The organism is Sphingomonas sp. IBVSS2, from assembly GCF_002127225.1.
In the GTDB taxonomy this organism is placed as follows: domain Bacteria; phylum Pseudomonadota; class Alphaproteobacteria; order Sphingomonadales; family Sphingomonadaceae; genus Sphingomonas.
This window is the reverse complement of sequence record NZ_NFUR01000006.1, coordinates 1-114532: the sequence shown is the minus strand read 5'-3', so window position 1 is coordinate 114532 and position 114532 is coordinate 1. Positions and strand designations below refer to the sequence as shown.

The following is a 114532-nucleotide window of genomic DNA, read 5'->3' as shown; positions in this document are numbered from 1 at the left end:
CCCTGGCGAAGATCTCCGGACAGGCTCGACATCCCGCCGGCGGTGGGGGCCTTCGCGTCGAACTGGCCGTCCCGGCTGTTGAAGCGTCGTTGCAGCACGATGTTGAGCACGCGCCGCGACGAATCGCCGCCATATTGCGCACCGGCGCCGCGCGGCAGCACTTCGACCCGCACCAGCGCATCCGACGGAAACCGGGAGAAGACACCGGGATTGGCGACGCGCTGGCCGTTGACGATGACGACGGGATCGTCTCCCAGGGCATTGCTCCGGATAGTGCGCTGGATCACTTCGCCGATATCATAGGCGCCCAGCGCGTCGATCTCGTCCGCGTTCAGTTCGATCTCGGGTGCGATGTCCGCGGCCCCGCGGCGCCCCGTCACCACGATCTGGTCGGGCCGGGGCAGGGGGGCAGGCACCTCCTGTCCCGTCGGGACTCCGCGGTCCGGCACGGGGGCGGAGCCGGCGGATTGCCCGCCGTTCGCGAGGACCGCAAGCGCGCAGACTAGCAACTGCATTGCAAGCGCCATCCTCCTCGTGCCCGGCAGGCCGCCGAACTGCCATCCCGGTCCATGCCCGTTTCACGGCTTTCCGAAGCCGTTCTAGGTTCGCGATGCGACGCGCGCCGGCGCCCAGAGCGGCGGGCGCCGCTTGGCCCAGGGGGCGGCCTGTTCCAGCTCGAAGGCGAGTTCCAGCAGCGTCCGTTCGTCGCCCAGCCGGCCGGCGAACTGCACGCCGATCGGCAGGCCTTCGGCGGTCCAATGGGCCGGCAGGCTGATCGCCGGTCCGCCGAACGCATTCTGCACCATCGTATAGTCGGCATAGGCGTTCAGCCGCGAGGCCAGCATGTCGAGCGGCAGCGAGCCGTTGATCTCGCCGATCTTCACCGGCGGCTTGAGCAGGACCGGGGACATGAGGACATCGACCTTGTCGAACACGCCGTAATATCCCTTGGCATAGCCGCTCACGCGCCCCAGCGCCTGGTCCGCACTGGCGGGTGGGATGAGATCCCCCATGGCGCCGATCGCCGCGGATGCGGGTTCGATCAGCTCCGCGAGATGCTGTGCGTCGAGCTTGGTGGCGGAGAGCAGATAGCGTTTGAGCTGGGCGCCCTCGAGCAGGTAGATTTGCGTGAAATCGGCCAGGAACGCCTTGGTGTCGAATGGCCATTTCACTTCCTTGACCTGATGGCCAAGGCCGCTCAGCACCTTGTAGGTGGCATCGAGCGCCATGAGCGCTTCCTTGTCCGGCAATGCCCCGCCGAGACCGCTGATCAGCAACCCCACGCGCAGCCGCCGGGTCGACGGCCCTTCGACGCGCCCCACCGGCGGATAGACGCCACCCCGGCCGATTTCGACCGCGGCGAGGAAATTGGCAGTGTCGCGCACCGTCCGCGAGACGCATAGCGGCTCGGTCAGGTCGAGCTGGGCGAGATGGCCCGGCGCATCGGGCACGCGCCCGCGCGACGGCTTGAGGCCGACCAGGCCGCAATTGCTCGCCGGAATGCGGATCGAGCCCGCGCCGTCCGCAGCATGGGCCATCGGCACGATGCCGGCGGCGACGGCGGCCGCCGATCCGCCCGACGAGCCGCCCGGCGTATGGTCGAGCGCCCAGGGGTTGCGCGTGATCCCATAGGCCAGCGTCTCGACGGTGGGCAGTGCCCCGAACTCGCTCATCGTCGTTCGTGCAAAGGCGTTGAAGCCCGCCTGGCCGATCGCCGCAGCCATCGGGCCGTCATGCTTGGCGATCGGCGTGACCTTGTCGAGCCGCGAACCGAAATGCACGTGCGTCTTGGCGAGGTCCTCCTCGTCCTTCACCAGGAAAGGCACCCCCGCAAAGGGCGCGGAGAAGCGCTTCGTGGCGAGCGCCTGCTTGCGCGCGCGATCATAGAGCTTCTCGCTGAAGCAGTTGATGTCGGGCAATACCGCTTCCGCGCGGGCGATGGCGGCGTCCAGCGCTTCCACCGGATGGATCCGGCGCGTGCGGATCGCCTCGGCAAGCGCCGTCGCGTCCATCTCGGCGAGCTCGTCCGCCGCAGCCGGCGCCGCGAAGGCAGCGCCGGGGAGCAACGCGCCGACGCCCATGGCGCCGGCCCGTTGCAGGAAGTCGCGGCGCGTGCCGGCGGACGAGAGATCGTTGCAATCCACCATGATCGGCTTCCTTCGGGTTTGCTGGAGGTCAGGCGCTGAAGGTCCGGCGGCCCCGTTCCACCGTCATCGTCTTGCCGGGGCGAACGGCGAGCGAGCGGGCCCTGACCGTGTCCATGAACACCCATTCGCCCGTCACCTTCTCGGGCGTGAGCTGGACGGTCATGTAGCCGCGATTGCTGGTATCGGCCCATTTCAGCTCGGGGCTGGCGCGCATGATGAACTGGGCGGTCAATTGGGGCGGCAGCGCCAGATAGGCTTCGATCCCCGGCGACGAGACGCTGTGCCCGCCGAACTCGACGCCCGCCGGCTTGCCTTGCGAAGCGAGATCGAACGCCCAGCCATTGTGGCTGTCGCCCGACAGTACGACCAGGTCGGCATCGGCAGCCTGGGCGGCACCCAGCAGGCGCGCGCGCGCCGCGGGGAACCCGTCCCAGGAATCGAAGTCGGGTGCCGTGCCGGCCTTGCCGGCGGCCGAGAGCACGTTGAGGAACGCGGCCTGCTCGGCCGGCAATTTGAGGCTGGCGACGAATGCGGCCGGCAGCTCGGGCAGGCGCATCTGCCCCATGACCACCTGCTGCGCGAGGACCTGCCATTTCGCGCCGCGCCGCTTCGAGCGCGCGATCCCGTCGTGGAGCCATTGCTCCTGCTCGGGCCCCATCAGCGTCCGCTTCGGATCGGCCAATGGCCCGTCGCGCAGCGCCTTGAGCTTGGCGACGGGGTCGCCGCTCGTGCCGACGATCGCCACCGGATCGAGCCGCTCGCTGCGGGCGGTCAGCCGGGTTTCCGGGCGGAAGATCGTCGCCAGGTCGCCGATCTCGAAGCTCGACCAGGGCTTGCCCGATACCGGCAGCCATTCGTTCCAGGCTTTCATCGAGGCGCGCTTGCGCTCCTCATAATCGCCTTCGTCGGGCTGGTGGTTCTCGGCACCATGGGCCCAGGCGTCGTTCGCCGTCTCATGATCATCGTGCTGGACGATCATCGGGAACATCTGGTGCAGGCGCTGCAGATCGGGATCGGTGCGATAGCTGGCATAGCGCAGGCGGTAATCGGCCAGGCGGATCGCCTCACCCGCCGGTTCGATCAGGCGGTCGGCGATCGCCTGGTCCGCACCCGGATAATAGCCGCGCTGATATTCGTAGATATAGTCGCCCAGATGCACCATCAGGTCGATGTCGTCCCGCGCGGCCGCATGGGCATAGGCGTTGAACCAGCCATAGGGCAGGTTGGCGCAGGAGAAGACGCCCAGGCCGAAGCGCTCGACCGGCCCGGCCGGCAGCGTCCTGGTCCGCCCGACCGGCGAAACCGCGCCGTCCGGGGCGATGAAGCGGTAATAATAGGTGCGCCCCGGCTGCAGGCCGCCGACGACGACGCGCGCGGTATGGTCGTCGGCTCTGCTCGCCCCGGCGCCGCCGCTCGTCTTCTTCCGGAAATCAGGGGTTTCGGAAAGCTCCGCGGTCAGCTGCACGTCGCCGCCGTCGGCGGGCACATAGCGGGTCCAGAGCAGGATCGAGTCCGGCCCCGGCTCGCCGCTGGCGACATTGTGGGTGAAGCCGCGCGCGGTCAGCAATGCCTGGGCACGTGCCGCGCCGCCCATGGCCAGCGCGCCGATTCCGAAGCTGCCCGCCAGGATCAGGCTGCGGCGGTCCAGGATGATCGTCATGTCGGTTCTCGCAGGAAATGAAGGACTATCGCGGATCGATCGGCGCCGGTGCCGGCGAGGGCGAGGGCGAGGGCGAGGGCGAGGGTGTCGTGGCGGAGGCCGGGGGCGATTTCGCGGGAGCGGGGATCGCACGCAGCGCCGCGTCGATCGCCTTCACCCGCTCATGCGGCATCGCATCGGGAAACATCGCCTCGAGCGTCTCCAGACTCATCGCCTTGAACTGATCATATTGCGGATGAGTCGTGAAACCCGGCAATTCGCGTTCCAGCACGGCTTTCGCGGCGGGATTGGCGGCGAGCTGCTCGATCGGCGTCCTCGCGCTGAACGCGGGTTTGTCCTGGCCGGCAACGGCGTGCAGCGGAGCGGCGACCGCCTGGAGGGCGATGGCGAGCTGCAAGATACGAAAACCCGTGCGCATCCATGCTGTCCTTGCTGAGCAAAGGAGCGATGCGGCGGGTGGAACCGCCGCATCGCCCAGTTGGGGGGTCAGTTGATCGTGACAGCCGGCGAGACCGTGAGGCTGCCCGAGGCGTTGCAGACGCCGCCGATCAGGGCCAGGAAGCCGGTGGTGCCGGGGAGCGCGGCCGAGAGCGGGCCGGCGGTCGAGGTGAGGTTGCTCCACGGGCCGACGACGTCGCGCGGGCCGCAGTCACCGAGGCGGGTCGAGACGGCCATGTCCTTGATCGTCACGCTGGTCGAGGACGTCGCCTGAACGCGCAGCGGAAGCACCAGACCATCGTCGCACGCCAGCGGGCCGCTGACGGCGCTGCCGGTGTAGCTGGTGAAGGTGATGCCCGTCGAGTCGGTGGTGCCGCTCAGCGTGACATTGCACACCGTGGTCAGGGTGCCGTTCAGGTCCTGGGTGAGCTGGCCCGAAGCGGTCACCGCCGTGTTGGCGGGCGACAGGGTCTGGGCCATCGCCGCCGACTGGAAGGCAACGAGGCTGATGAGAGCGGCGACAGACTTGGTGAAGATATTCATCGTGAGTTTCCTTTTCAATTGGGATGAATTTGAAACAAGGCACGTCCTTCACGAGTAGTTTCTTGTTATATGTGCGACCACATCTTCGAATTTTTGAATGATTGTTATTTAATGCCCACGCGGACGCTGAAGCCGATGATGCGGGGGTCTAGCGTGAATACATTGGAGAAGGTGCCGACTTCGTTCGGCCCGGTGAACGCGTCGGTGATCGGCGTGCTGTTGAACACGTTCTTGACGTAGAACTGGTACGTCAGGTTCGAGGCCGGGCGGCTGAGCGTGATCGCCAGGTTGGCGTTGCCCCAGGCGCGCAGCCGATCATAATCGGTGTTGTAGACACGGGCGAAGCTTGCCGACTGGCGATAATAGTCGCCGCGCAGCGACAGCCGCCAATCGTCGAGGAACACGGTGTATTCCGCGCCGATGTTGAAGGTGAGGTGCGGCGCGTTGGGCAGTTCGTGGCCGCTCAGGTCGGCGGCGAAGCCATAGCCGTTGTTGGGGGCGCCATAGTTGGACGGGTTCGGGCCGTAATAGTTCGCCGGCTTGTTCGGATCGTAGGGCGCGGTCGGGCTGTAGGTAAATCCGTAAAGGGCCTGGCCTATCCCGCCCGGCGCAAATGGATTGCCGGCGGATCCGAACACATGGGGTGCCTCGCAGAAGAAGTTGATCCCCGAATCCGAGGTGCTGTTGATATCCTTGGGATTGACCTTCTTGAGATAGGCGGCGACCAGCGCCTTGGGCGCGATGCAGGTGTTCGGGCTCTGCGCCCAGGGATTGACGGTCATCCAGTCGTCATGGCCCTGCACGCGGTCCATGACGTCGATCGAGCTTTGCCCGTTGCCGATCCGGGTCCTGAGATACCCCAGGGTCGCGCCCACCTTGAAATGCCGCGAGGGTATCCAGGCGGCTTCCAGCTCTGCGCCATAAGTGATTGCGTTGAGGTTTTCGGTATTGATCGCCCGATTGATCAGCTGCGAGATCTGGTAATTCTTGTAATCGTTGAAGAAGGCGGAGAAGTTCAGCAATATCTTGCCGCCGGCAATCTTGTTCTTCATGCCGATTTCGAAGGTGTTGAGTTCCTCCGGCTGGAAATTGGTGGGAAGCCGCGTATAGGTTCCGCACACCAGCGCCGGTGCCACCGGCAGCCCGTTCGGGCCGCAGGGCTTGTCGGCCTGGCCCCGGGGATTGTCGCCACCGCCCTTATAGCCGCGCGCATAGGAAGCGTAGAGCGCGGTTTCGTCGGTGAACGCCAGATGCGGCTTCCAGTTCAACGCGAGCCGGCCGGTCACGCGGCGCCATCGCATCGTCTCGGCGGGATCCGCGGGATAGCCGCGATCGACCGTGCCGCTATTGAGCCCTCGGGTGTCGCTCAGCAACTGGGTGGCATAGGGTATGATCAGCTTCTGATCGTCGGTATAGCGCAGCCCGCCGGTGACCTTGAAATTATCGGCGGGCTTCCAGTAGATCTCGCCGAACGTCGCCCAGGATTTGGTCTTGAGCTGCTGAATGCTCCGGAAATAATTGTGCCCCTCGCCATTGATCTTGTCGATGGGGTTCGGGTCGATATAGGCGCAGCCGACGCCCTTGGCATCGCAATACGGTCCTTCGGACAGCGCGGCGATGGTGAAGAGGTTGCTGAAGACGTAATAATTCTCGGTGGTCTCATAGGACAGGTAATTGGCGCCGAGATTGAAGTTGAGCGGTCCGTCAAAGGATGAATTCAGCCGGATCTCTTGCGCCCATTGCTCGCTGCGTGCCTCCGAACGATCGATTGCCGCCGGGGTGGTAAGCTCGCCGAGCTGCGGATCCTTGAACGTGCCGAGGCCATTGCGAGAGCCGAGATAGGGCTTCCAGGCTGCCTTGACGCCGGTGGCGTACTGCTCCGGCGCAATGAAATAGGGGACCGCCTGAAAGCGGAAGAAGTCCTGCGAGGCGCTGTAATAGTCCTTCGTATAGAGGACCTGACCGGTGAGATGCAGGCGATCGGTGAGGTCGATCTCCGCGTTGAACTGGAACAGGTCGTTCCGTGCCCGGTATCTCGGGTCGTAGAAGGTGCCGATCTCTCGCAGGTCATGGGATTGCTGCCCGTTGGCGGTGCCGAACGGATCGAGCCCCATCGGGGTGTAATAGCTGCCATAGGGCCCCCGGTTTCCGGCCAGTGCCAGGGTGAGCGCCGTCACGATCGGAAATCCGCGGCCGTTGGGCACGCCATAGGCGGCGTCGGAATAGAGGGTCTTTTGCTGGCATCCCGGCGTCAGCGCGCCAATGCTCCACGCGCCGACCACGGGCTGCGACTGGGCGACGCCGTTCCGGTCGGTATAGTCGATCTTCTGCGGCGTCTCGCCGCGCGTGCAAAGCTGTTTGCCGGTGCGCGCGCGGTCGTCATTCTCGTTGAAATGCTCCCAGAAGAAGCTGAAGCGCAGCGCCGGATCGGGCTCCCACAGCGCCGACAGCCGCGTCGAATAGAGATTGCGGCCGTTCACATTCTTCTGCGTCACCGTGTTGTAGTCATAGCCGTCGCGCTTGGTCCACGCGCCCGCGGCACGGAAGGACAGGGTGTCGCCGAGGGGAATGTTGACGAACCCGCGCAGGCGGGTGGAGGCATAATTGCCGACCTCGCCCTGGATCTCGCCGCCCCATATGCCGAGTTTCGGCTTGGCCGGCAGCATGTTGACGACGCCCGCCGTCGCGTTGCGGCCGTAGAGCGTGCCTTGCGGCCCGCGCAGCACCTCGACGCGTTCGACATCGAAATATTCCTGCTCGAACAGTCGGTTGCGGATCAGGGGCGTGTAGTTGAAGCTGATCGCGACTGCCGGGTCGGCGGTGACGGAGATCGCCTTGGTGCCGATCCCGCGGACCGTGAAGTTATAGCCTGAGAAATTGTCCTTCGAGAAGGAGACGTTCGGGATGGCGCGCAGCAGCTCGGGGCCGCCTTCGATCTTCTGGTCCGACAGGTCCTGCGCCGTGAAGGCCGAGACCGCGGCCGGCACATCGATCAGGCGCTCGGACATCTTCTGCGCGGTGACGACGATGTCGTTGCCGCCGCCGGCCTCTCCGGATGCCTGCCCGTCATCGGCGGCGAGGGCCGGGCCCTGCCCGCGGACGGCAGCCTTGGGTCGCGGAGCGGCGACCGTCCTCCTGGCAGGCTGCGCATGGCCTCCCCGAACGATCAGGAAGGCATCGCCGCGCCTCTGATAGGTCAGGTCGGTTCCGTGCAGGAGCTGGATCAGCGCCGCTTCGACGGAGGAGGCTCCCTTGATCGCACGCGCCTTCTTCCCGCGCACCAGATCCTGATCGACCAGGATCTGCGCGCCGGACTGGCGCGACAGCACGTTCAGTGAATCCTCCAGGCTGGCGGCAGGAAGCGTGATGCCATGTTGCGCCAGTGCTGGCGGAGCGGCGCAAATGGCGCCGATGGCGAGAGCGAAAACGGCAACGCCTGTACGAAGCGACCCCTTGAACTTCGGCACTATCTATTCCCCCCTTTGGGCTCGGATCGAGCGACCTCAGGGGAAAGACGCGGCACGCGCCGAAACTTCACAAAGTTTTTTGCTTCAGTTTTGTTGCGATTGGCACGGGTAGCTCAGAGCAATCAGCTCTTCGATATCGTCAATGCGCGCTCTGTCTTGTGAACCCGGAATGCGTGCGTGATCGACAGGTTCTCGAGCTGGCCGACCGGATCGGTCAGCCTTATCCGGCCGCTCACCGGCTTCTCGGCCAGGCCCTTGTCGGCAATATCGATGGGCAGGGGCGAAAGGCTTTGCAGATCGGCGATCACCTGCCGCAACGGCGCGCCCCTATACTCGATCCACTCGCCGCGCCAGCGAGCAACTTCCTCCGGCTTCACGTCGGCGATCCGGTTGAGGCCCGCCTTGTCCAGAATGGCCACCTGCCGGGCCTGGAGCTGGATCGGCGCGTCAAACCATCCGTTCCTGCCGAACCGGACCACGCCGGATGCGACGGCGACACGGATGCTCCCCGGCTTGTTCGAGACCTCGAAGCTGGTCCCGACATCCACGATACGCGCGTTTCCGGTATCGATCCGGAAGGGGCGCTCCTCGTCATGCGCGACCTTGGCGAAGAGCGTGCCTTGGGTCAGCTCGACCACGCGGTCGTGGCGCGTATAGCGGATCTTGACCTGCGCACCGCCGCCCAGGGTCAGCTGCGTACCGTCGGCAAGGGTGACTGCGCGCACTTTGCCGTCCACCACGGAATAGTCCTGCGGCTGGGCGAGGTACAATGCGATCAGGGGGAGTGACTTGTAGCCGCCCAGCATGACGAGCAGGACGGTCACGCCGCCGACCAGCCAGGCATGCCCCGATCCGCCCACGCGCCCATAGGCTTGCAGCGCGGCGTCCATGTCGGACCCCATGATGCGCCGCCACATCGCATCATAGGTCGATCGGCAAAGCGGGTCACCGGCAAGCCATGCGTCGAAGGCAGCCTCGTCAAAGGCCTCGTCGCCCATGCGCCGCTCGATCCACTGCGCCGCTTCCCATTTTATGGAGCTAGTCTCGGACAGGGCCGCCTCTCTTCTCGATCTTCTCGATCGCCGAATCGAGATCGAATATGGCGCGCGCAACATGATTGCTCACGGCGCTGGGGGAAAGGCCCAAGGCCAAGGCCACCTCGCTCGCCGATTGTCCGCGTACCCGCCGGCGAATGAAGACTTCCCGCCTGAGGGAGGGCATGGTCTTGAGGATGCTCGCGATCAGCTCGATCAGCTGCTTGCGCGCCAATTGCTGATCTATCATCGGCTGGGGGCAGGGGATCGCGTCGGACAGTTCGACGAGCGGAGCCCGGCCGGCTCGGCGGAAATGGTCCCTGACCAGATTCAGCGAGATGCGACGCAGCAGGGCGGGTGCATTCTTTACGCTATTGTCCGGCTTCGCTTCGAAGATCAGCAGCCGGAGATAGGCTTCCTGAACAATGTCCTCGCTCAGCGCCGAGTCGTGGACCTGCCGTCCCACATATTCAAGCAGGCCAATGCGTTGCGCACTCAAATGGGCAGGACTCGAAGCCATCGGGAGAGATGCATATGCGTTCGATATGACATGGGGGTTTCGGTCGGGCCGGGTGGCTCGCGGCGTCGATGCGGAGGCGTCAACTGGCTGTTCGCCATCACGGGCCAATGCTCCGAACGGCATTCGCCAGGATCGGATATCCAATCTCCCGGCCATTCAAGCCGAGGATGCCGTGAATGGGTGCGAGATTGCCTTTCGCCGGTTCCGCGTCGGTATCCGGGGAAGGTTCTGACACTCGTCGTCCGTCGAATATGGAGAACCCCGAATGGGGCCGCACCGAGATGCGCGGCCCCACCGGGGGGCGGGGGCATGCCCCGCCAGGCGGCTCAGGCGCCCGCGCCGCCGGCAGCGGCCTCGATCAGGCCGAGCTGGGTGAGTGCGGCGACACCGTCGTCCAGGCCGATTTCCTCGACGATCTTGCCGTCGAGCACCTTGAGCACCGTGGTGCCGGTGAAGTGCATCTTGCGGCCGGTCGCAGCCGGCAGGTCGCCGATCAGGAAGTCGCCGAAGGCCGGGCCGCTATGCGTGCCGCCGCCTCGCCATTGGCCGACGACATAATCGCCTTCGGCGATCAGATCGGCGGTTCCCCAGAAATGGAGATCGGGGAAGGCCGCGCGGAAATCGGTCATGAATGCCTTGATGTCGTCGCGGCCACGGCGCGGCGCATGCAGCGAATATTGGAGCAGCATGTCGGGCGCGGCGATCTCGTCGACGACGGCAAGATCGACGTCCTTGCCCCAGAATTCGGTGAACCAGCGGCCGACGACGGCCTTGTTGTCTTCTTCCTTGCTCATTGAAACGAGTCCTCGTCGAGTGTTGCGCGAGGTGCATCGACGGAATTCGATGGCCTCGACACCCGACTAGGCCGGCGCCGGTCGGCTCGAACTCCGGTTCTTGCCCTGAAATCGGCGACTTCGATCGGCCTCGGCACGGCCGCCGGCGTCGGACGGTCCTGCAGGGAGATCGCAAGTGGCAGATTGCTCCCAAGCGGCCACTGCGGGGAGCTTCTCGCAGAGCAGCGCTTCTCTACTCCAATCGAGAGCGAAAGAACGCTTCAGATCAGCACAAGGCGTGGAGGGAACAGCGAAACCCCAGCCTGGGTTTCGGTTATCTCGCGCTGTGCTGGAGGATGGCTCCCTGAGTAGGATTCGAACCTACGGCCGCTCGATTAACAGTCGAGAGCTCTACCGCTGAGCTATCAGGGATCACCATGTTTCCGCCCGGCGAACCGCGGCGGAGGCGGCCCTATAGCAGCGGGTTTTCGCGGATTGCAAGGGGTCAGGCGACGAATTGTTCCATCGTTATCCGATCATCCAGCGCATGCTCCGGATCGAAGAGCAGCGTGAGGTCGCGGTGGTGGTCGATCTCTATCTCCACCCGGGCGACATCGCGCACCTCGCGCTGGTCCGCCACGGCGCTCACCGGCCGCTTGTCCGCCTCCAGCACGCGAATCGCGATGCGAGCCTTGTCGGGCAGGATCGCGCCACGCCAGCGCCGCGGACGGAACGGGCTGATCGGCGTCATCGCCAGCATCGCCGAGCCGAGCGGCAGGATCGGGCCCTGGACCGACAGATTATACGCGGTGGAGCCGGCGGGCGTCGCGACGAGCAGGCCGTCGCACACCAGCTCAGGCAGCACGACGCGATCGTTGACGGTGACTTCGAGCTTCGCCGTCTGGCGCGTTTCGCGCAGGAACGAGACTTCGTTGATCGCCGGCAGTTCGAAGCGCTCGCCGGCGGCATTGATCGCGTTCATCCTGAGCGGGCTCACCTTGAACGGCTTGGCCCGCGCGAGCCGCTCGTCGAGCCGTTCGTGCCGCCAGTCGTTCATCAGGAAGCCGACCGTGCCGAGATTCATGCCGAACACCGGAACGCTGCGGCGGCTCTCCAGCAGATTGTGGAGGGTCTGGAGCATGAAGCCGTCGCCGCCCAGGGCAACGATCGCCTCGGCCTGTTCGAGGGGGACCCATTCATACGCCTCGCGCAACTCGTCGGCGGCGAGCTGGGCGGGTTCGGTGGGCGAGACGACGAGCGCGCGGAGCTGGCTCATCCGCCGGTGACGCTCATGTGGCGGCGCGTGGCCGGGGCCGCGCCGGCGGCGATGCGGAAATCATGGCGGGCGGGCTTGCGCCGCAGCGCGGCATCGATCGCTTCGTCGAGATCGCCACCGCGCAGCGCGGCCTTGATGTCCACGCCCTCGTCATGGCCGAGGCACATATAGAGCTTTCCGTCGCTGGCGAGGCGGACGCGGTTGCATCCGTCGCAGAAATTGGCGCTGAGCGGGGTGATCAGGCCCAGCCGCGTGCCGGTGCCCGCAACGCGCCAATAGCGGGCGGGACCGCCGGTGCGATGCGTATCGGGGATCAGTTCGAAGCGCGCGCGGAGCGCGGCCAGCACGCCGGTGAGCGGCAGGAAGCGATCGACGCGATCCTCGTCCACTTCGCCGAGCGGCATGGTTTCGATCAGGGTGAGATCCATGCCCCTGGTCGCCGCCCAGTCGAGCATCACGGGGATCTCGTCCTCGTTGAGGCCCTTCAAGGCGACCATGTTGAGCTTGACCGCAAGGCCGGCGGCCTGCGCGGCGGCAATGCCGGCCAGCACTTTCGACAAGTCGCCATGCCGGGTGATGTGCCGGAAGGTCTCGGGATCACGGCTGTCGAGGCTGACATTGATGCGGCGCATGCCGGCCGCGCGCAGCGCTTCGGCATGTTCGGCGAGGCGGGTGCCGTTGGTGGTGAGGGTGATTTCATCGAGACCCGCGCCGAGATGACGGGCGATGCGGCGGACCAGCGCCATCGTATCGCCGCGGACCAGCGGCTCTCCACCGGTAAGGCGGATCTTGCGCACGCCGCGCGCGACGAAACGGTCGGCGACCAGGGCGAGCTCGTCGAGGCGCAGCAGCGCGCCGCGCGGCAGGAAGCGCATATGCTCGGACATGCAATAGCGGCAACGCAAGTCGCAGCGATCCGTGACCGAAATGCGCAAATACTGGATCGCGCGGCCATGGGCGTCGATCAAGGCGGGCGCGGCTGCCATGCAAGACGAGTTACGCATGATGATGGCGGTGGGCAAGCGTTCGCGTTATCGAGAGTGGAATGTCCGAAGATTTCACAGTCATCGAAAGCGCCAACGCAGATGCGGCCCCGGTGTTCGTCCTCAGCTTTCGCCAGCGCGACGAAGTCGCCGCGGCCGCGGCGGGGGGCGGCTGGCGGGTGGTGGCCGCGCGGCGCTCGGATGCGCTCGAGCGGCGCTTCCTGTCGAGCGGAGCCGCCGTCGCGGTGATCGATGCGCGCGGCGCGCTTTCGGAGGGGATGGACGCGGCCAGGGTGCTGGGGCCGACGATCGAGGCGCATGGCGCGGCGATGCTGATCCTGGTCTCGCAGAGCGACACGGTGCACATGCGCCACTTCTTCGACGCCGGCGCCACGCACTTCCTGTCCAGCCCGATGTCCTCGGCGGCGATGGCGCATGCGATCCGCTTCTCCCAGCGGCATGTGGAGCGGCTCTCCGGATGGAACGGGCAGGAAAAGGGGCCGCCCGAGCCGCTCGGCTGGCGATTCGATCCGGCGATGCGCTCGCTCCAGCTCACGCCCGCGCTGGCGAGCCTGTTGGGCCTGCCCGAGGCGCCGGGCACGCGGACCTTCTTCGCCCGGCTCGATCCGGCGGATCGGTCGCTGGCGCGCAGCGCGCTGCGCCGCTTGGATGCGGCCACGCCTTCCACTGCCTTTGCACATGACCTGGCCGGGGTGGGGCGCGTGGTGCAGCATCTTCAGTACGACGCGCAGACCAACCGCTTGCATGCGCTGGTCGAGGCCCTGGGCGTGGCGCCCGACGCCAATGCGGCGGTGCGCGACGCGCTCACCGGCGCGCGCGACGGGCCCAGCGCGCGCCGCTGGATCGACCGGCGTCTTGCGGAGGGCTGCCGCGTGGGCGTCGTGCTGATCGGGCTGACGCGCTTCGAGACGGTGAACACCGCCTATGGCCGGGCCGTGGGAGACGAGCTGTTGCGCAGCGTCTCGCGCCGCGTGGGCGAAGTCGTGCGCGAGACGCTGGGCAAGGGCGCGATCGTCGCGCGGATCGGCGGATCGGAATTCCTGGCCGCCAGCGACGATGCCGATGCTGCGAGGATCGGGGCCGCGGTGGCGCGGCTCGAGGACGCGCTGGCCCGGCCTTTCGTGGTGGGCGGCGACATCGCTCCGCTCGGGGCGCGGCTGGTGACCGGGGAGAGTGTTGCCGGCGACACTGCAGCGGCGCTGCTCCGCCGAACCAGCGAGGCGCTGCTCGGCGACGTGCCGCTGGAGAAGGGCGCGCCACCGGTCGATCTGCTCGTCGACAATCTTCACCGTGCGCTGGAACGCGGCGAGATCGGCGTGCTGTTCCAGCCCCAGGTCTCGATCGCCACGGGGCAGATCGTCGGGGTGGAAGCGCTGGCCCGCTGGAACCATCCCGAGTTCGGCGAGCTGGGTGCCGATACGCTGTTCGCGGCCGCGGAACGGGCAGGGCTCGACGCGACGCTCTCCGACCATGTCCAGCGTCGCGCGCTGGCGGCGGCGGCGAATTGGCCGATGTCGCTGAGCAAGTTGCGGCTTTCGATCAACGTCACTGCCGCCGACGTGGCGCGGGCAAGTTTCGTCGATGCGCTTCTCGGGCGGATCGATGCGAGCAACTTCCCCCGCAATCGCCTGACGGTGGAGATCACCGAAAGCGGCATCATGTCGGACCTGGGCGAAGCGGCACGGCTGCTCACATTGCTGCGGGCGGCAGGGTGCCGGGTGGCGATCGATGATTTCGGCACGGGGTATTCAAGCCTGGCCTATCTCAAGGCATTGCCGCTCGACTATCTCAAGATCGACAAGAAGCTCAGCCAGGACATCACCGGTTCGCCCCGCGACCGGGTGGTGGTGCGGGGCGTGATCGACATGGCGCGCTCGCTGGGACTGGCGGTGGTGGCCGAGGGCGTCGAGACCGCCGAGCAGCTCGATCTGCTTGCCAAGGAAGGCTGTCAATATTTCCAGGGATTTCTCTGCTCGGCCCCGATCGACGTGCCGGCGCTGGCCCAGCTGGTGAGCCGGGGGTGAGCGACCCGCGCGACCTGAGCGGTGTCTGGTACGGCCGCTATGTCAGCAGCGTCGATGGGCAGGACAATGGCTTCATTGCCCTGCTGGAAGAGACCGGCGGCGTCTTCTCGGGCAGCATCAGCGAACGGGACGGGCAGGGCGGCCTGCGCAGCGCCACGGTGGCGGGGCGGCGCAGCGGCGCGCGCATCCAGTTCGTGAAGCAATATCACGGCGATTGGAATCACGCCGTCTTCTACGAAGGCAGCGTGGACGACCGGGGCACTGAGGCGAGCGGCAACTGGAAAGTGGATTGGGTTCACGGCGGCTTCAGCATGCAGCGCGAGAAATTCTCCGCGGACGAGCTGGAAGGGGAACGTGAGGACAGCCTCCAGGTCCATTGACCTCAGGCCGGATCGGCGCCCTTGCCATGGGTGACCCGGCCCAGCGTGACGCCGGCATAGCGCGCCAGGCTGGCCAGCAGCGCGCTGGTGCTCGGATCGATCGGCCCTGCTTCCGCCCAATAGGCGCCCATTGCCATGCTCGGCCCCATCAGCCCGATGGGATACATCGACATGCTGCGTACGAAGGTGGGCCTATAGGCGTCCACGGGAACGCGCGGATCGTCATAGATGTCGGGGATATGGATCGGGCGCGCCTCGAGGATGGCGAGGCCCGATATGCAATTCTCGATCGGGAAACGCTCGCCGGCCCAGAGCGGGGTCATCGCGTCCTCCGCGACATAGGCGACGCTGTCGCCCTCGCGCCGGATGACGGTTACGCCATCGCACCGCGCAATCGTGCGCGCGCATTCCCGCAGCACGTTGACCAACTCGTCGATCGAGGTCGCATGCGACAACCGGGCCATCGCTTCGGTCAACAATCGGCGTTGCTCGAAACTGTCCGGCTCCCTCAAGCCTCGCTCCTCACGAGCGGACCCGTTCAGGGTCTCGCCTGCCTCAATCCCATTGGTCACGGCCAGATACGCAGCCCTGTTCTGTTCGTTTCAACGCGAAACCGGCGAAATCGGATCGGCTTCAACACGACGAAGCCGCGCGATGACCCAGGGCCGCCTGAACACCACGAGGCAGGCGGTCCGGACATTGCGCCGAGTAGCACCATTTCGCCTGCATCCTGGACGGAGTTCCAGTATGCGCAACTACGCAAAAATACCGGGTGCCGCGGAAACCGCCGCTCGGTGCGCCGCCCGCCGGATGGGCGGCGTGCGTCGAAGGCTCCGGCGATGGAAGCGCGGGTCTATCCCGCCGCTTTCGCGAGGCCCCGCGAAAGCTGGAGCGCGCCGTTGAGGCGCGCCTGGGGCGTCGCCCATGCGCGGGTGATGACGAGCTTCATGTCGGGGCGCAGCTTGGCCGTGCCCTCCAGCTTGTCGACATAGGCGAGCAGGCCGTCGACATTGGGGAATTTGTCGTCGTGGAAGCTGACCAGCGCACCCTTCGGGCCGACGTCGAGCTTGGCGATGCAGGCCCGTTTGGCGTTCAGCTTGGCCTCGATCAGCGTGATCAGGTTCTCGGTCGCTTCGGGCAGCTTGCCGAACCGGTCGATGAGCTCGGCGGCGAAGGACTCGATGCCGGCGCGGTCCTCCACTTCGTTGAGGCGGCGATACAGGCCCATGCGCAGGTCGAGATCGGGGACATAGTCCTCCGGGATCATGATCGGCGCATCGACGGTGATCTGCGGGCTCAGGTCGCGCGGGCGCTCGTCGCGCAGGCCGCCGGCCTTGGCGTCGAGGATCGCTTCCTCCAGCATCGACTGGTAGAGTTCGTAGCCGACTTCCTTGATATGGCCGGACTGCTCGTCGCCGAGCAGATTGCCCGCACCGCGGATGTCGAGGTCATGGCTGGCGAGCTGGAAGCCGGCGCCCAGCGATTCCAGGTCGGACAGCACCTTGAGCCGCTTCTCCGCTGCCTCGGTCATCAGCCGCTGGGCGGGGGTGGTCAGATAGGCATAGGCGCGGGTCTTGGAGCGCCCGACCCGGCCGCGCAGCTGATAGAGCTGGGCGAGGCCGAACTTGTCCGCCCGGTTGATGATCAGCGTGTTGGCGCTGGGGATGTCGATGCCGCTCTCGATGATGGTGGTGGAGACGAGCAGGTCGTACTTGCGATCGTAGAAGGCGGACATCCGCTCCTCGACCTCGCCCGCCGCCATCTGGCCGTGCGCGACGACATAGCGGATCTCGGGCACGTCGTTTCGCAGGAATTCCTCGATCTCCGGCAGGTCGGAGATGCGCGGCGTGACGAAATAGGCCTGGCCGCCGCGATAATGCTCGCGCAGCAGCGCCTCGCGCAGCACCACCGGGTCCCAGGGCATCACATAGGTGCGCACTGCCAGGCGATCGACCGGCGGGGTCTGGATCACGCTGAGCTCGCGCAGGCCCGACATCGCCATTTGCAGCGTGCGCGGGATCGGCGTGGCGGTGAGGGTGAGGACGTGGACGTCCGCCTTCATCGCCTTCAGCCGCTCCTTGTGGGTGACGCCGAAACGCTGCTCCTCGTCGACGATGACCAGGCCGAGCCGCTTGAACTCGACGCCCTTGGCCAGCACCGCATGGGTGCCGACGACGATGTCGATCGTGCCGTCGGCGGCGCCATCCTTGGTCGCCTTCATCTCGGTCGAGCCGACCAGGCGGGAGAGGCGGCCGACCTTGATCGGGAACCCCTCGAAGCGCTGGGTGAAATTGTTGAAATGCTGGCGGGCGAGCAGAGTGGTGGGGCAGACCACCGCGACCTGCATGCCGGCCATCGCCGCGACGAAGGCGGCGCGCAGCGCCACCTCGGTCTTGCCGAAGCCGACATCGCCGACGATCAGCCGGTCCATCGGGCGGCCGGCCGCGAGATCCTCGAGCACGTCGCCGATCGCGCGGTCCTGGTCGTCGGTCTCCTCATAGGGGAAGCGGTCGACAAAGGCGGGATAGCCACCCGCATCGGGCTCGGCGATTTCGGCGGGGCGAGTGGCGCGCTTGGCGGCGGTGGCGATGAGCTCGCCCGCGATCTCGCGGATCCGCTCCTTCATGCGGCTCTTGCGCCGCTGCCAGGCCTCGCCGCCCAGCCGGTCGAGCGCCGCGCCTTCCTCGCCCGCGCCGTAGCGGCTCAGGACCTCGAGATTCTCGACCGGCACATAGAGCTTGTCGCCGCCGGCATAGGTTAGGGCGACGCAGTCGTGCGGGGCCTTCTGCACGGGGATCTGGGTCAGGCCCTCATAGCGGCCGATGCCATGATCGACGTGCACGACCAGGTCGCCCGGCGAGAGCGTCGCCAGTTCGTTGAGGAAGGCGTCGGTCGACTTTCGGCGCTTCGAGCGGCGGACCAGGCGATCGCCCAGCATGTCCTGCTCGGTGAGCACGGCGACGTCCGGCGCGGCGAAGCCGTGATCGAGCGGTAGCACGATCATCGCGACCGCGCTGTCGGCGATGCCCATCGCCTCGTGCCAGCTGTCCGCCTTGCGCGCGGTCTTGAGGCCGTGATCGGCGAGCAGCCCGGTCAGGCGCTCGCGGGCACCGTTGGAATAGCTGGCGAGCACCGGTTTTTTGCCCGATTTCCGTAGCTTGGCGATATGTTCGACCACCGCCTCATAGACGTTGGTGCCGGCGGCGCGCTCGGGTGCGAAGTCGCGCGGGCCATCGACGTTGAAGTCCAGGACGGTGGCGCTGGTGGGCTCGTGGAAAGGCGTGCTGACATGCGCCGGCCAGTCGACAAGGCGGCTTTCCCATTCGTTCGCAACGAGATAGAGCGCATCCGCGGCGAGCGGGCGATAGCTGCCCGGATCGGCCGACTGGGCGCGGACGCGGTTCGACTGATAGTCGGCGATCGCTTCGAACCGCGCCTCGGCAGCGCCGGCATCGCCTGCGTCGCGGATCAGGATCGCGTCGCCGGGAAGATGCTCGAACAGCGTCTCCAGCCGCTCCTCGAACAGCGGCAGCCAATGTTCCATGCCGGCGAGGCGGCGACCGTCGCTGATCGCCTGGTAGAGCGGATCGCCGGTCGCGGTGGCGCCGAATTTCTCGCGATATCGCGTGCGGAAGCGCCTGACCGATTCCTCGTCGAGCAGCGCTTCGGAAGCGGGAAGGAGCGTGAAGCCGTCGATCCTTCCGGTGGTGCGCTGGTCGGCGGGGTCGAAGGTGCGGACGCTCTCGATCTCGTCGCCGAAGAAATCGAGGCGCAGCGCCTGTTCGGCGCCCGAGGGGAACAGGTCGACCAGGCCGCCGCGGACGGCGAACTCGCCGGCGTCGTTCACTGTGTCGACACGGACATAGCCGTTTGCCTGAAGCAGGTTTCCGAGCTTTTCCAGGCTGATACGCTCACCGGGCGCCAGACGCGCGACGAGCTGGCGGATGCGGAAGGGCGTCAGCGTCCGCTGCGTCGCGGCGTTGACCGTGGTGACCAGCAGGCGCGGCTTTTCGCTTTTGACCTGAAGGGCATGGAGCGTCGCCAGCCGCTCGGCCATGACGCGCAGGGTGGGGCTGGCGCGGTCATAGGGGAGACAGTCCCAGGCGGGGAAGCCCAGGACCTCTAGCTCGGGCGCGAAATAGGGGGCGGTGCCCGCCACGGCGCGCATCGCCGCCTCGTCGGGCGCGACGAACACGGTCAGTCGCCCGATGCGTGCGAGATCGGCCAGCATCCAGGGAAGGAAGCCGGCAGGCGCGCCCGACAGCGTGAGGGGCTTTTGCGCGGAAAGGATGGTCTTGAGGTCGGGCATTCGGGCTCAGCGAGAAATCGGCACGTAGTTCAATGTCTTGAGGGCAGTCATTACCGTGCCGGCATAACATTCGGGCACCGGCTGCGTGCCCATCGCCCAGGCCATGATGTCGACATCCTGTTCCTCGAGCAGGGCCTCGAACAAGTCGATCTCGGCATCGTTCCAGCCGGTGCCGTGCCGGTCGAAAAAGCCGCCGATCAGCAGATCTGCTTCCTTGACGCCGCGGTGCCAGGCGCGGAAGCGCAGGCGCTTGAGACGGGTTTCGCGGTCCATTCGGTCCTCAACGGGAAATGGCCGGCAGCGCAAAAAAATGCGTGTCGGCGAAAATGGTGGATACGCTTCCCCAGATAGGTTGCCGCGCAAACGAACGCCAGCCGCAACTTAATCGGCCGTTTCCGCCCGCCCGGCCGGCGATCTTGCTATGATGGACAGATACTTAGCGTAAAGGCCGTCCAAAAATGCGTTTCGTGATGCTCAAGTCGATCAATGGCGACCCCATCCTGGTGAACATCGCCGCGGTGCGCACGGTCGCGACGATCAACATGGCCGGCGCCGATGTCGGCGTGCTCTCGTTCGACGGCGCGCACGAAGTGGTGGTCGGCTCGACCGTGACCGAAGTCCATGCCGCGATCGAGGCGGCCGGCCAGGCGATCGCGCCGGTGCGCAGCGCCGCCTGATCCCGCGCGCGCCCTCTAGCGGCGCGCCATTGCAGGGATTAGGTCGGGCGCCATGCGTCCCGAGATCCTCAATCCGCTCTTCGCCGAAGTCACGGCGCTCAAGGGGATCGGCGCGGCCCTGGCCAGGCCGCTCGAGCGGCTGGGGCTGGCGCGCGTCGTCGACGTCGCCTTCCATCTCCCCACCGGCTTCATCGACCGTATCCCGCGCGACGCCCTGGCGGCGTCCGACGCCGGGCGGGTCATCGCGATCGAGCTGACCCCGGTGCAATATCGTTTCGGCGGCAGCGCCCGCTCCCCCGCTCGGGTGCAGGCGGTGGACGCGCACGGCAACCATGCCAGCCTCGTCTTCTTCGGCGGCAATTCCGGCTGGGCGAAGAAACTGCTCCCCCTGAACGAGAAGCGCTGGGTCTCCGGCCGGCTCGACCAATATGGGCAGGAGCTGCAGATCGTGCATCCCGAGGTCGCGCTGCCCGAAGAGGCGGAAGGCGGTGGGCGCGAGGCGATCTATCCCTGTTCCGAGGGGATCACTTCCAAGCGGATCGCGGCGCTGGCCGCGCAGGCGATCGCGCGCGCCCCCGAACTGCCCGAATGGATCGAGCCGAGCCTGAAGGACCGCCACCAATGGCCGGGCTGGAAGGACGCGCTGGTCCGCATCCATGCCGACCCTGCCGACGCCAAGGCGCGCGAACGGCTCGCCTATGACGAGGTCTTCGCCAACCAGCTCGCGCTGATGCTGGTGCGTGGCGAGGCGCGGGCCAAGCGCGGCCGGCCGCTCACCGGCGACGGGCGGCTGCGCGACCGGCTCCGGCTGCCCTATACGCCCACCGGCGCCCAATCGCGCACGATCCGCGAGATCGAGGGCGACATGGCGCAGAGCCAGCCGATGCTCCGCCTGCTCCAGGGCGATGTCGGCGCGGGCAAGACGCTGGTGGCGACGATGGCGCTGCTGATCGCCGCCGAGGCGGGGGCACAGGGCGCGATGCTGGCCCCCACCGAGATCCTCGCCCGGCAGCATTACGACAATCTCTCGCGCCTGCTCGCCGGGCTCGACATCCGCATCGCGATCCTCACCGGGCGCGACAAGGGCAAGGTGCGCGAGGCCGTTCTGATGGGGCTCGCCGCCGGCGAGATCGACATATTGGTGGGCACGCATGCGATCTTCCAGCAGGGCGTCACCTATCGCGATCTGGGGCTGGTGGTGGTGGACGAGCAGCATCGCTTCGGCGTGGCCGAGCGGCTGATGCTCCAGGCTAAGGCGCAGGTGCCGCCGCACCTGCTGGTGATGACCGCCACGCCGATCCCCCGCACGCTGCAGCTGGCCAGCCATGGCGAGATGGACGTGAGCCGGCTGGACGAGATGCCGCCCGGTCGCCAGCCGATCCAGACCACGGTGATTTCCGAGGACAAGCTCGATGCGGTGATTGCCGGGCTGGGCCGGCATCTCGACGCGGGCAAGCAGGCCTATTGGGTGTGTCCGCTGGTGGAGGAGAGCGAGAAGACCGATCTCGCCGCCGCCGAGCACCGCGCCGCCACGCTCACCGCGCGGTTTGGCGACAAGGTCGGGCTCGTCCATGGCCGGATGAAGGGGCCGGAGAAGGATGCGGTGATGGCGCGCTTCGCCGGCGGCGAGCTGGGCGTGCTGGTGGCGACCACGGTGATCGAAGTGGGCGTCGACGTGCCCAACGCCACGTTGATCGTGATCGAGGCGGCGGACCGGTTCGGCCTCGCCCAGCTCCACCAGCTGCGCGGGCGGGTGGGCCGGGGCGGCGGGCAGTCGCACTGCATCCTGCTGCGCGGGGAGAAGCTCAGCGAGACGTCGCGGGCGCGGCTGGCGCTGATGCGCGACACCACCGACGGCTTCCTGATCGCCGAGCGCGACCTGGAGCTGCGCGGCGCGGGCGAGATACTCGGCACCCGCCAATCGGGCGAACAGACCTTCCGCCTGGCGACGCCCGAAAGCCTTGCGACGCTGATCGCGGCGGCGAATGCCGATGCCCGGCTGCTGGAGGACCAGGACCGCGCGCTGCACACCGCGCGGGGCGAGGCGGCGCGGATCGCGCTCTACCTGTTCGAGCGCGACGCGGCGGTGAGCCTGTTGCGGGCGGGATAGGGGCGGGGCCGAGCGATCGATGCGCGCGGGTTCGCCGCCGCCGACGGATCGGCGGCGGCTGTCCGGCTCCGCTCAGTCGGCGCGGCGCGGCGTCGCCTTGATCGCGCGCGCGGGCAGCGGAATGCCGCCTGCATCGAAGATATTGGGGCTGAACGTCTTCTCAGGGCCGCTCGGGCAGTTCAGCGGACCCACCGTGCCCGGGGTCCCGTCCTTGTTGTAGCAGGCGACCGATCCCGGCAGCGATCCGTTTATCCAGGTGCCCGAGCATGTGCGCGTGCAACCGTTGGAGAAGGTGTGGACCTGGTCGGCCGAAGCCGGCGCCGCCCAGGCAGACATCGCGAACAATGCCGTTCCTGCAATATATACCTTCATTTCAGCATCCCTCCTTTAGTGGGAGTCAATGCTTCTCATTGAACGATATTATGCAAGCTGAATGGTGTGTTGTTAAATGGAAAGAAGATATACGTAATTTGCAAGAATATAGGAATTACTATTGCCGATCATGATATCGTCGCGCGGCATCTTGTTGATGGGGAGGCGCTTCATCCAGAAAGGGGGGCTCCGCGCTAGCCCTTGCGCCGGGCACTAGCCCTTGCGCCGGGCATAAGCGCGCCGCGCCTTGGAACGGTTGCCGCAATCGCTCATCGAGCACCACCTTCGCGGCTTGCCGCGGCTCTCGTCGAGGAAGAGCCATCCGCAATCGCTGCCTGCGCACAGGCGCAGCCTGGTAGCGCGGTCGCTGGCCAGGAGTGCCACGGCATCGCGCGCAACGATGCCGAGCAATTGCGGCAAGGCGCTCTGGCGCTGGAATCGCCAGGACAGGGATCCGCCGGACCAGATCGCGCTCGGCGGGGGGGCGGAGGCCTGTGCCATGACGGCATTCAGGTCGCTTTCCTGGGGCGCGTTGCCGCGGCCCACCGCGACGCCGATCCGAAAGATCGCCTCTCGCAGATCGAGCGCCGGTCCGATCTCGACCGCTGCACCCGAGAGGTCGTCCATCTGGTCGGGCTGGACCAGCTTCAGCTCTACCGCCCAGCGGACCAGGTCGCGCCAGCCTCCGAGCCGTTCGACCGGCTGCTGGGCCAGATGCCAGCCCGCCGTGTTGGCGAACTCCAGTGCCAGGCTGCCCCCGATCCCAGCCGAAACGCGCGCTTGCTCTGCCATGGTCCTTCTTTTCGCTTGCTGGCGCCATTTCCACAACATAACCGTATAAACGGTTAGAATATCCATCCATGGCGATGGGGCGCCATGCCGCAGTTGGGGAGGTCGGCTTGTCGAGACGGCTCATGCTTTCGTTCTGCATCCTGGCGCTGATCGTACTGGGGATGGTGGTCGCAATGCTTGCAATCGGCGGCCGCCCCGATCCGGTCGGTCCGGCGATCGCCCTGGACGGCACCTGGCGCTTCCATCCCGGCGACAACCCGAAATGGGCCGATCCGCAGATCGACGATCGCAGCTGGGATCGGCTCGACCTGGTATCGCTGCCGGGCAATCGCGACGATGATGTCGGCCTGCCGGGATGGCTTGCCGGTTGGCGAGCCCATGGGCACCCCGATCTCGAAGGCTATGGCTGGTATCGCCGGCGGGTCACCTTGCCGGCCCAGGGGGATCTGGTGCTGCTCGGCCCGACCATGGTCGACGACGGCTATGCGATGTTCTGGAACGGCCAACCGATCGGAGGCATCGGCAAGCTCGGCTCCGACCCGAAAGTCATCGGTGCCCGGCCCTTTCTGGCCGCGCTTCCGCGGTTTGCCGGCCAGCGCGACGGCGTGTTGGCGATCCGGACGTTCATGCAGCCGGGTCTCGGCCGCAACCGTATCAGCGGCGGGCTGAGGAGCGTTCCGACGCTTGCCACGGCAGCCTTTGGCGAGAGACTGTATCGGGCGCAGTGGATGCGAACCATCGCCGGCTATATCGTCGAGATCGCGCTGCCGGTGCTGATGGTTCTGCTCGCCGGCGCGGCGCTCGCGGTTGCGCCATCGACCGCCAGGCCGAACTTTGCGCGATGGCTGGCGATCGCCCTTGTCGCGACGGCCTGTCTTCGCCTGGGCAATGCGATCTCGGCCTGGACGGACCTGCTCGACGCGTCCACTCTCGACCGCCAGAATGCGGTCGTCCTTTCGCCGCTTGCCATGTTTGCCTGGACCGCTGCATGGAACGCGCTGGCCGAGGGGCGCGATCGATCGGTCGTCCTGGGTTGCGCCGTCGCGGCATGGGTGGCGAGAGTGGTCGGGGCCATCGCGCATCTGGCCGTCCTCATTGCCACGGCTCGCATCGTCTTCATCATCCTGTTCGCGGCCATCGCCGTGCGGATAGCCGTGCGAGGCGAACGCAGGATGCTGGCTTTGGCGACGATGTCGCTGATCGCGATTGCCCTGTTCGTCAACGAACTTGCTCAGCTGGGTATTCCAACCATCTGGTTCCCCTTCGATATTGGCGTCACCCTGACCCAATATGCCTATGCGCTGTCCCTGCTACTTCTTCCTCTTTCCCTCCCCAGGGTCGGCGTCTCCCGAGACCGCGAGGAGGGCGAATGACCGCCGTGAACGGGATCGGGTGACGGGGAGGCACGTCAGGCGCGCATCAAGCATCAACGCATGCCCGAACCCCGCATCCATGCTATATTGGCCGTCAGGCACATGAAGAGAGGCCTCTATGCATAGGTCATGGTGGTTGGCGGCAGGGCTGCTGGTGGTCGGGATCGGCCTGGTGGCGGTCGTTTACGAAGGGGCCCTGGCGGCGATGCGCCTGGACATGCCCCATTGGGTGATCCTCTTGCTGGCCGTCGCCCTGCCGCTGGCGCTCGGCAGGGCCGCGGATCGCGTCTGGCGCCAGTTGCGATAGGGCCCCGGCATTCCGGTCGCCGGAATGGGGAAGGCGCCTATTTCGCCTTCACCATCGTCGAGATCAGCTCGTAATAGCTGGCGAGATCGATCGCCCGTTCGAACTGGCAGCCGATCCGGCCGCCCAGCGCCCAACGCACATCGGCCACCACGGTGCCGGCATGCGGCAGCACCACGCGGATGCGCGCGCCCGTCTCGAACGCATCGTCGCATCGCGCCATCAGGCCGTGCGGCGAGATGTTGACGATGATGAAGTTCAGCTGCTTCGCATCGGGGCCGAAGGCGCGCGCGCGGTAATAGACGTCTTCACGTCCCTCCCGCCGGATCTCCGAATAAGCCAGGTTCGATCCAAAATTCACGCACGGCCTCATGAAACGCTTGAGGTACGTCTGCGGTTGATACCGTTACCGCGTGAATCTCGTTGCAACGAAGACGCTTAACAGCGACTTATCAGGCCTGTCGGAGGAATGTCATGCGGGCACCAGCATCCCGTGCTTCTTCCGGCCGAAGCTGAGCTTGACCGGTGCGGCCACGGCGATCTCGAGCGCGGGGTCGCTGACCACCTGATCGTCGACGCGGATCGCTCCCTCGGCGATCTTGCGGCGCGCCTCGCCCTTGGAAGGGCAGAGGCCGAGCGCGATCAGCCCGTCGACCACGGCGATGCTGCCGCCCGCCACCCCATAAGTGGGCAACGAACCGCCGGCAGAGCCTTCCTCGAACACCTTGCGGGCCGTCTCGGCGGCTTCCTCGGCGGCGGCATGGCCGCGGCACATGGCAGTCGCCTCATTGGCCAGGATTTTCTTGGCCTCGTTGATCCCGGCGCCCTCCAGCGCCTCCAGCCGGGCGATCTCGTCCAGCGGCAGGTCGGTGAACAGGCGGAGGAAGCGGCCGACGTCGCGATCGTCGGTGTTGCGCCAGAACTGCCAATAGTCGAACGCCGGAAGCTGATCCTCGTTCAGCCACACCGCGCCCGACATGGTCTTGCCCATCTTGCCGCCATCGGCCGTGGTGATCAGCGGCGTGGTGACGCCATAGACTTCGGTGCCGTCGACCCGGCGCGCCAGTTCGATGCCGTTGACGATGTTGCCCCACTGGTCCGATCCGCCCATCTGCAGGCGGCAGGCGGCGCGGCGCGACAGCTCCAGGAAATCATAGCCCTGGAGGATCATGTAGTTGAACTCGAGGAACGAGAGCGACTGTTCGCGGTCGAGGCGCAGCTTCACCGAATCGAAGCTCAGCATCCGGTTGATCGAGAAATGCCGGCCGATGTCGCGCAGGAAGGCGATATATTCCAGCTTGTCGAGCCAGTCGGCATTGTCGACCATCACCGCATCGGTGGGGCCGTCCCCGAAGGTGAGGAACTTCTCGAACACGGTCTTGATCGAGGCGACGTTGGCGCGGATCACCTCGTCGGTCATCAGCTTGCGCGCCTCGTCCTTGAACGAAGGGTCGCCGATCTTGCCGGTGCCGCCGCCCATGAGGACGATCGGCTTGTGGCCGGCCTGCTGGAGGCGGCGCAGCAGCATGATCTGGACCAGGCTGCCGACGTGCAGCGAAGGCGCGGTGGGATCGAATCCGATATAACCGGGCACGATCTGCCTGGTGGCGAGCTCGTCGAGCGCCTCCGGGTCGGTAACCTGGTGGATGTAACCGCGCGTGGAGAGCAGGCGGAGCAGATCGGACTTGAATTCGGTCATGATGCGCGCCGCATAGCCGAGGCGCGCGGGCGCGTCATCCCCGGGTAGGACATGCGGCAGGTGCGGAGAATGTGCGGATTTTCGCACAGCAACGAGAAAGTGCGTCACCAGATTCGCACGCTTTGAGCGTGTCACTTAAAGAGTGACATGAGTAAGTATCTGTGAAGATGTGAATTTCCTCGGATGGCCTGCCGGGCGGCGGGGTTTGGCGAGTGGCTGTACAATGGCCGGACATCAACATCGTCCGTCACGAAACCGGCCGAGTATCCGAGAGAGGATTCGATCCCGTGCCCATAGCGCTGCGCACGCTTGCCGGCGGCACCGTGCCGCTTGCCATGCTGCTGACCGGCGGCGCGGCGGCGGCGCAGGTCGTCCGGGAGGTTCCGGCCCCGGCCCCGGCGCCGCAGGACAAGGCGGGCGGCGGGAGCTATCCCGCGGCGGCGGCGGGCGACGGCGCGGTCCCCGGCGGCTACAGCCTGTCGCGCTGGGCGGAGGACTGGCAGGCGATGCGCGATCCGGCGCGGCGCGACGATCCGCTCGACCGGCTGAAGTTCCTGCCGCTCGACAAGGATGGCGACATCTATCTGACGCTGTCCGGCGAAGCGCGGCTGCGCGTCAACCTGACGAGCAATCCGGGGCTGCGCGAGGCACCGCATCAGCGGCAGGACATCAACCGGCTGGTCGCCGGGGCTGACCTCCATCTGGGGCCGCATCTGCGCCTGTACGGGGAAGTCGCACATGGCGGCATTTCGGGACGGGAACTGGGCGTGCCGGCTGCTTCGCTGCGCAACGACCTTGTCTTCCAGCAATATTTCGCCGAGGCGACCGCCGAACTGGGCGGGGTGGCGATCGGCGCGCGCTATGGGCGGCAGGAATTCACCGACGGGCCCAACCTGCTGGTCTCGCAGCGCGACAACAACACGATCCGCTATACGCTGAACGGCGTCCGGGCCTGGGCGCGGAGCAGCTGGCTACGAGTCGACCTGTTCGATCTGCGGCCCACCGCCTACGGCGACCTGGGGCCCGACGACGACGTCAACGATCCCGCGCGCCGCTTCTCGGGCGTGACGTTGGGCGTCGCGCTGCCGAAGCGCTGGCTGGGCGGCTCGAAGCTCTATTTCGATCCCTTTCTCTGGCGTCGGCGCAACGATGTGGGCGCCTGGGGCGGCCGAGTGGGCCCTGCACGGCGCTATTATGCCGGCGCACGGCTGTGGGGCGATGTCGGGCGAGTCGCGATCGACTGGTCGGTCAACCATCAATGGGGCCGCTATATCGGCCAGGACATCGATGCCTGGCAGGCATTCTTCGCCCAGAGCTATCGCCTCGGCAAGGCTGCCACTGCGCCGCGCATCGGCTTCCATGCCGATTATGCCAGCGGCGGCGGCGGCTATGGCGACGGCAAGCTGCGCAACGCCTATGCGCCGTTCGGCAACAACATCTATTACAGCTACCAGCTGTTCCTGACCCCCTCGAACCTGATCACGGTGGCGCCGACGCTGGCCTTCTCGCCCGTGAAGGGCGTGCGGCTGACGGCGGAATATGAGCTGGCCTGGCGCGACGATGCGCGCGACGCGGTGTACCGCGCCAATGGCCAGCCCTTTGCGGGCACGCAGAAGGTGGCGGATCGCAAGATCGCCGATGTGAGCCGGGCACAGCTGGTCTGGACGATCTCGCCGCGCCTGTCCGTCACGGGCCGGTACGAGCATCTGGCGGCCGGCCCGTCGCTCGCCAGGGCGGGGTATCGCAGCTCCGATTTCCTGTCCGGCTGGGTCAGCTTCCGGTTCTGAACGGGTTTCGCCGAACGGACGAACCGGGCTAGGGCAGGGGCATGTCGCTCCAAGTCCTGCTGGTCCCGCATCCCGAATATCCGCCGCATGCGGTGGAGGGCGTCGAAGTCACCGCCGATATCCGGCGCGGCCCGAGCGTCCTTGCCTATCGCGTGAGGGGACGGATGCCGAAGCTGCCGGCGCCCGCCCTGCCGGAGCGGACCGACGCGCTATGGAAGCACACCTGCTTCGAACTGTTCGTGAAGCCGGCGGGCGGCGAGGGCTATTTCGAGTATAATTTCGCGCCTTCCACGCAATGGGCGGCCTATCGGTTCGACGGGTATCGCGAGGGCATGCGCGACCAGCCGCTCGCCGCGCCGCTGATCGAGCCGCTGGAAGACGGCATCCGCGTGCAGGTCGACCTGGGCGGGCTGCCGGAGGGCGTCTGGCATGTCGCCATCACCGCGGTGACCGAGGAGGCGGACGGCGCCAAATCCTACTGGTCCGCCGCGCACGCCCCGGGGCCGCCCGATTTCCACGCGCCAGGAAGCTTCGTGATCGAGGTGCCGGCGGGATAGCCCGCCGGTTGGGTGCGACGATCCGGCTTGCTTCGCCGCCGAACTCCCGGCACCTGCTGCGCCATGAAATTCGGCATCGACCGGCTGCTCGCCGACCCTGAGCTTCGTCGCCCCCTCCAGGGCAAGCGCGTGGCGCTGCTGGCGCACCCCGCCTCGGTCACGGCGGACCTGACCCATTCGCTGGATGCGCTGGTCGCCGCCGGGCTCGACGTCTCGGCAGTGTTCGGCCCGCAGCACGGCGTGCGCGGCGACCTGCAGGACAATATGATGGAGTCGCCCGACTTCACCGATCCGACCTATGGCATGCCGGTGTTCAGCCTCTATGGCGAGGTCCGCCGGCCGACCGGCCAGTCGATGGGCACGTTCGACGTGCTGCTGGTCGACCTCCAGGACGTGGGCTGCCGCATCTACACCTTCGTGACGACGCTGCTCTATGTGCTCGAGGCGGCGGCGGCGCACGGCAGGAGCGTGTGGGTGCTCGACCGGCCCAATCCCGCCGGCCGGCCGGTGGAGGGCACGACGCTGCTGCCGGGCTGGGAGAGCTTCGTCGGCGCCGGGCCGATGCCGATGCGCCACGGCATGACGCTGGGCGAGATGGGGCATTGGTTCATCGCCCAGTTCGGGCTGGACGTCGATTATCGGGTGATCGCGATGGAAGGCTGGCAGCCCGATGCCGCGCCCGGCTTCGGCTGGCCGCCCGAACGGCCGTGGATCAACCCGAGCCCCAATGCCGCCAACGTCAACATGGCGCGTGCCTATGCGGGCACGGTGATGCTGGAGGGGACGCTGCTTTCCGAAGGGCGCGGCACCACGCGGCCGCTCGAGCTGTTCGGCGCGCCGGACATCGACGCAAAGGCCGTGATCGCCGAGATGCGTGCGCTGGCCCCTGCCTGGCTCGCCGGCTGCACGCTGCGCGATCTCTGGTTCCAGCCGACCTTCCACAAGCATGTCGGCCAGCTCTGCTCGGGCGTGTTCATCCATGCCGAGGGGCAGGCCTATGACCATGCCGCGTTCCGCCCCTGGCGCCTCCAGGCGCTGGGCTTCAAGGCGATCCGCAAGCTCTATGGCGATTACCCGCTGTGGCGCGACTTCCCCTATGAATATGTCTTCGACAAGCTTGCGATCGACGTGATCAACGGCGGCCCGGACCTGCGCGAATGGGTCGACGATGCCGGGGCCGAGCCGGGCGACCTCGACGCGCGTGCCGCGCCGGACGAGGCGGCCTGGGAAGCGGTGCGGGCGCCGCATCTGATGTACTGACCTCGCTCCCTTCCAGGGAGGGGAAGCAGCGGGATTTGATTGTCGTGCGTGAACCCCTTAACCACCCCAGGATGCTCGCGGGGCTCATATTCGCAGTCGAGGAGGCCGAAGGCCGCCCGGGGACGCTGATGGCGACATTGCCCTTCGGCGGGATGACGCTGCTCGAATATCAGGCGCGGCTGCTGTTCGGCGCCGGGGCGGAGCAGGTGCTCGTCGCGGTCGGCAAGATGACGCCGGCGCTGCTCGCAGCGGTCAATCGCGCCGCCAAGCGCCACCCCCGGATCGAGATCGTCCGCTCGGCCGAGGAAGCCGCCGAGAAGATCGCGCCCGGCGCGCAGGTGCTGGTGATGGCCGACGGGCTGGTCACCACCGATCCGGTGATGGACAAGATGGCGACGGTGGGGGGCGAGGCGCTGCTCGTCACCGACGACCCGGCCTCGCCCGCGGCGATCGAGCGCCTCGACATGCGCGACAGCTGGGCCGGCGTCGCCCGGATCACCGTGGAGCAGCTCGCCCAGATCGCGCAGATGCCTGAGGATTACGACTTCCAGTCGGCGCTGCTGCGCGTCGCCGCGCAATCCGGCGCCGAACATGTGCCGCTCGCTACGGGCTGGCTCAAGAGCGGCCATGCGGTGGAGCGCAGCGTCGAGGGGCTGGCGGCGCGCAACACCGGCGTGCTCGCCGCGCTTACCGAGCGACGCACCGACTGGGCGGATCGCTGGGTGTTCACCCGCGCCGCGCGGATCGCGCTGCCCGAGCTGGTGGGCCGCAACGTGCCCGGCTGGTCGCTGAGCATCGCCGGCGGCGCGATCGCCGCGCTGGCGCTGGTCCTCACCGCGATGCGCTGGCCGGGTGCGGGCACCGTCACCGCGCTGGTCGGCACCGCGACGCTGGCCACCGGCGCGGCGATGGCGGTGCTGCGCGGCGAGGACAAGCGCGCGCGCCTGCTCGAATGGGCGATCTTCGCCTTGTTTGCCCTGGTCGCGCTGCTCATCGGCTGGGGCGAGTTCGCCGCCACGGCCAGCACCACGCCGCCGGTGCTCGCCCTGATGGCCATGGCCGCGCAACTGCTCGTCGAGCGCGCGCCCTCCCGGCCGAAGCGCTGGTGGTCCAGCCCCTCGGCGCATCTGCTGATCCTGACGCCGTTCGCGCTGGCGGGATTCGCCACGATCGGCCTTGCTGCGGTTGCGATATATTCCTTCGCCACGCTCGCCGCGGCGGTTGAGGGCGCACGCGAAAAAGCTTAGTCTCGTCTTAAGGACATTTCCGCTAGCTTGAGGTCGATGTCGGATAATCCCGTCGACATGCGCGATGGTTCGGCCGTCGGCGCCCGGGAGCTGCTCGCACGTGCGGCGGCTGCGGAGCTGCGCGCCTATAGGGGTCTGATGGTCGCGGTCGAAGATTTCTTCCTGCCCGAGGAGGCACGGCTCGACGAGCATAGCCGCGCAGGCCTGGCCGCGCTGCTCCGCGGGCTCGTGGAGACCGTGGAAGGCGAGATTCGCGAGCATGCGGTGCGCCTGCTCACCGGGCGCGGCGAGGCGGAGCTGGTCGGCGCGCTGATCGAGCCGGATACCGCCGTGCTCGCGCGGCTATGGTCGTCCGGCCTGTTGCGCGACGGCGAACTGATGGCCGAGCTGATCGCCAGGGTGCGCCAGGAGATGCTGGGCACGGCGCTGCCGATGAGCGCGCCGGACGATCCCGAGCGGCCCAGCCTGATCAACCGATTCGTCCAGCACCCCGACCGGGTGGTCGCCGCCAGCGCCATGGCCGTGCTGATCGCCGAAAGTCGCCGCAGGACGAGTCCCGAAGTGGGACAATTCCAGACCGAGCTTCCCGCCGAACTGCACCACAAGCTGGTGTGGTGGACGGCCGCCGCGCTCCGCGAAGGCGTGGAGGGCATCAACGAGGCGCTCGACCGGGCGCTTTGCGATGCGGCCCAGCGCAGCCTCGCCGCCTATGACGAGGGCGACCGGCTCGAGGCCGCCGCGATGCGCTTCGCCGCGGCGATCGACGCCCAGCCGGGCGAGCTTTCGGGCATGCTCGTCGAATCGCTGGGCGACCGGCGGGTCGTGCTGTTCATCGCGCTGCTCGCCCATGCGATGAGCGTGCCCTATGCGCTTGCCCGCGATCTGGTGCTCGATCCCGCCGCCGAGCGGCTGTGGCTGGCGCTGCGCGCGCTCGAGATCGGCCGCGAGGGCGTGGCCCAGATCGGCTATGCGCTGAGCGAGGCGGATCCGCGGCGCGACCTGGAGAAATTCGCCGACACGCTCGACACCATCGCGGCGATCGCCCCGGCGGAGGCGCGCAATGCGCTGGCGCCGCTCCGGCTCGATCCCGATTATCGCGCGGCGCGGATCGCATTGCAGCGGGGCGGGGCGAAGTGAACGTCATCGACCCCACGCTGCCCCTGTCGATCGCCAGGCTGGACGCCGAAGGACGGCTGATCGATGCCGAGGCGCGGCTGTTCGAGCTCAACATGCGTGCCGGCGGCACGATCGGCGCTCCGCTCGCCGTGCCGCAGATCGCCACGCTCGCAAGACTCTCGCAGCGGCTGGGCATCGCCATCTCGCGCAACGTCATCGCGGCGGACGGTGAGGACGATCTGGAATTGTGGGTGCGGGCCGAGCCCGAGCAGGGCGGCGTGCGCCTCGAGGTCAGCGGCTGGCGGCTGCGGCCGGGCTGGCGCGCCCCGGCGGGCGAGCCTGAGCGCGACGGCGACTTCTTCCGCTCGGCGGCCGACTGGCTGTGGGAAACCGACGCGTCGCTGCGCATCACCTTCCTCTCGATCGAGGCGGGCGCGCGCTACGGGTTCGACAGTTCGATGATGCTCGGCCAGCCGCTGACCCGGCTCTTCCGGCTCGAGCAGGACGAGGCCGGCGAATTGCCGATCCTTTCCGCGGTCGCGGCGCAGGGACGGTTCGACGGGCAGAAGGCCGAACTGCGCGGTACCGGCCGGATGGTGCGGCTTGCCGCCACGCCGCGTACCGATCCGGGTGGCCGCTTCGCCGGCTTCGTGGGGGCGGCGCACATGCTCGACCAGGCGCTGCCGGCCGCGCCCAAGGTGGATGCGCCGGTGCCGGCCGCCGCGGTGCCCTTTGGCGGCTTCCCCGATTCGTTCAGCCAGCGGCTCGACCGGGCGTTGCGCGGGCCGCTCGGCAAGATCATCGCCAATGCCGATTCGATCAGCGCGCAGACCGAAGGGCCGCTCAAGCCCGATTATGCGGAATATGCGAGCGATATCGCCAATGCCGGGCGGCATCTGCTCGGGCTGGTCGACGACCTGGTCGACCTGCAGGCGATCGAGCGCGACGATTTCGGCACGGCGGACGAGGAGATCGACCTGGCCGATGTCGCGCGGCGCGCCGCCGGGCTGCTCGCGGTGCGCGCCGCCCAGGCCGAGGTGCGGATCGACCGGCCGGCGATGGACGAGAGCATTCCGGTGCAGGGCGAGTTCCGCCGCGCGCTGCAGGTGCTGGTCAACCTGATCGGCAACGCGGTGCGCTATTCGCCGCAGGGCGGGATGGTGTGGATCCGGCTGGAGCGCGACGAGGCGCGTGGCCATGTGATCGTCGCCGATCAGGGCAAGGGCATCGCCCAGGCCGATCAGGAGAGGATCTTCGAGAAGTTCGGCCGCGTCGATCCGAACGAGCCCGGCGGATCGGGGCTAGGCCTCTACATCGCCCGCCGGCTTGCCCGGGCAATGGGCGGCGACCTGGTGGTGGACAGCGCACCGGGGCAGGGCGCCCGCTTCGTGTTCAGCCTGCCGATCCGGCAATAGGGCGCCCGCCGGAACCCGGCGGACGCCCCAGCGGCCTCCTCAGGCCCGATCAGCGGCGATAGCAGACCGTCACGCGGCGATGATGGCGCCATTCGGTGCGGCAATAGCGACCGCCGCGATGATAGCGGCCGCGATCCCAGCCGCGACCACGGTCCCAGCCGCGGCCACGATCCCAGCCGCGATGGCGGCCGCGATCCCAATGGCGGCGGTCACGATCGCGCTGGCGCCAGTCCTGCGCCGCCGGCGCGGCGGCGGCCAGCGCGATCACGCTGGTGGTGGGCACCGGCGCGGCAGCGGCCGGCGTTGCGGCACTGGCGATGCCGACAGTGGCGAGCGCGGCCGCGGCGATCAGCTTGGCAAGGTTCATTTCGGTTCTCCATTCCTCTCTTCCCGCATGGGCAGAACGATAGAGAAGCGATTGAGTCGCGTTGCTGAACCCGTTGGTATGCTGCGGTTAAGGTTGGCGCTCCTCGCGCTCGGCGCGGCGGGCCGCCTTGCGCTCGGCGCTGGTGGGGACGAGGCGGACCCCGCCGACCAGGATCGCGCTCAGCACGGCGATGACGCCGCCGCGGATCGCCCAGGTCTGGCTGCCGATCATCGGGCTGGAAGCAGGCAGATGGAGAATGCCGAGGCCCTGGAGCATGAACACCACGCCCGCGATGATGCCGAGGATGCCGGCGAGGATCAGGATGTTCTGGCGCATTCCACGACTCCGAAGCGAAGGTCGCGGATGGTTAACCGAAAACGCCGCCCCCGCGAAGGCAGGGACGGCGTTTTCGACCCGATATCGGGAAAGGCGGCTCAGCGCTGGCCGACGGGCACGTAATCGCGCTGCACGGGGCCGGTATAGAGCTGGCGCGGACGGCCGATCTTCTGCTCGGGGTCCGAGATCATCTCGTTCCACTGCGCCACCCAGCCCACGGTGCGGGCGAGCGCGAACAGCGCGGTGAACATGGTGGTCGGGAAGCCGATCGCCGAGAGGATCACGCCCGAATAGAAGTCCACGTTCGGGAACAGCTTCTTCTCGATGAAATAGGGATCGTTGAGCGCCATTTCCTCGAGCTGCAGCGCGACCTCGAACACCGGATCGGTGACCTTGAGCGCGTCGAACACCTCGCGCACGGTCTTCTGCATCACCGTCGCGCGCGGGTCGTAGTTCTTGTAGACGCGGTGGCCGAAGCCCATCAGGCGGAACGGATCGTTCTTGTCCTTGGCGCGGGCGATATATTCGGGGATGCGCTCCGGACGGCCGATCTCGCGCAGCATGTTGAGCGCCGCCTCGTTGGCGCCGCCATGCGCCGGGCCCCACAGGCAGGCGATGCCCGCCGCGATGCAGGCGAAGGGATTGGCGCCCGACGAGCCGGCGAGGCGCACCGTCGAGGTCGAGGCGTTCTGCTCGTGATCGGCATGGAGGATGAAGATGCGGTCCAGCGCCTTCTCGACGACCGGGTTCACTTCATAGGGCTCCGCCGGCACGCCGAAGGTCATGCGCAGGAAGTTGCCGGTGTAGCTCAGGTCGTTCTGCGGATAGAGGAACGGCTGGCCGACGCTGTACTTGTAGGCCATGGCCGCGATCGTCGGCATCTTGGCGATCAGCCGGTGCGACGCGATCATGCGCTGCTGCGGATCGGTGATGTCGGTCGAATCGTGGTAGAAGGCCGAGAGCGCGCCGACCACGCCGCACATCACCGCCATCGGGTGCGCGTCGCGGCGGAAACCGCGATAGAAGGTCGCCAGCTGCTCGTGCAGCATGGTGTGGCGGGTGATCGTATGGCTGAACTTGTCGAGTTCGTCCTGCGAGGGGAGCTCGCCGTTCAGCAGGAGGTAGCTGACCTCCATGAAGCTCGACTGCTCGGCGAGCTGGCCGATCGGATAGCCGCGATGGAGCAGCACGCCCTCGTCGCCGTCGATATAGGTCAGGCCCGATTCGCACGACGCGGTCGACGTGAAGCCGGGGTCGTAGGTGAACATGCCGGTCTGGCCATAGAGCTTGCGGATGTCGATGACGTCCGGTCCGACGCTGCCCGACAGGACCGGATACTCGACATCCTTCCCCGGAACCTGCAGCTTCGCGGTATCGCTCATAAACGTCGTCCTATCTTTGGGCCGGGCCTGGAATCAGGCCGGCACGGTCATCTGATCAGCGATGCGGGCCAGGCTCTCCTCGCGTCCCAGCAGAACCAGGACGTCGAAGATGCCCGGGGACGTCCGGCGCCCGGTGAGCGCCGCGCGCAAAGGCTGCGCGGCCGCACCGAGCTTGACACCCGCATCTTCCGCAACGGTGCGTACCGCCGCTTCGAGCGCTTCCGTATCCCAGCTTTCCACGCCGTCAAGCGCGGTGTGCAGCTGGGCCAGCAGCGCCCGCGCGTCGCCCTCTAGCAGAGCCTGGGCACCGTCGTCCAATTCCAGTGGGCGGGTGCGAAACAGGAAGGCCGCTCCGTCCGCCAATTCGAGGAGATTCGCGGCGCGGGGCTTCAGCGCGGCCATGCTGCGGCGCAGAAGATCCAGCTGCGATTCCGAAAGTTCGAAACCGATTCGCGCGGCCACCAGCCGGGCGAGGCGATCATCGTCCGTGGCGCGGATGTAGTGGCCGTTGAGATTCTCGAGCTTCTTGAGGTCGAAGCGGGAGGGCGACTTGCCGACGCCGGCCAGGTCGAACCATTCGATCGCCTGTTCGCGGCTGATGATCTCGTCGTCGCCATGCCCCCAGCCGAGGCGGAGCAGATAGTTGCTCAGCGCCTCGGGCAGGATGCCGAGCTGGTCGCGATATTCGTCGACCGCCACGGCGTTCTTGCGCTTCGACATCTTGGTGCCGTCGGGATTGAAGATCAGCGGGATGTGCGCGTATTCGGGCTCTTCCCACGCCATCGCGCGATAGATCGGCAGCTGGCGGAACGCGTTGTTCAGATGGTCGTCGCCGCGGATCACGTGCGTCACGCCCATGTCGTGATCGTCGACCACCACCGCGAGCATATAGGTCGGCGTGCCGTCCGAACGGAGCAGGACGAGATCGTCCAGCTCGCTGTTGTTGACGGTGACCGGGCCCTGGACATGATCCTCGATCGTCACCGCGCCTTCGCGCGGCGCCTTCAGCCGGATGACAAAGGGTGCGTTGCCGCCCTCCGCGGGATCACGGTCGCGCCAGCGGCCATCATAGCGCAGCGGCTGCTTGTTCGCCTTCTGCTCGGCGCGCATCGCCTCGAGCTCCTCGGCGGTGGCGAAGCACTTATAGGCATGGCCGGCCGCGAGCATCGCGTGCGCGACTTCGGCGTGCCGCTCGGCGCGGGAGAATTGATAGACTTCGTCGCCATCCCAATCGAGGTTCAGCCAGCGCATCCCGTCGAGGATCGCGGCGATCGCCGGCTCGGTCGAGCGCGCGCGATCCGTATCCTCGATGCGCAGCAGGAACTTGCCGCCGTGATGGCGGGCGAACAGCAGGTTGAACAGCGCGGTGCGCGCGCCGCCAATGTGGAGGAAACCCGTAGGCGACGGCGCGAACCGCGTGACGACCCGTTTCGCACCCGTATCAGATGTTGCGCCCAACCGCGCTTGCTCCCAGACTAGATTTCCGATGGCCCATTCAGCCGCCGCAGGCGCCCCTAGCACGGGGTTTTCCTCCCTTCAAATGGGAGGCGCGGCGCTGTTCCGCCAGGCCGGGGCGGCGATCGAGCGCTGGCTGGAGGCGGAACAGGCGCAGTTGCCGCTCTGGCTGCCCGTGGCGCTGGGCGGCGGGGTCACCGCCTGGTTCCTGCTTCCCGATGCGACGCGCTGGACCGGGTTCCTGCTCGCAGCGGGCGCGCTGGCGCTGCTGGGGCTGGCGCTGCCGGGGCGGCTGGGGCGGGTGCTGCTGCTCGGCGGGCTCGCCCTGGCGGCGGGATGCGCGCTGATCTGGTGGCGGGCGGAACATGTCGCGGCGCCTGTGCTGGCGCGTCCCGCAGTGGTGGAGATGACTGGCCGCGTGGCGGCCGTCGAACCGCTGCCGGCGCGCGCGCTGGTGCGCGTGACGCTGTTGCCTGGCCGGCGCGACCTGCCGCCGCGCGTGCGCGTGAACCTGGCGGCGAAGGACGCGCCCGAAGGCATGGCGCGCGGCGCGACGGTGCGGCTGCGGGCCCGGCTGATGCCGCCGGCGGGCGCATCGGTGCCGGGCGGCTACGACTTCGCTCGCGCGGCATGGTTCAACGGCCTGGGGGCCACGGGCAAGGGCTTTGTCCCGGTGGAGGTGGTGACCCATGCCGAGGCATCGGGCGCGGACCTGCGCGCCACGCTCTCGGCGCATATCCAGTCGCGCATTCCCGGCAGCGGCGGCGGCATCGCCTCCGCGCTGGCCACCGGGGACGAAGGCGCGATCGCCGAAGCCGATGTCGAGGCGATGCAGCGCTCGGGCCTGGCGCACCTTCTCTCGGTGAGCGGACTGCACGTGACGGCGGTGACCGCGGCGGCGATGCTGCTGGTGCTCAAGCTGCTCGCGCTGAGCCCGACGCTGGCGCAGCGCTGGCGGCTGCCGCTGGTGGCGGCCGGGGCGGGGGCGCTGGCGGCGATCGGCTATACCTGGCTCACCGGCGCCGAAGTGCCGACGATCCGCTCCTGCGTCGCCGCGCTGCTGGTGCTGCTGGCGCTCAGCCTGGGGCGCGAGGCGATCACGCTGCGGCTCGTCGCGGCGGGCGCGCTGCTCGTGTTGCTGCTCTGGCCAGAGGTGCTGGCGGGGGCGAGCTTCCAGCTGAGCTTCGCGGCGGTGACCGCGATCGTCGCGTTGCACGAGAGCCCGCGCATGCATCGCTGGTTCGGCAGGCGCGAGGAGGGCCGGGGCGTGGCGCTGCTGCGCGGTGCCGGCTCGCTGCTGCTCACCGGGGTGGTGGTCGAGCTGGCACTGATGCCGATCGGGCTGTTCCACTTTCACCAGGCCGGCCTCTACGGCGCGCTCGCCAACATCGTCGCCATCCCGCTCACGACCTTCGCGATCATGCCGCTCGAGGCGCTGGCATTGCTGCTCGACCTGGCCGGGCTCGGCGATCCCGCCTGGTGGCTCACCGCGCGGACGCTCGACCTGCTGCTTTGGCTGGCCCGGGCCACCGCGGCGGCGCCGGGCGCGGTGGCGGCGCTGCCGGCCGTGCCGCACGGCGCCTTTGCGCTGACGATGGCGGGTAGCCTGTGGCTGGCCCTGTGGCGTAGCCATATGCGCTGGGCGGGCGCGGCGCCATTGGCGATCGGCCTGGCCTGGATGCTCGCCACGCCCGCGCCCGATCTGATCGTCACCGGGGACGGGCGGCATCTCGCGATTCGCATGCCCGATGGCAGCATGGCGCTGCTGCGCGACCGGGCGGGAGACTATACCCGCGACATGCTGACCGAGACGGGCGGCTCCGATGCCGAGCCGGTCGCGCTCGCCGACCAGCCGGGCGCGCGATGCAGCCCGGACCTCTGCATGATCGAGCATCGGGCCGGCGGCCGCACCTGGCGCGTGGCGGCGACGCGGAGCGGTTATGCACTGCCCTGGGCCGAGTTCATCGCCCTGTGCCGCAGCGTCGATGTGATGATCAGCGACCGGCGCCTGCCGGCCGGCTGCATGCCGCGCTGGCTCAAGCTCGATCGGCCGGCGCTGGCGAAGACCGGCGGAGTGGCGATAGCTTTTGCCGATGGGCGGGTGACGATGGTGCGCGGGCAGGGCCGGCATCCCTGGATCGATCCGCCCAGGGTGCAGCCGCCCTACATGCCGGACGGAACTCGGCCGTAACGGCGACGGCGGGGCCGCCTGGGCCGAGTTCCTGGCCTGAGCCGTCAGTAGCGGCGGAGCAACCCGGCGAGGCGGCCCTGCACGCGGACCTGGTCGGGGCGGTAGCGTTGGGGATTATAATCGCGGTTCGCCGGGTCGAGCCGGATCATCGCGCCTTCCTTGCGGAAATATTTCAGCGTCGCTTCGTTCTCGTCGATCAGCGCCACCACGATCTCGCCCTCGCGGGCCGTCTCGGTGCGGCGGATCAGCGCGAAATCGCCATCGAGGATACCGGCCTCGACCATCGAATCGCCCGCCACTTCGAGCGCATAATGCTCGCCTGCGCCGAGCAGGGCGGCGGGAACGGGCAGCATGGTCGAATCCTGCAGCGCCTCGATCGGGGTGCCCGCGGCAATGCGGCCGTGCAGCGGAATCTCCACCACGTCATTGGCCGGGGGCGGCAGCGTTGCCGACGCGGCAGTCGGCGAAGTTGCCGCCACGGGAGCCGTATTTCTCGAGGTCGCGGGCTTCTTCGCCTCGCCCCGCTCCGGCATGCGCAGCACTTCGAGCGCGCGGGCGCGATTGGGCAGGCGGCGGATGAACTCGCGCTCCTCCAGCGCCGAGATCAGCCGATGGACACCCGACTTCGACTTGAGGTCGAGCGCTTCCTTCATTTCCTCGAACGAAGGTGACACGCCAGTCTCGGCAAGCCGATCGGCAATGAAGCAGATGAGCTCGTGCTGCTTGCGCGTGAGCATCCAGTTTCTCCCGGTCTGGAACAGACTGGGAACGTTTTTGCAATGTTCCGCCCGCTTGTCAAGCGATGTCGAGGATTTCCGCCGAGTCGCCGGGTTTCGCCTCCGGAGCCCCTGCCGGGCGGACGATCAGGCAGGTGGCGCGCGCCAGCGTGCGCAGCATCGAGGAATCCTGGATCGTCGCGGCATGAGCGCGGCCGTCGATCAGCTCGGCGCGGAGATAGTCGGCGCGGGAGCCGGTGGCGGGCAAGGGCTCGCCCAGGGGAACGATGCGGGTGCGCGGCAGCGGATCGGCGGCGCCGGCGAGATGCGCGATCAGCGGACGGACGAACAATGCCGCGGTGACATAGGCCGAGACCGGATTGCCGGGCAGGCCGAGCATCGCGGCCTCGCCCAGCCGGCCGGCCATCAGCGGCTTGCCGGGGCGCAGCGCGACCTTCCAGAAATCGATCGTCGCGCCCGCCGCTTCGAGCGCGGGGCGGACGAGATCGCGATCGCCGACCGAGGCGCCGCCGGTGGTGACGAGCAGATCGCAATCGAGCGCGCGGAAGGCCGCTTCGAGCACGTCGCGGCGATCGGGCAGGATGCCGAGATCGATCAGCTCCACCGGCAGGCCGGCGAGCTGCGCCGCGAGGAGCAGGCGGTTGGTCTCGGGGATCTGGTCGGGGCCGGGCGGGGCGCCGGGGGGGACCAGCTCGTCGCCGGTCGAAAGCAGCGCGACACGCACCCTGCGGCGGACGGGCAGGGTGGCATGGCCGGCGATCGCGGCGAGCGCGAGCCGGGCGGGCGTGATCGCTTCCCCGGCGCGGATGAGCAGGTCGCCCTCGGCGAAATCGAGCCCGCGCGGACGGACGCTGCTGCCCGGATGTGGCGGGCCCTCGCCGGCGAGCGCGAGGCGGCGGCCGTCGCGCGCGGCTTCCTCCTGGATCAGCACGGTGTCGGCGCCGAGCGGAAGCGGGGCGCCGGTGAAGATGCGCAGCGCCTGGCCGGGGCCGATCCCGCCGCCAAAGCCATGGCCGGCGGCGCTCTCCCCGATAATCTCCCAGGGGCCGGGCAGGTCGGCGAAGCGGATGGCATAGCCGTCCATCGAGGAGAGATCGGAGGCGGGCTGGGTGCGCAGCGCCGCCACGTCCTGGGCAGCCCATCGCCCCGCCGCCTCGGCGAGCGGGCAGGTTTCCTCCGCCACCGGCATGGCGAGCGCGAGCAGGCGACGCTGGGCTTCGGCGACGGGCAGGAGGGCGGTCATGGATCCGGCCTAGGCCAGCGCCGCGCGCGGCGCCAGCCTCAGGACCGGCCGGCGATCCGCCCCAGGTCGTGCTGCTTCAGCGGCAGGCGGAACTCGCACAGGAAGCGGTGGCGGTCGTCGGTTTCGATCACCGCGGCCGGGCCGCCGCCAATGTTCGGCAGCGAGATCCACAGCTGGGCGCCCGTGGCGAAGGGCGCACGCGTCTCGAACTCGACGAGCTGGGGCGTGATCGCGCGCAGCTTGACGTTCCACCAGCGCACGCCCTCGCGCACCCGCGCCGGCGTGTCGAGGCGGATGGCCTGTTTGTCCGGGATCAGCCCGGTCGGCTCGTGCATCATCGCGATGCGGGTGTGGTGCGACGGAGTCTGCTGCACTTGGCGCAGCCATGGCATCAGCACCTGCCAGGGCAGGTCCTCGTCAAAGGCGACGCCGGCGAGATTGCCCTGCGACCATTTCACTGCGCCATCGAGCGGACGCAGGCCGTCGAAATTGATCTGCACCGGATCGCCCAGCTGGAGCGCGATATCGGTTTCGAAGCCGCAACCGCCCTGGGAGAGGTTGCGGCTGCGCGTGAATTCGACCTGGTTGCCGCGGCGCACGCAGATCGTCTGGTGCAGCTCGACGCGGGGCACCGAGCGGCGTTCGGCGGGCAGGGCGGCGAGATTGCGGGCGAGCGTGCCGATCACGTCGATCGGCAAGTCGAACAGGAATCCCGCCGAGCCCTGCTCAGTCCAGGCGATGCGGCCGGGCAGCGACTGGCCGTTGGCGAGTTCGAGCCGGAGCCCTTCTTCCTCCACCACCTCGTCATCGAGCTGGAGCATGGCACCGACCGCGCTGAGCTTGCGGATCGCGCAAGCCAGGCGGCCGGTCTCGCCGGCAAGGAAGGCCGAATCGAATGCGGCATGCTCGCCTGGTTCGGCAAGAAGCTGCGTGCCCGGGGGCTCGGCCGACAGGCTGAAAATAGTGGAGGACGCAAGTCCTTGTCGCATAAATGATTTTCCCGCCCCGGCCCATGCGGATAGTGGAACCCAGGATCTGAAGGCGGGGTTAATCCGCAGGGTTGCGGAATTCCTAATGCGCGCGCCGGACCCTCAATCCCGATCCGGTGCCCCCAGCGGGAAATAGGCGCGATAGGGCCGGGCTTCCTCGACGCAGCGGGCGACCGACGGGCGGGCGAGCAGGCGGGCGCGATAGGCGCGCAGATCGGCCAGCGCCTCGGGGATCGGGCGCACCCAATCGGCGTAGAAGAGCGAGGGCGCGGCGGCGCAATCGGCAAGGGTGAAGCCGTCTCCCACCGCCCAGGCGCGCCCGGCCAGATGGGCATCGAGCCAGGCATAGACCTTGTCGAGCCGCGCCATCGCCTCGTCGAGGCCGATGGGATCGCGCCGTTCCTCGGGCAGCAGCGCGTCGAGCACCGGCCGCTGCATCGTGCCCATCACGTAATTGTCGAAGATCCGGTCGAGCATCCGGGCCTGCACGGCGCTATCGGCATCGGCGGGGATCATCGGCACCGGGCCGCGGTGATGGACGTGGAGATATTCGATGATCGCGGTCGCCTCGAGTACCGTGCGGTCGCCTTCGACCAGGACCGGGAAGAGCTTGAGCGGCCAGCGCGCCTCCAGCTCGGCATTGGCCGCGGCGTCTTCCAGGTTGCGGAAGGTGAAGGCGGTGCCGTTCTCGTAGAGCGGGATCAGTGCTTTCCAGGTGTAGGACGAGAAGGGGTGGCCGAAGAGCTGAAGGGTCATGGCATCCTCTAATAGTTAGGTTATGGACTAACTATCTTGGCATGGAGGCGCTGTCACGCGTTTTCTCTTCATCCCCCTCCCTTCCAGGGAGGGGAGCACAAGGAGATAGGCCCTCAGGCCGCCCAGTCGCCCGATTTGCCGCCCTTCTTCGAGAGCAGGCGGATCTCGCCGATCACCATCGCCCGGTCGAGCGCCTTGGCCATGTCGTAGAGCGTGAGCAGCGCAGTGGAAACGGCGGTGAGCGCTTCCATCTCGACGCCCGTCCGCCCCTCGGTGGCGGCGGTGGCGGTGACGGTCACGCCGGTCTCGTCGGGAGCGAGGTCGATCGCGACGCGGGTGAGCGGCAGGGGATGGCACAGCGGGATCAGCTCGGCGGTGCGCTTGGCGGCCATGATCCCGGCGATGCGGGCAGTGGCGAGCACGTCGCCTTTCTTCACCATTCCCGCGCGGATCGCGGCGGCGGCCTCCGCCGACATAGCGATCCGCCCGGTGGCGACCGCCTCGCGCATGGTGACGGCCTTGCCCGCGACATCCACCATGCGCGCCGCGCCGGTTTCGTCGAGATGGGTGAGGTCCGTCATCTCCCGTTCCCCGAGGGAAAGAGGGAGGCTTCGCGCACCCCGCTCATCCCACCAGGGCCCGGGTCGCGGATTCCACATCGTCCTGGCGCATCAGCGACTCGCCGATCAGGAAGCAGCGGATGCCGTGCGCGGCCATCGCGTCCAGGTCGGCGCGGCCGTTCAGCCCGCTCTCGGCGACGAAGGTGCAGTCGGCCGGCGCATGGGCGACGAGCTCGTAGGTCTTCTGGACATCGACCTCGAAGGTCTTGAGATTGCGGTTGTTCACGCCGATCAACCGCGAGCGGAGCCGAAGTGCCCGTTCGAGCTCGACGGCATCGTGCACCTCGACCAGCACGTCCATGCCGAGGCCCAGCGCCGCGTCCTCGATCTCGGCCATCTGCGCGTCCTCGAGCGCGGCGACGATGATCAGGATGGCATCGGCGCCGATCGCGCGCGATTCGAGTGCCTGCCAGGGATCGACCATGAAGTCCTTGCGGATCACCGGCAGGTCGCAGGCGGCGCGCGCGGCGATCAGATATTCCTCATGCCCCTGGAAATATTCGAGATCGGTGAGCACCGAGAGACAGGCGGCGCCGCCGGCCTGATAGGCGCGGGCATGGGCGGGCGGATCGAAATCGGCGCGGATCAGGCCCTTGGAGGGGCTGGCCTTCTTGATCTCGGCGATCAGGCCATAGCCGCCCGCCGCGGCCCTGGCATCGAGCGCAGCCCGGAAGCCGCGGGGCGGCGTGCGCGTGAGGGCGAGGCCGTGCAGGTCGGCGACGGAGGTGGCGCGGCGGCGCGTCGCGACCTCGTCGTGCTTGGTGGCGATGATCTTGTCGAGGATCGTGGACATCAAAAGGCGATCCAGCAGTCGAGCAGCGCCTTTGCAAGCCCCTTGTCGATCACTTCGGCGGCTTCCTCGACGCCCTCGCGCAAGTCGCTCGCCTGGCCGGCGACCACCAGTGCGGCGGCGGCGTTGAGCAGGACGGCGTCCCGATAGGGGCCGTGCTCGCCCAGGAGCAGGCGGTGCAGGGCGAGGGCGTTATATTCCGGGCCGCCGCCGCGAATGGCCGCCAGGGGGTGGCGGGGCAGGCCGGCATCCTCGGGAACGATCCGCGCCGGCAGGCCCGAACTGCCGATGCTGACCACGACGCTGGCCCGCTCGGTCGAGAGTTCGTCCAGCCCTTCCTCGCCCGAGACGATCGCGGCGGAATCCACGCCGAGCTGCTGGAGCGCCTCGGCATAGATCGGCGCATAATCGGGGCGGGCGATGCCGATCAGCTGGCGGCGGACATGGGCGGGATTGGCCAGCGGCCCCATCAGGTTGAAGATGGTGCGGCGGGCGATGCGGCGGCGCAGCGGCCCGATCCGCGCCAGCGAGGGGTGATGCGCCTGGGCGAAGAGGAAGGCGATGCCGAGCTCGTGGAGCGATTCCTCGGCCCGGGCGCCGGCACGATCGAGATCGAGCCCGAGCGCCTCCAGCGTGTCGGCAGCGCCCGATTTGGACGAGGCGGCGCGGTTGCCATGCTTGGCGACCGGCACGCCCGCCGCGGCGACGACCAGGCTGACGGCGGTGGAGACGTTGAGCGTGTGGTGCCCGTCGCCGCCGGTGCCGCACACGTCGATCGCGCCTGCGGGGGCGGTGATCGGGATCAGCCGGGCGCGCATCGCCCGCGCGGCCTCGGCGATCTCGATGCTGGTCTCGCCGCGCTCCGACAGGTCGATCAGGAAGCGTTCGATCTCGGGCTCGGGCACCGTGCCGTCGAGAATGTCGGAAAAGGCCTGGGCGGCGGACTCGCGCGCAAGCGGCGTCGCGGGATCGGGAAGGAGGGCAAAGGGCGTCACGCCGGCTCTATCGGCCCTTGGACGGGGCGAAGTCGAGCAAATCCTGCTGGAGGCGGTGTGAAGACCGGCTGGGGCGGAAGCGGCTTGACCGGATCGCCGGGGCATCGTCTTGAAGGCGCTCAACCTTGGGGCTTGGCGTCGATATGGTCTCCCATCTGGTGCAGGCACTGGCCCTGCTGCTGTCGATCGCCGCGCCGACGGGGCAGGATCGGGACGAACCGGTCCATCAGGCGCAGATGGAAGCCCGGATCCGGGTGGCGCCGCGTCCGGTCGCGGGCAGCGACGGCGCGCGGCACCTTGCCTATGAGCTGGAGGTGACCAGCCATTATTCGGGCGATGCGCCGCTCCGCCTGACTCGCCTGGCGATCTTCGCGGGAGATGCGCGGACACCGCTGAAGACGCTGGACGGCGCGGCGCTGTGGGCGCTGCTCGGGCCCCAGGCGGCGAACGAGGCGCGGCAGGACGGCATCCCGATCGCCGATGGCGCGAGCCGGACCTTCTTCCTCTGGCTCGCCCTGCCGCCCGGCATGCGGCCCGCCTCCCTGCGGCACCAGCTGACTTTCCGCGCCGACAAGGGAGCGATCCAGCGCGCCGACGACGTGCGGACGCCCGTGGTTGCGGCGGCCCCCGTGCGGATCGGGCCGCCCCTGCGCGGGGGGCGCTGGCTGGCGGTCGAGGGGCCGGGCAATCATCTGTCGCATCATTGGGGCAGCGTGGTCGCGATCGACGGCATGCTGAGCATCCCGCAGCGCTATGCGATCGACTGGTTCGGGCTGGACGCCGGCAGCCATTCGATCCGCGGCGCGCATGCCTCGCCGGCGGCCACCGTGGATGCGGACTGGATCGGCTATGGCCGCGACGTGCTCGCGGTGGGCGACGGCGTGGTGGTCGATGCGCGCGACGGCGTTCCGAACGGCAAGCCGCTGGCGCCGCAGCAAGTGCCGGACGACCTTACCGCGCGGAGCCTGTACGGCAATTTCGTCGTCCTGCGGATCGCGCCGGGCGTCTATGCGCACTACGCCCATCTGCAGGCGGGCAGCGTGCAGGTGCGGCCTGGCCAGCGCGTGCGTGGCGGCATGGTGATCGGCCGCCTCGGCCAGACCGGGAGCGCGGGCGCGCCGCATCTCCATTTCCACATAAGCGACCGGCCGGGCTTCGAGCGATCGGAGGGGCTTCCCTTCGTCATCGATAGGTTCACGCTGCTCGGCGAGGCGAAGATCGAGGATAGTTTCGACTCGGCGGTGCCGGTGCCCGTGCAGGCGCCCGGCACGCGTGTTCGCCGCGACGAGCTGCCGCTCGACGGCAGCATTATGGCCTTTCCCTAGCCCGCCTCGATCAGGCGGCGGCCCTCGGGGCTGATCGCGAGCTCGCGCCAGTCCAGTTCCTCCTGGAGCCGTTCATAGATGTCCTGGCCGATCGCGTCGCTGTCGCGCAGCGCGTCCAGGCGGGCACGCTGGGCGGCGACGGCGGCGAGCTCGAGCCGCTGGCGCGCGTCGAACTCCGCGCAATCATTGCCGGCGCCGCTGCGATCGATCTCGAGCCGGCGGCGGGTTTCGCCGGCGACGCGGCCCTGCTCCCCGGCCAGTGCCGCGAGCGCGGTATCGGCGAGCGCGCGCCGGACATCGGCCAGCGCGGCGTCGCCGTCGTCCTTGCCGGCAAGGCCCAATAGCCGGATCAGCGGGGCAAGCGTGAGCCCCTGGAGCACCAGCGTCGCCAGCACCACCGCAAAGGCGGAAAGCACGATCAGGTCGCGCTGGGGGAAGTCGTGCGGCAGGGCGAAAGCGGTGGCGAGCGTGACCAGCCCGCGCATTCCGCACCAGCCGACCACCACGCTCTGCGCGAAGCTGGGCGGATTGAGCGGGCCGCGCAGGAGCGGGAAGGCGCGGGTCAGCAGGTTATAGGCGAGCGACCAGGCCAGGCGCGTCACGATCACGCCGAGCACCACCAGTCCCGCAAAGCCCGCGGCCTCGCGCAGCCGTTCCGCGCTCATCTCCGCGACGATCTGGCGCGCCTGCATGCCCATCAGCAGGAAGGCGAGCACGTTGAGCACGAACACCGCCACGCCCCAGACCGCGAAGGACTGGACGCGGTTGCGCGCGCCGATCGACACCGCCGGGGCGTTGGCGATGTACATCGCCGTCGCCACGACGCAGAGCACGGCGGAGAGGCCCAGCCGCTCGGCGAGGATCCAGACGATGAAGGTGTTGACGAACTCGAACAGGTTGCCGCCGAACGAGCCCCGGGTGAACGGCATCAGCCGGCCCATCAGCCAGCCGCAGAACAGCCCCAGCAGGATGCCGCCGGGGACCGCGAGGCCGAGCCGTGTCGCCACGGCGGCGTCGATCCCGCCATGGCTCTGCACCGCGAGCGCCGCGCCGAAGAGGAGAAGGGCGGTGGCATCGTTGAGCAGGCTCTCGCCCGTGAGTATCTGGACGGTGCGGCGCGGCAGCGCGGCGGATTGCAGCACGGTGGTGGCGGCGGCCGCGTCGGGCGGGGCGACGATCGCGCCGAGCGCGATCGCGGCGGCGACCGGCAGGCCGGCAAAGGCCCAGCCGATCCATGCCACCACGGCGGTGGTGAGCAGCACCGCCACCACGGCCAGGGCGATCAGCGGACGCCAGAGCCTGCGGATCGCGGCCAGGGGGAAATCGAACGCGGCGTCGAGCAATACCGGCGCGATGAACAGCGCCATCGCGGTGTGTCCGTCGAGTGCGATGGCGGGGGAGCCGGGGATGGTCGCCACGATCACGCCCGCAGCGGCGAGCATCGTCGGATAGGGAATGGGCGTGCGCCGCGCGACCTGCAGCAGCAGAACCGCCAGCGCCAGCAATGCGACGAGGCTCTCGAAGAAGCTCATGACGGGAGGCTAGCGCGGCGGCGGGCCCGCGCAATAGCTCCCGGATCAATCAACTGGCGTTGTCGGAGGGCGCGTCGTCATCGCCATCCGGGGCGCATCCGCCATGACGGCGACCATGGTGCAGGGGCAGCTCGTCGGGCGTGAGCTTGCCGTCCTTGCGGACGTCGAGCTTGTCGAAGCGGGCATTGGCCGCCGCGATCCATTCGGCGCGGGTGATGGTGCCGTCGCCATCGGCATCGGCGCGAGCGAACTGGCCCAGGCCCCCATTTCGGGCGTGGCCCATGCTGGCGGAGGCGATGCCGCCCGCCGCCACGGTGACCAGCACGCCCGCGAGCGTTGCGCTGACCAGCTGCAGCTTGTGGTCCATTGCGTTCTCCTTCCCGCCCGGAATCGGGCCAGGCTGGAGAAAATCGCGGGCGAACGTCACGCGACTATGTCGGCGGACGGCCGAATTTGTCGCAAATTATCGTGGCGTCCGTCAGGTGAGCGCGCGCGCCTCGATCCCGGCGATCCGGAGGAAGTTCGCCAGCATCGCATGGCCATGTTCGGTGGCGATGCTCTCCGGATGGAACTGCACGCCATGGATCGCTAGCGTCCGGTGCCGGAAGCCCATTACATGCCCGTCGTCCGCAGTGGCGTTGACCACCAGATCCTCGGGAATGTCGGTGACGATCAGTGAATGGTAGCGCGTCGCGGTGAAGGGCGAGGGCAGGCCTTCGAACAGGCCGGTGCCGTCATGGTTCACCGGGCTCGTCTTGCCGTGCATCAGCCCGCCGCGGACCACCGATCCGCCGAAATGCTGGCCGATCGCCTGATGGCCGAGGCAGACGCCGAGCAGCGGCTTGCCAAGGTCGGCGCAGGCGGCGACGAGATCGAGGCTGATCCCCGCTTCGTTGGGCGTGCAGGGGCCGGGCGAGATCAGGAACGCCTGGGCATTGCTGGCGACGGCATCCCGGGCGGTGAGCGCGTCGTTGCGCACCACCTGCACATCGGTGCCCAGTTCCATCAGATAATGGACCAGGTTCCAGGTGAAGCTGTCGTAATTGTCGATGACGAGGATCATGGGGGAACGCGCTACCGCGTCTGGAACGCTACGACAATCGGCCCGATCGGTGCGCCACCGTCCAGCCGGTCGGATACCGGGTCCCACAGGCGCGAAACGGCGCCATCGAGATAGAGCGCATCGGGCGCGGCGAGCCGGTCGCGGAACAGCCGGGCGAAGCGGCCGAACGACACCGGTTCGTTGCTGATCGCGAACCAGGCGCTGCCGTTCAGGCCCACGCCGACGGCGTTGCGCACCTGGAGCGAAGTGCCGTTCTCGGCCAGCTTGGGATGAAGCTGGCCGTCGATCAGCAGCATCGGCCCCGACTGCGTGGCGAAACGGACGTGATCGGGCTTGTTCTTCGCGAAATCGTCGGTGGTGGCGACGTGCCAGCCCTTGGCATCACCCCAGAACACGCCGTTCGGCTGCATGTGGAAATTGCCGGGGCCGGAACGCCGGTTGAGCGGCTTCTGCTCGGCGCCGTCCTCGACATAATAGCCGATCGGCAGGCCGGACGCGTCGAACATGCCGGCGTTCATCGCGAAGGCGATGCGCGGGTAGCGTGGCCCCAGCCGCGGCTCGAGCCCGGTGAAGTCGCGCATCGGGCGGCCGTCCTTGCCCTTGTCGACCAGCATCAGCTCGTGCTTCTGCGGATCGGCGCGGCACACGGTGAAGCGCGTGCCTTCGAAGCGGATGTCGCGGCAGGCCGCGTCGATGCCGCCGTTGGAGGCACAGGCGGCGAGCAGCAGGAAGGCGCCGGCAGGGGCGATCGGCCGGATCATCCGTGCCACTTAGGGGCAAAAGACGCGGAGGCAAGACGCCGCGTGCCTTGGGCTTGCCATAGTGAGGCGGCACGCCGGGCGGCGAGGGGCGTTGTTGCGCCGGAAGGAGTGCTCATGATCGTTCGTTTGCTCGTTGCCGCCGCGTTGCTCGCGGGGCCCGCCATGGCGCAGGACAGCAAGCAGTCGCAGAATACCGATAGCAGCGGCCCGCCCAAGCGCGTGCGCAGCATCCTGCTCTACGGGCAGGAGGAATGCCCCAAGCCGCAGAGCGAGGAAGAGATCGTGGTGTGCGCCAATGCCGGGGAATCGCCCTATCGCATTCCCAAGCGCTTTCGGAACCAGCCCAAGGACGATGCGGCGTCCCAGGCCTGGACCAACCGGGTGGAGACGGTGGAGGAAGTCAATCGCGCCGGGCTGCCCAACAGCTGCTCGCCGGTGGGCATGGGCGGCCAGACCGGCTGCACCCGTCAGATGATCCGCCAATGGTATCAGGAGCGGCTCGACCAGAAGGCCAAGGCCGCGCAGGTGCCTTGAGCGGGTAAGAGATTCTCCCTCGCGCGGCGGGGGAGGATCTAGGGAATTACTGCCCGAACCCGGCCTCGCCGGCTTGGCGGACCGCTTCGCGCGCCGCCGCGAACAGGGCGCCCGCCTTGGCCTCGCACTCGCGCTGCTCATATGCCGGATCGCTGTCCGCGACGATGCCGGCGCCGGCCTGGACGTGCATCGTCCCGTCCTTCACCAGCGCGGTCCGGAGCACGATGCAGCTGTCCATCGAGCCGTCGGGCGAGAAATAGCCGACGCCGCCGGCATAGGGGCCACGCGTCTCGGGCTCCAGCTCGGCGATGATCTCGCAGGCGCGCACCTTGGGCGCGCCGCTCACCGTGCCCGCGGGGAAGCCCGCGAACAGCGCATCGAGTGCGTCCTTGCCCGGTGCCAGCCGGCCGACCACGTTCGAGACGATGTGCATGACGTGGCTGTAGAATTCGACCGTGTAGCTGTCGGTCACTCGCACGCTGCCCGCCTCCGCCACGCGGCCGACATCGTTGCGGCCCAGGTCGAGCAGCATCAGATGCTCGGCGCGTTCCTTGGGATCCGCGAGCAGGCTGGCGCGGTTCTCCTCGTCCTCCGCCGCGGTCTTGCCGCGCGGGCGCGTGCCCGCGATCGGGCGGATGGTCACTTCGCCGTCGCGCACGCGCACCAATATCTCCGGGCTCGATCCGGTGAGCGCGAAGCCCGGCAGGTCGAGATGATAGAGGAAGGGCGAGGGATTGATCCGTCGCAGCGCGCGATAAAGCTCGAAGGGCGGCAGCGCGAAGGGCGTGGTGAAGCGCTGGGCGAGCACCACCTGGAAGATGTCGCCCGCCGAAATATATTCCTTCGCCGCGGCGACCATCTCGCCATAGCGGCCCGGGCGCAGCACGGGGGCGAGGCGCACTTCCTCGGGCTCGGCGCGGACCGGGGCCGGGAGCGCCGCGCCGGCGAGCTGTGCCGCCACCGCATCGATCCGCTCGGCGGCCAGATCCACATTCCCGTCCGGCCAGACCGGGGCCACCAGGAACAGCGCATCGGCAAGCCGGTCGAACACCAGCACCACCGTGGGGCGCACGAACATCATGTCGGGCACGCCGATCGGGTTCTCGGGCGGGCGCGGCAGCTTCTCGACCAGGCCCACCGTCTCGTAGCTGAAATAGCCGACCAGGCAGGCGAGCGCGCGCGGCAGCTCGGACGGCACCTCGGCGCGGCAGCGGGCGGCGAGGGCGCGCAAGGCGTCCAGCGCCGGCTCGGCGCATGGCCGGAAGGCGTTCCGGTCGGTCAGCCATTCGGCGTTGATCGCCGCTTCGTTGCCGGTTGCGCGGAAGACGAGGTCGGGCGCCAGGCCGATCAGGCTGTGGCGCCCGCGCACCGATCCTCCCTCGACCGATTCGAGCAGGAAATCGCCCCGGCCGGGCTCGATCAGCTTGAGCGCGGCGGCGACCGGCGTCTCCGTGTCCGCGATCTGGCGCCGCCAGAGCAGCGCCGGCCGCCCCGCAGCCAGCGCCGCGCGGGCGGCCTCGATCCCCTCGACGCCGTGCGGCACGTCCTTAACGCGCGCCCTGGCGGGTCAGGTCGGCGCGCAGACGGGCGATCGCCGCCTCGTTGCGCGTGACCTTCAGGTCCCCCCGGATCGCCCGGATGAACTCGCGGGCATATTCGGCGGGAATCTGCTGCTGCAGCGCGCTGCGCATGCCGGCCATCGCCATGGCGTCGCCCGATGCGTCATGCGGCTCCACCGTGCCCAGGTACACGATGTAGAAGCCGTTGCGGTTGGGCGCATCGAGCATGCGGGCGGTCTTCGGCTGCATGCTGAAGGCCATCTTGATGAAATTCTCCTTCTGCGCGATTTCCTGGCGCTTGAAGTCGAACGGCTTGGGCTGCGGCCCCTTGGCGCCCGCATCGGCCAGCGCCTTTTCCATCGGCACGCCCTTGTTGAGCGCGGCGACGACCGCGGTGGCGACGGCCTTCGCCTTCTCCAGCGCCTTGTCGGTCAGATAGTCGCCCTTCACCTTGTCGCGGATGCCGGCGAGCGGACGCGGGGCGGCCGCGACGATCCGGTCGAGCTTCACGATCGCGAAGCCGCCCTCGGGCGAGACCTGCACGATCTGCGAATCGTCGTCGGGATTCTCCATCGCGAAGCCGCCGCGCATGATCGCGACCGTGGCGGGATCGGGCTTGTACGCTTCGTTGTCCGGATCGGTGCCACCGGCGGCGAGCGCGGGGGTGACCTGCGCGGTCAGCTTGGCGTCGGCCAGCAGTTCGGCGAAGTTCTTGCCGTCGCCCACGCCGTCCTCGATCTTCTGGCGGATGTCGGCCTGTGCCTGCGCGGTCTTGCGCTGGGTGATCTCGGCCGAGAGCTCCTCGCGCGCCTGGTCGAGCGACTTGGCGGCGATCTTCTCGATCTTCTCGACGACCAGGATGTGCCAGCCAAGCTGCGACTTGACCGGGCCGACGACGCCGCCCTGCGCCGCGGCGAAGGCGGCATCGGCGATCGCGGCGGTGGTCTGGCGGCCGAGCTCGGCCTTCTCGATGCCCTCGAAGTTGCTCGGCTCGAGGCCGGCGGCCTGGGCGGCGGCAGTCAGCGCCTTGCCGCCCTTCACTTCGCCGGCGATCCGGTTGGCGGTCGCCTGGTCGAGCACGACCAGCTGGCGCACGCCGCGCTTCTCGGTGGCGGCGAAGCGGGTGCCGGCCTTTTTGTAGGCATCGGCGATCTCGGCCTCGGTCGCGGTCTGCTGGGCGCGGATCTGGTCCGGCATCACCGTCGCATAGCGGACGATGCGGCGCTGGGGCACCAGATAGCGGGCGCGGTGGCTGATATAATAGGCGTTGAGCGCCTTGTCGTCGGGATCGGCGCCCGGATCCATCTGGGCGGTGTTGACCATGCCGACGACGCCGGCGCGGCGCTCGAGCAGCAGCGAGGCATAGGGGGCGACCACGCCGTTCGGAATGTCGGTGCCGATCGTCGCCCGGTTGATCAGCCAGTTGCCGAAGCGTTCCCGCATCATGCTCTCGCGGAAGAGGGCGGGCGCCAGGCGGTTGTCCGCAAGCACCTTCTCGAAATTCTGCTGGCTGAACTTGCCGTCGATGCCGGCGAAGGACGGGTTGCTGGCGATTTCGGTGTCGATCAGCTTCTTCGAGACCTGCATGCCGGACTTCTTCGCGAATTCCACCAGCGCGGCCTGGTTGATCATCTCGTCGATCGCGACGTCGAGCCCGCCCTGCGCGAGGAACTGCGCCATCGTCACGCTCTGGCCCTCGCGCTGGAGGTTGCGGATGAACCGGTCGATCCGGTCCTTCACGTCGGTGTCCTTGATCTTCTCGCCGCCCACCGTGGCCAGCGTGCTGCTCGTCGCGCCGCCACCCGAGTTGCGGATGCCGGTGATGTCGCCGGCGGCGAAGGCGATGGCGATGAGGCCGAGGAAGAGGAACACCGCGATCAGGCCGTAGCGCGACTTGGTGAAATTGCGGAAGAAGCTGAGCATGAAGGGCCGATCGTTGGAGACGCGTTTCCCGGTGCTTTAGGGCGCTCATCCGCCGCCATCAAGCTTGTGCGAACGCCCGCGCCTGCTATCCGCGAACGAAATAATCAAAATGGGAGGTTGGGTGATGCGCCGCAAATTGGTGGCCGGGAACTGGAAGATGCACGGGCTGCGGGCGCAGCTGCCGGAGATCGAGGCGATCGCGGCCGCCGCCGCCGCAACGCCGGCGGTGGACGTGGCGCTCTGCGTGCCCTTCACGCTGATCCACCCGGCGGCCCAGGTCGCCGGCGGCCTGCCGATCGGCGCGCAGGATCTGCATGAGGCCGATCAGGGCGCGCATACCGGCTGCATCTCCGCGCCGATGCTGGTGGAGGAGGGGGCGACCCTCACCATCGTCGGCCATAGCGAACGCCGCGGCGACCAGCACGAGACCAGCCACGATGCCTATATGAAGGCCGCCGCCGCACATCGGCACGGCCTGGGGGTGATCCTGTGCTGCGGCGAGCTCGAGGCCGAGCGCGCGGCGGGGCGGGCCGAGCGCATCGTCCAGTCGCAGATCGAGAAATCGCTGCCCGACGATGCCGATCCGAGCTGGCTGACGCTCGCCTACGAGCCGCGCTGGGCGATCGGCACCGGCAGGACGCCGACGCCCGACGAGATCGCCTCGATGCACGCGATCCTGCGCGCCAAGCTGCGGATGATGATCGGCGAGGCCAAGGCCGACGGCATCCGCATCCTCTATGGCGGATCGGTGACCGGGGCCAACGCCGCGCAGATCCTTGCGCTCGACAATGTCGACGGCGCGCTGGTCGGCGGCGCGAGCCTTACCGCCGAGAAGTTCGTGCCGATCATTCGGGGCGCGGCTTCGGTTTCCTGACTTCACCCAGGGTAAGATACGCGGTCACGCCCGAGAGCGCGGCCGCGGCGGCGCCGACCAGCGCGCCCATGTGAAAGGCGCTGACCAGCCCCGCGCCGGCGGCCGCGATCACCGCGCCGGCGATCGCGGTGGCGATCAGCCCGCCGGTGCGCGCGATCGCGCTGTTGAAGCCCGACGCCGTGCCGGTATGCGTCTCGTCGACCGAGGCCAGCACCGCCGTGGTGAGCGGTGCCGCGACGCTCGCCATGCCGATCGCGATGGCGAGCGCGCCGGGGAACACCGAGGTCCAGTAGGGCGCGTCCGCATCGACGCGCAGCAGCAGCGCGAAGCCGATGGCGACGATCAGCGGGCCGATGGTGAGCGGCCAGCGCGGACCCACCCGCGCAGTCACCTTGCCCATCACGCGGCTGGCGATCCCCATGCCGAGCGGCATCGGCAGCAGCGCGAAGCCGGCATGGAGCGCCGAATAGCCGCCGGCCTGGATGAGGACATAGGGAAGCAGCAGCAGCACGCCGCCCAGCGCGCCGTAAAGCAGGAAGGTGAGCAGGGTGAGCCCGGCAAAGGCGCGCGAGCCGAACATCGCCACCGGCATCATCGCCCGGTCGCCGCGGGCATGCTCGATCCACAGGAACAGGCCGATGGCAAGCCCGCCGGTGACGAGCCCGATCGCCACGGGCGCGTCCAGCGCGTGATGGCTCGACCAGAGCGTAAGCGCCCAGGTGAGCGCGCCCAGTGCCAGCGTCGCGGCGGCGGCGCCGGGCAGGTCGAGCGGCAGGTCGCCCTCGGCGCTTTCCTCGACATAGCGTATCGCGAGGAAGATCGCGGCGAGCGCCACCGGCACGTTGACATAGAAGATCGCGCGCCAGCCGATCGCGTCGACCAGCCAGCCGCCGAGCGGCGGGCCGACCGCGCCCGCGATCGCGCCGACGCCAGCCCAGGTGCCGATCGCCTTGCCGCGTGCCTCGCCGGTAAAGGCATGGCCGAGCGTGGCGAGGCTGTTCGGCAGCAGGATCGCCGCGCCGATGCCTTGCGCGGCACGGGCGGCAAGCAGCAGGGTGAGGTCCGCCGCCACCGCGCAGGCGAGCGAGGCCGCGGTGAACAGTGCGATGCCGAGCACCAGCAGGCGGCGGCGCCCGAAATGATCCCCCGCCGCGCCGCCGATCAGCAGCAGGGCCGAGAGCGGCAGCATGTACGCATTGATCGTCCATTGCAGCTCGGCGGGCGTCGCGTGCAGGTCCGCCCCGATCGCCGGCAGGGCGACATTGGTGACCGATCCGTCGATGAATGCGAGGCTGGAGGCCAGGATGCAGGCAGTGAGGGTGAGATTGGGGTGCCTGGCCTGCATGGCGCATCCTTAGCAGATCGCACCGCCATGGTGGAGCAGGCTTGTGCCGCGCCGCTATCCGCATAGCATGCACGTGGTTCACGGGAGGGTCCGATGCCGCTTCTCGCCTGGTTCGCCTGCCTGCTCGCCCTCGTCGCCACGCCCGCCGCTGCCGCGAGCACGCTCGACCATGGCCGGATCGACGCCGCCAGTCTGAGGGGCAACGCCGCCGGATTGCCCAGCGCGCGGGGCGTCACCGTCTATCTGCCCGATGGCTATGCCGCGAACCGCGCGAAGCGCTTTCCGGTGATCTATTATCTCGGCAATTTCTTCGAAGACGACCGGGCGCCCTGGGCGAACAACGGGGCGCAGGCGCTGCTCGACCAGGCGGTCGCGCGCGGCGTGATCGGCAGCGTGATCGTCGTGACCGTCGACTGTACCACCCCGGCAGGCGGTTCCTGGTACGTCAACTCGCCGGCGACCGGGAATTGGGAGGATTTCCTCTCCCGCGAACTCGTCGCCTGGGTGGACGCGCGCTACCGCACCCTGGCTTCGCGGGATTCGCGCGGGATCGCGGGCGACCGGATGGGCGGGCACGGCGCGATCCGCCTGGCGATGCGCCATCCCGAGGTCTTCGGCGCGGTCTATGCGCTGCACCCCATCGGCATGGGGCCCGGGCTGCAGACGATGTTCTCACGGCCCAACTGGCAGCTGTTGCAGGACGCGAAATCGATCGAGGATCTGCGCGGCGACGGTTTCTCGCTGATCTTCACCTCGATCTTCCAGGCGCACCTGCCCGATCCGGCGCGTGCGTCGCTGTTCTTCGATCCGCCGGCGCGGCTGAAGGACGGCAGGCTGGAAGTGGATGCGGCGCTGACCGAGCGGCTCAACGCCAGCTTCTTCCTCGAGCGCCAGGTGCCGGCGCATGCCGATAATCTGAAGCGCCTGCGCGGCTTCATGTTCGACTGGGGGCGGGGAGACGCCAACCCCGACCATATCGTCTCGCTCCAGGCCTTCACCCGCACCCTCGATGCGTTCGGCATACCCTATGAGGCCGAGGAATATCGTGGCGGCTGGGGGGATCGGCACTGGGGCGAGGACGGGCGCATCTACACAGAGATGCTGCCCTTCTTCGCGAGGAAGCTGGTGTTCTAGATCGTGGATCAAGTAAACATTTGATTCTATATAATAATAGTGAATCGCGCCGCGATATTGTAACCGGTTGCATTTTGGGTCATGCTCGATCTCGTCATCGGATCGAGAGGGTGTTCATGCGCTTGCGGTTCTGGATTCTGGCGCTTGGAGCTATCTTCTTCTCCCTGCCTGCCCAGGCACAGCAGGGCGATGCCGATTTCACAGCCCGCCTGCATCGTATCGCCGCGCAGTTGGGGTTGCCGGGCTTCAGCGCCGCCGTCGTGCAGGACGGCAAGATCGTTTATCGCCACCACGAGGGGATCGCGGATCGCGCCTCGGGCGCATCGATCACGTCCGGTTCGCTATTTGGTATCGCATCGGTCACCAAGTCGATGACGGGGATCATCCTCAGCCAGCTCGAGGCGGAGGGGAAGATTCGGCTGAGCGACCCTCTGCTGGCATACCCGCTCAACACCGGCTGGCACCCGCCGGAGGGGATAGGCGATCCCAACATCACGCTCGGCGATGTGCTCAGCATGAGCGCGGGAGGGCGGCCCGGCGAAACCTATGTCTATAACGGCGCCCGCTTCAATCTCCTCTCCGGCCTTTTCGACAAGGTCAGTGCCACGGCGTCGCCGCAGAGCTATGTGGTGCAGAACCGCCAGCGGATCCTGACGCCGCTCGGGATGACCGAAACGATGACGGGCTATCAGAAGGACAACCCGCTCGCGGCCCGGGCCGTCAAGCGTTACCAGGCCGAAGCCTCTCCGACGGGCTGGCACTATGTCGAGCGGCCTTATGACTGGGATGCGGCCTATCCGGCATCGGGCCTGATCTCGACGATCGACGATCTGGCCAGGTACGCAGCCGCACTGGATCGCGGCACGCTGATCGGTCAGGCTGCCTATGAGCGCCTGACGGCGCCGCGGAATGGCCATCCTTACGGCTATGGCTGGTTCACGCAGGTGAGCGCGGGGATGCGCCTGCACTGGGTCTTCGGCTATGGTCAGGCCGAGTCTGCCCTGTTCCTGCGGGTGCCGGACAAGAAGCTGACCTTCATATTCCTCGCCAATGCCGATACGCCGTCCGCGCTGGCGCAGCTCGACTATGCGGATGTACTTCGCCAGCCTTTCGGCCTGGCGTTCGTCGATGGCTGGGTGATGGGCGGCAAGGCGATCGACTTCGATCGGCCGCTGGCCGACGTCGCGCGCGCAATCGGCGCGAAGCCGGCGCCCATGGTGGTGGAACAATTGCTCGACGAAGCGCTGCTTCAGGCGTTTCGCGCCCGCATGGCCGGACAGGGCGGTGATCGCGTGGTCGCCTTGAGCGAGCTTCTACTGCGCGTGGCGCCTGAACGGTTCGCGCGTGCCGACGTCTATATGCTGCGGCTGCTGGCGGACGTCACCTCGCCCGGGCTGGAGCCCGCGACCCGCCAGTTGCTCGCCAGTTTCGATCTGAACGCCGACCGCCGCCCGGTGATCCCGTTCTGGAGCGGCGAGGTGTTGGAGAAGCTGGGAGACTCCGTCGGCGCGATGAAGCTCTATGCACTGCTGTGCGATCGGGAAGGGTTCGACGACGAACCGATGAAGGCACAGGCATGCGAACGGCTCGGTAGCCATGAGCTGGCGGCGGGACGGATCGGAGCGGGGCGGCGGCATTTGTGGCACTCGGCGCGCATATCGCGCCTCGCCAATGACGGCGGCGAGTTCGATCGCAAGCTGGCCCTGCTTGCCGGGACGGGCGCTAGACACTGATCCGATGCGACGACCTCCTTGCGCCTGCGCGCGATCGAAGCGCAGCAAGTGTCCAATGTCTTCGGTTCAGATCAGTGTCTCATGGTTTGACGCCGTACCCCCTCCCTTTCCGGGGGAGGGGAACGGGCCTCACTTCCCGTAGCGGTCCTTCAGCACCTTCCACACGGCGCGCAGGCTCACCGCCTCGGCGCCCTTGGGGCGGCCGGGCTTGTGGCTGCCGTTCCAGCAGAAGATGTCGAGATGCGCCCATTGCGCCTTTTCCGGGACGAACTCCTTGAGGAACAGCGCGGCGGTCAGCGCGCCGCCGAACGGCGCCTCGGCCGCGTTGACCATGTCGGCCACGTCCGACTTCAGCATCTCCTTGTACGGATCGTAGAGCGGCAGGCGCCACATCGGATCCGCCTCGGTCTCCGCCGCAGCCAGCAGTTCGCTCGCCAGCGTGTCGTCATTGGCGAACATCGCCTGCAGGTCGGCCCCCAGCGCGACACGGGCGGCGCCGGTGAGCGTCGCATAGTCGATCACCAGCTCCGGACCCTTTTCCTCGGCCTTGGTCAGCGCATCCGCCAGGATCAGGCGGCCTTCGGCATCGGTGTTGCTGTTCTCCACCGTGATGCCCTTGCGCGAGCGCATGATGTCGCCCGGGCGCGTCGCTTCGCCGTTGATCGAATTCTCTACCGCCGGGACGAGCATGTGCAGCCGTACCGGCAGGCGCGACGCCATGATCAGCTCGGCGGTGGCCAGCGCGTGCGCCGCGCCGCCCATGTCCTTCTTCATCAGGCGCATGCCGGCGGCCGGCTTGATGTCGAGGCCGCCCGAATCGAAGCAGACGCCCTTGCCGATGATCGCGATCTTCGGATGCTCGGGATTGCCCCATTCGATCTCGATCAGCCGCGGCTCGCGGCCCTTGCCGGCGGCCTTGCCTACTGCCCAGAGCAGGCCATAGCCTTTCTCGACTTCGTCGCCCTTCACCACGGTCAGCTGGCCGCCATGGGCCTTGACCAGTTCGGCGGCGGCGGCTTCGAGATCGGCGGGCCCCATGTCGTTGGCACCGGTGTTGATCCGGTCGCGCAGCTTGTAGGTGGCATTGGCCATGCGCACCGCTTCCTCGATCCGGGCGGGATCGGAAGTGAGCAGCACGCGCGGGCCGACCGGGGCCTTCTCGTCCTTCTTATAGGCATCGAACTTGTACTGGGCGGCCAGCCAGCCATGGACCGCCTTGCCCGGCTCGACGCCCTCGACGCGATACGTCCCTTCCGGAAGCGTTTCGGCGAGCTTGGCCAGGCACCACACCGACAGGCGCTCGGCATTGGCGACGACGCTCACCACCGACCAGTCCTCCGCGCCGTCGCCGGGCAGGATCGCGCTGGCATAGGCGCTGGGCGCCAGCTTCTGCGCGGCGGCCGCGGTGCGGTGGCGCGGCGGCTGGGCGGCGAGCCAGGCATCGAAACCCTTGGCGTCGATCACATGGATGGTGCGGGCGGGCTGGCCCTTGTCGGGCTGAACGAGCGTGTTGGGATCAGGCATGGGCGTTGATCTAGGTAATGGCGGCGGCGAGGGCTAGGGGGCTTTTGCGTTTCCCCGAGGGACAAGAATCTTCCTTCACGATGGAACTCAATCGTTGCGCTCCCGGTTTCCAATCCGTCCGCGGGCAACAGGGAGCAAGCGATGACCGACACGCGCTATGAAGGGGAGCGCATCCCCTATCTCGAGCCGGTGGAGGAAACGCCTCGCCCCCGCAGCATCGCCGCGATGATCGTCGGCGCGGCGATCGGCCTGATCGGGCTGGTGCTCGCGATCGGCGGCGCCTGGCTCGTGGTACTGGGCGGCTCGCTCTATTATCTCCTCACCGGCGCGCTGATGCTGTGGTCGGGCTGGCTGCTGATCCGCGGGCGGATGAGCGGGGGCTGGCTCTACCTCGCAATCGTCGTCGCCAGCATCTTCTGGGCCTGGTGGGAAGTCGGGCCCGATCCCTGGGCCCAGGTGCCGCGCGTGATCGCGCCGGTGGTGCTCGCCGTCGCGGTGATCCTGGTGCTGCCGACGCTCACCCCCGCGCCGGGCAAGTGGCGGCTGGCGCTGGGCGGCGTCGCGGTGGCGCTGCTGCTCACCGTGATCAACTTCTGGGCCGCCGCGGCCGGCCGGCCCGATCCGGTGCTCGCCGGCCTGCCTGCGCCGGGAACCGCGGGGATGGTCGACCCCTCCGGCCAGCAGACCGGCGCCGACTGGCCCGTCTATGGCGGCACTGCCAGCGCCAGGCGCTATTCGCCGCTCGTCCAGATCACTCCGGCGAACGTCGCCAAGCTCAAGCAGGTGTGGCTCACCCATACCGGCGACCTGCCGTCCTCCCCGATGATCCGGAAGACCTATGGCGCCGAGAACACGCCGCTCAAGGTGGGCGACAGCCTGTACGTCTGCACGCCCAAGAACATCCTGCTCGCGCTCGACGCGGCGACGGGCATGGAGAAATGGCGCTACGATCCAAAGGTGCCGGACGATGCGATCCCCTATACCGCGGCGTGCCGCGGGGTGGTCTATTACGCCGTGCCCAATGCGCCCGCGAACCAGGCCTGCGCGACCCGGGTGATCGAGGGCACGCTCGATGCGCGGCTGATCGCGGTCGATGCGAGGAGCGGCAAGCCCTGTGCCGATTTCGGCACGAATGGCCAGGTCGATGCCAAGCAGGGCATGGGCAAGGTTCCCGCCGGCTTCGTCTCGATCAACTCGCCGCCCACGCTGGTCCGCGGAGTGCTCGTCACCGGCCATCAGGTGCTGGACGGGCAGGATCGCTGGGCGCCGTCGGGCGTGATCCAAGGGTTCGACGTCGTCACCGGCCGGCTGCGCTGGGCCTGGGACATGATGCATCCGGACTGGAACGGCGCGCCGCCCGCCGGGCAGGAATGGGCGCGCGGCACGCCGAACATGTGGACGATGGCGAGTGGCGACGAGCAGCTCGGGCTGGTCTATCTCCCGATGGGCAATGCCGCGGCCGACTATTACTCCTCGCTGCGCCGGCCGGAGGAGAATTTCTACGCGACTTCGCTGGTGGCGCTCGACGTGACCACCGGCAAGCCCAAATGGCGCTTCCAGGCGGTGCGCAATGACGTGTGGGACTATGATTTCGGCGCCCAGGCGACCTTGGTCGACTATAAGGGGGCGCCCGCGCTGATCCTGCCTTCGAAGCAGGGCGATATCTACATCCTCGATCGCCGCAGCGGCCAGCCGCTCACGCCGGTGGGCGAGATGAAGGTGCCGGGCGGCGGCGTCGAGCCGGAGCAGCGCGTGGCCACCCAGCGCGTGTCGCTATGGCATACGCTGCGCAAGCCCGACCTGACCGAGCGCGACATGTGGGGCATGTCGCCGATCGACCAGATGCTCTGCCGCATCAATTTCCGCCGGGCGAGCTACAAGGGTTTCTTCACGCCGCCCGAGGCCGACCGGCACTCGATCCAGTATCCGGGCTATAATGGCGGGACCGACTGGGGTGGCATCGCGGTCGATCCGCAGCGCGGGGTGATCGTCGCCAACTATAACGACATGCCCAACTATGTCCGCCTCGTGCCGCGCGCCGAGGCCGACAAGCTCGGCTGGGCGCCGCGCGACCAGGCACGGGGCAGGATCGGCGGCGCCGAGGGCGCGGGCGATCCGCAGGCGAACACGCCTTATGCGATCAACGTCAATGCCGGCTGGCGGATGCCGTTCACCGGGCTGCTCTGCAAGCGGCCGCCCTATGGCGGAATCCGCGCGATCGACATGGCCAGCGGCAAGACGATCTGGGACCGTCCCTTCGGCGAGGCGCGCACCAACGGGCCGTTCGGCATTCCCTCGATGCTGCCGATCAGCATCGGCACGCCCAACAATGGCGGCGCGGTGGTGACGGCGGGCGGGCTGATCTTCGTGGCGGCGGCGACCGACAACCTGATCCGCGCGATCGACCTGAAGACCGGCAAGACGCTGTGGAAGGCCGTGCTGCCGGCGGGCGGGCAGGCGACGCCGATCACCTATGAAACGAACGGCAGGCAGTATCTGGTCATCTATGCCGGCGGCCACCATTTCATGGAGACGCCGGTCGGCGACGAAGTGGTCGCCTATGCGCTGCCGTGACTGAGCGCCATCTCGGCTCTTGCCGGGATCGGAAGGATGCGCGACGGCGAGGGCGGGCAGGAGCCGGCCAGGCCCCCGCCGGCGTTCAGCGCAGCGCCTTCACCGCCGGTGCGCACAGGGCGATCGCACGGTCGATCATGAAGCCCAGCCGGTCGCGCGCCAGGGCGAGTTCCGCCGGATCCAGCCCCCGGTCGAGCGTCTCGAAGTTGAGATAGGCGAGGCCGTGCAGCACGGCATAGTTGGAGAGCGAGCCGTCGCTCGTCACCACGCGCTCCTGCACGACGTTGAAATCCGCGCCCACCATCGCGTCCCGGCAAAAGGCGGCGCCCGGCGGGTCCCTGGCGAGGAAGGTGGCGAAAGCGACGGTGTCGTCATCGTCGAACGGCCAGGCCTTCGATATCGAGGGGCTGGGGATCAGCGTATCGTCGCAATAGCGGATCGAGATGATCCCGCTGCCCTCCGGATCCCCCTTGTTGCAGTGCGAGCCTGCCGTTTCGAAGCCCTTGGCGTTGGTATGGAGCGCGATGATCGGCCAGGCGCCGTGCGCCAGATCGGCCAGGACGTTGCGCGCATAGCCGGGAAGCGCGGTGTCGAAATTGCGATTGGGGTCGATCGGTCTGCCATAGTCGACGGCTTCGTTGAGCCGCCTGCCGTCGCCGCCGGGAGCGATGCCCGAGTCGATCGCGATCAGCACGCCGCCATATTTCCGTACGGCCGCCAGCCCGGCCTCGAACCCGGCATTCTCGTTGTCGTGCGGCACGAAGAAGAGCGGCCCCCCGGGGTGCTTCGCATTGGCGATACGCCACAGGCGCCAGCGCGCGCGCTCCTCGCGGAATTCCAGGGCCGAGACGGCAAGCCCTTGCCACTCCGCGGGATCGCGGTGCCGGGCGAAGTCGTCGTCCTGCACGGTCAGCGGGTCGATCGGCCGCACCGTCGCCGCATCGGGCGGGCTGGCGGTGAACAATGCGGCGGCGACCAGGGCGGGAAGGCGCATCAGTCCCTCGGCTGGATCAGGAACTGCTCGAACTTCCCATCCTTGCCCGGCTCGGCATAGGTGATGGCGATCAGTTTGCGGCCATCTGCATAGACGATGTCGTAGTTGCGATTGATGAACCCGCCGCGCAACCGTGGCTTGCCGCGCGCGGTGAAGCTCGCCGGATCGCCCAGCGGGGCGAGGCTGGCGTAATAATCCCCGGTCGCTTGGGCAGTGAAGTAATAACTGGCGTCCTCGGTGAGCTGCGACCGGTCGAGCGTGCCGGTGCGGAGCTGGTCGAACAGCTTGCGCGCGAGCTGATCGTGATAAAGGTCCGTCGAGATGACGGGGACGGGCGGAGGAAGCGGATGGAGGAGATCGGTGATCCCGCCGGTGATCGCGTCCTGCGCGCCGCCGAAATCGGCATTGACCAGCGCCACCACGGCGAAGCGCTTCTCGGGCATCACGAAATTGTCGGAAAGGAAGCCCACGGCCTCGCCGCCGTGCTCGACGGTCCTGTCGCCCGCGCGGCTGCCGACCGAGACGCCGAGGCCATAATGGGTATCGGTGCCGTTGGTGAGCTTGATCGCGGTTTCCTGCGTCGCCCAATCCTCGGGGCTCAGGATCTTGCGGTCGATCCGGGCGATGTCCCATTTGGCGAGGTCGCTGGCCGACATGGCGAGCTCGCCCGCCGCCCATAGCCAGCCATGCGCCGCCGGCCGGGCCGCGCGGACGGGCCCGAGCGCGAAGCGGTGATTGCCCTGCGGGAAGCCCTTGCCCACCGCATAGTCCTGATCCATCGCGTCGATGCCGAGCGGTTTGAAGATCTTCTTCTGGAGATAGTCGAGCAGCTTCATGCCCGACGCCTTCTCGATGATCATGCCGGCGACGACATAGCCGGTGTTCGAATATTGCCAGGCGGTGCCCGGTTCGAAATCGAGCGGCTTCTTCGCCCAGCGATCGAGGATCTGCCGGGGCGTGACCGGCTTCTCCATCGCGGCGAAGTCATAGTCCTGCGGCCAATAGTCCTGGATGCCGGCAGTGTGGCTGAGCAGCTGGCGGATGGTGATCCGGTCGGCGCCGGTGATGTCCGGCACCCATTTCGACACCTTGTCGTCGAGGCCGAGCTTGCCTTCCTCCTCGAGCAGCAGGATCGCCGCCGCGGTGAACTGCTTGGAGATCGATGCGATCTGGTATTTCGCCGCCGGGCTGGTCGCCTTCATCCCCGGGCCCTGATCGCCATAGGCCTTGGCGAAGACGATCCTGCCGTCGCGTACGATCGCGATCGAGGCGGAAGGCACGCCCGAGGATTTGAGGGCGTTGGTGACGATGGCGTCGACCTGCGCGGTCTCGTCGGCGGAGAGCTGCTGCGCGGCGGCGGGCGTGGCGATGAGAAGGGCTGCGGCGAGGGTGGATCGGAACATTGGGCCTCCGGAGCGATGTCGGGGGGAGCTTAGGCCAGCATGCTGTTTCCGTCATCTTTCCGTTTGGCGCACCTGCCTTGCCGGGCGGGCATGGCCTTGCTGCGACCTAGCCAGGTGCTCCGCCAGAATGGTGTAATTGCCTGTTAGTAAAGTTATTGCGGTCCTCTGCAGAGGGTAAAATAGACTATGTTCTAATCAAAGTAGATAGGTGGTATGATCTTCGCGGGGTTGCAGCATATCAAAAGCATTTAGATCACCTCAATTGGGAGAGGGATTGCCATGTTGTTTGCATTCGCAGCGATGATGGGATGGTGCGGCACCAAATGGCCGGGCTGGTGGCGCTGGCCACGTCCGCCGCATCCGGATCCCGAGCCCTGGTGGCGGCTGGTCGACGGCATTCTCGGCGCGGCGGGCGGCGTGATCGCCGTCAATCTGTTCGAGCCGATGCTGCGCGATCAGGGGCTGATGGTCACCGGATTGACGGCGTTCTTCGGCGGGCTCGCCGTCGCGACGGCCGTCGAAGCGGTGATGGGGCTGAACGCCAAGGCGCGCTGAGCTCTAGGGGGCGGGCGGTGCTCCCGCGGCACCGCCTTGCTCGCGTCAGGCGAGCGGCACGCCGTAAAGGTCGTGCTCGTCCGCATCCTCGATCTCGACCCGGACGATATCGCCCTGGCCGAGATGCCCCGCGTCGCGCAGGAACACCTCGCCGTCGATCTCCGGGGCGTCGGCCTGGCTGCGGCCGGTGGCGCCGCCTTCCTCGCCGACCTCGTCGATGATCACCTCGAGCGTGCGGCCGATCTTGGCCTGGAGCTTGGCGGCGGAGATTGCCGCGGTCTTCGCCATGATCCGGGCATAGCGCTCTTCCTTGACCTCTTCCGGCACCGCGCCGGGCAGGCTGTTGGCGGCGGCACCCTCGACCGGCTCGAAGCGAAACGCGCCGACCCGGTCGAGCTGGGCTTCGTCGAGCCAGTCGAGGAGATACTGGAAGTCCGCTTCCGTCTCGCCGGGGAAGCCGACCACGAAGGTCGAGCGGATCGTCAGGTCCGGCGCGATCTCGCGCCACTTCTTCAGCCGCTCGAGCACCTTGGCTTCGTTGGCCGGGCGCTTCATCGAGCGCAGGACGCTCGGGCTCGCATGCTGGAACGGAATGTCGAGATAGGGGAGGATCAGCCCCTCGGCCATCAGCGGGATGACCTGGTCGACATGCGGATAGGGATAGACATAGTGCAGCCGCACCCAGGGCGCGATCCTGCCGAGCTCGCGGGCGAGGTCGGTCATGTGGGGGATCACTTCCTGACCCTTCCACAGGCGCGGCTCCTTGCGGATGTCGACGCCGTACGCCGATGTGTCCTGGCTGATGACCAGCAGCTCCTTCGTCCCGGCCTCCACCAGCTTCTCCGCCTCGCGCAGGATCGCGTCGGGGCGGCGGCTGACCAGGTCGCCGCGCAGCGCCGGGATGATGCAGAAGGCGCAGCGATGGTTGCAGCCCTCGGAGATCTTCAGATAGCTGTAGTGGCGCGGGGTGAGCTTCAGCCCCGCGTCCGGCACCAGGTTGACGAAGGGCGAGGGCGGCATCGGCGCCGCCTCGTGCACCGCGCCGACCACTTCCTCATATTGATGCGCGCCGGTGACGGCGAGCACATTGGGGAAGCGGGCACGGATCGTCTCGGCCTCCTTGCCCATGCAGCCCGTGACGATCACCCGGCCATTCTCGGCGATCGCCTCGCCGATCGCCTCGAGCGATTCTTCCTTGGCGCTGTCCAGGAAGCCGCAGGTGTTGACCAGCACGACATCGGCGCCGGCATAGTCGGGCGACATCGCATAGCCGTCGCTGCGCAGCTTGGTGAGGATCCGTTCGCTGTCGACCAGGTTCTTGGGACAGCCGAGCGACACCATGCCCACGCGGGGCGCCTCGGGGAGTTTGGTTGCCATGATTGGCGGGCGACATAGGGATTTTCGCCGAAAAAGCTAGGCCGGTGCTTTCCGGGGCGGATTCCGCCGCCGGCCGCTTCAGCCGGGCGCGCGGAAGATGAACCAGGCGCCCGCGGCGATCAGCGCGAAGCCGATCAGGTGATTCACCGTGATCTTCTGCCCGAGATAGAGGATCGAGAAGCCGACGAACACGGTGAGCGTGATCACTTCCTGCATCGCCTTGAGCTGCGCCGCCGAATAGACCGCGCTGCCCCAGCGATTGGCCGGCACCGCCAGGCAATATTCGACGAAGGCAATGCTCCAGCTCGCCAGGATGACGAGCAGCAACGGCGCCTGCTTGAACTTCAGATGCCCGTACCAGGCAAGGGTCATGAAGACGTTCGAGCCGATCAGCAGCAGGACCGGAACGAGGCGGGCGAAGAGCATTTCGGGCATGGCGCGACCATGGCCGGGATGGCATGAGCGTCAAGATGGAGATGATCTCCCGAGAGAAGCTGCGCGCGCAGCTGCGCGAACTGGGCGTGCGCGAAGGCGGCGTGCTGCTCGTCCATATGAGCTATCGCGCCGTCCGTCCGATCGAGGGCGGCCCCGAGGGATTGGTCGAAGCGCTCACCGCGGTGCTGGGGCCGGAGGGCACGCTCGCCATGCCCTCGGCGACCGGCGACGACGACGCGCCCTTCGATCCGGCGGTCACGCCCAATCGCGACGATCTGGGTGTCGTCGCCGACCTGTTCTGGCGCATGCCCGGCGTGCTGCGCAGCGCGCATTTCGACGCGGTCTCGGCGCGCGGGCCCCGGGCCGAGTGGATCGCCCGCGGCCCGTTCGTGCTGCCGCCCGCCGCGCCGGACAGCGCGATCGACCGGGTCCGCCAGGCCGGCGGGCAGGTGCTGTTGCTCGGCGTCGGCCATCACGCCAACACCATGCTGCACCTGGCCGAGCTGGTCGGCGGCGCGCCCTATCGCAGCGACTTCCACTATATCGATGCCAGCGGCGCCGAAGTGCATTACGGCGAGAATGACAGCTGTTGCGAGAAGTTCGAGCTGGCGAATGCCTGGCTGAAGGCGGAGGGCATGCTGCGCGAGGGCAGGGTCGGCCATGCCGAGGCCCGGCTGATGGACGCCGGGGACCTGGTGCGGATCGCGGCCGCGCGGGTGCGGGCCGATCCGCTGGTGTTCCTCCATGGCGAGGATGAGGGATGCGAGGAGTGCGACGAGGCGCGGGAGAGCCTCTAGCTTCGATCGCACGCCTGCGCCAAAGATCGCGAAGATCGCCCACGCGGCCGGCTCCGCGCGCGTAACATTATTACGCGAGCGTGATCCTATCTTTCCTGCAGGGTCAAAGAGCTGCCGGGCCGTTGCCTTGGCTGCGTGAGCCAAGCAGGCGAAATCCTACTTTGCAAGCCGTAGCGCGGGGCGGGGGATCCTAGGTGGGGGCGCATATCCGCTCTACCGTCCTCCCCGCTTTCGCGGGTGTGACGAAATGAGAGCCCGGCCTCCAGGAAAATCGACGATTTACATAAGGCTCCCCATTCTATCCGGTTCTATCCGGTCACGATCTCCAGGATCGTGTCCCCGGCCTGCAGCGCCTGCGCTTCGGGCGCCTTGTGGCCGAGCGCCACGCTGCCGCGATAGACGCGCACGCCCAGGCCGGTCGCGATCGCCGACAATGGCTTGCCGATCTCTTCCGGCCGCACCTTGCGCTCGGCAAGCTCGACCGTGCCATGGATCGAGGCGAGGTCGGTCAGATAGTCGGCGAGATGGCGGCCCTGGCACGAACTGGCCAGCAGCAGCCCGGCGAAGCTCACCGGGTTCACCACCGTGGTCGCGCCCGCCGCCCGCGCCGGCAGCTCATTGTCCTCGTTGCGCACGATCACGCTGATCGGAACGCCCTGCGCCAGGTGCCGCGCCGTGAGCGTGATCAGGATCGAGGTATCGTCGCGGCCGGCGCAGACGATCATCGATTCGGCGCTCGCGATGTGCACGTCCTGGAGCACCTGGTCGCGCGTCGCATCCGCCTGCAGGACGATGCAGCCGCGCTCCTCGGCACATTGGCTTCGTTCTGGTCGATCACGACGATGTTGCCCGGCTTGCGGCCCCGCGCGATCAGCTCGTCCACGGTTTCCGAGCCGGTGGTGCCGTATCCGGCCACGATGATGTGTCCCGAAAGGGTCCGCTGGATCACTGCCATACGCCATTTTTCCCAGGTGCGCTTGAGCACGAAATTATAGGCGGTGCCGAGGAACAGCAGCACCACGAAGATGCGGATCGGCGTGACGACGAACGCGTCGAACATCCGCGCCGAATCGCTCACCGGCACGATGTCGCCATAGCCGGTCGTGGTTATCGAGATCGACGTGAAATAGAGGATGTCGAGGAAGCTGACCTGCCCGTCGGCCGAATCCTTCAACCCGTCGCGCTCGATCCAATGGACGCCCACCGCCAGCGCGAGCAGGGCCAGCACCGCCAGCACCCGCCATCCGATCGAGGCCCAGACGGGCATGCTCGACCGGCGCTTCAGCGTGGAGGGCGGCCTGAGCGCCATCAGCGCGCGGGCAGCCTCGGCAGCGGATCGACGGGGCTGCGGCCCTGACGGATCTCGAAATGGAGCTCCGGGCGGTCCGCAAAGCCCGAATTGCCGGATAGCGCGATCATCTGGCCCTTCTTCACTGCCTGGCCGCGCTGCACGAGCAGCTGGCCGGCATGACCATATACCGTCGTCCAGCCATCGCCATGGCGAAGGATCACCAGGCCGCCCAGCGCCGGGATGTCCGATCCGACATAGGCGACCACGCCATCCGCCGCGGCGAGCACCGGCGTGTCGAGCGGCGCGGCGATCTTGATGCCGTCATTGCGCTCCCCGCTCGCGCCGGGGCCGAAGCGCCGGATCACATTGCCCTTGAGCGGCCATTGGAAGCCGCCGGCGAGCCGTGCCGGCGCTGCCACCGGCGTGGTGGGCGACAGGACCCGCGCGGAGGAAGCGGTCGGCTGGGCCGGCTTGGCCTTTTCGGCGATGGCGGGCTGGCCGCCGGTGACGATGTCGTCGACGCCCAGGTCGAGATGGAAGCGCGCGGCGCGCTGCTCGATCGTCTCGGGCCGGCCCGAAGGCGAAACCGTGTCCGGGATCAGCAGCCGCTGGCCGGTGCGCAGGATGTACGGCTCTTCCAGATCGTTGACCGCGATGATCCGCGACCAGTCGACCCCATAGGCGATGGCGATGGCGATGCCGGTCTCGCCGTCGCGGACCAGGTGATAGCGGCCGCCCGGGATCGTCAGCTTCTGGCCGACGCGGATCACGAAGGGCGAGGGGATGTTGTTGGCGCGGGCGATCGCTTCCGATCCGGCACCGGTCTTCATCGAGATCGAACGCAGCGAATCGCCCGGCTGGACGGTGTAGCTGGTGCCCGCCACCACCCGCGAATCCGCCTGCACCTTGCGTGCCTGCCAGGCGGGCGGCGGGGCGGGGAGGCGGCGGACGTCCTGCTCGTTGCCGAGCGCGGGGCGCTCCCATCCGTCCTGCTCCGGCTGGCCGCGCGGGCGACGATCCTGGTGCCGCGCGGGCGGCGCATCATAGCCCGGATCGCGATAGCCGCCGCCAGTCTGCGGAATGCAGGCAGCCAGCATCAGCAGCGCCACCGGCGCCATCAGCCTTGCCCCCATCATCCCGACCCCCACATTAACCATAACCGGCCGTACCATATCGCGCATTTCCGCGCGCGTCAGGTACGTCTGAATGCGGAGGTGCTCAGTTTGCCGGTTCGAGCCGGTTCAGGCCCTTGAGATAGGGCTTGAGCGCCTCGGGGATCGCCACCGATCCGTCTTCCTGCTGGTAGTTTTCCAGCACGGCGACGAGCGTACGGCCCACCGCCAGGCCCGAACCGTTGAGCGTATGGACGAAGCGGGTCGGGTTCTTGGCGGATCCGGCTCCGCCGGCCGGCTCGCCCGCGGGCCGGTAGCGCGCGTTCATCCGGCGCGCCTGGAAATCGCCGCAGGTCGAGCAGGACGAGATCTCGCGATAGCGGCCCTGGCCGGGCAGCCACACTTCCAGGTCATAGGTGCGCGCCGCGGTGAAGCCCATGTCGCCGGTGCACAGCTTCATGCGGCGGAACGGCAAGCCCAGCGCCGTGAGGAGGCCCTCGGCGCACCCGGTCATGCGCTCATGCTCCGCTTCGCTCTGCTCGGGCGTGGTGATCGAGACCATCTCGACCTTCTCGAACTGGTGCTGGCGGATGAAGCCGCGCGTGTCGCGGCCCGCGGCGCCGGCTTCGGAGCGGAAGCAGGCGGTGAGCGCGGTGAAGCGCAGCGGCAGCTCCTCCTCGGCCAGGATCTGCTCGCGCACGATGTTGGTGAGCGAGACCTCGGCGGTGGGGATCAGCCAGCGGCCATCGGTGGTCCGGAACAGGTCCTCGGCGAATTTGGGCAGCTGGCCGGTGCCGAACACCGCCTCGTCGCGCACCAGCAGCGGCGGGACGGTCTGCTCATAGCCCTGGGCCTCGAGCGTATCGAGCATGAACTGGCCGAGCGCGCGGTGCAGCTTGGCGGCGGCGCCGCGCACCAGCGTGAAGCGCGCGCCCGAGAGCATCGCGCCGGTTTCGAAATCGAGCCCGAGCGCCGGGCCGATCGCATCATGCTCCCGGGCCGGGAAGGCGAGGACGGTCGGCGTGCCGACGGTCGCCATCAGGGCATTGTCGTCCTCGTCGGCGCCCTGGGGCACGTCGTCATAGGGGAGGTTGGGCAGGCTCGCGAGCCGGGCCTCCAGCGCCTCGCCGGCTTCCTTCTCCTCCGCCTCGAGCGCGGGCAGGCGCTCCTTGAGTCCGGCCACTTCGGCCATCAGCGACGCCGCGGTGGCTTCGTCCTTCGCCGCCTTGGCCGCGCCGATCGCCTTGGAGGCTTCGTTGCGGCGCGCCAGGCCGGCCTGGACCTCGGTGATCAGCGCGCGGCGCTTCTCGTCCAGGGCGACGAGCTCGGCCGCCTGCGGTTCCAGCCCGCGCTTCGCCAGGCCGGCGTCGAAGGCAGCGGGATTCTCTCGGATGGCGCGGATGTCGTGCATGGCCGGGCGTATGACCGGGCTCCCGCCCGCGCGCAACCCTGGCGCGCGTGGCGGCGTTCAGTGCGGCAGGATCAACGAAGGAGACAGGATATGCGGGTTCCCCATGATGCGATCGTTCTGGTTGCCGATGGTCGCAAGCTGCTGATGCTGCGCAACGAGGGCGACGCGCTGCGCCCGAACCTGCAGGTGGAGCGCAAGGAGGAGCAGGAGAACCCGGCCAATGGCGCGCAGGCGAGCGACGCGCCCGGCCGTTCCTTCCAGAGCGTCGGCGCGCGGCGCAGCGCCTATGAGGAGACCGATTTCCACCAGCTCGAGGAGGATCGCTTCGCGGCCGACGCTGCGGCCCTGCTCAAGGCGCGGGCGCTGCGCAACGAATTCGAATCGCTGATCATCGTCGCCCCGCCGCGCACGCTGGGCGAGCTGCGCAAACATTATCACAAGGAAGTGAGCGATCGCCTGACGGCAGAGATCGCCAAGGACCTGACCCGCCACACCGTCCCGCAGATCGAGGAAGCGCTGATCAACGCCGAATAGGGCGGGCTCAGCCCTCCGGCTGTTCGTCCGGCGCCTTCTTCTTCATGAAGCGCTTGCGGGCGACCAGCGCCGCCGCGGCGCCGCCGAACAGCAGGATCATCGGCGGGGCCGGCACCGGTGCCGGTCCGCCCGAGCTGCTGCCGCCGCAGTCGCGCCGGCAGCCGCCGTGGCTGCTCGATCCGTGCCCGCCGTTCGAACTCCAGCCGCTCGAATTGCTCCAATGGCCGCTCGAGGAGGACGAGGTCGAAGACGAATTGGACGAACTGGTCGAGGAGCTGTTGGACGACGAGGTGCTGGAGCTCGTCGAAGTGGAGGACGAGACGTCGCCGCTCGACGACGAGGTCGATGTCGAACTGATCTGGCCGCTCGACGTGGAGGTGGAGGAGCCTCCGGTCGAGGTGGAAGTCGACGAACCGCCGGTCGAGGTCGAGGAACCGCCGGTGGAAGTGGAAGTCGAGCCGCCCGAAGAGGAGGAGTTGGACGACGAGATCTCGATGTTGATGCCGCTGGATCCGCTCGACCCGCCGGAGCTGCTCGAGCCGCCGAAGAACCCGCCCGCGAAGAAGCCGCCCATGAAGCCGCCGCCGCCCGAGCCGCCGATCACGCCCGAGGAGGAGGAGGAGCCGCTGCTGCTCGACGAAACCACCGGCATCTCGCCATAGGGCGGAGGCACCGGGATCGGCGCGCCCTGCGCGGTGACGACGACGACCTGGGGCTGGCCCTGGGTAGTGGTGGTGACCGTGCGCTTGACGACTCGCTTCACGGGACGCGCCACGGTGCGCTTCACGACGCGCTTCTTCGTGACGGTGACGTGCTTCACCACGCGCGGCTGATGGATGCGTTCGGTGACGTAGACGCCACCGCCGCCGATCACTGCGCCCCCGCAAGTGCAGGCGCACAGTTTAGCCAAGGCCATGCGAACCGACATTGTTCCCACTCTTCCCGTTGCTGGCGTGTCGCTCCCCGCGGGACCGTCAGCAGCTTCACGCTGGTCAATGCCCGAAAAGTGCAAAACAAATTGTTAAGTGCAATGCCGTTAAGGCGGCTTAACCATGTTTGCGCGTATTTTTCGCGCTCTGGATTTCTGTTGGCGTGGTTAATGTTCTACTTCGGCACGAGGCGCGTGTTTCGTGGCCGCCGGTTCATGAACATTCTCGGTTAATTCCCGGTGGATCGGGCCGCGGTTCACCCGCTGCTAATTTCCCTCCATTTACGGGGTATTACGCCTGTGGATTAAAATGACGGCGCGCTTGTTAACGCCGTCGCGCGTAAGTATAGGGCCGCGCAGGGCAAACGGTCTCCGTAAGGCTCGGGCCTTACTGAGGACCGTAGTGGAGAGTGGGGATGGCTACTGTTTTGGATCGCTTCGACGAACCGGGTAAACGCGTTCCTCCCGCCGCAAATGACGGCGACGACGGCTATCGGCCGAGCAACGACGAACCCTTCATGAACCCGCGCCAGCTGGAATATTTCCGCAACAAGCTGAACGCGTGGAAGGACGACATCTATCGCGAGGCCGCGGGGACGCTCAACCAGCTGCAGACCGACTCGCTGCGCGAGGCCGATCTCACCGATCGCGCATCGAGCGAGACCGACTGGTCGATCGAGCTGCGCACGCGCGACCGCCAGCGCAAGCTGATTTCCAAGATCGACGCGGCGCTGCGCCGGATCGAGGACGGCGAATATGGCTATTGCGAGGTGACCGGCGAGCCGATCAGCCTCGGCCGTCTGGAAGCGCGGCCGATCGCGACGATGACCGTCGAGGCGCAGGAACGCCACGAGCGCAACGAGAAGGTATCGCGGGACGAATGACGGGGGGCTGAGGGCCTCCTTTTTTGTGCCTCCCCGGTTCGGCGGCGGAGGCACATTTTCGGCCTTCGTTTACGGTTTCGACAAGGTTTGCTGCTCTATTCTGCGCGCGTAACTCTTTGCGTTTCGAGCGACATGATGGACCAGTTTCCCTTCGACCCTCTCACTGCGCTCTCGGCGGACGATTTCGCCGCCAGCCAGCGCAACGGTTCGCGCGACAGCCTGATGCTGGCCGCGCAGTTCCGCGTGGCGGGGCGCCCGGACGAGCAGGTGCGCGTGCGCAATCTTTCGCAGGGCGGGCTGATGGCCGAATATACGCAGCCGATCGAGCGGGGCGCGCCGGTGGAGGTTGAGGTGCGCGGCGTGGGCTGGGTCAGCGGCCGTATCGCCTGGGCGACCGATGGCCGTGTCGGCATTGCCTTCGACACGCCGATCGACCCCCTGCTTGCCCGCAAGCCGGTGGGCGGGGGCACGCAGACGCCGACTTTCGTAAAGCCGATCTTCACGCGCCGCTAGCGTCTTTCCGAGCCGGATATCCAGCGGCTCGAATCATTTCGGAACCAGGTTTCGGAGACTTCGCGCAGTCGGGGTGCGGCTTGGGCCACACCCCTTTTGCGCGGCGCTTCTAACGCGCCATTTCTTCCTTGATGCGAAGCTTCTGCTTCTTCAGGGAAGCCAGGACCATCTGGTCGGGTCGGGGCCTTTGCGATTCGGCGGCGATTCGCTGGTCGAGCACCGAGTGCTTGGCCGAAAGTGCCGAGAAATGCGCGTTCTGCATCGAAGCAGTCTCCTTCTTCGGGTGGCCGGAACCTGTGACTAGATCACTTTTCCACAGCTTTGTCGCGGGGGAAACGCGGCTAACCGGCGGCTAATCGACAGCATGCGGAAATAGCGCGATGATCCGTTGCGGAGCCTCTCGGGCTGGTGCAGGGAGATCCCGCTACGGGGGCTTTCGCGATGGACGAGAAAGAGATTGTGCGACGGCTCGAAGCGGTGCGGACCGAGCATCGCGACCTGGATGCAGCGATCGACGCGCTGCTCGCCACGGGCACGTCCGACCAGCTCCAGATCGCGCGCCTCAAGAAGCGCAAGCTCATGCTGCGCGACGAGATCGCGCTGCTCGAGGACCAGTTGATCCCCGATATAATCGCCTGATCCGGATCGGGACGAAATCACTGCGAAATTAAGCATTTCGTTACCATGCGGGCTGTGGCAGCGTTGTTTTCATGGGCAGACAGGGCACGACGACGATCCATCGCAAGCTGATCGACACGCTCTATGTCGAGGCGATGCTGCTGGCCGACGAGGCGCGTGCCTATTTCGACGAACTGGGCCGTGACGAGCGCGAGGCGCTGGAGGCCTTGAATCGCGTCGCCTTCTCCTGCGAGTCGCTCAAGGTGACGACGCGGCTGATGCACATCATCGCCTGGCTGCTCACCCAGCGCGCGGTCGATGCCGGCGAGTTGACGCCGCACGACGCGCTTGCCTCCTCGCGCCGGCTGGGCGACGCACCGGAAACCGAAGAGGCGCTGCTCGACGCAATGCCGCCCCAGGCGGTGGCGATCATCAACACCAGCATCGATCTGTATCGCCGCGTGGCCCGGCTCGACGAGTCGCTGGGGGAGGCGCCGGCGATCGAAAGCCCGGCGCGCTCGATGATGGACCGGCTGGCCGCCGCTTTCTGATCCTCGCCGCGCCGGCTCAGCCGCAGAGCGCCGCCCTGGCCGCGGCATATTCCCGCTTCATTCGGTCGATCTTCACCGTGGCGGGCTCGATCGCATGCACCGCGCCGATGCCCTGGCCCGATCCCCAGATGTCCTTCCAGGCCTTTGCGCCGCCGAAGTTCATCGCGCTGGGATCGCTTTCCGGGAGATTGTCCGGGTCCAGCCCGGCATTGACGACCGACGCCTTCAGATAATTGCCGTGCACGCCGGTGAACAGGTTCGAATAGACGATATCGTCCGCCGTCCCGTCCACGATGCCCTGCTTGTAGGCGGGTGCGGCATTGGCCTCGTCGGTGGCGATGAAAGGCGAGCCGATATAGGCGAGGTCGGCCCCCATCGCCTGGGCGGCCAGCACCGAGCGGCCATTGGCGATCGCGCCCGAGAGCACCACCGGGCCATCGAACCATTCGCGCACTTCCTGGACGAGCGCGAAGGGGCTGAGGCGGCCCGCATGGCCCCCGGCGCCGGCCGCGACGAGGATCAGCCCGTCCGCGCCCTTCTCGATCGCCTTGTGGGCGAAGCGATCGTCGATCACGTCGTGCAGCGTGATGCCGCCCCAGCCATGCACCGCGTCGTTGAGCTCGGGCCGCGCGCCGAGCGAAGTGATCACGATCGGCGCCTTCCATTTGGCGCAGGCCGCCACGTCATGCTCCAGGCGCGGATTGGAGCGGTGGACGATCTGGTTGACCGCGAAGGGCGCGGCGGGCGTGTCCGGATGATCGCGGTCCCAGGCGGCCAGTTCCTCGGTGATCTGGTGGAGCCATTCGTCGAGCCTGGTGTCCGGCCGCGCGTTGAGCGCCGGGAAGGAACCGACGATCCCCGCCTTGCACTGGGCGATGACCAGATCGGGCACCGAGATGATGAACAGCGGCGATCCGATGACGGGAAGGCGCAGGCGATCGAAGAGCGGGGGCAGAGCCATGGACCAGTTTTGTAGCGAAACCGGAATGGCCGTCCAGCCCGATGCCGGCGACGCTACGGCATGCATGGTCGCGCGCGGCGCAATCACTCCGGTGACAGGGCCGACTCGGCCGTACCCATATTGAAGCGGGCGGCGCGATTCCCCATTATCGCCTCACGCAACGGCCCCGGGAGCCCGATATGGTCACCAACGAGATGTACGTCATCGTTCGCAAGGCGATCGAGGCCGCGACGCAGCAGAGCGGCAAGCTCTATGAGGCGGGCCAGGAGAGCCATTACCAGGCGCTGGCCGCGGTGATGGCCTTGCGCAAGGCCGGCTATGAGGTGACGCGCCGCCTCGACAATTAGTCGAACGGCCGCTGCCAGATCACGAAGGTATCGATGTCGGCCGATCGAATCGCGGTGGCATAGGCATCGTGGCGAAAGCCCGGCAGCGCGGCGATCCGCTCGACCATCGCGCCTTCGCCGCGCGCGCCCAGCGGCAGGGTGAAGGCGACGTCCTCGTCCGGCCCGTAGAACAGCCACCAGGCGCCGCGCCCGTCGGGGCCGGTATCGCTGGTCTCGATCGCGACCGCCGCGAGTGCGTCGAGCGTCACGGCCTGGCGATCGCCCTCGGGATCGCGCACCCAGAGGCGATCGGCCTCGACGCCCGTCTGCCACAGCCCCTCGGGCTCCACTTCGGGGGCTGCGGCCGGGGCCGGTAGTGCGACCGGCACCGGCGTCGGAGCCTGCGCCCCGACGCGGCGCTTCAACCAGTCGAACAAACCCATCACGACACCCCGACCCGACTCGAAAGAGGTTCGGGCTAGAACGGCAATGTGACGATTGTCCAAGCGACAGGCGGCGGATCAGTCGACCCGTTTCAACCCTGCGGCATATTCGCGCTGCTTGGCGGCGTAGAGCGCGGCGCTGGCCTTGAGCAACGCCTTCTGCATGTCGTCGAGCGGCCGGATCGCCTTGGCCGGCGAGCCGACGATCAGATGGCCGGCGGGGAAGGTCTTGCCCTCCGTCACCAGCGCCCCCGCGCCGACCAGGCAATCCTCGCCGATCACCGCGCGGTTCAGGATCGTCGCGCCCATGCCGATCAGCGTGCGGTCGCCGATCGTGCAGCCGTGCAGGATGGCGTGATGGCCCACGGTCACGTCCTCGCCCACGGTGCAGGGCGCGCCCGGATCGGAATGGAGCATGGCCCCGTCCTGGATGTTCGAGCGGGCGCCCACCAGGATCGGCGTGTTGTCCGCGCGGATGACCGCGCCGAACCATATCGAGGCGAGCGCGGCCAGGCGCACGTCGCCGATCAGGTCGGCGCTTGGCGCGATCCAGGCATCCTCGGCGAGCTGGGGGCGATGCCCCGCGAATTCGTAAAGCGGCATGCCGCTCAGGATAGCGGCGCTTCGAAGCCCGGGGGAAGGGGGATATTGGCGCCCAGCGCGAGCGCCAGCGCAACCGCGCCGAGCAGCACCGCCAGCGTGGACGAGAGCGAGAACAGCCCCCAGCCGACCATGGTGACCATCTGCGAATCGGCGCGCTGTTCGCGTTTGTTGCGCTGCATCGACTGGATCACGAACATTGCCAGCATCGCATATGCGAAGACGATAAACTCGGTCATCAACCCACCCGGAAAACCCCTGCGCGCGACCCTAAGGGAGGAGGGTTAACGCTTCAATGCCCGGTGCCTCCGGTTTATCGCAGTGCAGCAATGTTCCGTCGCCGTCGAAACGATCAATGATGGGCCGGCGCGGGCGTGCTCGCCGTCTTGCAACTGCAGGCGCAGGCACAGGGCACCGGGGCGCAACGGCAGGGCCGGGGCGTCGCGCAGCCGCAGGTCTGCGCCACGGGCCTGGTCTCTTCCTTCTTCTTCGGCTTTTCGGGCGGATCCGGCAGGGCGGGCAGCGGCAACAGGTCGCGGGCATTGGCGCCGGCATAGACGCCGTGCTGGCGCGCGCCGCAGGCGGGGCAGCCAGGATCATGTTCGTCATGATCGTGATCGCCCCCGCCGAACCGGAAGCCGCCCGGTTCCTTCTTCAGTATCTTCTTCGCCGCCTCGCACACCGCGATCGCATGATTGCCGAGCGTCGACACGGTCTGGCCCATCGCCACCTGCTCGGTGGCATAGAAATGGACGAGCATCGCGTCGCGATGCGCGTCCACCGGCTCCTTCACCGCCGGATAGCTCAGCATCTGCTGCATGTCCGCCAGCTGCGATTCCATTGCGCAGATCTGGCCGCCCCAATTGTTGAAGGCAGCGAACAGCTCATAGTCCGGCCAGGTCGCCGGCGCGTGCGGGCGCATCTGTTCGACGAAGTTGACCGGCCCGGCGATGTCCTCGCGCAGCAGGCGGAGGAGCACCCGCAGCGTCACCAGGTCGCGCTGCGGCTGGCGCAGGCGCTGGGCGAATATGTCGGTAACCGTGGCCGTGTGCTTCCACACCTGCTTGCAGAGCATGCGGGTGAATTCCTCGTCGCGCTTCCTCGGCTTTGCGAGCAGCGCGGCCTTGAGCGAGGTGAGCACGCCGATGACGACCAGCAGCGCGATCAGCACGCCGCCCACCAGGATCCAGGCGGGCCAGTAGATCGCTTCCGCGCTGATCGGCCGGGCGGCTGCGGCATGCGCCGCGCCCGCTGCCAGATTGCCGATCGAAGCCAGAATGATCGCCACGCTATTCCCCCTGAGTCGCGCGCGATATGGTTAACAGAAACCGGCGGGCAGCACAGTCATGACTCGACCGTTTCGAAACGGAGATGTTTCAATCCCTGGGAAAATCCCTGCCCGTCAGAGCGTGACGCCGCGCTTCCAGATCGCGATCTCGCGTTCGCCATTGCGCTCGGCGGCGGTTTCCCCGCCCGATGCGATCGCGGCGATCGCCTCTAGCAGCGCGCCGGCGGCCGCATCCATGCCCAGTTCGAGCACCTGGCCGGCGTCGAAATCGATCCAGCCGGGCTTGCGCGCGGCGAGGTCGCTGTTCGAGGCGATCTTGATCGTCGGCACCGGGAAGCCGAGCGGCGTGCCGCGCCCGGTGGTAAACAGGATCGCCGTCGCGCCCGCCGCCGCGAGCGCGGTGGAGGATACGGCGTCGTTGCCGGGCGCTTCGAGCAGCGTGAGGCCGTGGTGCCGCACGCGCCCGCCATAGGGGATCACATCGGTGACGATCGCATGCCCGGCCTTCTGCACCGCTCCGAGCGACTTCTCCTCGAGCGTGGTGATGCCGCCGGCGATGTTGCCGGGAGAAGGGTTCTCCGAGACCGGCTCGCCATGCCGGGTGAAATAGGCCTTGAAGTCGTTGACCAGGGCCACGATCGCTTCGAACACCGCCTCGTCGCGGGCGCGCGCCATCAGCAGCTGCTCGGCTCCGAATATCTCGGGGATCTCGGTGAGGATCGCGGTGCCGCCCGCCCCGGTGACCGCGTCGGCCATGCGCCCGACCAGCGGATTGGCGGTGAGCCCCGAAAAGCCGTCCGAACCGCCGCACTTCACGCCGAGCACCAGCTCGGAGAGCGGGGCAGGGGTCCGCTCGGCGGCCGCGGCGGCGACGAGCTCGGCGACCAGCGCCACGCCTTCCTCGACTTCGTCATCCGCCATCTGCGCGCCCAGGGTGCGCAGATTGGGGTGGTCGATCCCCTCCAGCATGCCCTTGATCTGGTTGTTCTCGCAGCCGAGCCCGACGATCAGCACGCCGCCCGCATTGGGATGGCTGGCCAGGGCGGCGAGGATCGCGCGCGTGCCTTGCAGGTCGTCGCCCAGCTGCGAGCAGCCGAACGGATGGGGAAAGGCGTGGATGCCGTCGATCTTGCCCGCATGCAGCGCCGCGGCGCGTTCGGCGATCTTCTGTGCGGTACGCGCGACGCAGCCGACGGTGGGGATCACCCAGATCTCGTTGCGGGTGCCCACCCGGCCGCTGGCGCGGCGATAGCCGAGGAATGCCGGCCCCTCGGCCCGGGCTTGGTCCTGTGCGGCCGGCGCAAAGGCATAATCGCCGCTGCCGCCCAGCGCAGTGGCGACATTATGGGTGTGGACATGTTCGCCCGGCGCGATCGCGCGGGTGGCCAGGCCGATGGGAAAGCCGAATTTGAGCACCGGCTCGCCCGCTGCGATCGGCTTCACGGCGACCTTGTGCCCCTTCGCCACCGGCCCGGCGAGCGTGACGCCCAGCGCTTCCTCGCCGGCGGCCATGTCGCGCAGTGCCGTGGCAGTGCTGTCCTCGGGGGCGATGCGGAACAAGGCTGGGGTCATATGCCTGATATAGAGCCGTGGCCGGGCCATGGAAACCGGTTTCCGTCCCCCGCGCCGCCGGTCTTCCGCAAGTGCGCGGGCTTTCCTATGCTCGCGCGGATGACCGTGCCGCTCTTCCATCTCGCCATTCCCGTCGACGATATCGAGGCGGCGCGCGCCTTTTATGGCGGCACGCTCGGCTGCCCGCAGGGGCGCGAGGATCCAGGCCACTGGATCGATTTCGATTTCCGCGGCCACCAGCTGGTCGTCCACAAGGCGGAGGGAGCGGGCGTGAAGACGCGGAGCGCCGTGGACGGCGACGCGGTGCCCGTGCCGCATTTCGGGCTGGTGCTCGACTGGGAGGAATGGGAGGCGCTCGCCGGGCGGTTGCGCGCCGCGGGCACCGAGTTCGCGATCGCGCCGCACGTCCGCTTCCCGGGGAAGCCTGGCGAGCAGGCGACGATGTTCTTCTTCGATCCCGCCGGCAACGCGCTGGAATTCAAGGCATTCCGCGACATCGGCCGGCTATTCGCCCCCTAGCGCTGATATTTGTCCTTCTTGCGCTTGCCGAACAGCATGTTGCGTTCCAGTCGCTGGCATAGCGCGGTGTAATAGGCTTCGAGGAACCCATGCTCGTCGCCCTCGACGCCGGCCATGCCGAGCCGCTCGCGGATGGTCCGCGCGACGACGAGCATGGAATATTCGTCGTTCCGCCGCAGCACTTCCTCCAGCTTCTGCAGCTCGAACTCGCCATAGACGTTCAATTGCGCGTCGGTGAAGGTGTAGCGGGCCTGTTCGGGCTCGGCGCGCGACGCGACGCTGTGGTTCAGGCTCCGGCGCGGCAATCGCACCACCCAGGTGCCGGCGATCAGGTCGCCCACGCGCAGCCGGTCGCGGTTGAAGAAGGGAAAGAGCAGGAAGATGCCGGTCCAGAGCAGCCCGAACAGGCCGGTGGCGAACGTCGCCATCCCGGCGGAGCTCTGATAGGCCAGGAAGGACAGGGGCAGGAACAGCTCCAGCTCGCGCATGGCGTTGCGCGCCACCACCTGGTGCCCGCGCAGCCGCGATCCGTCGCGCGCCACCACGCGCAGCCGCATCAGCCGCTTGCCCGGAGTCGCCGCCCGCAGGCCCAGCTCGAAGATCGCGAAATATCCGTTGCGCAGCGCGAAGAAGCCCAGCAGCCAGATCATCAGCAGGATCTGCGCCAGCGCCTTTCCGGTGCCCGCCAGCACCAGCAGCAGGACGATGGTGAGCACCACCAGCGTGAGGACGATCACCGCCAGGTCGAGCATGAAGGCGCCCGCTCGCTCGCCGATGGTGGCGATGTCGAGCTTCAGGTCCACCCCTTCGGGCGTGACGAAGGTGCGGCGGTCGGTGCCGCGCTCGCGGCCCGAGCCTTGCGTCGCGCGTGCCTCAGCCATCCAAGTCTCCGCCGCGCACCGGCATCACGTAGAAATAGAGCAGCCAGCCGAGCAGCGCGGCCCCGCCGATCGCCACGCGGAACAGGTCCGAAGTGATCGTTTGCCGCCCCACGCCCTCGAGCAGCCCGGCCACGGCGAGCATCAGCACCACGCCGATCATGGCGAAGGCGGCGGTGCGCCCGGCTCTGGCGGTGGCGGCGGTGCGCGAGAGCGTGCCGGGAAAGGCCAGCGCCATGCCCACGCGCAGCCCGGCCGCGCCGGCAATGGCGATGGCGAACAATTCGGTGGTGCCGTGGATCGTCAGCCATGCGGCCAGCGGCAGGCCGAGCCCCTTGGAGACGAACACCGCGAGGAAGGCGCCGATGATGCAGCCATTGTAGACCAGCAGCAGCAATGTCGGCACGCCGAACGCGAAGCCCAGCGCGAAGCACATCAGCGCGATCTGGGCATTGTGGGTGAACAGATAGGTGGCGAAGGCGCCGAGCATGTTGCTGCCGTCGCCGCCGCCGTCATAGAGGCCCTGGCGCAGTTCCGCCGCGCTCGATTGCGGCCCGCGTCCGCCGGCCAGTCCTTCGGGCACGATCGAATGATACCAGCTCGGATCGCTGGCGACGAGGCAATAGGCGGCGATGCCGCCGAGCAGCATCATCAGCACCGCGATCACCGTCTCGCGCGCCAGGCTGCGCAGCGCCAGCGGCCAGCTCGTCCCGAAGAATGCCGCGATGCGCCGGCGAAGGGGAGGCTGGACGCCGTAGAGCACGAAATAGGACCGCGCGCACAGCGCCTCGAGATAGGCGACCAGATCGGCGTCGAGCGAGGTCTCGCGCGCCACCGAGAGCGAGGAGAGCGCGGCGCGATAGAGCACCGGCAGCTCGAACAGATCCTCGTCCGAAAGCGATCCGGCACGGCCGCGCTCGATCTGGAGGATGCGCTGCTCCAGTTCCAGCCAGTCCAGCGTGCGGGCCTCGCGGAAACGGGCGCTGGCGAACTGGGACGATGCGCCGCCGCTCACAGCAGGTTCCTCCGCTTGAAATCGAAATATTGGCGGACGAGTGCCGGCCCCACCTGATCGTGCCGCGCTTCCAGCACGTGGATGCCGGCATGGCGGAGCCGCGCCTGGACGATCCGGCGCTCGCGCAGCATCGACGCGGCGATCACCGCGCGCGAGACGTCGTCGATCGCCATCGGTTCGGCCGCCGCCAGCGCCTCCAGTTCCGCATCGGCCAGGATCACGAACAGCACCAGGTGCCCGCGCAACAGGTTCACGGCGGCGTGCAGCATCAGCTCGGCGCCGGTGGGATCGGTGAACTCGGTGAAGATCACCACCAGCGAGCGCCGGGTGAGGTCGCCCGCCAGCGTGGCGAGCCCGAGCGTATAGTTGGTCTCGGCCGTGCTGTAGTCGAGCTGTCCGGCGAGCCGCTGCATCAGCGGAAAGGCGCGGGTGCCCGATACCGCACCCGAGGCGACCCGGGGCTGCGAATCGAAGCCGAACAGCGCCACCCGGTCCCCGAGCTTCAAGGCGGCATAGGCGCCGAGCAGCGCCGCGGTGATCGCCCGGTCGACGCGCGGCAGGCCGTCGACCGGCTCGCACATCACCCGGCCGGTATCGATCGCGAAGACGATCTGGTTGTTGCGCTCGATCCGGTTCTCGCGAGCGAGCAGCTGAAGGTGGCGGGCGCTGTGGTTCCAGTCGATCGTGCGGCGCTCCATGCCCGATCGCCATTCGGTGAGTGCTTCGAACTCGCTGCCTTCGCCGCGATCGACACGCGCCATCTCGCCCATCTGCGCGTCGCGCAGCAGCAGATGGGCCGAGTTGCGCACGGGGCGGATGTCCGGCGTGATCACCACCAGCCGGTCGAGCTTCTCCACGCGCTGGCGCCACGACAGCCCGAACGGACCGGTCCAGCGGCTCCACAGCGCTTCCACCTTGTCGGTGCCGCGCCGTACGGGGAGGAAGGCGATCGCGGCATGGTTCTCGCCGCGCGCCAGCCGGATGCGCCCCTCGGCGCGCGGCGCCAGCCTGGGCCCCGTCGCCACCGCCAGCTCCAGCCCGTCGATCGGCCGGCCGGCCACCATGATCTCGACGATCAGCGGCGCGCCGATCTCGATCGTGCCCGGGCACGATGCCTTCAGCACCGGCGCGCGCGGCGCCAGCAGCGCGTCGATCGCGGCGAAGGCGAGCATCATCGGCACCCATATCAGCCCGGCGAACCAGAGCTGCGGCGCGAATATGCCGACGAGCAGCGCCAGCGGCGCGCCCGCCGCCGTCAGCAGCACGCAGCGGATGCTGGGTCGGATCAACGCGGCGCCTCGACCTGCTCGATCAGGCTCGCGATCACTGCATCGGCGGTGCGGCCGTCGATCTCGGCGGCGGGGGAGAGGATCACGCGGTGGCGCAGCGCCGCGGGGGCGAGCTTCTTCACATCGTCGGGCAGCACGAAGTCGCGCCCGTCGAGCGCGGCATGCGCGCGCGCCGCGGCGGCGAGCGTGGCGCCCGCGCGCGGGCTCGCGCCGATCTGCAGGTCGCCGGTGGCGCGAGTCGCGCGGACGAGGCGGACGACATAGTCCACCACCTCGTCGGCCAGCCGGTTCGCCGCCACCGCATCGGCCGCGGCGCTGATCGTCGCATGGTCGGCGACCTGGGCGACACCCCATTGTTCCGGCCGGGGCATGCCGAAGCGGCTGCCCTGCTTGGCGACGATCTCGCGTTCCTGCTCGAGGCTGGGATAGCCGACCTCGAACTTGAACAGGAAGCGGTCGAGCTGCGCTTCGGGCAGCGGATAGACGCCCTGGCTCTCGATCGGATTCTGCGTCGCCACCACCATGAACCGCTCGGAGAGCTTGTGGTCGATCCCGTCGATGGTGACGGTGCGCTCCTGCATCGCTTCCAGCAGCGCCGCCTGGGTCTTGGGCGGCGTGCGGTTGATCTCGTCGGCGAGCAGCAGCTCGGTGAAGATCGGGCCGTGCGTCAGGGTGAACTGGCTCGTCTGGAAGTTGAACAGGTTGGAGCCCAATATGTCGCCCGGCAGCAGGTCGGGCGTGAACTGGATGCGGCCATAGTCGAGCCCCGCCGCGCGCGCGAAGCATTGGGCAAGGAAGGTCTTCGCCGTTCCCGGCGGCCCCTCGAGCAGGATATGTCCCGACGCGAACAGCGCGACGAGCATCAGCTCCACTGCCTCGTCCAGCCCCACCACGGCCTTGCCCACTTCGGCGCGGATCGCATCGCCCAGCGCCTTCACTTCCTCAATGTTCACGCGTGACGGTCCTTTTCCATTGATAGAGGGCGCGGGCGGCAACGAGCAGCGCCCGCGTGTCCTGGGCATGGCCCGCGCGGGAGGCGAGGGCAGTGAAGGGCTCGCCCTGTTCGTCGAGCCGGTCGAGATACTTGTCGAGCGCATCGGGCGGCAGGTTGGCGGGGGCGGCGGTGGCGCTGGCCGCCGCATCGCGGATCAGCGCGGCATAGCGGTCGCCGGTGCGGTGCCGCCGCCCGGCAAGCCGCAGCAGCGCCGCGCCATTCTCCGCGATCGCCCGCTTGCCGAAGGCGACGCCGCGCGCCTCGGGCTGGGCGGGGCCGAAGCGCAGCATCGCGTGCCAGCCGGCGAGCAACGCCGCGATCAGCAGGCACAGAGTGAGCGGCAGGAAGGGCGGCTCGAACGCGAGCTTGAGCAGGTTGGGGTTGCTCCCGAAGCCGTGGAGGGTGAGATCGAAGGCGATGCCGCGATCGCCATCGTCGAACCAGTCGAGCAGCTGCATCGCCCGCTCGGCGCCCGCCAGCGTCTTGAGGCCCTGATTGTCGAGCAGGTCGGGATCGGCGACGATCAGCGTCGGCTGGTTCTTCAGCGTGGCGACCAGGGCGCCGCCATGCCCGTCGCCGATCACCGGCTCGAGCGCTTCGCCCGAGATGGTCCTGAGGCCCTCTGCATTCTCCTGCACCTGGGCCTGGGTGACCTGGGCGATCTGCCGCGAGGCCTCGCGAGGCGGGAGGCTGCCGAACGACCGCACCCAGGCCGGCTTGTCGGGCCGGGGCATGGTCAGCCATTTGGGCAAGACCAGGATCGTCGGCTGCGAAGCGCGGCGATCGATGATCCGCTTCACCGTGTCGGGACTGGTCGTCGGCTCCAGCGTCACCACCAATATGTCGCTGGTGTCGAGCTCGCCGTCGCGGCGGACCATCTTCACCGTGCCATGGACGCGCCGCACCAGGTCCGCCGCGCCGGCAAAGCCCACCGCCGAAGTGGCGAGCGCATGGTTGCCCGGGCGCTGCGCGGGTTGCAGGTCGTCGGCATAGGCGGTGAGCAGCAGGAAGGCGACGAAGCCGACCACGCCGAGCAGCACGAGCACCAGGACGGTGCGCAGCGTGAAGGGCGTGGCGGTGCCTTCGCCGCTCATCGCCATGCCCCCGGCAGCGCGAAATCGCCATAGGCGGCGCGCGCTTCCTCCCAGTCCGTCCGGGCCAGGCTGTGGCCGCCGAACAGGCTGCGCTCCACCGGCGTGGCCATCGCGGCGAAGGCGCGGCGGACGATGCCGGGCATCCATTCGGATCCCGCGATCTCGCGGCTGGTGAGGGCGGGGCGGAGCAGGCGCGGGCGATGGCGCTGAATGTCCTCCAGGCTGCGCTGGAGCAGCAGGTGCACGGCTTCCTCGTAACGCCCCTGGGCCGCCAGCGCCTCGGCATCGGCGAGCAGCGCGCGCGCGGCCTTCTCGCTCGGGCGCCAGGCCGCGACATCCTGTGTCGCCGTGGCCTCGGCATCGCCCGAGGGCCGGGCGCGGATCAGCGAACTGACGACGAGATAGAGAATGATCGCCGCGCCGATCACCACACAGGCCAGGAGGATCCAGCCCATATAGGGCGCAACCCCGTCGAGCTGCCTTGCCAGCCAGCGCATCCAGGGCGGAATCTCGGGCGGCTTGGCCGTGCTCATCTCGAACTGGATGTCGGAGCGTGCGCGCAAGGCCTCGTGCGCCCTGGCGACGGACTGTGCAGTCGATCCCTGTACGGTCACGTCGAATCCCCCACGCGCCCCTTGCTACCGGAACAGCTCGCCGCGGGAAACCCGGCAAGACTGGACTTTGCACCCGTTTTTGTTCAGTTTTTCTTCAGCGTCGATTGCACTTCGATGAAAGAGGGGAAATCATGGCTGAAGCGGATCTTGGTGGAGCGCGCTACGAAATCGGCGCGGTCATTTCGCGCGCGTTCGAAACGATCGGGTCGAATTTCCTGCTATTCTGCGGACTTGCGCTGGTGCTGGCAGGCACGCCGCAATTCGTGCTGGGATATTGGCAGGCGAGCAATTTCAACCTGCACGCTGGTGCGGCGGACGCCGCGATCTTCGCCAGCGGCGCCTATTGGGGCATGGCGAGCCTCACCTGGCTGGTCTCGATCGTCACCGGGGCGATCCTCCAGGCCGCGCTCACCCGCGCAACGGTGATGCACCTCTCGGGCGAGACGCCGCAGTTCGGTGCGCTTCTCGCAGTGGGGATCAGCATGATCCTGCCGATGATCGCGATCGGCCTGCTCGCAGGCATCGGCGTCGGCATCGGCATGCTGCTGCTGATCGTGCCGGGCGTCATCCTCTGGCTGGTCTGGGCGGTGGTCACGCCGGCCTATGTCCAGGAGAAGGTGGGAATCTTCGAGGCCTTCAGCCGCAGCGCCGCGCTGACCAGCGGTGCGCGCTGGCGCATCTTCCTGACGATGCTGATCGTCCTCGTCCTGCTCTGGGTGCTCAGCATCCCGGTGAGCTTCCTCACCGCGGCGATGATCGCGACCGGCAATGCCTTCCTGACCGCGTTCGTCGGCGCCGCCGTGGGGGCGATCGGCAGCATGGTCATGGTGGCGGTGCAGGCAAGCATCTATGTCGAGTTGCGCCAGCTCAAGGACGGCATCGCGCCTTCCGATCTCGAGGCGATCTTCGCCTGAGGCAAGGTGCGGCGGCCCCGCCAAGGGGCCGCCGCTTCTCCCGATCGGGCCGTCAGCCGCCGAAGCGGAGGACAATCCGCAGGCCGGGGGCCGCGTCGGACAACTCCATCGTCGCGAAATGCGCGCGGGCAATGGCCGTCGCCAGGCTGAGTCCCAGGCCGTGCCCGGGTGTCGACCGGCTGCGCTCCAGCCGGACGAAGCGCTGGAGGACGCGCGTGCGCTCCGCAGGCGGGATGCCTGGTCCCGTGTCGGCAACGACCAGGCGTACGGCATCTGCCTGCCGCTGCACGCGGATCGCGATCCGCGTTCCGGAAGGCGTATGCCGCAGCGCGTTCTCGACCAGGTTCGCGCACATCTGCGCGAGCAGGTGCCGGTCGCCCGCGATCATCGCCTCCGCATCGGCATCGAGAGCGATTTCGTGGCCGGTCGCCTCCGCGCTCGCGCGAAAGGCGTCCGCGACGCGCTCCGCCACTTCCGACAGGTCGACCGGCCTGAACGATTCGCGGACCCGATAGGTCTCCACTTCCGAAATCCGCAGCATCGCCGTGAAGATGTCCAATATCTCCTCGCTCGAATCCGCGGCGCGGCGGATGGCTTCGCGATAGCCATCGGCATCGAGATCGGTCTCGAGCGCCGTTTCCAGTATCTGTTTCTGGCGCGCCAGCGGCGTCCGCAGGTCATGCGCGATGTCGGTGGTGACCTGCTGCAGATTGTCGAGCAGCGATCCGATGCGATCCAGCATGCGGTTGAGCGTTTCGGCCAGCCTGTCGAACTCGTTCGGCACGTCGTCGCGGTCGACGCGGCGGCTCAGATCGCCGTCGATGATCGCTTCCGCCGTCGCGTGGATGCGCCCCAGGCGTTGCCGGACCACGAAGCCGAGCCCCCAGGCGCAGATCATGCCGAACAGCAGCATCGCGCCGAATGCCGCGGAGAAGATCATGAGGATGGAGCGGTCGATCTCGTCGATCGGCGTGCGATCCGCCGCCACCACCAGCACATGTCCGCCCTGCAGCGGCGTCGCCAGGGCCTGGGCCACGTTCGCGCCCTCGCGGGCATCATGGAACGGCAGCAGTTCGTGCCAGCCCGGGCGCGGCAGGGCAGCGTCGAACTTGCCCGCCACCTTGGTGCCGGAACCGGCGAAGAGCATATAGCCCAGCCCGTTGGTGTTGTGGCCGTCCTCGCGCCGCGCGATGGCTATGGCGAGCGCGGCGATCCCGTCCTGTTCGGCGACCGTCTTCAGGCTGCTGGTCTCGGCGGCGATGCGATGGTCGAGCTGCTGTTCCAGCGCCTCGTGCGACACGAAATAGACGATCCCGCCGAGCAGGATGGTGGCGATGGCGAGCGCGAGGCTGGCGAGCGCGGCGAGCCCGAAGGTGGAGCGGGGCAGATGCGGTTTCATTCGGTGCGGATCGTGTAGCCGGCGCCCCGCACGGTGAGGATCGCATCGCTATCGAAGCCGGCGTTGAGCTTCGCGCGCAACCGGCTGATATGCGTCTCGACGATGTTGGTGCGCGGATCGAAATCGAACTCCCAGACTCGCTCGAGCAGCATCGTCTTGGTCATCACCCGGTCCGAATTGCGCATCAGCTCCTCCAACATCAGCACTTCGCGCGGCTGGAGATCGATCGGGCTTCCGCCGCGCGTCACGCGCCGCCGCCGCAGGTCCAGCTCGATGTCGCGGACCCGCAGCACGGTTTCGGCCGGCATGGCGGAAGTCGCGGGGCGGCGGATCAGCACGTTGAGCCGGGCGCGCAGTTCGGAAAAGGCGAACGGCTTGACCAGATAGTCGTCGGCGCCGCTCTCCAGCCCTTCGACCCGGTCCGCGATCTTCGCCATCGCGGTGAGGAGCAGGACCGGCGTGGCGATCCCGCCGGCCCGGATCATCCGGAGAACCGCGAGTCCGTCGATCACCGGCAGCATCCGGTCGAGGACGATCGCGTCGAACTGCTGCTGCGTCGCGTGGAACAGCGCATCGGGGCCGTTCGCGGCGACGGTGACGTTCATGCCGGATTCCGTCAGCCCCTTGGCGAGATACTCGGCGGTTTCGCGGTCGTCTTCGGCGATCAGGATCTTCATGGCGACGTGCGTCTCTATCTGCTGCCGACGGGAAGCGCTTCCCCCGTAGTGGATGGCGTATCGGGCTGTGAAGCCCACCCTCCGCCGAGCGCCCGGAACAGTGCGACCTGGGTCAGGGCGATCCTGAGGTCGGACGCGATCAGCAGGGCCTCGGTGTCGTTGCGCGTGCGCTCGGCGTCGACGACCTGCAGATAGCTGTCGGCGCCCAGGCGGAAGCGCGCTCCGGCGCGCGTCACGACCTTGATGGCTTCCGCGAGTGCGCCGTGCAGATCGGCGTTGCGGCGCTGTTCCGCCTGATAGTCGGCAAGTGCGGTCTCGACTTCGCGCAGCGCGCGCAGCACCGCGACGTCCCAGCCGGCCAGGGCAGCTTCCTGCGCTCCCCTGGCCGCGGCGATCCTGGCGCGCGCGGCGCTCTGGTTGGGGAAGGCCCAGTTGATCAGCGGAGTGAGGAAGCCGGTGAAATCGCCGCCGAGCAGGCCGGCCGATCCGCCCAGCTGGAACCGCGGGTAGAGATCGGCGGTGGCGACGCCGATCCGCGCGGCGGCCGCCGCGAGCTTGCGTTCGGCCTCGCGAATGTCCGGCCGCCGGGCCAGCAGGGCGTTGCCATCGCCCACCGGCAGGGCCTGGCGCGCAGTCGGTGCAGCCGTGCAGGGCAGCGCCAGATGTGCCGCCTCCTTCGGCGGCAATCCCTCGAGCGTGGCGAGCTGGAACAGGGCGCGCGCGCGGTCCGCGTCGAATGCCGGCAATGCGGCGCGGGTGCGCTCGACCAGGGTCTTCGACTGGGCGAGTTCGAAGGGGGAGGCTTCGCCTGCGTCGAGCTGGCGGGCAATCAGGTCGTAACCCTTTTGTTGCGCCGCAAGCTGCGCCTCGGCGATCCGCTTCCCCGCAACGGCGCCGCATGCCGCCGCATAGGCGGAAGCGGTATCGGCAGCGACGGCGACGCGCACCGTGTCGCGCGCGGCTTCGCTGGCCTGAAGATCGGCCCGGGCGGCCTCGGCGGTCGCACGCAGCCGGCCGAACAGATCGACTTCATAGGCAATGGTCGCGGCGAGGTCGTAGCTCGATTTCGGCACGGCGCCGGTGCTCGGTTGCCGTTGCGCCGGGCTGGGGCCTGCGCCGCTTTCGAGCATGGTGTTCGGAAGCTGCGCCGCCCAGGCGCCGCGCACCGCGGCGCGGGCCGTTTCGAGATTGCCGAGTGCCACCCGGATATCGGCATTGGCGGCCAGCGCCCGCCCGACATGCGCATCGAGTGCCGGGTCGTCGAACAGCCGCCACCAGTCGTCGGGCACCGGGGCCGAGGCGATCCCCGCCTCCGAAGCGCCCAGGAATGCCCCCTGCGCGGGCGGCGGCGCGACGGGAGCGACGTGCCGGGGCCCCGCCGCGCAGCCCGTCGTCAGCGCGAGCGCGCCGGCCACCGCGACCTGCGGGAAACGGATATTCATGCCGGAACAACCTTTCCTTCGAGTGCCGCGCCGTGCTCGTCGCGGGGTTTGCGCCTTTCCCGGCCAAAGCGCCCGTACAGCGACGGCATCAGCAGCAGGTTGAGCGCCGTCGAGCTGACCAGGCCGCCCAGGATGACCAGCGCCATCGGATGCTCGATCTCGTGCCCAGGCGCGTCGCCGCGCACGACCAGCGGCAGCAGCGCCAGCGCCGCGCACGAGGCGGTCATCAGGATCGGCACCAGCCGCTCCTCCGCGCCGCGCAGCAGCAGTGCCGGCCCCCAGGGCTCGCCCTCCTCATATTCGAGGTGGCGATAATGGCTGATCAGCATGATGCCGTTGCGCGCCGAGATTCCGAGCACCGTGACGAAGCCGACCAGCGAACCGAGCGACAGGACGCCGCCCGACAGCAGCACCGCGACCACGCCGCCCACCAGGGCGAAGGGCAGGCTGATGCCCACCAGCGCGGTCACCCGGAACGAGCGGAACTCGAGCCAGACGAGCAGCAGGATGCCGAGCAGGCAGAGCGCGCCCAGGGTCGCGAGCTGCCGGCGCGATTTCTGCAGCGCTTCGAATTCACCGATCACTTCGGGATGATAGCCGGTGCCGAACGTGAAGCCGCTCACCTTGGCCTGCACCGCGCGGGCGACCGCGCCCAGGTCCGATCCCGACACGTTCATCGTCACGTCGATGCGGCGCGAGCCATTCTCGCGCTTGATCTCGTTCGCCGCGGGCATGACCATCACATCGGCAACTTGCGAGAGGCGGACGGCGGTGCCGCCGGGCAACTGGATCAGCGCATCGCGGATCGATCGCAGGTCCGCCCGAGCGGCGGGAACGCCCCATACCACCACGTCGGTCGAACGATTGCCTTCGTAGAGCTCGCCCGCCTTGCTCCCCTGGATCAGGGTCGCCGCGGTGCGGCGGACATCGCCGGTGGTCAGGCCATAAGCGGCCAGATCGGCGGGGCGCGGGCGCACCTGGATCTGCGGGATCGCGGCCTGCATCTCTACCTTGAGCTCGCTGGTGCCCGGAACGCCCTCCAGTTCCTTCTTGAGCCGATCGGCGGTCTGGCGGAGCGTCGCCATGTCGGGTCCGTAGACGCGCACGACGATACTGGCACCCGCGCCGCTCAGCACTTCCTTGATGCGTTCGCGCAAATAGGTGAGCACGTCGCGATAGAGGCCGGGATAGCCGTCGATGACTTGCTGGATCTTCCGGACCGAGCCGTCATAATCGGCCTTTTCGTCGAGGCTGATCCACAGCTCGGTGAAATTGGGGCCATAGACTTCGTCGCCGGCCTCGGCGCGGCCGATATGCGCGCCGAAATTGCGCACGCCGGGGATCGCGCGGAGTTCCTTCGAGGCGCGGATGGTGATCCGCTCCATCGCCTCCACCGAAGTGCCCGGCTTCTCGACGAAGTGCATCAGGAAGTCGGTTTCGCGGAAATTGGGGAGGAACTGGTCCTTGAAACCGGCATAGCCGATCCCCGCGAGCAACAGGCCGCCCGCGACGACGCCGATCGCCGTGCCCGGCCGGACGATGACGACGGGCAGGAAGCGGCGATAGGCGGCCTTCAGGCGGGCGACCAGGCGCGTTTCCCGGTGGACCTGCGTGCCGCCCGGCAGCAGCATCAGGCAAAGCGCCGGGGTGACGGTGAGCGCCACCAGCAGCGAGCAGCCGATCGCGAGGACATAGGCGGTGGCGAGCGGGCGGAAGAAGGTGCCGGACACGCCGTCGAGGAAGAAGATCGGCAGGAACACCAGCATGACGATCAGGCTGGCGAACACCACTGCGGTCCGCACCTCGAGCGAAGCGGAGAGCACCACCGCGAAGGGCGCGCGGGGCGATCCGGCCTCGCGATTGAGCCGCAGCCTTCGCCCGATATTCTCGACGTCGATGATCGCGTCGTCGACGATCTCGCCCAGCGCGATCACCAGGCCGGCGATCACCATGGTGTTGATGCTCATCCCCGATTTGGCGAGGACGAGCGCGGCGCCGAGCAGCGAGAGGGGAATCGCGGTCAGGCTGATGGCCGCCGAGCGCCAGTCGCGAGTGAACAGGATCAGCACCGCCGCGACGAGGATGCAGCCGATCCACAGCGCTTCGGTGAGGTTTCCGATCGAGCGTTCGATGAAGGTGGCCGGGCGGAAGATCGTCGAATCGATCTGGACGTCCCTGAGCCCGGGACGCAGTTCCTTCAGCGCCGCCTCGACGCCACGCGTCACCGCCAGCGTGTTGCCGCCCTGCTGCTTCTCGACGATCAGCAGGATGCCCGATCCATCGTTGATGATCGCGCCGCCGATGGGTGCGGCATGACCCTCGACCACGGTGGCGACATCGCGGAGGCGGACGGGGGCGGTGCCGGCAAGCCTGACCACCGTATTGCCCAGATCGTCGGCGCCGGCGATCGGCGAGAGATGGCGGACCGCGAGGCGCTGATTGGGCGTATCGACGAACCCGCCGCCCAGCGTCACCGCGGCGTCGCCCGCGGCCTTCTGCACCTCGGCCAGGGTCACGCCCATCTGCTGCAGCCGGCTCGGATCGACGAGCACCTGGAGCTGGCGATCGCGCTGGCCCCAGACTGCGACATTGGCGACGCCCGGAACGCCCATCAGCTTGGGCCGGATCGTCCAGCGCACCAGTTCGGAGAGCTGGATCTGGCTAAGCCGGGAGGATGTGATCCCGACCTTCATCGCGCGGCTGGTCGCCGAAAGCGGCGGCAGCATCGTCGGCGGCCGGACGTTCGCGGGAAGGCGCGGCGCGGCGATCGCGACGCGTTCCTGCACGAGCTGGCGCGCGCGGACGACGTCGGTGCCCTCCTGGAAGATCAGCTGCACCGAGGACAGGCCGAGCACCGATTTCGAGCGCAGCGTCCTGAGGCCCGGCGTGCCATTCACGGCGAATTCGAGCGGCGTGGTGACGAGCGCCTCGACCTCCTCGGTCGACAGGCCGGGGGCCTCGGTCTGCACCTCGACCATCGGCGGCGCGAATTCGGGGAACACGTCGAGCGGCACGTCCTGACTGGCGCGGACGCCGAAGAAGACCAGGACGAGCGCCAGCGCGATGACGAGTACGCGCTGCCTGAGCGCGGCGGCGATGAGCCAGTTCAGCACGGCCGGGCCCTCACTTCGCGCCGAATTCGGTGCCGAACAGTTCGGCGGCGCCGGCGGTCACGGCCTGGTCGCCGGGCTTCAGCCCCATGGCGAGCATGGCAGTGCCCTCGCGGATCCCGGCAAGCTGGACGCGCCGGCGCTCGAACGTGCGCGGTGCGGTCCGTACATAGACCCATTCGCCGCCATAGGCGTCGTGCAGGATCGCGGATGCGGGGACGGCCAGGCCTTGCGCGGCATTGCCCACCGCCGGCAGCGCGACGGCGACACGCTGGCCGACGCCGAGCGCACGCGTGTTCGGGATTGCATAATAGAGATCGATGCTGCCGGCGGTGACGTTGGCAGAGGGCGGCGCGGCCACGGGACGCCCCGACAGGCTCCGGGCCCCTTCGCCCAGCGGCCGGATCGTGGCGGGTGCGCCGCGATCGATGCGCGTCACGTCTGCGGCCAGCACGGGCACGCGCACCCACAGGATGCTCTGGCGCCCGAGCGCCGCGACCGGCGCGCCGAGCAGGTGGCGCTGCGCGCGGGCGGTTGCCAGATCGGCCTGGGCGACTGCGGCGGCGGCGAGCGCGTCGTCGCGCGCCCTGACGCTGCCCGCTTCCTCCCGGACCAGCGCATCGGCGCGTCGTGCATTGATTTGCGCCACGCGCGCCTGGGCGGCGGCGCGGGCGATGTCGCCATCGGCGCGCGCCTGGCTGGCGGCGAGCGTCATCAGGTCGGTCGCGGTGGTGATCGGGACACTTCCGCGCGTGGCGGGAGGAACGACCACCTCGCCGTGCGTCGCCACCATGTCGCGCGCGCGCCCGGGGCCGGCCGCGGCGACGGCAATGCCCAGCCGGCGCTCCGCCTCGGGCGTGAGCGTTATCCGCATGAGCTCGGATTCGTGCGCGACGGGATCGACCTTGGCCGGCTTGATGGCGGCATGGGTGTCGGACGGGCCGCTACAGGCGGAAAGCGCCAGCAGGGCGAGGCACGGCGCGGCGCCGCTCAGGGCGATCCACAGGGCCGCGTCGCGCGACCGGACGCGCGGGAGCTCCCCGGAACGCCGCCGCGCACCGGCCGGCGGCTGGAGCGCAAGTTCGAGAAGCATCCGGCAACCCTCCACGTGGAATTCGTGGTCGCGGGTCTAGCGGCCGGCAGCTTCGCGGATTTCCGCCGGAACTATACGAGATGCGAAGGTTGCAATGCTCCGGGGGACGCCCTCCGAACGGACTTCAGAGGGAAGCCCGGGAGGCGGGCAGGAACGAAGCGATCGAGGTGAGCGCGCCCACTGCCAGGTGCGTGACCAGCGTCAACGCCGCGACCAGCATGGTGGCGGCCGCAAGGCCGGAGCCCGGCCCCAGCAACGCGAGGACCAGCGGCGCCAGCAGCGCGTCGCGGGCCGGCACCAGCGGCAGGCGATGGACCATCATGCGCAGCGTCGCCACCGCGATGAGGATCATGGGCGAAAGGCCGGGCAGCAGCAGCTTCCAGAGCAATGCCGTGAACACCAGGCCCAATATGATCCTGAGGCCGTGCAGGCAGAAAGTGACGACCAGGTCGCGCCGCGAAAGGGTAAGCAGCGAGACGAACCGCCGCATCACCAGGATCCCGAGCGAAGAGAGGATGATGACGGCGACGGAGGCGGCGAAGCTGTTGAGCAGCGTGCCGCCGGCGATCGCATAGAGCAGCGGGGCGTTGATCACCATCATCGCGAGCGTGGCGAGATTGCCGGCCAGCGCGGAGAGGACCGCGACGTCGCGCAGCGTGCCGAAGACGGAGCCCTTGAGCGGCTGGTGCTGCCGCGCCCAGAGATAGAATTGCGCGTCGCCCGAATAGCCGAAGACGATCTCGTTCGCGACCTGCTTGCGGAACAGGGCCGGCAGGGCATCGGCGCGCAGCTTCCACAGCCGGCGGAGGATCAGCCACTCCATCGCCGGGCCCAGCGCGTAGAAGAGCGCGAAGCAGAGCCAGAACCAGGGATTGGCGGGCGCGGCGGCGAAGCGCGAGGTATCGATCCCGCCGAGCTGGACCAGGACGGCGAGCAGGATCGCCGTCGAGAGGCCGAGGCCCGCGAGCGTCAGCAGCCACTCGCGGACGGGTGGCGTGGGGGGAAACAGCAGCGCGGCCTGATCGGCGCGCGCGTTCATCTGGCTGGCGGAACTGGCCATGCGAACTCGTCGATTTGAGATGGGGTGGAGGTCGTGTGCGCCTCGCCGCGTGCGGCGGCGACAAAGGTATCGAGGTAGATTCCGGCGGACTGCTCGATCGTGAAGCGGCGCACATGCTCCCCTCGGCTGGCATGCGGCGCCGGCGCGGAGTCCGCGTCCGCGATCGCGGCGGCGAACGCGGCCTCGTTGCGCGCCACGATCATGCCGTGACGGCCCTCGCCGAGCACGCTGCGCACGCCCGCGCCGCTGTCGGTCGAGATCACCGCGAGTCCGGCCGCGAGCGCCTCGATCAGGACGGCGGGGACGCCTTCATAGCGGGAGGAGAGCAACAGGGTATCGAAACCCGGCAGCTGCGATGCGGCGTCGGATACGTGGCCGGCGAAATCGACGCGCTCCGCGATGCCGAGAATTGCCGCCAGCGCCTCCAGCGCCGCGCGGTCCGGGCCGTCCCCATAGATCGTCAGCGTCTCGCCGGCGCACGCGCCGCGTGCGAAGGCACGCAGCATCAACGGATAATCCTTTTGCGGCGCCAGGCGCCCGATCGCGACGAACCGGCGGGGCGCGCCCGCGCGGCGCGGCGCCGGCACACGGATCCGGGCTTCCTCGATCGCCGGGTCGTGGACCACCCGGAACGTTCCGCGCATGCCGGGGGGCAGATCCTTGGCGATTGCCTCGTCCATGATCACCCAGGCCCATGCGAAGCGCGCCTGCATACCCAGCCAGAGCCGCCAGAAGAAGCGCCCCGTCGGCTTCAGGTCGCGCCGGGCCAGGTCGTTGCTGATCTTCACCACGATCGCCGGGCAGCGCTTGCCGAAGCGCAACCGCATCGCGGCGGCAACGATGGTGTAGGTGCTCCCGGAGACGAACAGCACGTCCGGGCGGGTCCGGCGTATCTCGGCGGGCAGCCTTGCGATCATCCAGAGGGTTTCCCACCAGGCGGTGCCGATCGAAGGCTGGGACGGGGTGGTATAGGCCAGGCCGTCGGCCAGTTCGGCGCGAAGCGCCCCGTCCTCGCGGCCCAGGAAAAGCGGTGCCTCCACGCCCATCGCGCGCCAGTGCCTGACGAGGCGCAGCGCGACGCGCTCCACACCGCCCGGCTCGAAGCTGTGCAGGAACGTCAGGACGCGCACGCAAGGTCCCCGACCATGTCGCGATACTGGCTGGGAACATGGGTCCGCGCGATCTTCGCCACGGTCCGCCGAATGCTCGAAAGCGTCGCCGGCACCGTCACGTCGCCCGGATGCACGCCGAGCCGCACGACCCGGGGCAGCGGGATCGTCCGGGCGACGCTGGCGACGGCGAGCGACGAGAGCATGCGCGCGCGCGTGCGCGTTGCCCAGGTGATCACGGGGGACTTGAGGAATATGCGCCCGGTATCCGGCGCCCAGACGCGCATATGGTCCTCGGCGAGTGCGATGCCGAGCGTCTTCATGGCGCTGTGCGCGCCATCGCCGTAGAGCCAGGCCGGCGCGATGAAGCCGGCAATGGGGCGGCCGGTGATGTCCTCGATCAGGGTCCGGCCGGCGCGGATGCGGCGCTCGGCCTCCTCGGCATCCAGGCCGAGAAATTCTCCTTCGCCCGCCGTCATCCGGCTCGCCTTGACCCGGTCCTGCCAGGAAGCGTGCTCGGCCTCGTCCAGATGGCTGTAGCCATGGAGGAACATCTCCACCCCATCCTCGGCCCAGCGCCGCAGGCGGGCCGCGAAGGGCGAGCCCGGCCGGATCTCCGCCTCTCGCCAGAAGTCGGGCACCACGAGCATGGCCGGGCGCTCCACGCCCGACGAAGCGAGCTCCTCGACGAGCCGATCGATCGCCGGCTCGTGGCGCGGCGACACGTCATGGATCGAGGCGAGGAGCCGGCGGGGCGGTGTTGTTCCGGTGCGGGTCACATGGGCAAGACGCCGCCGCCGGCCGGCTCCACAGCCATGCCGCGATTTTTTTCGTCAGAAACTGCGGGAAACGGAAAGCGAAAAGGTGCGCGGCCGAAGCGGCGTGTACTGGTGTTCGCTGTGGATCGAGAAGGGATTGCCATAGGCGAAGCTGTCCGCACGCGCGTCGAGCAGATTGTCGACGTCGAGGGCCAGGGTGAACGGCCCGACGGTCGTCGTCGCGCCGGCGCGCGCCAGCGCATAGTCGCCCATGCCGCGGTCCAGGCCGTCGTCGAAGCTCAGCCGGGAAGCGCCGACATAGTTGAAGGCGGCATAGGGCGTGATCTCGTGCCCGAACAGGCGGACGGTGCGCGCGATCGCGAAGTCGCCGGCAAGGTCGGGGACGACGGGCAGGCGACGATCCTTGGGCAGGCGCGTGCCGTCCGCCGCGTTGGTCAGCCTTGGGCGCTGGATGGTGAAGCCGCCGCGCAATTGCCAACCCCCGCCCGGGCGCCAGGTCGCGCTTCCTTCCACTCCGAATATCGTCGCGTCGCCGGCATTATGGGTGGCGACCAGGCCCGCGGGCTCGAGATAGTCCGACTGGATATTGTGCCAGACGGCGTGAAAGCCGGCAAAGGTGAGATCCAGCCGGCCGCCGTCGAAGCTCGCGCGGCCGCCGGCTTCTATGCTGCGGACGGAATCCCCGACATAGCGGCCGGTCCGGCTGTTGCTGGGATCGATGCCGCCCGGCCGATAGGCGGTGCCCAGCCGGACATAGAAAAGGCGATCGTCCGCGAGCTGATAGGAAAGCGAGGTGCTGGGCGTGAAGCCGATCACCGCGTGATTGACCTTCCGCGCGTCGAGCTCCTCCTGGCGCTCGTCCTCGGTCGTGGCGCGGAACAGGCGCATGCCGATCGCCAGCTTGAGGCGTGGGGCGAGCGGATAGGCGCCGTCGGCGAACAGCGATGTCTCGGTAACCCGGCGATGGAGCGCGAAGTAGTCGGGTACGGTGATGGTCGCCGTTTCTATCGCGCCCGTCGCGCGCGTCACCGCCGAGATGTAGGAGACGCCCGCGGTCCAGGCGAAGGCGCTGCCGGGTGCCGAGGTCAGCCGCACTTCCTGGTCGAAGACGCGATAGGCGCGGCCGTCGCGGTAGCGCAATGCGCCGGGCACGCCGAGTTGGGTGGCCGCGGCGCTCGCATCGAACACGTCATGCTGGTCCTGCCAGGCATGGCTGGTGACCGCGGTGAGCCGTAGCGCGCCGATCGGGCCGGAGACGATCGCCTGCCCGAGCCCGAAGACGCCGCGGCGCGGTTCCCGCTGGGAGATGTTGCGCGTCAGGTCTTCATAGTCGCGATCGACATATTGGCTGTCGGCGGTGTGGCTCACTTGATAGGCGCCGATCAGGTCGGTGGTCCATCCGGTCGCGGACGCGAGGCGGAGCGCGGCGCGGCCGCCGGCGATGCGCGTGCGATTCACGTCCGACGGGCCATCGGCGTCGTCGACCCAGCCCGCATCGCTGCGCGCATAGCCCACCAGGCGCAGCGCTGCCAGATCGCTGACGAGCGGCAGGTTGAGCATCGCCTCGGCATTCGCGCCCAGGCCGCCCGATCCGACCATTTGCCCGCCCATGGTCGCCGTACCCGATGTGGAGCCGATCACGGGCCGATTGGTCACGATGCGATAGACGCCGCCGAGCGCGCCGGTGCCGTAGAGCGGCCCCTGCGGCCCCTTCAGGACTTCGACACGGGCGATGTCGGTGAGATAGAGCCCGGGCTCCGCGGCGTCGTAGGTGACGCGGCCCTCGTCGACCTGGACGCTCACCGTGGACTGGCTGAAGCCGTTGAAGGGGCTGTCGGCAAGGCCGCGGATGAAGGACCTCTCCCGGCCCAGGCCGCCATTGGCCACGTTCAGGCCCTCGATGGCGCGCGCCACGTCGCCGGCGCGAGTCGCCCGGTCCTGTCGCGCGGGATCGCGCGGCACATAGACTGCGATCGCCCCGGCGATCGACGACAGGGCCTCGGGCAGTTTGCGCGCGGTGACCACGATTTCCTCGTCGGCGGTCGCGGTGGCTTGCAGTTCCGGTGCGGCGGGCGGGGCGGGGCGGCGTGCTGCGGAGCGGGGACGCGCCGCGATCCGGAAGGCCCTGGGGCCTATCCGCACCGCATGCACCGGCGTGCCCTGCAATATGCGGTCCAGCGCGTCGCGTGCGGTCATGTGCCCCCGTGCGGCGCGCGTGCGCGCGGTGGGCAGGCGGACGTCATAGACGAACGAGACGCCGGTCTGGGCCGAAAGCGCCTCGAGGATGTCGGCCAGGTTGCCGGCGGGCAGGGAAATCGCGAAACGCTCGTCCCGCGCCTGGGCGGGAGGCGGCAACAGGGCGCTAGCCGCCAGTACGATCGACCAACCGGACCGTCTGACCATCGCTGTCCGCATGCAGCCCCGTCAATTGGGTGAGGGTGGAAACCATTGCCTGTCGGTCGCCGGGCGCGAGCACGCCCGAGAAGGGGCGTTGTGCAGCGGGACCGGAAACCGACACGGGCTGCCCCGTGTAGCGGGCGATGTCGGCGGCGACCAGTGCGAGCGGGGTCTGATCATAGACGAAACGTCCGCTGCGCCAGGATGCGATGTTCGTCACCCGTGCCGGGCGCAGCGTGACCCTGCCGGCCCGGGCGATCGCCTCCTGGCCGGCCGCGACCAGCGTTTCCGCGGTCTGGCCGGGCAATTGGAGCGCGACGGTGCCTTCCTCGACGGACAGGCTCAGCACCCCATCGGCGGAGTTGACTGCGAAGCGGGTCCCCACGTCACGGATGCGATACCCGTCCACCTCGACGACGACGCTCCGCGCGGGATCGTGGCGGATGCTGAAGAAGGCGCTGCCGCGCAGCCGCATCGGCCCGCCTGCCTCGGGCGCGGAGAGGCGGGAGCCGGCGCCGAGCGAGGCGGTGACGCCATGGGCAAGCTGCACGGTGCGCGTCGTCCTGGCCGCGCTGGCGAATTCCCGCGCGGGCGGTGCTTCGGGCTGCGCGTCGTCCTGGAAGCCGATGCCGAGGGCAAGGGCGATCGTCGCCGCCGCGGCGATGCCCGAACCGATGGCCCAGCGCGGCAAGCTGCGCACGGGCATCTCCGGCGTTCCGCCGTGGATCGCCGGCCGGGGCAGCGTCGCGTCGATCCGCGCGTCGAGCAGCGCGATCTCGTCATAGGCGAGACGATGGCGCGGATCGGCTTCCAGCCAGCGGGTGAAACCCCGCCATTTCATGTCGTCATGCTGTTGCGCGACGTGCCAGCGCGCCGCAGCCTCGTGGATATCCTCGTTCATCGCCCGTTCCCGGCATCGGTTCGAGCCGATGCCTCCCTGTTATCGTATGAGACGCCACCATATCGGTGGCACCTCAGTTCTCCAGCGCGCGACGCAGATGCGCCATCGCAACGGCGATGTGTTTCTCGACGCCGCTTCGGCTGATGCCCAGCCGCGCCGCCACTTCGGCATGGGGCAGGCCTTCGAGCTTGTGGAGCCGGAATGCGCGTCCCGCGCCCTCCGGCAGGCGTTCGATCGCCGCATGCAGCGCCGCATTGTCCTCGCGGGCGATCATCGCGTCGAGTGCCCGGGGCTGCGGATCGACGCGGTCGCCGGCAATGGTCTCGGCCTGGCTGTCGCTCCAGTCCTTGTCGCGCGCCTCGCGGCGGCGCGCCTCGCGGATGCGGTCGAGCACGAGATTCTGGGCGGCGCGATAGAGATAGGCGCGGCCATTCGCGATCGGGCCGGGTGGCGCCTCGCGGGTGCGCAGCCACAGTTCCTGGAGGAGGTCTTCGGCTTCGACCGGATTGCCGGTACGCGCGACCAGGAAGCGCAGCAGCTCGCCGCGCAGTTCCTGGTAAAGCTGCGTTAGTCCGGAAGCAGGAGAATGGATCGGTCGACTCCTTCCGATCGCGGGCTTTGCCCGATGTCCCCCCGCCGGGCAAGCGGGGACGGAAGACAAAAAATTCGAATCCTACTGCGGTGCAGCGTAATCGGCGGCGTCCTTGCTTCGGATGATGGAGAAGCGAGCGAAGTTCATGCCTGTCCTGCGGCAATCAGGCTCGAATCGCACCTGCGGCGTAGTTGGTGCAAGATGAGGATCGTCGATGTCAGCGCCTTCTACGCGCCCAAGGGCGGGGGCGTGCGTGCCTATGTCGATCGCAAGCTGGCAGCCGCGGCGGCGCTGGGCCATGAGGTCATCGTGCTGGCCCCGGGCAAGCACGATGCCGTGATCCGGCGCGGCCCCGGCGCGGTGCTGGAGACGCTGGCCTCCCCGCCGTTTCCGCTCGATCGGCGCTATCGCTACTTCGACAATGAAAAGACGCTCCATCGCGCCCTGGATCGTTGGCGCCCCGATTTCGTCGAGGCGTCCTCGCCCTGGGGCAGCGCCTCGATGGTGGCACGCTGGGACGGCGCCGCGCCGCGTGCGCTGGTCATGCACGCCGACCCGCTCTCCGCCTATGCCTATCGCTGGTTCGGGCCGGTCGCGAGCATCGAGACGATCGATCGCGGGTTCGACTTCTTCTGGCGACATTTGCGCCGGCTGGGCGAGGCCTATGATCTGGTCGTCAGCGCCAGCGGGGAGTTCGCGGCGCGGCTGAGCGGTGGCGGGATGCCCGGCGTGGTCACCATTCCGATGGGGGTCGAGCCGGGAATCTTCGGGCCCTGGCATCGGGACCCGCACTATCGCGCCGCGCTGCTCGCCGAATGCGACCTCGATCCCTCCGCCACCCTGCTGGTGGGAATCGGCCGCCACGCGGCGGAGAAACGCTGGGGCATGGTGATCGACGCGGCCCTTTCCGCGGGCACGCTGCACCCGATCGCGCTGCTGCTGGTAGGCGAGGGGCGGCTGCAGGGGCGGCTGGTGGCCCGTGCGGGCGGTTCCCCGCATATCCGGATCCCGGGGCCGCTCGCCGACCGCGCCGCGCTCGCGCGATTGATGGCGAGCGCGGATGCACTGGTCCATGGCTGCGAGGCCGAGACCTTCTGCATGGTCGCGGCCGAGGCACGGGCGAGCGGGCTGCCGGTGATCGTGCCCGATCGCGGCGGCGCCGCCGACCATGCCGATCGCGCGCCGAGCCGCAGATACCGCGCGGGAGACGTGCAGGCGCTGCGCGATGCGATCCTCGCCTTCGTCGCAGGCCGTTCCTCCGTCGCGCCGCGCACCCTGGAAGAGGCGCCGCGGACGATGGACATGCACTTTGCCGAGCTGTTCCAGGCCTATGCCCGGCTGAGGTCCGCCGTCAGCCGCGCGGCCTGAAACCTGCCCCTGCGGCCACCGGGCCGACGCGCTGCCCGGTGCCTGTCGGCCGTGGGGCGTCGCTTGTGGTTCAAGTTGCGATCGGCCGGCCCTGGCGCGCGCTGGAAGGGGCACAAGGCACCGGATCGGCTCGCATCGGCGCCCGGAGCGGTCGTTCAGCCGCTAATGGCTTGACCCTGGCTGGGCGCAGACCCACCGCACGGGGCCCACGCAATCGATATCGCTACCCGTGAACCTGCGAAGCGCAAGCGATGCCAACAGATTGAACTTGATGCGATTTCCTCGTCTAATCCCAGGTGGCTCCTACGATCTCGCGATCGACCTCGGCACCGTGAACACCGTAATCTATCTGAAGGACCGTGGCATCGTGCTCAGCGAGCCGTCGGTGGTGGCCATGGAAACGGTTGGCGGCATTTCCCGCGTGCGCGCAGTCGGCGCGGAAGCGAAGCTGATGCTTGGCAAGACCCCCGACAATGTCCGCACGATCCGGCCGATGCGCGACGGCGTGATCGCGGATCTGGAAGTCGCCGAGCGGATGATCAAATATTTCATCGACAAGGTGCGCGGCGGCACGAGGCGGCTCGGCCGCCGTCCCGAAGTCGCGATCAGCATCCCCAGCAGCGCGACGCAGGTCGAACGGCGCGCGATCCAGCAGGCAGGCACCAATGCGGGGGCCCGCAAGGTCTATCTCATCGAGGAATCCATGGCCGCGGCCATCGGCGCGGGCTTGCCCGTCACCGAACCCGTCGGTGCCATGGTCGTGGACATCGGCGGAGGGACCACCGAGGTCGCCGTGCTTTCGCTCAATGGCCTTGCGTACAGCGCCTCGGTCCGCGTCGGCGGCGACCGGATGGACGAGGCGATCGCCTCGTCCATCCGTCGCAAGCACAATCTCATGATCGGCGAGGCCACCGCCGAGCATATCAAGGTCGAGATCGGCACCGCCCAGGTTCCGGAAGACGGGATCGGCCTTGTCCGGAAAGTCAGGGGGCGAGACCTGGTCAAGGGCATGCCTTCGGAAGTGGAGGTCAACCAGGCCGAGATCGCACATGCGCTCGCGGAACTCACCGCCCAGATCGTCGAGGCGGTGCACAGCGCGCTGGAGAAGACCGAGCCCGAACTGGCCGCCGACATCTATGACCAGGGCATTGTGATGACCGGAGGGGGTAGCCTGCTCGCACATCTGGACGAAGTGCTGTCGAAGGCGACCGGATTGCCGGTCATGGTCGCGGAGAATGCGTTGATGTGCGTAGCGACGGGCGCCGGACGCGCACTCGAGGAACCGGTATATCGCGGCGCGATGTCGGCCAGCTGAGTCTGGCAACAGATCGCGGGCCTGCCGGCCGGCAGCCATGCGGGAACCTGTCGATGGACGGAGCGGCTCGATCAGGCTGGCTGGGCGCGGGAATGGTTCCGGCGCGGCCGGGGCCTGCCGTCGGTTGCTATGGCGCCGAGACCGCAACGGCCCAGGGCCCGGGGGCTTCCCGCGGCGGGCCCTGGAGATCCCTTGCGGAGAGTGCCTTGGTCGCGGTGCTCAGCGATAGCCACCGCGAACCGGCCCGCACACTTTCCAGGCGCCATTTTCCAGCTTCACGAACAGGCTGTTCGATCCGCCCAGTATCCGTCCGTTCTGATAGATCGGCGTCACGCTGCCATTGGCCGCCGCGATATTGCCTCCGACGCGCACGACCGAGCCTCGTGCGCCCGAGGCGACCGTCTGAAAGCGCAGGCCGGAAAAGTCGAACCCCCGGGATGCACGCGCGACCAGATCCATGGATTCGGGGCTCGCAAACGACATGAGCAACAGCGACATCTGTGCCTGGCTGCAGGCGAGCGGAGGGAGTGCGAGGGAGTCTCCGAGACGCAAGACGCGATACCAATTCTTTACCGCCGCGCCGGCGCCATCGAGGGGACGGCTCGGCCAGGGCGTGCTCATCGAAGCGACCGTCTGGAACAGCAGCGGGAGCCGCGCCGGTGCGTCCCGCAGGCTCGCGGCCATGCCCGCCACGTTGAGATACCCGCCCACTGAGATCGCCGCATAGTCGGTCTCGAACCCGTTGCTGGTGTCGCTCGCAAAGAGATAGGTCATGCCGCCATAGGTGCGCCGGCCGAACGTAGCGCCGCTTCCGCCCGGCATGGCCTGGACGAAACGCTGGAACAGCACCTCCGGCGTCGCCGGCAATCGAACACGTGCCTCCTCGACGACATACATCGGATCGAAGATCCGGACGACCACTTGCCCTGGCCGGCCAGTGAAGTCCTGTCCGGCCGGCTGCACCGCATAATTCTCGATATAGCGGCTCGGCTGGCGATCCGTCGTGATCACGTTCCATCCTTGGGGATAGCGAAAGGCGATCGCGCCGGAATTCGACGTAAACGTCTGAAGAGGCTGGCCCCATGCAGGCGCAATCGCGAGCAGCGCCAGTGAAAGACAAATGATCGGACGAAGCATGCGAATCCCCCCAATGCGCATCCATGGCGCAATATCCGGGTTATTCTGGAATGTGGGAAGCGGTAATCGCTTAAATCTCGCAACCATTTCGGTGCTTTTCGGTGGGCTATTGCTCAAAGGTGGCAAAGTTAACCGGAAATTTCTACACGCCAACGGCTAGGAATCTTCGCTTCAACTTGTGGGAAATGAGTGACTTCCAGTAAGTTCGGCCACGGCTTTCCGGCGCCGCCGGTGCGCGCGGGATCCCTTCCGCCCGGGAAATTTCGATCCGCTCCTAAACGATCGCGAGATTCCTCCGATTTGGATGTGAAGGGGCGGCGTGTCGTGCCGTCCGGGTTGATGTTTGGGGGAACGGATGGTTGCGATCTTCACGGGCGCCGGGACGGGGTTCGAGCGCGGTTCGGGGAGTGCCCTGGGATCGTCGGGCTTGTTGGGATCGGCCAGTGTCGGGCGCGGTGGCGAGCAGCTCCTCCTGAATGCCGCGACGGGCAACCTGCTGATCAGCCGGCAGGACGAGTTCCTGGTCGGCCGGGGCCCGGACGTTGCGGTGAGCCGGACCTATAACAGCCTGGGCGACGGCTCGGACGACAATGGCGACAACTGGCTGCAGAGCACGGACCGCAAGCTCTTCGGCTTCGACGGCGCGCTCAACGCGGTCGGCTCGGTGGTCAAGCGGCGTGCCGCCGATGGCAGCGTGGTCACCTATGTCAGCGACGGCACGGCCTATCGCGCGACCAACTCCGCGGGCATCCACGACAAGGTCACCTATGACGGCAGCTGGCACTGGAGCAGCGAGGACGGCCGGATCGTCGAGGATTACGGCTATTGGGTGAACGGCTATGTCATCACCCGCCAGACCGACACGACCAGCGGCGACAGCCTGACCTTCACCTATTCCGGCGACAAGCTGACCACGGTCACCACCGCGGACGGCGGCCAGATCCAGTATAGCTGGAGCGGCAACCACATCACCCAGGTCGTCTCGGGCGACGGCACCGCCACCCGCTATTATTACGACACCTCCGACCGGCTGAGCCGCGTCGATACCGAGCTCACCGGCGGCGGCTCCGTCTATTCGCTCTTCTATACCTATCATGGCAGCTCGAAGCGCGTCGCCTCGCTTTCCCAGACCGACGGCAGCCGGATCGAGTTCGCCTATGCGCAGATCGGCGGCGACTATCGCGTCACTGCCGTCAAGCAATGGGTCGACGAGAGCGTCAGCCGCACCACTCGCATCGATTATGATCTCGCCAATCGCATGACCACGGTCATCGACCCCGCCGGAGTCGGCACCCGGTTCTACTATGATTCCGTCGGCAAGCTGACGCGGCTCGACGAAGCCGCCGCCGGCCCGGGCGCGGCCGAGCACATCACGACGTTCCAATATTCCGGCGACGATCTGGAGGCGGTGCGCGGCTATGACGGTGCGGCCAAGCTCGCCGCGAACAGCTTCAGCTCCTACATGGCGTATCTGCGCGATGCGCGCGGCAATATCGTGCAGACGGTCGACGGCACCCTGCACACCATCGTGCGCACCTATTCGGCGAGCAACCGCCTCCTCACCGAGACCAGCCATACCGGCCTGGATCCCGATGGCGCGGGCGGCGTCCTGCCTTCGGGCGGGATGACGACCCGCTATGTCTATGACAGCCAGGACCGGCTGACCTACACCATCTCCGCCGAAGGCCGGGTGACGCAATACAGCTACACCTATGACCTGCCGACCATGGTCACCACCTATGTGGACCAGCGCTTCAACCTTGCCGGATGGGCGGCGGATGCCGCGCCGAGCGCAGCGCAGATGGACGCGTGGCGCGGCGCCATCGCCGACAAGAGCACCGTCCAGCTCCACCAGAACTGGTATGACGGGCGCGGCAACCTCACCCGGACGACGGAATGGGGCGCGGCGAACGCCGACGGCACGCCCTCGAGCGCGAACGACTACAAGACGACCTACTATGTGTACGACAGCGCCGGGCGGCTGCTGAGCAAGACCGTTGCCGGCACCAACCCGCAGACCTTTGTCTATGACGGGCTCGGCCGCCTGATTTCGAGCACCGATGCCAATGGCGCGACCACGCTTACCATCTATCGCGACGGGCTGAACCAGGTCGACACGGTCACGCTGCCGGCGGGGGGCAACCTGGTCAACCAGAGCGGCTGGCCGACCCAGCCGGCCGGCAGTCAGTCGGTGCGCGGGCCGAACCTGGTCGACAACAGCCGCTGGCCGGAGGAAGTGGAGGGACCCAACCTCATCGACCTCGCCAACTGGCCGGGGAATCCGGCTTCGGTGCCGGGAGGCACGGCGACGCTGCCGACCTGGAACAACGCCTACACTTCGGAAACCCGATGGGTCAGCACGATCGGGCCGAACGGCTTGCCGGTCGTGGCGATGAATGCCGGCCAGTCCGACGCCTATGATTCCGGCGGCGGCAACCAGACGAACCTTTCCACCTATGACCCGACCAAGGCCTATCGGTTCACGTTGAACTTCCAGGTGACCGAGGCGAACAAGCATCTCGTATTCTTCGGCCTTCTCGGCGACGGTCCCAACGCGATGGTCCGTAACGGGCAGGACGGTAGCGAGGATAGCAATCCCTATTTCACCTACATAATCCCCGGCTCGGGCAACTCGCTTCAGGCGGGGCGCTGGTACACGATGGTGGGTTATGTCCTGCCCGCGGGTGCCGAGAACGTCGCCTGGGGCTCGCTCGGCGGCGTCTACGACGCGGAGACCGGCGACAAGGTCCTGAACGTCAACAGCTTCCGCTGGAACGAGACCTATACGGGGAGCAAGGCCGGGGCCCGCTTCTTCAACTATTACAACAAGGAAATTCAGGGCTATTACACCAACTTCTACAAGCCCGAGATGCACCAGCTGAACTTCGGCAGTGGCCCCGCCACGATCGAAGGCTGGTCGAACGTCCTGTCGTACCTTGCCGAGACGCGCTGGGCGCGTACCACGGGGCCGGACGGCAACCCGGTCTGGGCGATCCAGGCCGGGCAGACCGAGCCGGATCAGGAAGGCGGCGGCAACCACACCAATGCCATCACCATCGACGGCAGCAAGGCCTATGAGTTCACTTACTATTTCAGGAAGACCGATCCCGGTTCCCACAACATCTATTTCGGCGCTCAGGACGATTGGAGCGGCAACGCCTATACCCGACAGGCATGGGACGGCGGCGTACAGCACAACCCCTATTTCTTCAGCGCGGGTACCGACTGGCAGACGCAGAACCTGCAGAGCGATCGCTGGTACAAGGTAGTCGGCTATGTCTTCCCGGAGGGCAGCGCAAATATCAACACGGCCGACTATGGCGGCGTCTACGACACCGTAACCGGCCAGCGTATCGCCAGCGTCAACAATTTCCGCTGGTATGAGGGCCGGCCGAGCAACCAGATCACCTCGCGCTTCTTCACCTATTATGGGGAAAGCGCGCAGGGCTATTCGACGCTCTTCTACAAGCCGGAGATCCGCGAATATCAGGGCCCGATGCCGGTCCAGTCCGGCTATGCGCAGGTGCCGGGCTGGTACAATCCGGGCTATCATGTCGACGAGACCAACTGGGTCCGGATGATCGGGCCTGACGGCAGGCCGGTCGTCGCGATCCAGTCCGGCCAGACCGACTATAGCGCCGAAGGTGGCGGCAACTACACCAACACGGCGACCATCGATCCCAGCCAGGCCTATGAGTTCTCGATCTATTTCCAGCTTTCGGCCACCGACCAGCATCATGTCTATCTGGGCCTGAGCCCATCGTCTCCGGGCTATGTCGACCAGCAATGGACCGGCTCGGTAAGCGAGAACCCCTATTTCATGTATTGGGTGCCGACCGCCGCAGCCGGCTACCAGCCGGGCAAATGGTACAAGATCGTCGGCTATGTCCTGCCCCAGGGATCGGTGCTGGGCACGGCGACGAACTATGGCGGCGTCTATGACGTCGCGACCGGCCAGAAGATGGAATCCGTCTCCAATTATCAATGGTCGGCAGGGCGGCCCAACAACAGCGTGTTCCTGCGCTTCTTCAACTATTACGAAGAGTCGCTGCAGAACAAGAGCACCTATTTCTACGGTGCCTCGTTCCGCCCGGTGGACGATTTCGTGCAGTCCACGCTCGATGAGGCGACGCTCGTCCGGTCGGCGCATTACAATCGCGTCGGCGAGCTGGTCAGCCTGACCGAGACGGGGAAGAATGTCACCGGCGGCACCGCCACCTACGCCTATGACGATGCCGGCCGGCTGAAGAGCGCGACGGACTTCCGCGGCAACAAGCATTATTACATCTATGACAAGCGCGGCCGAAAGACCGCCGATGTCGCCGCCGACGGCACGATCGTCGAGTATCGCTATGACGCCGAGGGGCGTCAGGTTGCGAGCGTCCGCTACTATCAGGCGCTCAGCGTCGGGCAGATGCAGTTGCTTCGCGAGACCGATGGCATCCTCGACGTCTCGCGCATTCGACCCGTGGCAGGCGGTACCGCCGATGTCTGGACCTGGACGGTCTATGACATCGCCGGCCGGGTGCTGGAGACGATCCAGGGCGACGGCGCCGTCACTGCCCATGAATATGACGGCGCGGGCCGCCTGGTCCGCACCATGGGCTATGCCAACAAGCTGCCCGGCGGCCAGATCGCCGCGCTGATCGCCAATCCGGTGAGCGGCATCGTGCTGCCGGGCGGCAGCGCCGGGGACAGGGTCTCGCGCAGTTTCTTCGACAAGGACGGCCTGCTGCTCGGCACGCTGGACGGCGAGGGCTATCTCACCCGGACGATCTATGACGGCGCCGGGCAGGTGGTCGAGACGATCGCCTATGCCAATGCGACCAACGCGGCATATCGCGCCGCCGGCACGCTCGACCAGCTCGAGGCGAGCGCGGGCACCAGCGGCGCGGATCGCTATGTCCATTTCGTCTATGATGGCCAGGGGCTGCTGCGCTATCAGGTCGACCCGCTCGGCGGCGTCACCGAATATGGCTATGTCGAGCCCTATTCCTGGGCCTATGGCCGGGTGCGCAGCACGACGCGCTATGCGGGCACGATCGCGCTGCCGGGCACCTTCACGCTGGGCTCGGTGGCGTCCGCGCTTTCGAGCGCGGGGCTGGTCGGCGCGGCGGGCAACCGCACCAGCTACAATGTCTACGACAAGGCCGGCCAGCTGATCTATGCGATCGACGCCGCGGGCGGGGTGATCGGCCATGTCTATGACGATCTCGGCCGGGTCGTGAAGACGATCGCTTTCGCCGAACCCCGACCGACCTCGAGCCAGCCGCTGCCGGGCGACATGGAAGCCTGGGCCGCGGCGCGCGCCGGCAACACCGCCAACCGCGTGACGCGGGCCTTCTACAATGGCCGCGGCGACCTGCTCTACGCGATCGACGCGGAGGGCTTCGTCACCGAGAAGCGTTACGATGCGGATGGCCGCGTCGTGCAGACGATCGGCTATGATGTTCGGACCGGCATTGCGGATGGCGCTACCGCGGCGGTGGTGGCGGCCGCGGTGGCTGGATCAGGCTATACCGACACGCGGACCGTCTACGACGTGCAGGGCCGGGTCTCCGACCAGTATGACGGGGAGGGTGTCCGTACCTGGTACTGGTATCGCGGCAACGGCCAGCTGGGGCAGGTCTCGCGCGCCTTTGGCACTGTCGACCAGAGCGACATCTGGTATTATCATGATGCGGCGGGCCGTCTGCTCGCGCGTTACGATGCCGGGGGCACGCCCGAGCAGGCGATCACCCAGTATGAATATAGTGGCCTGGGCGACCTGGTCAGCACGACCGATCCCAACTTCCATACGACTTCGTTCGACTATGATCGTGCGGGCCGCCTGGTCCGGCAGCGCAATTCCTTGGTCGAACCCACTATCTTCGCCTACAATGCGTTCGGCGAGCGGGTGAGCGTCACCAACGCGCGAGGTTTCAGCACGTATAGTTATTACGACCAGGCGGGCCGGGTGACGTCGGTGGTCGATGCGCTGAACTACGCGACCACGACGAGCTATACGGTGTTCGGCGAGGTGGCGAGCGTGACGCGGGCCGGGGCGACGACCAGCTTCGCCTATGACAAGCTCGGCCGGGTGGTGACGACCACCGATGCCGAGGGCGGGGTCGAGACGAGCGGCTATGACGCGTTCGGCAACCGCATCCGCTTCGTCAACAAGCTCGGCGGGGTGACGGAGTATAGCTATAATCGCCGCGGGTTGCTGGCGGAGGAG

At 68.1% G+C, this 114532-nt stretch carries 102 protein-coding genes, 1 tRNA gene and 1 pseudogene (1 of these 104 cut by a window edge); 34 read left to right on the top strand and 70 right to left on the bottom strand.

The genetic code is table 11. The features are described from left to right. From CAP40_RS17895 to moaA, 12 genes are all read right to left on the bottom strand, one after another. A protein-coding gene (locus CAP40_RS17895; RefSeq protein WP_179188351.1) for a TonB-dependent receptor crosses the window boundary here: on the bottom strand, positions 1-527 show its beginning. Its footprint begins 1648 nt before the window's first position; 527 of the gene's 2175 nt are visible here — the first part of the coding sequence; it begins with the start codon at positions 525-527; its stop codon lies off the left edge, out of view. Positions 528-599: 72 nt separating this feature from the next. Further along, positions 600-2147, bottom strand: coding sequence for an amidase family protein (locus CAP40_RS17890; RefSeq protein WP_086130914.1), 1548 nt, complete (start codon positions 2145-2147; stop codon positions 600-602). Positions 2148-2175: 28 nt separating this feature from the next. Then, a complete protein-coding gene (locus tag CAP40_RS17885) occupies positions 2176-3807 on the bottom strand; it encodes an alkaline phosphatase (RefSeq protein WP_086130913.1) in 1632 nt (543 codons plus the stop codon). A gap of 25 nt (positions 3808-3832) precedes the next feature. After that, entirely contained in the window at positions 3833-4225 is a 393-nt protein-coding gene (locus tag CAP40_RS20580) for a hypothetical protein (RefSeq protein WP_086130912.1), read from the bottom strand. Between the two features lie 68 nt (positions 4226-4293). After that, a complete protein-coding gene (locus CAP40_RS17875; protein ID WP_086130911.1) occupies positions 4294-4788 on the bottom strand; it encodes a hypothetical protein in 495 nt (164 codons plus the stop codon). Positions 4789-4892: 104 nt separating this feature from the next. Further along, positions 4893-8255 carry a TonB-dependent receptor domain-containing protein gene (locus tag CAP40_RS17870; RefSeq protein WP_086130910.1) on the bottom strand — a complete coding sequence of 1121 codons (3363 nt, stop codon included), beginning with the start codon at positions 8253-8255 and terminating at the stop codon, positions 4893-4895. 122 nt (positions 8256-8377) lie between these two features. After that, positions 8378-9253, bottom strand: coding sequence for a FecR family protein (locus CAP40_RS17865; RefSeq protein WP_179188350.1), 876 nt, complete (start codon positions 9251-9253; stop codon positions 8378-8380). A gap of 40 nt (positions 9254-9293) precedes the next feature. Continuing rightward, positions 9294-9809, bottom strand: a complete 516-nt coding sequence (locus CAP40_RS17860) for an RNA polymerase sigma factor (protein ID WP_179188349.1) — start codon at positions 9807-9809, stop codon at positions 9294-9296. Positions 9810-10135: 326 nt separating this feature from the next. Next, positions 10136-10603 (bottom strand): ester cyclase, encoded by a 468-nt coding sequence (locus CAP40_RS17855; protein ID WP_086130907.1) that lies wholly within the window; start codon positions 10601-10603, stop codon positions 10136-10138. 336 nt (positions 10604-10939) lie between these two features. Continuing rightward, positions 10940-11014: transfer RNA gene (locus CAP40_RS17850), tRNA-Asn, on the bottom strand. A gap of 73 nt (positions 11015-11087) precedes the next feature. Beyond that, positions 11088-11858 (bottom strand): NAD kinase, encoded by a 771-nt coding sequence (locus tag CAP40_RS17845; protein WP_086130906.1) that lies wholly within the window; start codon positions 11856-11858, stop codon positions 11088-11090. Next, positions 11855-12844, bottom strand: coding sequence for a GTP 3',8-cyclase MoaA (gene moaA, locus CAP40_RS17840; protein ID WP_256924345.1), 990 nt, complete (start codon positions 12842-12844; stop codon positions 11855-11857). The genes CAP40_RS17845 and moaA overlap by 4 nt, the downstream gene beginning before the upstream one ends. Before the next feature lie 59 nt (positions 12845-12903). On the opposite strand from moaA, the gene CAP40_RS17835 reads away from it, so the two are divergent. Together CAP40_RS17835 and CAP40_RS17830 are read left to right on the top strand one after the other, a co-directional pair. Beyond that, on the top strand, positions 12904-14886 hold the full coding sequence (locus CAP40_RS17835) for a bifunctional diguanylate cyclase/phosphodiesterase (protein WP_086130905.1): 1983 nt from the start codon (positions 12904-12906) through the stop codon (positions 14884-14886). After that, positions 14883-15266 (top strand): hypothetical protein, encoded by a 384-nt coding sequence (locus CAP40_RS17830; protein ID WP_086130904.1) that lies wholly within the window; start codon positions 14883-14885, stop codon positions 15264-15266. The genes CAP40_RS17835 and CAP40_RS17830 overlap by 4 nt, the downstream gene beginning before the upstream one ends. Before the next feature lie 2 nt (positions 15267-15268). Here CAP40_RS17830 and CAP40_RS17825 read toward each other — a convergent pair whose 3' ends face one another. The 3 genes from CAP40_RS17825 to CAP40_RS17815 all read right to left on the bottom strand — a co-directional run bounded on the left by CAP40_RS17825 (position 15269) and on the right by CAP40_RS17815 (position 19848). Next, entirely contained in the window at positions 15269-15730 is a 462-nt protein-coding gene (locus tag CAP40_RS17825) for a GAF domain-containing protein (protein WP_179188348.1), read from the bottom strand. A gap of 389 nt (positions 15731-16119) precedes the next feature. Beyond that, positions 16120-19575 (bottom strand): transcription-repair coupling factor, encoded by a 3456-nt coding sequence (mfd, locus tag CAP40_RS17820; RefSeq protein ID WP_086130902.1) that lies wholly within the window; start codon positions 19573-19575, stop codon positions 16120-16122. 6 nt (positions 19576-19581) lie between these two features. Next, positions 19582-19848 (bottom strand): succinate dehydrogenase assembly factor 2, encoded by a 267-nt coding sequence (locus CAP40_RS17815; protein WP_086130901.1) that lies wholly within the window; start codon positions 19846-19848, stop codon positions 19582-19584. A gap of 185 nt (positions 19849-20033) precedes the next feature. On the opposite strand from CAP40_RS17815, the gene CAP40_RS17810 reads away from it, so the two are divergent. Both CAP40_RS17810 and recG read left to right on the top strand, forming a co-directional pair. Continuing rightward, entirely contained in the window at positions 20034-20252 is a 219-nt protein-coding gene (locus CAP40_RS17810) for a hypothetical protein (protein WP_086130900.1), read from the top strand. A 52-nt stretch (positions 20253-20304) separates the two neighbouring features. Continuing rightward, on the top strand, positions 20305-22362 hold the full coding sequence (recG, locus tag CAP40_RS17805; RefSeq protein ID WP_086130899.1) for an ATP-dependent DNA helicase RecG: 2058 nt from the start codon (positions 20305-20307) through the stop codon (positions 22360-22362). 72 nt (positions 22363-22434) lie between these two features. Here the strand turns inward: recG and CAP40_RS17800 are convergent, their stop codons facing one another. Both CAP40_RS17800 and CAP40_RS17795 read right to left on the bottom strand, forming a co-directional pair. Further along, positions 22435-22734 carry a hypothetical protein gene (locus CAP40_RS17800; protein ID WP_144034414.1) on the bottom strand — a complete coding sequence of 100 codons (300 nt, stop codon included), beginning with the start codon at positions 22732-22734 and terminating at the stop codon, positions 22435-22437. A 213-nt stretch (positions 22735-22947) separates the two neighbouring features. After that, positions 22948-23526, bottom strand: coding sequence for a CGNR zinc finger domain-containing protein (locus CAP40_RS17795; RefSeq protein WP_179188347.1), 579 nt, complete (start codon positions 23524-23526; stop codon positions 22948-22950). A 107-nt stretch (positions 23527-23633) separates the two neighbouring features. Here CAP40_RS17795 and CAP40_RS17790 point away from each other — a divergent pair, with 107 nt between their 5' ends. Together CAP40_RS17790 and CAP40_RS17785 are read left to right on the top strand one after the other, a co-directional pair. After that, on the top strand, positions 23634-24899 hold the full coding sequence (locus CAP40_RS17790; protein ID WP_179188346.1) for a glycoside hydrolase family 2: 1266 nt from the start codon (positions 23634-23636) through the stop codon (positions 24897-24899). A 118-nt stretch (positions 24900-25017) separates the two neighbouring features. Then, the gene (locus CAP40_RS17785) at positions 25018-25206 is read left to right on the top strand and encodes a hypothetical protein (protein ID WP_086130895.1); all 189 of its coding nucleotides are present in this window, start codon (positions 25018-25020) and stop codon (positions 25204-25206) included. A 37-nt stretch (positions 25207-25243) separates the two neighbouring features. On the opposite strand, the gene CAP40_RS17780 is transcribed toward CAP40_RS17785, so the two are convergent. Next, positions 25244-25564 (bottom strand): PilZ domain-containing protein, encoded by a 321-nt coding sequence (locus CAP40_RS17780; RefSeq protein ID WP_256924342.1) that lies wholly within the window; start codon positions 25562-25564, stop codon positions 25244-25246. 111 nt (positions 25565-25675) lie between these two features. Continuing rightward, entirely contained in the window at positions 25676-26902 is a 1227-nt protein-coding gene (tyrS, locus tag CAP40_RS17775; protein ID WP_086130893.1) for a tyrosine--tRNA ligase, read from the bottom strand. Between the two features lie 335 nt (positions 26903-27237). Here tyrS and CAP40_RS17770 point away from each other — a divergent pair, with 335 nt between their 5' ends. The 6 genes from CAP40_RS17770 (at position 27238) to CAP40_RS17745 (ending at position 34284) form a co-directional block, all read left to right on the top strand. Beyond that, a complete protein-coding gene (locus CAP40_RS17770; RefSeq protein ID WP_086130988.1) occupies positions 27238-28689 on the top strand; it encodes an alginate export family protein in 1452 nt (483 codons plus the stop codon). A 41-nt stretch (positions 28690-28730) separates the two neighbouring features. Then, positions 28731-29246, top strand: a complete 516-nt coding sequence (locus tag CAP40_RS17765; protein ID WP_086130892.1) for a DOMON-like domain-containing protein — start codon at positions 28731-28733, stop codon at positions 29244-29246. A 63-nt stretch (positions 29247-29309) separates the two neighbouring features. Then, entirely contained in the window at positions 29310-30506 is a 1197-nt protein-coding gene (locus CAP40_RS17760; protein ID WP_086130891.1) for an exo-beta-N-acetylmuramidase NamZ domain-containing protein, read from the top strand. A 44-nt stretch (positions 30507-30550) separates the two neighbouring features. Then, complete coding sequence (locus tag CAP40_RS17755) at positions 30551-31753, top strand: hypothetical protein (protein ID WP_256924340.1); 1203 nt, start codon at positions 30551-30553, stop codon at positions 31751-31753. A 36-nt stretch (positions 31754-31789) separates the two neighbouring features. Continuing rightward, positions 31790-32890, top strand: a complete 1101-nt coding sequence (locus CAP40_RS17750) for a hypothetical protein (RefSeq protein WP_086130889.1) — start codon at positions 31790-31792, stop codon at positions 32888-32890. Further along, entirely contained in the window at positions 32887-34284 is a 1398-nt protein-coding gene (locus CAP40_RS17745) for an ATP-binding protein (protein ID WP_256924339.1), read from the top strand. The genes CAP40_RS17750 and CAP40_RS17745 overlap by 4 nt, the downstream gene beginning before the upstream one ends. A gap of 49 nt (positions 34285-34333) precedes the next feature. On the opposite strand, the gene CAP40_RS17740 is transcribed toward CAP40_RS17745, so the two are convergent. From CAP40_RS17740 to gltX, 4 genes are all read right to left on the bottom strand, one after another. Further along, positions 34334-34651, bottom strand: coding sequence for a hypothetical protein (locus tag CAP40_RS17740; protein WP_086130888.1), 318 nt, complete (start codon positions 34649-34651; stop codon positions 34334-34336). 87 nt (positions 34652-34738) lie between these two features. Beyond that, positions 34739-34987 carry a hypothetical protein gene (locus CAP40_RS17735; RefSeq protein WP_086130887.1) on the bottom strand — a complete coding sequence of 83 codons (249 nt, stop codon included), beginning with the start codon at positions 34985-34987 and terminating at the stop codon, positions 34739-34741. 98 nt (positions 34988-35085) lie between these two features. After that, entirely contained in the window at positions 35086-36369 is a 1284-nt protein-coding gene (locus CAP40_RS17730) for a citrate synthase (protein ID WP_086130886.1), read from the bottom strand. 33 nt (positions 36370-36402) lie between these two features. Next, complete coding sequence (gene gltX, locus CAP40_RS17725) at positions 36403-37827, bottom strand: glutamate--tRNA ligase (RefSeq protein ID WP_086130885.1); 1425 nt, start codon at positions 37825-37827, stop codon at positions 36403-36405. Positions 37828-37909: 82 nt separating this feature from the next. Here gltX and CAP40_RS17720 point away from each other — a divergent pair, with 82 nt between their 5' ends. Beyond that, complete coding sequence (locus CAP40_RS17720) at positions 37910-40015, top strand: ComEC/Rec2 family competence protein (protein ID WP_179188344.1); 2106 nt, start codon at positions 37910-37912, stop codon at positions 40013-40015. Positions 40016-40059: 44 nt separating this feature from the next. Here the strand turns inward: CAP40_RS17720 and lexA are convergent, their stop codons facing one another. From lexA to trpD, 7 genes are all read right to left on the bottom strand, one after another. Beyond that, the gene (gene lexA / locus CAP40_RS17715; protein ID WP_086130884.1) at positions 40060-40752 is read right to left on the bottom strand and encodes a transcriptional repressor LexA; all 693 of its coding nucleotides are present in this window, start codon (positions 40750-40752) and stop codon (positions 40060-40062) included. A gap of 58 nt (positions 40753-40810) precedes the next feature. Continuing rightward, on the bottom strand, positions 40811-41995 hold the full coding sequence (gene glp, locus CAP40_RS17710; protein WP_086130883.1) for a gephyrin-like molybdotransferase Glp: 1185 nt from the start codon (positions 41993-41995) through the stop codon (positions 40811-40813). Between the two features lie 38 nt (positions 41996-42033). Next, positions 42034-42984, bottom strand: coding sequence for a PilZ domain-containing protein (locus CAP40_RS17705; RefSeq protein WP_086130882.1), 951 nt, complete (start codon positions 42982-42984; stop codon positions 42034-42036). A 102-nt stretch (positions 42985-43086) separates the two neighbouring features. Beyond that, positions 43087-43740 carry a glutathione S-transferase family protein gene (locus CAP40_RS17700; protein ID WP_086130881.1) on the bottom strand — a complete coding sequence of 218 codons (654 nt, stop codon included), beginning with the start codon at positions 43738-43740 and terminating at the stop codon, positions 43087-43089. Positions 43741-43853: 113 nt separating this feature from the next. Further along, entirely contained in the window at positions 43854-44321 is a 468-nt protein-coding gene (moaC, locus tag CAP40_RS17695) for a cyclic pyranopterin monophosphate synthase MoaC (RefSeq protein ID WP_086130880.1), read from the bottom strand. Between the two features lie 43 nt (positions 44322-44364). Next, the gene (gene trpC, locus CAP40_RS17690) at positions 44365-45153 is read right to left on the bottom strand and encodes an indole-3-glycerol phosphate synthase TrpC (protein ID WP_086130879.1); all 789 of its coding nucleotides are present in this window, start codon (positions 45151-45153) and stop codon (positions 44365-44367) included. Then, positions 45153-46145, bottom strand: coding sequence for an anthranilate phosphoribosyltransferase (gene trpD, locus CAP40_RS17685; protein WP_086130878.1), 993 nt, complete (start codon positions 46143-46145; stop codon positions 45153-45155). The genes trpC and trpD overlap by 1 nt, the downstream gene beginning before the upstream one ends. A 125-nt stretch (positions 46146-46270) precedes the next feature. On the opposite strand from trpD, the gene CAP40_RS17680 reads away from it, so the two are divergent. After that, positions 46271-47470, top strand: coding sequence for a M23 family metallopeptidase (locus CAP40_RS17680; protein WP_086130877.1), 1200 nt, complete (start codon positions 46271-46273; stop codon positions 47468-47470). Here CAP40_RS17680 and CAP40_RS17675 read toward each other — a convergent pair. From CAP40_RS17675 to CAP40_RS17660, 4 genes are all read right to left on the bottom strand, one after another. After that, positions 47467-49002, bottom strand: coding sequence for a sodium:proton antiporter (locus CAP40_RS17675; protein WP_086130876.1), 1536 nt, complete (start codon positions 49000-49002; stop codon positions 47467-47469). The genes CAP40_RS17680 and CAP40_RS17675 overlap by 4 nt on opposite strands. A 49-nt stretch (positions 49003-49051) precedes the next feature. Then, on the bottom strand, positions 49052-49369 hold the full coding sequence (locus CAP40_RS17670; protein WP_086130875.1) for a hypothetical protein: 318 nt from the start codon (positions 49367-49369) through the stop codon (positions 49052-49054). Between the two features lie 111 nt (positions 49370-49480). Then, positions 49481-50065, bottom strand: coding sequence for an aminodeoxychorismate/anthranilate synthase component II (locus CAP40_RS17665; protein ID WP_086130874.1), 585 nt, complete (start codon positions 50063-50065; stop codon positions 49481-49483). An 11-nt stretch (positions 50066-50076) separates the two neighbouring features. Beyond that, the gene (locus CAP40_RS17660; protein ID WP_086130873.1) at positions 50077-50826 is read right to left on the bottom strand and encodes a phosphodiester glycosidase family protein; all 750 of its coding nucleotides are present in this window, start codon (positions 50824-50826) and stop codon (positions 50077-50079) included. Positions 50827-50940: 114 nt separating this feature from the next. On the opposite strand from CAP40_RS17660, the gene CAP40_RS17655 reads away from it, so the two are divergent. Further along, on the top strand, positions 50941-51360 hold the full coding sequence (locus CAP40_RS17655; protein ID WP_086130872.1) for a hypothetical protein: 420 nt from the start codon (positions 50941-50943) through the stop codon (positions 51358-51360). A gap of 46 nt (positions 51361-51406) precedes the next feature. Here the strand turns inward: CAP40_RS17655 and trpE are convergent, their stop codons facing one another. Beyond that, complete coding sequence (gene trpE / locus CAP40_RS17650; RefSeq protein WP_086130871.1) at positions 51407-52903, bottom strand: anthranilate synthase component I; 1497 nt, start codon at positions 52901-52903, stop codon at positions 51407-51409. A gap of 4 nt (positions 52904-52907) precedes the next feature. Next, the gene (locus CAP40_RS17645; protein ID WP_086130870.1) at positions 52908-54842 is read right to left on the bottom strand and encodes a peptidylprolyl isomerase; all 1935 of its coding nucleotides are present in this window, start codon (positions 54840-54842) and stop codon (positions 52908-52910) included. A 121-nt stretch (positions 54843-54963) separates the two neighbouring features. Here CAP40_RS17645 and tpiA point away from each other — a divergent pair, with 121 nt between their 5' ends. After that, the gene (gene tpiA / locus CAP40_RS17640) at positions 54964-55716 is read left to right on the top strand and encodes a triose-phosphate isomerase (protein ID WP_086130869.1); all 753 of its coding nucleotides are present in this window, start codon (positions 54964-54966) and stop codon (positions 55714-55716) included. On the opposite strand, the gene CAP40_RS17635 is transcribed toward tpiA, so the two are convergent. Beyond that, the gene (locus CAP40_RS17635) at positions 55688-57061 is read right to left on the bottom strand and encodes an MFS transporter (RefSeq protein ID WP_086130868.1); all 1374 of its coding nucleotides are present in this window, start codon (positions 57059-57061) and stop codon (positions 55688-55690) included. The genes tpiA and CAP40_RS17635 overlap by 29 nt on opposite strands. Before the next feature lie 93 nt (positions 57062-57154). Here CAP40_RS17635 and CAP40_RS17630 point away from each other — a divergent pair, with 93 nt between their 5' ends. Together CAP40_RS17630 and CAP40_RS17625 are read left to right on the top strand one after the other, a co-directional pair. Next, positions 57155-58195, top strand: coding sequence for an alpha/beta hydrolase family protein (locus CAP40_RS17630; protein ID WP_086130867.1), 1041 nt, complete (start codon positions 57155-57157; stop codon positions 58193-58195). A gap of 116 nt (positions 58196-58311) precedes the next feature. Further along, the gene (locus tag CAP40_RS17625; protein ID WP_144034412.1) at positions 58312-59928 is read left to right on the top strand and encodes a serine hydrolase; all 1617 of its coding nucleotides are present in this window, start codon (positions 58312-58314) and stop codon (positions 59926-59928) included. Positions 59929-60057: 129 nt separating this feature from the next. On the opposite strand, the gene CAP40_RS17620 is transcribed toward CAP40_RS17625, so the two are convergent. Further along, positions 60058-61452 carry a M17 family metallopeptidase gene (locus tag CAP40_RS17620; protein WP_086130865.1) on the bottom strand — a complete coding sequence of 465 codons (1395 nt, stop codon included), beginning with the start codon at positions 61450-61452 and terminating at the stop codon, positions 60058-60060. Between the two features lie 225 nt (positions 61453-61677). On the opposite strand from CAP40_RS17620, the gene CAP40_RS17615 reads away from it, so the two are divergent. Then, complete coding sequence (locus CAP40_RS17615) at positions 61678-64026, top strand: membrane-bound PQQ-dependent dehydrogenase, glucose/quinate/shikimate family (protein WP_179188359.1); 2349 nt, start codon at positions 61678-61680, stop codon at positions 64024-64026. Positions 64027-64111: 85 nt separating this feature from the next. Here the strand turns inward: CAP40_RS17615 and CAP40_RS17610 are convergent, their stop codons facing one another. Together CAP40_RS17610 and CAP40_RS17605 are read right to left on the bottom strand one after the other, a co-directional pair. Next, the gene (locus CAP40_RS17610) at positions 64112-65020 is read right to left on the bottom strand and encodes a hypothetical protein (RefSeq protein WP_086130863.1); all 909 of its coding nucleotides are present in this window, start codon (positions 65018-65020) and stop codon (positions 64112-64114) included. Continuing rightward, positions 65020-66423, bottom strand: a complete 1404-nt coding sequence (locus CAP40_RS17605) for a serine hydrolase (protein ID WP_086130862.1) — start codon at positions 66421-66423, stop codon at positions 65020-65022. The genes CAP40_RS17610 and CAP40_RS17605 overlap by 1 nt, the downstream gene beginning before the upstream one ends. A 279-nt stretch (positions 66424-66702) precedes the next feature. Between CAP40_RS17605 and CAP40_RS17600 the strand changes: the two genes are divergently transcribed. Then, positions 66703-66978, top strand: coding sequence for a hypothetical protein (locus CAP40_RS17600; protein ID WP_086130861.1), 276 nt, complete (start codon positions 66703-66705; stop codon positions 66976-66978). A 45-nt stretch (positions 66979-67023) separates the two neighbouring features. Here the strand turns inward: CAP40_RS17600 and rimO are convergent, their stop codons facing one another. Continuing rightward, positions 67024-68355: a 30S ribosomal protein S12 methylthiotransferase RimO gene (gene rimO / locus CAP40_RS17595; protein ID WP_086130860.1), complete on the bottom strand. Its 1332-nt coding sequence runs from the start codon at positions 68353-68355 to the stop codon at positions 67024-67026. Positions 68356-68433: 78 nt separating this feature from the next. After that, entirely contained in the window at positions 68434-68790 is a 357-nt protein-coding gene (locus tag CAP40_RS17590; protein WP_218822171.1) for a DMT family protein, read from the bottom strand. Between the two features lie 23 nt (positions 68791-68813). On the opposite strand from CAP40_RS17590, the gene CAP40_RS17585 reads away from it, so the two are divergent. Next, on the top strand, positions 68814-69587 hold the full coding sequence (locus tag CAP40_RS17585) for an AAC(3) family N-acetyltransferase (RefSeq protein ID WP_306298595.1): 774 nt from the start codon (positions 68814-68816) through the stop codon (positions 69585-69587). 308 nt (positions 69588-69895) lie between these two features. Here CAP40_RS17585 and CAP40_RS17580 read toward each other — a convergent pair. The 3 genes and pseudogenes from CAP40_RS17580 to serS form a co-directional block, all read right to left on the bottom strand. Next, a pseudogene (locus CAP40_RS17580) lies at positions 69896-70896 on the bottom strand (TrkA family potassium uptake protein). Beyond that, complete coding sequence (locus CAP40_RS17575) at positions 70896-72014, bottom strand: peptidoglycan DD-metalloendopeptidase family protein (protein ID WP_373384954.1); 1119 nt, start codon at positions 72012-72014, stop codon at positions 70896-70898. The pseudogene CAP40_RS17580 and the gene CAP40_RS17575 overlap by 1 nt, the downstream one beginning before the upstream one ends. Positions 72015-72096: 82 nt before the next feature. Next, positions 72097-73401 (bottom strand): serine--tRNA ligase, encoded by a 1305-nt coding sequence (gene serS / locus CAP40_RS17570; protein ID WP_086130858.1) that lies wholly within the window; start codon positions 73399-73401, stop codon positions 72097-72099. A gap of 90 nt (positions 73402-73491) precedes the next feature. On the opposite strand from serS, the gene CAP40_RS17565 reads away from it, so the two are divergent. From CAP40_RS17565 to CAP40_RS17550, 5 genes are all read left to right on the top strand, one after another. Continuing rightward, a complete protein-coding gene (locus tag CAP40_RS17565) occupies positions 73492-73935 on the top strand; it encodes a host attachment family protein (RefSeq protein ID WP_086130857.1) in 444 nt (147 codons plus the stop codon). 44 nt (positions 73936-73979) lie between these two features. Beyond that, the gene (locus CAP40_RS20575; protein WP_179188341.1) at positions 73980-74597 is read left to right on the top strand and encodes a hypothetical protein; all 618 of its coding nucleotides are present in this window, start codon (positions 73980-73982) and stop codon (positions 74595-74597) included. Positions 74598-74630: 33 nt separating this feature from the next. Then, the gene (locus CAP40_RS20570) at positions 74631-74768 is read left to right on the top strand and encodes a hypothetical protein (protein WP_179188339.1); all 138 of its coding nucleotides are present in this window, start codon (positions 74631-74633) and stop codon (positions 74766-74768) included. A gap of 511 nt (positions 74769-75279) precedes the next feature. After that, entirely contained in the window at positions 75280-75747 is a 468-nt protein-coding gene (dksA, locus tag CAP40_RS17555) for an RNA polymerase-binding protein DksA (RefSeq protein ID WP_086130855.1), read from the top strand. Between the two features lie 132 nt (positions 75748-75879). Then, entirely contained in the window at positions 75880-76260 is a 381-nt protein-coding gene (locus CAP40_RS17550; protein WP_306298594.1) for a PilZ domain-containing protein, read from the top strand. A gap of 109 nt (positions 76261-76369) precedes the next feature. Here the strand turns inward: CAP40_RS17550 and CAP40_RS17545 are convergent, their stop codons facing one another. Further along, entirely contained in the window at positions 76370-76522 is a 153-nt protein-coding gene (locus CAP40_RS17545) for a YdcH family protein (RefSeq protein ID WP_078103281.1), read from the bottom strand. A gap of 179 nt (positions 76523-76701) precedes the next feature. On the opposite strand from CAP40_RS17545, the gene CAP40_RS17540 reads away from it, so the two are divergent. Further along, on the top strand, positions 76702-76899 hold the full coding sequence (locus tag CAP40_RS17540; RefSeq protein WP_086130854.1) for a YdcH family protein: 198 nt from the start codon (positions 76702-76704) through the stop codon (positions 76897-76899). Between the two features lie 71 nt (positions 76900-76970). Then, positions 76971-77429 carry a DUF1465 family protein gene (locus CAP40_RS17535; RefSeq protein WP_086130853.1) on the top strand — a complete coding sequence of 153 codons (459 nt, stop codon included), beginning with the start codon at positions 76971-76973 and terminating at the stop codon, positions 77427-77429. 16 nt (positions 77430-77445) lie between these two features. Here CAP40_RS17535 and CAP40_RS17530 read toward each other — a convergent pair whose 3' ends face one another. Further along, positions 77446-78390, bottom strand: coding sequence for a nitronate monooxygenase family protein (locus CAP40_RS17530; RefSeq protein WP_086130852.1), 945 nt, complete (start codon positions 78388-78390; stop codon positions 77446-77448). Positions 78391-78569: 179 nt separating this feature from the next. Here CAP40_RS17530 and CAP40_RS20565 point away from each other — a divergent pair, with 179 nt between their 5' ends. Further along, positions 78570-78737, top strand: coding sequence for a hypothetical protein (locus CAP40_RS20565; protein ID WP_179188337.1), 168 nt, complete (start codon positions 78570-78572; stop codon positions 78735-78737). Here CAP40_RS20565 and CAP40_RS17525 read toward each other — a convergent pair. The 5 genes from CAP40_RS17525 to CAP40_RS17505 all read right to left on the bottom strand — a co-directional run bounded on the left by CAP40_RS17525 (position 78734) and on the right by CAP40_RS17505 (position 82619). Then, complete coding sequence (locus tag CAP40_RS17525; protein WP_086130851.1) at positions 78734-79159, bottom strand: hypothetical protein; 426 nt, start codon at positions 79157-79159, stop codon at positions 78734-78736. The genes CAP40_RS20565 and CAP40_RS17525 overlap by 4 nt on opposite strands. Before the next feature lie 78 nt (positions 79160-79237). After that, positions 79238-79762, bottom strand: coding sequence for a gamma carbonic anhydrase family protein (locus CAP40_RS17520; protein WP_086130850.1), 525 nt, complete (start codon positions 79760-79762; stop codon positions 79238-79240). Positions 79763-79767: 5 nt separating this feature from the next. Further along, a complete protein-coding gene (locus CAP40_RS17515; protein WP_086130849.1) occupies positions 79768-79998 on the bottom strand; it encodes a hypothetical protein in 231 nt (76 codons plus the stop codon). A 113-nt stretch (positions 79999-80111) separates the two neighbouring features. After that, on the bottom strand, positions 80112-81047 hold the full coding sequence (locus CAP40_RS17510; protein ID WP_086130848.1) for a hypothetical protein: 936 nt from the start codon (positions 81045-81047) through the stop codon (positions 80112-80114). A 114-nt stretch (positions 81048-81161) separates the two neighbouring features. Further along, complete coding sequence (locus tag CAP40_RS17505; protein WP_086130847.1) at positions 81162-82619, bottom strand: UxaA family hydrolase; 1458 nt, start codon at positions 82617-82619, stop codon at positions 81162-81164. Positions 82620-82718: 99 nt separating this feature from the next. Here CAP40_RS17505 and CAP40_RS17500 point away from each other — a divergent pair, with 99 nt between their 5' ends. Beyond that, the gene (locus tag CAP40_RS17500) at positions 82719-83138 is read left to right on the top strand and encodes a VOC family protein (RefSeq protein WP_086130982.1); all 420 of its coding nucleotides are present in this window, start codon (positions 82719-82721) and stop codon (positions 83136-83138) included. Here CAP40_RS17500 and CAP40_RS17495 read toward each other — a convergent pair. From CAP40_RS17495 to CAP40_RS17470, 6 genes are read right to left on the bottom strand one after another with little or no spacing between them, the layout of a single operon-like run. After that, a complete protein-coding gene (locus tag CAP40_RS17495) occupies positions 83135-84019 on the bottom strand; it encodes an RDD family protein (protein WP_086130846.1) in 885 nt (294 codons plus the stop codon). The genes CAP40_RS17500 and CAP40_RS17495 overlap by 4 nt on opposite strands. Beyond that, positions 84012-85031: a stage II sporulation protein M gene (locus tag CAP40_RS17490; protein ID WP_086130845.1), complete on the bottom strand. Its 1020-nt coding sequence runs from the start codon at positions 85029-85031 to the stop codon at positions 84012-84014. The genes CAP40_RS17495 and CAP40_RS17490 overlap by 8 nt, the downstream gene beginning before the upstream one ends. Further along, positions 85028-86320, bottom strand: a complete 1293-nt coding sequence (locus CAP40_RS17485; protein WP_086130844.1) for a DUF58 domain-containing protein — start codon at positions 86318-86320, stop codon at positions 85028-85030. Before CAP40_RS17485 ends, CAP40_RS17490 begins: the two co-directional genes overlap by 4 nt. Beyond that, the gene (locus tag CAP40_RS17480) at positions 86317-87273 is read right to left on the bottom strand and encodes a MoxR family ATPase (protein ID WP_086130843.1); all 957 of its coding nucleotides are present in this window, start codon (positions 87271-87273) and stop codon (positions 86317-86319) included. The genes CAP40_RS17485 and CAP40_RS17480 overlap by 4 nt, the downstream gene beginning before the upstream one ends. Then, positions 87263-88414: a hypothetical protein gene (locus tag CAP40_RS17475; protein WP_256924325.1), complete on the bottom strand. Its 1152-nt coding sequence runs from the start codon at positions 88412-88414 to the stop codon at positions 87263-87265. Before CAP40_RS17475 ends, CAP40_RS17480 begins: the two co-directional genes overlap by 11 nt. Continuing rightward, the gene (locus CAP40_RS17470; protein WP_086130842.1) at positions 88405-89022 is read right to left on the bottom strand and encodes a hypothetical protein; all 618 of its coding nucleotides are present in this window, start codon (positions 89020-89022) and stop codon (positions 88405-88407) included. The genes CAP40_RS17475 and CAP40_RS17470 overlap by 10 nt, the downstream gene beginning before the upstream one ends. 131 nt (positions 89023-89153) lie before the next feature. Between CAP40_RS17470 and CAP40_RS17465 the strand changes: the two genes are divergently transcribed. Further along, the gene (locus CAP40_RS17465) at positions 89154-89936 is read left to right on the top strand and encodes a hypothetical protein (protein WP_086130841.1); all 783 of its coding nucleotides are present in this window, start codon (positions 89154-89156) and stop codon (positions 89934-89936) included. Between the two features lie 52 nt (positions 89937-89988). On the opposite strand, the gene CAP40_RS17460 is transcribed toward CAP40_RS17465, so the two are convergent. From CAP40_RS17460 to CAP40_RS17410, 11 genes are all read right to left on the bottom strand, one after another. After that, positions 89989-91335: a HAMP domain-containing sensor histidine kinase gene (locus tag CAP40_RS17460; RefSeq protein WP_086130840.1), complete on the bottom strand. Its 1347-nt coding sequence runs from the start codon at positions 91333-91335 to the stop codon at positions 89989-89991. Further along, positions 91332-92012: a response regulator transcription factor gene (locus tag CAP40_RS17455; protein ID WP_086130839.1), complete on the bottom strand. Its 681-nt coding sequence runs from the start codon at positions 92010-92012 to the stop codon at positions 91332-91334. The genes CAP40_RS17460 and CAP40_RS17455 overlap by 4 nt, the downstream gene beginning before the upstream one ends. A 14-nt stretch (positions 92013-92026) precedes the next feature. Continuing rightward, positions 92027-93454 (bottom strand): efflux transporter outer membrane subunit, encoded by a 1428-nt coding sequence (locus CAP40_RS17450; RefSeq protein WP_086130838.1) that lies wholly within the window; start codon positions 93452-93454, stop codon positions 92027-92029. Continuing rightward, entirely contained in the window at positions 93451-96567 is a 3117-nt protein-coding gene (locus CAP40_RS17445) for an efflux RND transporter permease subunit (protein WP_086130837.1), read from the bottom strand. The genes CAP40_RS17450 and CAP40_RS17445 overlap by 4 nt, the downstream gene beginning before the upstream one ends. 10 nt (positions 96568-96577) lie before the next feature. Further along, the gene (locus CAP40_RS17440; protein ID WP_256924324.1) at positions 96578-97657 is read right to left on the bottom strand and encodes an efflux RND transporter periplasmic adaptor subunit; all 1080 of its coding nucleotides are present in this window, start codon (positions 97655-97657) and stop codon (positions 96578-96580) included. A 124-nt stretch (positions 97658-97781) separates the two neighbouring features. Next, positions 97782-98717, bottom strand: a complete 936-nt coding sequence (locus CAP40_RS17435; protein ID WP_086130836.1) for a hypothetical protein — start codon at positions 98715-98717, stop codon at positions 97782-97784. Then, positions 98693-99847, bottom strand: coding sequence for a glycosyltransferase (locus CAP40_RS17430; RefSeq protein ID WP_256924323.1), 1155 nt, complete (start codon positions 99845-99847; stop codon positions 98693-98695). Before CAP40_RS17430 ends, CAP40_RS17435 begins: the two co-directional genes overlap by 25 nt. Further along, positions 99835-100605: a DUF2334 domain-containing protein gene (locus tag CAP40_RS17425; protein ID WP_086130835.1), complete on the bottom strand. Its 771-nt coding sequence runs from the start codon at positions 100603-100605 to the stop codon at positions 99835-99837. Before CAP40_RS17425 ends, CAP40_RS17430 begins: the two co-directional genes overlap by 13 nt. Before the next feature lie 54 nt (positions 100606-100659). Beyond that, positions 100660-102960 carry a TonB-dependent receptor gene (locus tag CAP40_RS17420; RefSeq protein ID WP_179188335.1) on the bottom strand — a complete coding sequence of 767 codons (2301 nt, stop codon included), beginning with the start codon at positions 102958-102960 and terminating at the stop codon, positions 100660-100662. A gap of 7 nt (positions 102961-102967) precedes the next feature. Continuing rightward, a complete protein-coding gene (locus CAP40_RS17415) occupies positions 102968-103903 on the bottom strand; it encodes a FecR domain-containing protein (protein ID WP_086130833.1) in 936 nt (311 codons plus the stop codon). A gap of 73 nt (positions 103904-103976) precedes the next feature. Beyond that, complete coding sequence (locus tag CAP40_RS17410) at positions 103977-104564, bottom strand: RNA polymerase sigma factor (protein ID WP_256924322.1); 588 nt, start codon at positions 104562-104564, stop codon at positions 103977-103979. A 132-nt stretch (positions 104565-104696) separates the two neighbouring features. Here CAP40_RS17410 and CAP40_RS17405 point away from each other — a divergent pair, with 132 nt between their 5' ends. Together CAP40_RS17405 and CAP40_RS17400 are read left to right on the top strand one after the other, a co-directional pair. Continuing rightward, complete coding sequence (locus CAP40_RS17405; protein WP_086130832.1) at positions 104697-105863, top strand: glycosyltransferase; 1167 nt, start codon at positions 104697-104699, stop codon at positions 105861-105863. Between the two features lie 268 nt (positions 105864-106131). Further along, positions 106132-107178 carry a rod shape-determining protein gene (locus tag CAP40_RS17400; RefSeq protein ID WP_373384953.1) on the top strand — a complete coding sequence of 349 codons (1047 nt, stop codon included), beginning with the start codon at positions 106132-106134 and terminating at the stop codon, positions 107176-107178. 219 nt (positions 107179-107397) lie between these two features. Here the strand turns inward: CAP40_RS17400 and CAP40_RS17395 are convergent, their stop codons facing one another. Then, positions 107398-108315: a hypothetical protein gene (locus CAP40_RS17395; RefSeq protein ID WP_086130830.1), complete on the bottom strand. Its 918-nt coding sequence runs from the start codon at positions 108313-108315 to the stop codon at positions 107398-107400. Between the two features lie 430 nt (positions 108316-108745). On the opposite strand from CAP40_RS17395, the gene CAP40_RS17390 reads away from it, so the two are divergent. Continuing rightward, positions 108746-114532, top strand: a 5787-nt coding sequence (locus tag CAP40_RS17390) for a hypothetical protein (protein ID WP_218822170.1), incomplete at its 3' end; no start/stop codon positions are given.

What these genes read in the sequence shown, in the direction of transcription:
- CAP40_RS17495 (WP_086130846.1), bottom strand. Translation starts at nt 84,019, where the DNA reads ATGGCTGAGGCACGCGCGACGCAAGGCTCGGGCCGCGAGCGCGGCACC.
- CAP40_RS17585 (WP_306298595.1), top strand. Translation starts at nt 68,814, where the DNA reads ATGAGCGTCAAGATGGAGATGATCTCCCGAGAGAAGCTGCGCGCGCAG.
- CAP40_RS17860 (WP_179188349.1), bottom strand. Translation starts at nt 9,809, where the DNA reads ATGGCTTCGAGTCCTGCCCATTTGAGTGCGCAACGCATTGGCCTGCTT.
- CAP40_RS17620 (WP_086130865.1), bottom strand. Translation starts at nt 61,452, where the DNA reads ATGCCTGATCCCAACACGCTCGTTCAGCCCGACAAGGGCCAGCCCGCC.
- CAP40_RS17455 (WP_086130839.1), bottom strand. Translation starts at nt 92,012, where the DNA reads ATGAAGATCCTGATCGCCGAAGACGACCGCGAAACCGCCGAGTATCTC.
- CAP40_RS17550 (WP_306298594.1), top strand. Translation starts at nt 75,880, where the DNA reads ATGATGGACCAGTTTCCCTTCGACCCTCTCACTGCGCTCTCGGCGGAC.
- serS (WP_086130858.1), bottom strand. Translation starts at nt 73,401, where the DNA reads ATGCACGACATCCGCGCCATCCGAGAGAATCCCGCTGCCTTCGACGCC.
- CAP40_RS17590 (WP_218822171.1), bottom strand. Translation starts at nt 68,790, where the DNA reads ATGCCCGAAATGCTCTTCGCCCGCCTCGTTCCGGTCCTGCTGCTGATC.
- CAP40_RS17440 (WP_256924324.1), bottom strand. Translation starts at nt 97,657, where the DNA reads ATGCTTCTCGAACTTGCGCTCCAGCCGCCGGCCGGTGCGCGGCGGCGT.
- CAP40_RS17675 (WP_086130876.1), bottom strand. Translation starts at nt 49,002, where the DNA reads ATGAGCTTCTTCGAGAGCCTCGTCGCATTGCTGGCGCTGGCGGTTCTG.
- CAP40_RS17700 (WP_086130881.1), bottom strand. Translation starts at nt 43,740, where the DNA reads ATGACCCTTCAGCTCTTCGGCCACCCCTTCTCGTCCTACACCTGGAAA.
- CAP40_RS17845 (WP_086130906.1), bottom strand. Translation starts at nt 11,858, where the DNA reads ATGAGCCAGCTCCGCGCGCTCGTCGTCTCGCCCACCGAACCCGCCCAG.
- CAP40_RS17885 (WP_086130913.1), bottom strand. Translation starts at nt 3,807, where the DNA reads ATGACGATCATCCTGGACCGCCGCAGCCTGATCCTGGCGGGCAGCTTC.
- CAP40_RS17825 (WP_179188348.1), bottom strand. Translation starts at nt 15,730, where the DNA reads ATGGCCCGGTTGTCGCATGCGACCTCGATCGACGAGTTGGTCAACGTG.
- CAP40_RS17655 (WP_086130872.1), top strand. Translation starts at nt 50,941, where the DNA reads ATGATCGTTCGTTTGCTCGTTGCCGCCGCGTTGCTCGCGGGGCCCGCC.
- CAP40_RS17535 (WP_086130853.1), top strand. Translation starts at nt 76,971, where the DNA reads ATGGGCAGACAGGGCACGACGACGATCCATCGCAAGCTGATCGACACG.
- CAP40_RS17740 (WP_086130888.1), bottom strand. Translation starts at nt 34,651, where the DNA reads ATGAACCTTGCCAAGCTGATCGCCGCGGCCGCGCTCGCCACTGTCGGC.
- CAP40_RS17645 (WP_086130870.1), bottom strand. Translation starts at nt 54,842, where the DNA reads ATGCTCAGCTTCTTCCGCAATTTCACCAAGTCGCGCTACGGCCTGATC.
- CAP40_RS17505 (WP_086130847.1), bottom strand. Translation starts at nt 82,619, where the DNA reads ATGACCCCAGCCTTGTTCCGCATCGCCCCCGAGGACAGCACTGCCACG.
- CAP40_RS17635 (WP_086130868.1), bottom strand. Translation starts at nt 57,061, where the DNA reads ATGCAGGCCAGGCACCCCAATCTCACCCTCACTGCCTGCATCCTGGCC.
- CAP40_RS20575 (WP_179188341.1), top strand. Translation starts at nt 73,980, where the DNA reads ATGAAGCGCTTGCGGGCGACCAGCGCCGCCGCGGCGCCGCCGAACAGC.
- CAP40_RS17785 (WP_086130895.1), top strand. Translation starts at nt 25,018, where the DNA reads ATGCATAGGTCATGGTGGTTGGCGGCAGGGCTGCTGGTGGTCGGGATC.
- CAP40_RS17415 (WP_086130833.1), bottom strand. Translation starts at nt 103,903, where the DNA reads ATGAACGAGGATATCCACGAGGCTGCGGCGCGCTGGCACGTCGCGCAA.
- CAP40_RS17530 (WP_086130852.1), bottom strand. Translation starts at nt 78,390, where the DNA reads ATGGCTCTGCCCCCGCTCTTCGATCGCCTGCGCCTTCCCGTCATCGGA.
- CAP40_RS17545 (WP_078103281.1), bottom strand. Translation starts at nt 76,522, where the DNA reads ATGCAGAACGCGCATTTCTCGGCACTTTCGGCCAAGCACTCGGTGCTC.
- CAP40_RS17735 (WP_086130887.1), bottom strand. Translation starts at nt 34,987, where the DNA reads ATGCGCCAGAACATCCTGATCCTCGCCGGCATCCTCGGCATCATCGCG.
- CAP40_RS17800 (WP_144034414.1), bottom strand. Translation starts at nt 22,734, where the DNA reads ATGAAGGTATATATTGCAGGAACGGCATTGTTCGCGATGTCTGCCTGG.
- CAP40_RS17435 (WP_086130836.1), bottom strand. Translation starts at nt 98,717, where the DNA reads ATGGCCAGTTCCGCCAGCCAGATGAACGCGCGCGCCGATCAGGCCGCG.
- CAP40_RS17465 (WP_086130841.1), top strand. Translation starts at nt 89,154, where the DNA reads ATGGCTGAAGCGGATCTTGGTGGAGCGCGCTACGAAATCGGCGCGGTC.
- moaC (WP_086130880.1), bottom strand. Translation starts at nt 44,321, where the DNA reads ATGACGGACCTCACCCATCTCGACGAAACCGGCGCGGCGCGCATGGTG.
- CAP40_RS17760 (WP_086130891.1), top strand. Translation starts at nt 29,310, where the DNA reads ATGAAATTCGGCATCGACCGGCTGCTCGCCGACCCTGAGCTTCGTCGC.
- CAP40_RS17865 (WP_179188350.1), bottom strand. Translation starts at nt 9,253, where the DNA reads ATGGGCGACGAGGCCTTTGACGAGGCTGCCTTCGACGCATGGCTTGCC.
- CAP40_RS17600 (WP_086130861.1), top strand. Translation starts at nt 66,703, where the DNA reads ATGTTGTTTGCATTCGCAGCGATGATGGGATGGTGCGGCACCAAATGG.
- CAP40_RS17395 (WP_086130830.1), bottom strand. Translation starts at nt 108,315, where the DNA reads ATGCTTCGTCCGATCATTTGTCTTTCACTGGCGCTGCTCGCGATTGCG.
- CAP40_RS17795 (WP_179188347.1), bottom strand. Translation starts at nt 23,526, where the DNA reads ATGGCAGAGCAAGCGCGCGTTTCGGCTGGGATCGGGGGCAGCCTGGCA.
- CAP40_RS17765 (WP_086130892.1), top strand. Translation starts at nt 28,731, where the DNA reads ATGTCGCTCCAAGTCCTGCTGGTCCCGCATCCCGAATATCCGCCGCAT.
- CAP40_RS17835 (WP_086130905.1), top strand. Translation starts at nt 12,904, where the DNA reads ATGTCCGAAGATTTCACAGTCATCGAAAGCGCCAACGCAGATGCGGCC.
- tyrS (WP_086130893.1), bottom strand. Translation starts at nt 26,902, where the DNA reads ATGACCGAATTCAAGTCCGATCTGCTCCGCCTGCTCTCCACGCGCGGT.
- CAP40_RS20580 (WP_086130912.1), bottom strand. Translation starts at nt 4,225, where the DNA reads ATGCGCACGGGTTTTCGTATCTTGCAGCTCGCCATCGCCCTCCAGGCG.
- CAP40_RS17720 (WP_179188344.1), top strand. Translation starts at nt 37,910, where the DNA reads ATGGGAGGCGCGGCGCTGTTCCGCCAGGCCGGGGCGGCGATCGAGCGC.
- mfd (WP_086130902.1), bottom strand. Translation starts at nt 19,575, where the DNA reads ATGCCCGACCTCAAGACCATCCTTTCCGCGCAAAAGCCCCTCACGCTG.
- CAP40_RS17855 (WP_086130907.1), bottom strand. Translation starts at nt 10,603, where the DNA reads ATGAGCAAGGAAGAAGACAACAAGGCCGTCGTCGGCCGCTGGTTCACC.
- CAP40_RS17500 (WP_086130982.1), top strand. Translation starts at nt 82,719, where the DNA reads ATGACCGTGCCGCTCTTCCATCTCGCCATTCCCGTCGACGATATCGAG.
- trpC (WP_086130879.1), bottom strand. Translation starts at nt 45,153, where the DNA reads ATGTCCACGATCCTCGACAAGATCATCGCCACCAAGCACGACGAGGTC.
- CAP40_RS17750 (WP_086130889.1), top strand. Translation starts at nt 31,790, where the DNA reads ATGTCGGATAATCCCGTCGACATGCGCGATGGTTCGGCCGTCGGCGCC.
- CAP40_RS17540 (WP_086130854.1), top strand. Translation starts at nt 76,702, where the DNA reads ATGGACGAGAAAGAGATTGTGCGACGGCTCGAAGCGGTGCGGACCGAG.
- CAP40_RS17770 (WP_086130988.1), top strand. Translation starts at nt 27,238, where the DNA reads ATGCTGCTGACCGGCGGCGCGGCGGCGGCGCAGGTCGTCCGGGAGGTT.
- CAP40_RS17525 (WP_086130851.1), bottom strand. Translation starts at nt 79,159, where the DNA reads ATGGGTTTGTTCGACTGGTTGAAGCGCCGCGTCGGGGCGCAGGCTCCG.
- CAP40_RS17515 (WP_086130849.1), bottom strand. Translation starts at nt 79,998, where the DNA reads ATGACCGAGTTTATCGTCTTCGCATATGCGATGCTGGCAATGTTCGTG.
- CAP40_RS17575 (WP_373384954.1), bottom strand. Translation starts at nt 72,014, where the DNA reads ATGATGGGGGCAAGGCTGATGGCGCCGGTGGCGCTGCTGATGCTGGCT.
- CAP40_RS17475 (WP_256924325.1), bottom strand. Translation starts at nt 88,414, where the DNA reads ATGGCGATGAGCGGCGAAGGCACCGCCACGCCCTTCACGCTGCGCACC.
- CAP40_RS17660 (WP_086130873.1), bottom strand. Translation starts at nt 50,826, where the DNA reads ATGATCCGGCCGATCGCCCCTGCCGGCGCCTTCCTGCTGCTCGCCGCC.
- CAP40_RS20565 (WP_179188337.1), top strand. Translation starts at nt 78,570, where the DNA reads ATGGTCACCAACGAGATGTACGTCATCGTTCGCAAGGCGATCGAGGCC.
- CAP40_RS17625 (WP_144034412.1), top strand. Translation starts at nt 58,312, where the DNA reads ATGCGCTTGCGGTTCTGGATTCTGGCGCTTGGAGCTATCTTCTTCTCC.
- CAP40_RS17670 (WP_086130875.1), bottom strand. Translation starts at nt 49,369, where the DNA reads ATGGACCACAAGCTGCAGCTGGTCAGCGCAACGCTCGCGGGCGTGCTG.
- lexA (WP_086130884.1), bottom strand. Translation starts at nt 40,752, where the DNA reads ATGCTCACGCGCAAGCAGCACGAGCTCATCTGCTTCATTGCCGATCGG.
- glp (WP_086130883.1), bottom strand. Translation starts at nt 41,995, where the DNA reads ATGACCGCCCTCCTGCCCGTCGCCGAAGCCCAGCGTCGCCTGCTCGCG.
- CAP40_RS17605 (WP_086130862.1), bottom strand. Translation starts at nt 66,423, where the DNA reads ATGTTCCGATCCACCCTCGCCGCAGCCCTTCTCATCGCCACGCCCGCC.
- CAP40_RS17450 (WP_086130838.1), bottom strand. Translation starts at nt 93,454, where the DNA reads ATGAATATCCGTTTCCCGCAGGTCGCGGTGGCCGGCGCGCTCGCGCTG.
- CAP40_RS17875 (WP_086130911.1), bottom strand. Translation starts at nt 4,788, where the DNA reads ATGAATATCTTCACCAAGTCTGTCGCCGCTCTCATCAGCCTCGTTGCC.
- CAP40_RS17665 (WP_086130874.1), bottom strand. Translation starts at nt 50,065, where the DNA reads ATGATCCTCGTCATCGACAATTACGACAGCTTCACCTGGAACCTGGTC.
- CAP40_RS17405 (WP_086130832.1), top strand. Translation starts at nt 104,697, where the DNA reads ATGAGGATCGTCGATGTCAGCGCCTTCTACGCGCCCAAGGGCGGGGGC.
- CAP40_RS17810 (WP_086130900.1), top strand. Translation starts at nt 20,034, where the DNA reads ATGCGTTTCGTGATGCTCAAGTCGATCAATGGCGACCCCATCCTGGTG.
- dksA (WP_086130855.1), top strand. Translation starts at nt 75,280, where the DNA reads ATGGCTACTGTTTTGGATCGCTTCGACGAACCGGGTAAACGCGTTCCT.
- moaA (WP_256924345.1), bottom strand. Translation starts at nt 12,844, where the DNA reads ATGGCAGCCGCGCCCGCCTTGATCGACGCCCATGGCCGCGCGATCCAG.
- rimO (WP_086130860.1), bottom strand. Translation starts at nt 68,355, where the DNA reads ATGGCAACCAAACTCCCCGAGGCGCCCCGCGTGGGCATGGTGTCGCTC.
- CAP40_RS17890 (WP_086130914.1), bottom strand. Translation starts at nt 2,147, where the DNA reads ATGGTGGATTGCAACGATCTCTCGTCCGCCGGCACGCGCCGCGACTTC.
- CAP40_RS17460 (WP_086130840.1), bottom strand. Translation starts at nt 91,335, where the DNA reads ATGAAACCGCATCTGCCCCGCTCCACCTTCGGGCTCGCCGCGCTCGCC.
- CAP40_RS17730 (WP_086130886.1), bottom strand. Translation starts at nt 36,369, where the DNA reads ATGAGCGATACCGCGAAGCTGCAGGTTCCGGGGAAGGATGTCGAGTAT.
- CAP40_RS17630 (WP_086130867.1), top strand. Translation starts at nt 57,155, where the DNA reads ATGCCGCTTCTCGCCTGGTTCGCCTGCCTGCTCGCCCTCGTCGCCACG.
- recG (WP_086130899.1), top strand. Translation starts at nt 20,305, where the DNA reads ATGCGTCCCGAGATCCTCAATCCGCTCTTCGCCGAAGTCACGGCGCTC.
- CAP40_RS17705 (WP_086130882.1), bottom strand. Translation starts at nt 42,984, where the DNA reads ATGCGACAAGGACTTGCGTCCTCCACTATTTTCAGCCTGTCGGCCGAG.
- CAP40_RS17565 (WP_086130857.1), top strand. Translation starts at nt 73,492, where the DNA reads ATGCGGGTTCCCCATGATGCGATCGTTCTGGTTGCCGATGGTCGCAAG.
- CAP40_RS17815 (WP_086130901.1), bottom strand. Translation starts at nt 19,848, where the DNA reads ATGGACCGCGAAACCCGTCTCAAGCGCCTGCGCTTCCGCGCCTGGCAC.
- CAP40_RS17610 (WP_086130863.1), bottom strand. Translation starts at nt 65,020, where the DNA reads ATGCGCCTTCCCGCCCTGGTCGCCGCCGCATTGTTCACCGCCAGCCCG.
- CAP40_RS17520 (WP_086130850.1), bottom strand. Translation starts at nt 79,762, where the DNA reads ATGCCGCTTTACGAATTCGCGGGGCATCGCCCCCAGCTCGCCGAGGAT.
- CAP40_RS17615 (WP_179188359.1), top strand. Translation starts at nt 61,678, where the DNA reads ATGATCGTCGGCGCGGCGATCGGCCTGATCGGGCTGGTGCTCGCGATC.